Genomic DNA, 97,852 nt, shown 5'->3' with positions numbered 1-97,852 from the left:
TAATATAATTATAAATTACTATTGTTGCTACTTCTTCCATTCATATTCTAACATACTCATTTCCCATAAATTCCAATACGTTTCTCCTACTCTTTTTGACTCTCTTAATAAGCCTTCTTTTACAAACCCTATTTTTTCGTAACATGAAATGGCCGATGTATTAAAATCATACACACCAAGAGTTACTCTATGTAGTTTTAATTTGTCAAAAGCAATATGAAGTACTGCTTTCATCATATGTTTTCCTATAGAACGTCCTCTCATCTTCGTATTACCAACTAATACTTTTCCAATTCTAGCGGACTTGTTAATATTATCTATTTGCCCAAGCGAAATATGACCAATAACGTCTGAAGTCTCTTCATCTACCACTTTGAAAGCGAATGTATTTGCACTTTCTATATACTTCTCTAATTGCTGTTCGTCTAAAGGAAATGTGAAGGCATTACCTGACCATTGTATTAGAAATTCTTCGGAATTAATCCAATTTATTAATTGTTTAAAATCAGATTTTTTAAAGGTTTCTAGTTTAATCACTTCCTTGCTCCTTTCGTACATCATGCTTTATAACCTCAAACTTATTTCTATATAAAGAATATATTCTCCTTTTATATGAAATTAAAATAAAGCCATTCATGTGAATGGCTTTACAAAAAAGCAGCATAATTATGCTTTGTTTGCTACATCAATACCATTAAAATCAAAGTCAGCAGTAACCGTTGTAACAGGTGGGAAAATTGCTTCAATTTTGCAAATGGAAATAATTACTCCAACCGATCCAGGAATAGCTGCAAGCTTAACTACATCACAACTTACAGACGAAACAGTACCTACATAAGTACGTCCCTCTGTGTTAATTTGAACTGTTCGATTAATTAATTTCTTAAGTTCATCTCTAATTCCTTGTACACAAGAATTATCACATTTCTCATGCTGTTCTTTTTACACTCTTCGAATACTTCCCAACAATCATCTTGTTTACATGTACACTTCTTTTTACAATTATTAAATCGAGAACCCAATACCTCACCCCCTAATCCTTTCTATTAGTAAAGTATGTCCACTAGCTTAAAAGGGTACGAGGCAAACACATAAAAAGAAAAAACAAGCAATTGTACCAAACTTTCTTTTCATTATTCATTATAAAAACAGACCTCTCCTAATTAAAAGCTTGTTTAATGAGCGGCCGTGAATTTAGTCCTACTCCATTTAATGTTTAGACACCGCTTTCTAAAACAAATCTTTTTTCTTTTAAATAAGACGCTCCTTAAAAACGCACTAGATTTTCCCATTAACTCACATATACATAGACTTTATTTGTGGATTTTTCCTTTGTTATTGTGAAATATACATTCAAAAAAGCGTACTCGAAAATAAGATATTATTTGTAATCAGAACGCTTTCTTCAACAAATGTTTATTAAAAAATACCATAACTAGTAGTAGTTCCCTCCACTATCTCTTAAAAATTAGCATAGTTTGTATGAACTCTATATCGAGTAGAAAACACTCTATCATATAAAGATAAAATAGTAGGTTAATAAACAAGCCATTTTTTATTAAAACATAGAATAATATGAACACTATTGAAAGGAGGTAGAAATGAATGTCCTGGAAAAATGATTGCTGGAGTTCTCAGAAAAAGCATTGTTGTGATGATTGGTGGAAATCTAAAGAAAAGTGTCATTGTGATGATGATTGGAGTTCTCAGAAAAAACATTGTAATGATGATTGGTGGAAATCTAAAGAAAAGTGTCATCGTGATGATGATTGGAGTTCTAAACGAAATAAGTGTCGTTGTAAATGTTTCTTTATTTGTTGCCATTGCAAAAGAAAAAATTGTTAATATTTTTAATGTCAACTTAAAGGAAAGAATATGTCTTTTGGAACCGATAAATACTAGAATGTATTATACAAAAAGCTGACTGAATATAGTCAGCTTTTTGTCAATGAACACGTAAAGATTTCAACAGACATATATATTTACTGATTAAGTGGGGTATTAAGAAAAAGAAGTTAACTCTTATAAATCGATTTTTAATTACTTCACATACGTATAAAGCTTTAGATGCTCTCATTAATTCAGACGAATTTACCAGCATTTTCACCAAAAAATTCATGGAATCTTTAATTAGTCGAGTACTTTCATTATCTTCAGGAGCCCCACAGACAATCGGGGTTTCTTTTATTTAAATAAAGATTTTGTTTAAATTTTACAAAACTCACCTATATCAAAATATCTTCTAAAATCCCTATTGAACATTTATAATACTTTTAAACGGTTTAAATTCTACGATCAGTAATGGAGGCATTTTAATGGGAAACATCCCAAAAGTATCATCACACCAATCAAATCCTAATATACCCTCACAGCAAGTGAATCCTAATACCCAACAAGGTAGTATAAAAAAAACAAGACGCCGTATTATAACTACTTTGGCTTTTATATTACCTATAATTTTTGTCCTTCAATATTCTCTGAATAATCAACAAGAAATGATTAAAGAAAAACAGATCACACTTAATACGGAGCAACAAAAATTATCTTCTATAAAGAAGGATAGTCATTCCCTTAAAAATGATGTTAAGGCTTTAACAAGTAGTGAAGAAGAAATTTTAAAATTCGCAAGGAAACTGTATGGATTTTCTAAACAAAATGAAACTATATTTCAAATAACTGAATAAAATTACACGGCATTACCTAAAAGGCGATTTGAAGATAATCGCCTTTTTATATTTAATTTCTAAAGGAATCATACTAATCTCTCTTTCTATCATATAACTACTTTGTTTAATTGGTTAAAATACAACCGCTTGTCCGTTTCACTTTGCTCTATCATTACATTTACTATTAGTAATACGATTTTTAGAGGTGATAAATAATGGACGAGTTTTTATCTTTTGCTGCACTTAATCCGGGTTCTATTGGACCTACACTTCCACCTGTTCAACCTTTTCAATTCCCTACCGGTCCCACCGGTTCTACAGGAGCTACTGGATTAACCGGATCAACTGGACCGACTGGGCCAACCGGATCGACCGGATCGACCGGATCAACCGGATCAACTGGACCAACTGGACCAACTGGACCAACTGGACCAACTGGACCAACTGGACCAACTGGATCAACTGGATCAACTGGATCAACCGGACCAACTGGACCAACTGGATTTAATCTTCCTGCTGGACCTGCATCTATTACCTTGACTTCTAACGAAACCACAGCATGTGTATCCACTCAAGGAAATAATACTTTATTTTTTTCGGGTCAAGTATTAGTAAACGGTAGTCCTACTCCAGGGGTAGTGGTCAGTTTTTCATTTAGTAACCCATCTCTTGCTTTCATGGTTCCTCTTGCTGTCATTACCAATGCCTCAGGTAACTTTACCGCTGTATTTCTAGCCGCTAATGGGCCTGGAACAGTAACCGTTACTGCTTCACTTCTTGATTCTCCTGGAACAATGGCTAGCGTCATTATTACCATTGTAAATTGTCCGTAATAATTTTATTTTTAAGAACTAAGCAATTTCTAATAAAAAGAGCACTGATTTATAGTGCTTTTTTTATCATTTGGATTTGCCTTTCAAATTAAATTTCGTAACAACCTATTAAAATAACGCTTTTATTGAATTTCATCCTTAACAAAATTTAATTACTCCAATGAATAAACATGCCACAGTATCGTATTTTAATAAAAACTATAAAACAGACATACTTAACACTAATAGTAGAATTTTTCTTCTTCATCAACTTCACTCCTTCTCTTTTTATAAACATAAAAAAGGAGCTCTATTTATATAGAGCTCCTTTCTAACTTTATAATTTACTAGACTGTAACCCCTGAATAAACGGAACTACTTCAGGATTTACAAGCGATGATAAATCACCTAATTCTTTTCCTAAGTAAGCTGCTTTAATAACACGGCGCATTACTTTAGAATTACGTGTTTTCGGTAAATCTTCTACAACGTGGATGTCTTTAGGACACAACGCTTTTCCAATATGAGAGTTTACTAAACTCATTAATTCTTTCTTTAATTCTCCTGTGAATGTTACATGATCTCTTAATACTACAAAACAATGACAAACTTCACCTTTTACTTCGTCAGGTACACCAATTGCAGCAGCTTCGATTACATCATTATGTTTCACAAGAATAGATTCATATTCAGCAGGTCCAATACGTTTACCTGCAATATTTAACGTATCGTCTGAACGCCCTGTGATGATATATTGTTCACCATCATAAATGACCCAGTCACCGTGGACCCATTTATTTTCAAAACGCGACCAATATGTGTTTACGTAACGTTCATCATCTTCCCAGAAGCTTTTCGTCATACCTACCCAAGGTTTCTCTAAGCATAATTCTCCGACTTCATCTCGAATTGGTTTACCTTGATCATCCAGTACGACAGCTGCCATTCCTGGTAAAGATGCGTTAAAACTAATCGGTGCGATTGGCTTAATAAGAACATTACCGAAAATCCCACCAGAGATTTCAGTTCCACCTGAGTAGTTACAGATTGGGACATTTCCTTTTCCAACTGTTTCAAACAGCCACATCCATGGATCAGGATTCCAAGGTTCTCCTGTTGATGCGAATACTTCCAAACTCTTTAAAGAATGTTTATTGACATACTCATCACCTTTTGCCATTAATGCTCGTATTAACGTTGGTGAAATACCTAGATGAGTAATTTCATATTTATCAACTGTCTCCCATAACCGGTCTGCTTCTGGGAAGTCTGGAACACCTTCGTACATAACCATCGTTGCTCCATTAATGAGTGAACCGAATAATAGAAATGGCCCCATCATCCAGCCCATATCAGTTACCCATAATACACGATCACCTTGTTTAATATTCATTCCGAATCCTGCATCAAAAGCTGCTTTCAAAGGAAATCCTGCATGCGTGTGTACTGTTCCTTTCGGCTTACCAGTCGTTCCTGATGTATAAATGAGCATTAATGGATCATCACTTTGCATTTCTTCGGCATGTATAAATGGTTTTTCTTTTTCTAGCGTACTCCAGGAAAAGTCATAGTTATGTGGTGTAAAATCATTTCCTGCATGACGAACGATTACCACTTTTTCAACAGTTGGGCAATGTTCACAAGCTTTATCTACTTCATCTTTTAAAGAAACAATTTTTCCGCGGCGTGAAAATCCATCTGCGGTAATAATCATTTTTGAACCTGCCGCTTGCACACGTGTCATAACTGCATCAGACGCAAAGCCTGAGAATATTGGTGAAATAATTGCTCCGATTTTCATTATAGCTAGCATCGCAACAACTGTTTCTGGAATCATCGGCATATAAATTGTTACACGGTCACCTTTCTCAATACCCGCGTGTTTCAAACCACTGGCAACACGGCTTACCCAGTTATCAAGCTCTTCATATGTAAATGATTTTGAAGTTCCATTTTCTCCTTCGTACTGAAGTGCTGGCTGTATTCTTGTCTCTTCATCCGCAAGCCAGCGGGATAAAGCTGATTCTACAACGTTACATGTTCCGCCATTATACCACTGTGCAAACGGTGTACCATTTTCTAAATCTAACACTTCTGTATAAGGTTTCATCCATTGATAGCCAACTGCTTCTTCTGCCTCTCCCCAAAACCATGCTGTTTCCTCAATAGATTTATTATAAAAAGTTTCATAGTCTTCATATCCCAATGATTTCATCCAACTATATAAACGTGTTTTTTCCTTGTACTCTTCTGTTGGAAACCAAACTGCTTGTTTCAATGTTTTCCCCTCCTTAACTTTTTGAGCAAGAAAGCCCTAAATAGGGCTTTTAAACTGGATATACAGGATGTTTACGATCCGTGAATACTTGATATTTACTCATATACATTTCGAAACGTCCTTTTAACTCTTCACGTAAATTGTTTGGATGAACAATACCATCAATCACCATCTCTGATGCTAAATGATAAATATCAATATCTTTCTTATACTCTTCACGTTTTTCAGCAATGAAGCTAGCACGCTCTTCTTCTGGTAAAGCTGCAATTTTATTTGCATATACAGCATTGACCGCAGCTTCTGGACCCATTACCGCAATAGAGGCTGTCGGTAATGCCAGGCAGCAATCTGGTTCAAATGCTGGACCTGCCATCGCATATAAACCAGCGCCATATGCTTTACGAACAACGATAGAAATCTTCGGTACAGTTGCTTCACTCATTGCAGAAATCATTTTTGCACCGTGGCGAATAATACCAGCACGCTCTACTTTTGTACCAATCATAAATCCTGGTACGTCCGCAAGGAATAATAATGGAATATGATATGCATCGCATAAATTAATAAACTTAGCAGCTTTATCAGCTGAATCGTGGAATAATACGCCGCCCTTCATACGCGGCTGATTTGCAATAATACCAACTGGCTTACCATCAATACGTGCTAAGCCTGTAATTAGCTCTTGAGCAAATAATTTTTTCACTTCATAGAATGAACCTTCATCAATAACTCTATTAATGAGATCTTTCATATTGAAAGGAGCATTTTGATTTTCTGGAATGATTTGTTCTAACGTTTTATCGAATTGTTTCGGTTCTTGAGGTGTAACCAATGGAGTCTTTTCTAAGTAGTTGTTTGGAAAATATGAAATGTATTGTCTTGCTTGCGTAATCGCATCTTCTTCTGTCTTACATAAAACATCTCCGCATCCTGATACAGAGCAATGCATACGAGCTCCGCCCATTTCTTCTAAAGTTACCTTCTCACCGATAACCATCTCAGCCATACGAGGAGATCCTAAATACATAGATGCGTTTCCTTCTACCATCATTACAACGTCACAAAAGGCTGGAATATACGCACCACCAGCTGCAGAAGGTCCAAATAATAAGCATACTTGAGGAACTTTACCTGATAATTTCACTTGATTATAGAAGATTCTTCCTGCACCGCGGCGCCCTGGGAACATTTCTACTTGATCTGTAATACGCGCTCCGGCAGAGTCGACTAAATAAAATAACGGAACACGTAATTTTTCAGCTGTTTCTTGAATACGTAAAATCTTTTCAACTGTGCGTGATCCCCATGATCCTGCTTTTACAGTAGAATCATTGGCCATTACACACGCAGTACGACCATGTATTTTACCCGTTGCCGTTACAACGCCGTCCGCAGGTAAGCCTGTTTGTTCACAGTTAGCAAATAATGCATCTTCTACATATTCGCCATTATCAAATAGAAGCGCTAAACGATCTCGAACAAATAATTTTCCTTTTGCTTTATTTTGTTCATGATATTTCGGTGCCCCGCCTTGTTTAATCGTTTCAACTCGTTCTTCAAATGTATTCGATTGTTGTTTTTGATCTAACATATTTACTCCCCCTTATACGTTGGTGTGCGTTTTTCCTTGAATGCTTGTAATCCTTCTAATCTATCTTTCGTATGGATTACACCCTCATACGCTTGTTTTTCCATTTGTAATCCGGTATGTAAATCAACTTGAATACCGTTTGAAATCGCTTCTTTTGCTAATCGAACAGCAATAGGGCCATTACTAGCAATTCTTTCTGCTATTTCAATCGCTTTTTCTTCAAGTAACTGAGATGGTACAACAAATTCTACTAGACCATATTCTTTTGCTTCTTGCGCCGAAATACGTCTTCCTGTATAAATTAATTCTTTCGCTCTACCAACACCAATTAATCTTGGCAAACGCTGCGTACCACCTGCTCCTGGTATTATTGCAAGAGTCGTTTCAGTAAGACCAAGACTTGCAGATTCAGCCGCAATTCTAAAATCACAAGCTAAACTTAATTCTGTACCACCACCAAGGGCGATTCCATTTATAGCCGCGATAACTGGCTGTGGTAATTGTTCAACCATTTCCATAGTAGTGCGAATCATACTAACAGCATGGCGAACTTGTTCTTCATTCATATCGGCACGCTCTTTTAAATCTGCACCAGCACAAAATGCTTTTTCACCAGCACCAGTCAAAATAACTACACGCGCGTTTGAATCTTCACTTATTTGAGTTAATATAGTTTGTAATTCATCTAATAATGCCAAAGATAATGAGTTTGCTTGTCTTGCACGATTTAACGAAATCTTTACTACGTGAGGTGTTACGTAATCAACGGAAATGTTTTGTAATTGTAGCATCTACTCACCTACTTATCGTTTTATGTTGAAGCGCTCTATACACATGACTCGGTAATTGGATATTTAACTTACTTTGAATAAATTGACTAGCTCTCAATAACTTTTCTTCGTCTATATTCGTTTGGACTCCTAATTTATGGAGCATATGTACTAGGTCATCAGTAGCAACATTACCTGATGCTCCTGGTGCATAAGGGCAGCCCCCGAGTCCACCACAAGAACTATCAAATGTTGTAATACCGTATTCTAATGATTTAACTACATTCGCTAGAGCCATTCCATACGTATTATGAAAATGCATTGCAAACTGCGAAGCATCATACTTCTTTAATAGGTGTTCTAATACTTGTTCTACTTGTAATGGATTCGCTACACCGATTGTATCCCCAAGAGAAACTTCATAAATGCCGTATGAAAATAGTTGATTACATAATTCGTCAACTGCTGCGAGACTTATATCCCCTTCATAAGGACATCCAAATACAGTAGAAACATAGCCTCTTACCTTTTTCCCTTCGAATAATGCCTGTTTTGTTATATCTTCGATTACAACTAATGCTTCTTTAATCGATTTATTAATATTACTTTTATTATGAGATTCACTTGCTGATAAAAAAACATTCACCTCATCTACATTTTGCAAAAAAGCTCGTTCCAAACCATTTTGATTCGGAACAAGCGCAGCATATGTAACATTTGGATCCCTTTTCAGCTCAGAAAACACATCATTTGCATCCGCTAATGCTGGGACCCATTTTGGGTGAACGAATGAGGAAACTTCAACATACGACAATCCTGCTTCTGTAAGTAGTTGAATCCATTTTACTTTATCTTTTGTGCCAACAATCTTTTTTTCATTTTGTAAACCATCACGTGGTCCTACTTCTTTAATGACAGCAAAATTAGGTAGTTTCAATTCGCTTCCCCCTATATCTCCCTATTCAATTTCTAATAATACATCTCCTTCATTTACAAAATCGCCTTCTTGCACATTAATTTTCATAACTGTGCCGGCTTCTTCTGAAATGATTGGAATTTCCATTTTCATAGATTCTAAAATGACGACATCCTGCTCTTCCTCTACTGTATCTCCTACTCCTACAACAATCTTCCAAACGTTTCCTGCCATCGATGCGTATACTTTCGTCATCATTTTTCCCCCTTAATATTGTTAAATATTATTTTTTAACGAGTTGTTTTGTTACAAAACCCGTTGTATAAATACCCTCTTTGAACACTTCGTCTTCCAAAACTTGCAGTAGCATTGGTGTGTTCGTTTTAATACCTTCTACTTTTAATTCTTCTAGAGCATCATGTAATTTCGAAATTGCTTCTTCACGAGTCTCGCCATGTGCAATAACTTTCGCAATCATCGGATCATAGAAAGGTGTAATCGTTACATGATTTTCTAAGAAGTGATCGATCCGTACATTTGACGGTAATGTTAAATCTGTAATTTTCCCAGGTGACGGGAAGAATGTTTTCGGATCCTCTGCATAAATACGAGCTTCAATGGCATGACCACTACGTTTTACATCATCCTGAGTAAATGATAGTTTCCCTCCACTTGCGATAAGGAGTTGCTGTTCTACAAGGTCTAATCCCGTAATTTCTTCTGTCACTGGATGCTCTACTTGTAATCTCGTATTCATCTCTAAGAAATAGAAGTTCTTCTGATCATCTACAAGAAACTCAACTGTACCTGCATTTGTATAGCCAAGTGCTTTGGCAGCTTGTACAGCAACTTCTCCCATCGCTTTTCGTGTACCTTCATCTAAAAATGGTGAAGGTGCTTCTTCGATTACTTTTTGATTTCGGCGCTGCACCGAACATTCACGCTCCCATAAATACACTGTGTTACCATGTGTATCTGCTAATAGCTGAATTTCAATATGATGCGCGTCTGCTATATATCGCTCTAAATACATTTCTCCGTTACCGAAGAAGTTTTGCGCTCTTGTTTTATTACTTTCAAATGCTTTGGTGAGCGTTTGCTCAGTTTCCATCAACTGCATACCAATGCCTCCGCCGCCTGCGGATGCCTTAAGCATTAATGGATAACCAATTTGTTTTGCAATTTCAATTGCTTCTTCAGCAGTTTCAATATTTGTAGTAATACCTGGGACTACTGGGACATCTGCTGCTTGCATTGCGATACGTGATTCGATTTTACTTCCCATCTTCGTAATGATTTCTTCTGAAGGACCGATAAATACAATTCCTTCTTCTTTGCAACGAACCGGAAAAGACGGATTCTCTGATAATAAACCATAACCCGGATGAATTGCTTCTGCATTTGTCTTCTTAGCTATTTCAATAATTTTTTCAAGGTTTAAATAACTCTCTTGAACACGCGGTCCACCTACTAAGTAAGCTTCATTTGCCATTTTCACATGCAGGGCATTTTCATCTGCTTCAGAATAAATAGCAACAGTGCGAATGCCAAGTTTTTGACAAGTTTTCATAATACGAACAGCGATTTCTCCGCGATTCGCAATTAATATTTTTTGAAACATAGTGATTCCTCCCTTTTATCTACATCCTAAATGTCTAGCAATTACGAGACGTTGAATTTCAGAAGTTCCTTCACCAATTTCTAATAGTTTCGCATCACGAATATGTCGTTCAACTTCATATTCACGCATATAGCCATATCCACCATGAATCTGTACTGCTTGATTCGCAATACGGCTTGCCGCTTCCGATGCAAATAGTTTTGCCATTGCCGCTTCTTTGCCGAAAGGTTTATCGTTATCTTTTAACCAAGCTGCTTTATGTACTAAATTACGAGCTAACTCTACTTCAGTCGCCATATCAGCTAATTTAAATTGAATCGCTTGGAAATTAGAAATTGACTTTCCAAATTGTTGACGTTCTTTCGCATATTGCAATGCACGTTCAAAAGCTGATTGCGCAATACCAACTGCCAATGCTGCGATTGAAATACGTCCTCCATCAAGTGTATATAAAAATTGTTTAAAACCTTTATTTACATCACCAAGAATATTTTCTTTCGGTACACGTACACCATCAAGTACGATTTCACATGTATTAGAAGCACGAACACCCATCTTATCGTAAGGACTTGAGATTGTTAATCCTTCACTAGTAGTAGGTACGATAAATGCTGAAATGCGTTTTCTACCATTCTCTTCAATACCATTGACAGCGGTTACAATAATGGTATTTGCATACTCTGCGTTTGTAATCCAACACTTCTCACCACTGATTACATACTCATCGCCATCTAATACCGCTTTCGTTTGAGTACCACCTGCATCTGATCCAGCATTCGGCTCCGTTAATCCGAAGGCACCTAATGTTTTACCTGACGCCATTGGGACTAAATACTTTTGTTTTTGTTCTTCTGTACCGAAATAATAAATTGGAGAAGCACCTAATGAAATTGTTGCAGCATAGCTTAAACCAGTGCCACCACAAGCACGACCAATTTCTTCAACTGCTAATGCGTACGATACCGTATCGCCACCTGAACCTCCATACTCTTCTGGGAATGGGATGCCTAGTAATCCTAGTTCGCCCATTTTTTGAAATGTTTCATATGGAAACTCTGCAGTTTTGTCATAATATACAGCTTTCGGTGCGATTTCCTTTTCAGCAAAGTCACGTACCATTTCTTTAATCATTTGTTTTTCGCGAGTTAGAGTAAATTCCATTCCGCTACACACCCCTTATCGAATATTGAGTTTCGACAGCGTGCGAGTTTCTACTACAAACATAACAACTTAAAAGACAAGAATATTAGTTAGACAATTGTTATAATTCTGTCATAACTTAATTTTAAAACAGATTCTGTACTAATGCACAAAAAAATTCCTACATTGTTCTACAACAACATAGGAGGTTTTGTGTCGAATTATGTAATTTATTGTTTAATAATCTCTACCTTTTCCAGAATCAGAAATTTCTACTAATGCTTCTGGGTATGGTTCGAAATATGTTTGTCTTAATAAATACTTTTCATCAAATCGAATGGCCCATGATTTTAAAATTGTGAGTAAACTACTAAGTGGTATTTTCTTTTCCGAATACTTTTGCAACAATTCTATAAAATGATCTTTTTCTTGTTTTTTTAGCTTTGTTTTAAAATATCCAAAAATGTGCTCACATACATTTACATTCGATGTATAGCGAGGTGTGCGCATAAATAATTCATATAAAGTCTTCTCATAGTTTTCAAATACCACTTCAATCTTTTCATTTTTGTGATTTGCAATTATACGCCCTAATTCCTTTTGTTTCACCTGATTATATGCCATAAATAAATATTTATTGTCCGACTGAAACGATACAAGGTCTTTCATATTTTTATTATGTTTAATCATTTTGTAATATGCGATTGTAAATAGCCTTGTAAAGAAATGCTCTCTAATAATAAAATTCGACAATCTGCCTTCCTCTTCAATAGGAAGATGCGAAAATTTTTTTACTACTGCTCCGCCAAATAAGCCCGATCCTTTTCCTTTTGCTGGCGCTTTTTCAAAACCAGAATAAATTTTCACATCACGCGTACCGCAACTTGGTGAACGATTCTTTAAAATAAAACCATCCGCATCCGATATCGTTTGTAAAAAGTCATTTGAAAACTGCTCCATTTTTTCAGTTACATCTTCTCGTGTCGACGGTTGTACAAGTCTATTCTCACCATTTTCTTCTACAATTCGTATCGTTTCACGAGGGGTCCCCAATCCAATCTCGACTTCTGGACAAACAGGTATAAATGTAACAAATGGCTGCAAATTTCGTATTGTTACATCTGGAATCATCTCTCCATTATATCGACAGGCATCAAATTCTAAACATTTACTTACAACGATTGTTGGTTTTGCAAATTGTCGCATTTCATTACCTCCGTGGCGTTAATCCGTACAATATAAATTGAATCGTATTTTCAATTTCCATTTCATCATCCCACTTTTCTTCAGGCAATAATAAAAATCTTGTTACGAGTAATCCTAATACAGCTGATAAAGTAAGACGTAGTACGGAAGATGACGGTATCTCAATAATTTCCCCTTCTTCTTGAAATTTCACAATCAATTTTTTGAAATGTGAAAACAGTTCTGTTTCTATTAATTGTTGTATTTCATTTTTCAGTTCTGGTTGAAATGGTACTTCTTGAATTAATATTTTTATCATAGGGAAGTGTTTTTGAGCAAATTTAAATCTATTATGAATTACAACCCTTAAAAGTCCTTCGTACGATTCATACTCCGATTTAAATATTTCTTTTGCAAAGGTTTGTACGAAAAATGGTGCAGCGAACTTAGTTAAAGTTGGCATTACGACCGCTAGTAATAAATCTTTTTTCGTCTTATAGTAGCGGAAGATTGTTCCTTCCGCTACACCAGCCCGTTTTGCAATTTCACTTGTTGAAGTTGAAGCGTATCCTTTTTCTCCAAACATATCAACAGCCGCCTCTAATATTCGCATTTGACGTTCATTTCGTTTATCCGTATTAGTTGCAGCTATTAATTCCTCCAGCCAATCCTTCTGCATTTATAAAGCTCCTTTTTGTCATTATTATATTTTGCGATGTTTCTTTAAAGCAAATACATTTCCTACTGCAAATAATATTGAAAAAAGTAATAATACAGTAAGTTTTATGTTTTATCTTATAATAAATAGTAGTTTATTATAAGTGCTTAATTATTAACTTTTTTCCAAGTGATATATCAGCGATATTTTATGTTTATTCCGTATAAGTGTTAGCAAGTTCGTTTGCAAACTTGTTAGCACTTTTTTATTGGAACTCTGGGACAACACACACTCTTGCATAAACTCCATTCTTCATTGCAAACTGTTCTAACGTTTTTTGTCTATATTCCGTTAATGTAAAAAAATGAACAATTGGCACCTTACCATTATACTTCTCCTTATAATAAATAGTAAATTCACCATACCTATTCATTTTCTCACTGTTTACGTTCATCATTTGAGTGCGATCTATTTCAACAGCATTTAAGACCCCTTCTTCATCTCGGAATTTCACATCTGGAATAATTGTCTTCTTTTTATCATCTATTTTATATCGTATAGGTGTCTCTATCTGCCAGTCATCCGGACAAAACAGGTAGAGCCACGCTTCATTTCTCATAAGGCTGTGTGCTAATCGAATTGTTGGTACTATTTTTTCTGTATCATCGAATAGCGCACGCCCTTTTTTATTTAAGTAATATACATATTCTTTTTTGTACACCGTACTGTTAACAAATACGCTTAAATCCTTTAATATACGGTTTGCATTTCTTATGCCACCTAAATCATGTATAGCCATTAAATGCCTACGTGTAGCAAATTTCAGCCTTCTAATCGAGGTCAGAATCGTCATCTGACGATTCAATTTGATGTGTGTTTGTATGTTCATGTTTCTCCACCTCATATTGTTTTAGTACATTCCACATCGTTTCATTAGAAATATAAGGTACTTGAATTTCTGTTAATCTATCCGTTTTAAACAAAGCGCGTCCAGGTATACTTTTAATCGATTCCAATCCACATTCATCTATAACTACTTGAGAAGCTGTTTGTGTCGATAATCTAAATCCAAGCTTCGCATCTGAATTTTGCTTAACTTGTCGTGGTAATGTATCTCCAGTCGGATATTGTGTACAAAAAATCAACCTGAATCCAAGCGCCCCGCCAATCCTCGCTATATAAGAAAGCATTCTCTGACAAGCAATTAATAACTTTTGCTGCTCTTTACTCATACTTTTATCCGGGCAAAGTTCAGCACCTTCATCAACTATGACAAAATGTCGTTCTTTTATATTTGTTTCCACAACGTTTGTATAGTGCTTTTCCTTCATAAAGCACATTTTTTCTTCCATCTTTTCAAGAATTGTATTTAATACTTGAAATGCTTGAATCGGCTTTTCTGCTATAGATTCAACTTGCTTTAAATTTTGATATGGCCCGAATTCTAATCCGCCTTTTAAATCAACAATGTATAAATGCGTATGGTCTGATTGTGCTGTAATAAGAGATGTCATTACATTCTTTAAAAATACAGTTTTCCCCATACGTGTTAAACCACCTAAAGTCATGTGTGGAGTTTTATCAAAATCATGATAAATTAATTCTTCTAAGCTTTGCCCTATAGGTACAAGCCATTTTCCTTGTTCGACTAATGTTTCGGACCATCTCCACTTATTAGGTATGTCTTTATGAAATACTCGAATGCTTAATTTATAATTATCATAATGGATTCGAACAGGTTTGTTTAATCCTTCGCTCACAACGTCCTCAACCTTTTGAATAATTTTGCTGGGCATACCTACAGGTAAAGTATAAATATATGTTGTGCTGCGATCATCATCAATTTGTTTTTGAAACGTAGGATAATGCAACTTATCGTCCCTTTTAATAGCGATCCCACTCACCTCAAAAAAGACTTGGATTTTCTTTTTATCATCATCTTTTCGTTTGAACTTATCACTTACTAATCCATAAGTTAATGCTACTGCGGGAATCAATAGTAACTCCAACATAAACATTTCCCCCTTAAATATCCTATAAAGATATCATTGCACTCTTTTGGAATATAACGAGACAAGCATTTCCTTATATCCTTCTTATTGTCCTGACCTTCCATGTTGTATTCCTTCATAGAAACACCATTAGCACATAACGTAGAAGGTATAAAAACGAGCCTGTAAGCGTTGTATACAAAGTAATACGTGGAAGCCAATGTGGAACGTTCTTCCCCATTTTCTCTGCTACATTCATCGTAATTACTGACAAACCTGTTGCCGTCCAAATAATTACTGCTTCTCCTGCAAGAGTCATGATTATTCCTCCTCTTCCTTTTCGCGAAATACAATGCCTTTTCCCGTAAGGACGACATCATAACAATCCATTAGGATTTCCCAATTTAAAACATCTTCTTCCTCACCGTATAGATCCTCTTCAATAACCTGGGATAAACTGAAATATCTTTTATACTCCTTGTTATTAAACACTTCATGATTTTTCATGTGATTCATAATTGATTCTGTTTCTGATCTGGATCTTGATTCATTGTACATAGACCGTAATTCTTTTGAAGGATGTAAATATGGAGTTGTATTCAAGTGGTTATACTGCCAACGCATGTAATCCTCTCCCCTCTTGATGTCCTTAGTTCCACTTGGTATTCCTCGTGGTCTTGATATAGGTATATGAACTAGAAAGAAGGATTTTGCCTGTCCAAGCGAAAAAATAAAAGAAAGACCTAGTACTTTTTTGTAAGGAGGATAAAAATATTATGCGAAGTCGTTTAAAAGAAATTTTAGATAGCAAAGGTTTCAAGTATAGCTTTATTGCAAAGAAAGCATCAATTTCAAATTCAACTATGACAAACTTAATTAAAGGAGCTACGCCTACACTGCCTGTTGCATATCGTATTTCCAAAGTGCTCGAATTACATATAGAGGACATTTGGTTTGAAGAAGATTAAAAAACATGCACGTATAGTGATAAAAAATAACCCTTCTAAAATGTTACATTAATTGGTATGATTTACTTAATTTTAGGAGGGATTAACATGAAGAAACCTTTTTATAAAAAATGGTGGTTTTGGGTAATTACCGTGATTATTGTTACCGCTGGAATTGGAGGGAATAATAGTGATACTAAGAAAGAAACCACACAAGTAAGTACTGTTGAATCTAAACCTAAACAAGAATCGGAACAACGAAGTTCGGAGGAAAAAGAAGATAAGAAAAAATCTTTAGCTGAAGAAAAAGAACGTTTAAAGAAAGAAAAAGAAGAAAAAAAGAAAACAGAAGCATTAGAAAAGAACACTAAAAAGAAAAAAGATGAAAATACAGGATTAACAGTAGATACATACACAAAACGAGTAAATGATGCATTAGAGGAAATGGGAGAGAAAACAAAATTAAAGGTTTCCTCAACAAATATCTTAGAAGATGGAAAAACCTCTATTAATCTATCTCCAGACATCATAATTTTCTTGGAAACCGATAAAAATAAAAACATAAAAAAAGCGTCATTAGCGATGACTCCAAATGTTTATTTTACTGAAATAGAAGATTTTAAATTTGCTTTCTTATTATTAATAGGAACAATGGACGATTCCTTAAGTTTTGGTGACCGTAATCTAATTAAACAAAAACTTGGTATTAATGACGAAAAAGTATTTAGTAAGGACCATTTAAAATCATTTAAGAATAACGGAATACGATATACATATAAAGGAAGTATCAAAGATAATTTCATCTTACAAGCAGAATATTAAAAAATAAAAAAGTAGGTGTACAACTACTCTATGAAAATAATTCGCTCTATTTTCAATGTCTATCGCATATTCGGGAAAATTTTAAGGCCTATACTGCGTTCATTATCTAAAAGTAAATTTTAATAACATAAAAAAGGGCCATCAAATGATGGCCCTTTTTGTTTACAAAATTATTCTTTTGTATAGTAATACTTTAATCCTTTAGCATCTAACCATGCTGTCGCTTTATCTAAATCGCTGCCTTGACGATAATCCGACTCAAAATAAACAAGCCCTTGACGATCTCCACGAGAAACAATTTTTGAAGTGTATCCAAGCTTATCCATCATTTGAATCATTTCAGGAACTAAATTTACACCAAATTCATAAGTAACCACCTTATTATGTTTGTTCACGATAATCTCCACTCCTTCTTCTTTATACGATTTATTTGTAAACCAATCTAACGACTTGTTTCCAATTAATTCATTCAAATCACACTTTCCAATACCAGGTACATTTCCTGTTTCAGTGTACTGCCAGATATCACATGGATAAGCTGGTCTATTCCCGCCATAACGAGGAATCCATACAAAGTCAGATTTTACATTTGCCATTCCGAATGGTGCATACATATGATGACCAACATATAAACCAACTTTCTTAGCACCTAATCTACGTAATTCATCGATAAAAGCCTGTGTACCTGCTCGCATATCATCCATTGTTTTCACTTCTACATCAGCCACCCAGACTGTCGAATTCTTATCTCCGCGATTCCAGAAATCTCGAGCTTCTACACGTGCGTCATTCTCAGAAACGAAACGACAGAATGCATAGTTGCCAAAAGGAATGCCATGTTGTTTCATGGATTGTACATATCCCTTATATAATGGATCTGCATAATTTGAACCATCTTGTACACGAGCGATGATGAAATCAATGTATTGTTTTGCCACAGGCCAATTAATATCACCATTCCATTTTGAAATATCTACAGTGTAACCCATTATTGAACATCTCCTTTTTTCTCTTCTTGTTTTTGTTTGCCACCTAAAATTTCAACTGCATTTGTTAATGGTTGTGGAAGTGGGATACCCATTCGTCCAGCGTTTTCTAAAAGTGAAAGCAATTCATTACCCATGAAGAAGAAGATTGTCGCTTCACGAATTGCATTGTTACTCCCAAGTACTGTATCGAGCTGGGCGGCCGCACCGACCAAAATAAAAAGCACCACCTTTTTGGCGATGCCTTTGAAACCAACTTTACTTTTTAACTCTCCGTTATAACCTGCTGCAATCATGCCAGTTAAATAATCAATAACTGCCATCGTCACTAAGACTTTCAATGTCGCATCCCATCCTCCCAAGAAATACCCACAGAAGCCACCAAACGTAGCTATAAATGTTTTCAATAATACATCAATACGATCCATATTTCCCTCTCCTTTTTAAGCTGCAAAGTAACTTGGGTCCATTCCAAATATCTCTGCAATATCTTCCTCACTTCTATCTTTTAAATAAGATTCAGTTGTGGAAATATCAGAATGGTTAGCAAGTGATTTTAGTTTTTCAAGCGGTATTCCTTGTACTTTCAAATTATCTAATCTGCTATGACGGAAACAATGAGGATTAATTTTAAATTCCTTTCCTTCCTTTTCATTCAGCATCTTAGCAAATATTTCGCACCAATAATTAAATACACTCTTGTTCAATCTTTTTCTCTCACCATTCTTATAAACACGCACAAACAAATCTGGGATAGTATCCTTACCTCGCTGATTTATATATAAACGAATGCATTTCTGCACCCGGTGATTGTAATATAATCTAAACTTCTTACCACGTTTTCCTCGTACCACATTTGTATAATAGTGCTCTGTTAACCCTTCTTTCTGAACCTGGTAAACCTCGTTCTTTCTAGCTGCACTGTAATAAGAAAGAGCTAAATACGTTGCTAACATATATTTTTCTTGTTCAATTAATTCGTCGATCAACCAATTAATTTGGTCCTCAGTAATAAATGTAATTTCTCTAATTGGATTCTTAGGTAAACCACGTACCCTTGAACCTACATTGAATTCATAATTATAGTCATCATCGTCTGCGCAAAACTCAAGAGCTGAACGTAATGCACTCATCAATCCATTCACACGTGCGTTTGACATTCCCATCTCTTGAAAGATAATAGATAAATTCCGAATATCTTTACGTGTTAAATCAATAAGTTTTTTATTTTCGAAGTGTTCATGTATTAGAAACAAAATAATTCGTAAATCCCAATTATATTGCTGTAAAGTGCTTGCCGCTTTTCCTTGTGCTTTCTTTTCAATGAGAAAATCTTTGACTAGGTTTTTATTTTCTTGGCTAACATACTTTTCATAAATTGCTTGGTTTACTATTCGTTTCACACTAATCAACTCCTAAAAATAAAAAAGAGAGACGTTTGTCCCCCTTTCAAAATTATGTTTATGCTAGTGCTTTAAATCCCACCCTTTAATAACAATCCTAAAACTGCCATTACTACTGTACCAATAACAATTCGTAAAATCCATGTGGTATTCAGACTGATTCTTTCTAATTGCTTATTGATTGTAGAAATATCTTTTTCATTTATCGTTGTACGAGTTTCCAGGTTACGAATATCTCGCATGATTTCTTTTTGCTCTGTTTTTAGGCTATCAATTTTTACATATACGTCTTCCATACATTCACATCCTTTTTGAAATCTTAATAAAGCAATCTCTATATACTATGAGACAACCCTTTTTACTGTGAATATATGAAAGCTATTTTTTATCAAAGCCCTATTTTATACAAAATAAAAAAGCCTGCTTATGCACGCTTAATCTGTAATATTTAAATTAAAAAGCTCATCGCAATATGAATGGTATTTCCACTCTGAACACCATTTACGAAAATTCCACCATCACTTTTAACTGTAACTTCACAAACTGTTGGTACAGCTCCATATGCCAGTGCCGGAAAAGCGATATTTTGCACAGGTCGAAAGCCAACCGGAAGTGTTGCAAATACGGTTGTATTTGCCGGATTTTTAACTGATCCAATGACAGATATCTGCTCCCCACTTCTCTTGTACTTCATTATCCTATCAGCAATGGTCTCTACACCAGTTGTAGGAAGGTTAATCCATCCTGTATCCGTTGCTTGTTTGATAGTACCATCTGGCCTGATTTCAACCCGCTTTGACCAATCCCAATTATCTCCTTGCTCTTCTGTAGAAGGAGCAATAACAAGTTGTCCTTGTGTGCCTTTATGAAGAACTGTTTTATACGAACGGCTACCGATTACAATAGCATTATCAGTATTAAAATAGGCCGTCCCCGTATACGAACCACCTGTTTTAGGTACAATCTCTTTCTCTAATACCAAACGAGACCACTCAGACCACTTACCACTGTTATTTAATCGAATATATGTCTCATTCAAATTCCCTAGCAATGTAGCTCTTTGAACAAATGCTAAACTTGTAGCTGTTTCTACAGATATAAACCATGTGTATACAGAATTATTCGGTGTATTTTTGAGTTGACTTCCTACATAGAATCCCGATTTTACAATTGTATTCAAATCTGTATTTGCAGCCAGATCAATGGATGTTCCATCATCGTCTGTAACCTTCCACAGTTGATACTTTTGCCCTGTAACTGCTGCTGTTAATTCATTTATGCGTTTATTTGCTTCATCAATTTGCTTTTGATACCCTTTAACCATTTCAAGAGCCTTATCAAACTCAGAAATATAGTTTTCTATCTTAATATTACCTTCTTTTACATCTCGCCTTAATGTAATACGAATGTCTGGTGTACTCATTCGTTCTGTACTTTTTTCCATAACAAAATAAGCTGTCCAATCATCCGATGTGGAAACAGCTTGCGAGGACAATGTGTATGAAAATACGCCATTCTTTGCGTCAACTATTTGGGCATCATCCCGAACGAACAGTCCAATTTGATTAATCGCTTCATACTTCACTGCATACCCTGTTAAATCAACATTTTGCCCTTTCTCTCTTACATATACAGTAATCTTCAATCCATTTTTATCATTTTGTCTCGAACGAATTGTTTTGGTAAACACAGGATCTGCTAAATCTATAATAATTTCCTCATTTCGCATGACTACACCTCTCTCTAACTATTCCTTTTCACGCGTCTAGGCGGTCTTCTTTGACGTTTTACTTTGTTCCTGTGTTTTATATTTCCTTTAGGTTTTATTGGCTCTAATTCTTCGATTCTAGCATCTGTTTTGGCTACATACTCCTGAAATGCTTTAACAGTCTGAGCAATCATCCCATATAAGCCAACACCATTTTCTTTTGATTCATCCGGAAGTACAACTCCATAGTGCGTTGTAATATCGTTTGTCGTAAGGAGTGGATCTCCTTCTTTACGGTTCATACGCATATCATATAATTGAGCCATTTCTGTTTTAAGGTTATATTGTTTAATCTCCCACCCCATTACCTTCTCTAACGCGTCAAATTTAATATCACGTATATTGGTTTTATATTTCTTTTTAGAAGACACTTTAAAATCTGCTGCTAAAACACCGTTAAAATAAGTTCCTCCACCACTTTTCACTTGCACATAGGTACTTTCATAATTTCTATTATTCCGTAATAAGATGTTCTGAAATACGATGTCACTATCTCCACCAGGTGTCAACTTCAAATCCACAATTCGATCTCCATTTTGGCGAAAGTTAAACCCTTCTTTTGCAGTAAAATAAGCGCCACCTGCTTTACTTTCCAGAAAAAGATTATTTTGACACTTCAAAGAAGCATAGGATTCTTTTGATTCGAGTTCTAAGCTTTGATCCGAACTTAGTTCCGCATGGCCATTTTTATTAAATGCAAGAGATGCTGAAAAATAGACCCTTGTCGGATCACCATTTTGATACCCGTTCGATATTCCGATTCCCCCTGACTTCGGAGAACCATCTAGCTGATAAACTAACACTGCACCTTGCGTGGCTGTTATATCATTGTTGCCACCTAATACAATAGTGGGTTGCATGACATTATTATTATTTATATAATAGCCCATGAAAATCCGAGTGATATACGATTCCATTAATCTAATAAATTGCTTGGAAATAGAAACATAATTGGAATCATTGGCAGTTCTAAGAGTGGTTCCTGTTATTTCTCCGCCTCGAATCAAATTTCCGTTCAATACTCCAGTAGTGATGAAATCTGCAACAATACGCCCATCTTTTGTCATTGCTATTTCATACGGACCATTTACCCCGTTTGATGAATAACCTAACCCGTTTATGTTCCACTGCCACACTTTTGAAGCTGTCATTTCATTTTTTGTATCCATAATTAGAATTCGGTCTGGATATACACGAACATTTCCACCAAATCCTGAATTAATTAGTTTTGTTGCATTTTCTTTCGCTGCATCCAGTAAAGATCCTGGCATATTTGATAAATCTTGTTGAATTTGATCTACTTTACCAGCCGTGTCTGTGAAAGATTCTTTAAAGTTCCCAATGGTTACATTGATATACTCCTTTTTAATTGGATCATATTTATACGCAATAACTTTTGCTTGAATATCAATACCGTCTTCCTCATGTTTAACTGTAACAATATCCCCCATCCAGACACGCTGTAGAATTTTATATTCCTTATACTCCTCTGTTTGAGACAACTCTTGAAATTCAACCTTATAAGTTGCTTTCGGTTGATCTACCATCTGAATATCAAACATATCTTTAGCGGCTTGACGTAACCTTTTATATGCTTCTTCTGGAGGTAATGCGTCTTCATCATTCGCATTTTTACCGATAGCTGCTTTTATATGATTAAACTCAATTACTCGTATTCTTGGATGCGGATACTTATTAATGAGTGGGCTATCTACATATTTTTCTGGTAATAACAATCCGTCAAATCCTTGTGGCATAATTCTGGTAGTAGGGCTTTTCCAGTCCACACTTCCTTCATACCCTAACAAATCTTTTTTATGCCTGATAACTACCCCACGGTTAGCTCCTCGGCTTTTCAACATCTTCACATCAAAGTTATCCCTTTTTAATTCACCACCCCATCGATTTACGAATGAATTATCTTGGCTCGTATCCAACATTGCTTCAACTGGATTCTTTCGAACAATACGTGCGGTGGATATATTGGTTATATCTGAATAAAAAGTAAAAGGATGCTTATATTGACAGCCTGATGACAACCTAGCCATAGCTGCACTACCATTTGTGGGCTGAATAAATATATCTTCAATCAAGTTTTCTGTTAAATCATAAAAAATATGGTAACAAACCGCTTTGATTTCTCCCATACTCACTTTAGGAGTCACCACGCGAAATAACTGATCCCCATCAGGAGTAGGAACTTTTATAATGCTCATCCCGTCAATTTTTGTTCCATATGGAGCAAATAAAGGATAATTAAAATTAAAAACAAATAAACCGTTGAGTTCTTCCGCAACAGTTGCACTATAAATATGTTTATCTAAAACACCAATTCCGTTATGCGTAAAATCTGTTTCATTTGCTTTATATAAAGTAACCATTATTTATATCTCCATCTTGGTTGAATTGAAATAAATTGGATAGCTCCTGACCATTCTATTTTATTTAATCCTATTTGAAATTCTGGAAAATCACCAATCATTTTATCATTCATTGATACTGTACCACTATATGCCTCTAATAATTCTGAATCTATTACAACAGAGCCCTTTACATCTTTAATCTGAAAAGAAACATCATTAATGAAAATTCGAAATGTACCGTTCCCTGCAACAAACAACATTGGAGCCGATTCCATTGTACCCGGATTATGAATAGATCCAGGAGTACTCAACATTATGTTTGCATCTTCTGTATATTCAAAGGGATCTAACTTAAAATCCACCTCAAATTCACCGTGTTCTTCAATTTCATTTACAATATCACCTACTACAACATGTTTAATTTTCCTATACACATCATCATCTGTAAAATATAATTTCTTTCCATTCATCAACCAAGCCTTCATGCGCCTGATTAATGGTTTAATATTCTCTTCTTCAAGCATATTGAACTTTATTTTTAAAGGGACGTCTTTAAACGCCCCTTTTTTTGTAAGTGAACCATGTCTACCCGACACTTCAATATATTCTACTTCCTGTTCTGCTGTAGGAATAACAGGGCGTTCTACCATACATATTCCATAGTCACTTGCTAACTGATTATCGATACCTATGTCTAGCAATTTAAGTCCTCCCTATTCCTATTTTTACATTACGGCCACGCTCAGCAAACCAATCATTTGCTTTTTCAAACATGCGATCAACATCACGTTCATTATTAATTGTGTTATAAAAATTAATTTCTACAGGACCACTATCAATTTGTTGAACAATCGGTTGAACTGCTCCTGTCGCTAATGCCGACAGATTAGAAGCGATGTTATCTTGTTTGTTTATTCCATATAAATTCAACTTTTTAAAAGTATCATCTACCATGTTTGAAATATTGTTGAAAGCGGATTGCAACGCATTATCTTTGTTTGCATTATTGTTTGGAGCATTATAAAAGTCTTTTAGAATTTGTTCCCTGAAACCAGCTATTTTTTTACCGATTTCTAGCCACTTATTGGATTCCTTAAATTCTTTTAGTATATCTTGGGATGGGTTTCCACCTCTAATATACTACGAATATAACGGGCAATAGGACTATCGTCTTCTACTCCATCAATGGTGAAACTTTCTAATTCTTTACCTACTGCTTTTAATGCATCCCTCATGTCCATTGGCAAATGAGTAATCCAATCATTAAGATAATCTCCATCGTATAATATTGCTTCAAAATAACTCCTAAGAGGATTATTATTCATCATTCCGTTTATAGCCGAACTATTGAACGCACCTAACGTATTTTCTAATACGGAATAGACCGAAGTTGCTAAGTTTTTAGCCGCTGCAAGAACCGTCGATACAGATTGCTCCATACCAACAGCAAGCCCAGCACCAACTTGTTTACCAACCTGATCCCTCATTTTTCGAGATGGACTATGGATGTCGAAGAAGGAAGTAAAGCCGTCAAGAATATCGTTACCAATAGATTTCACCTTATTTAACACTTTGCCAGCCATACTGCCTAGACCATCTATCAATCCACTTATAATATCTTTACCTATCTTGAATAAATCAATCTTCTTTAATGTATCGACAATCTTCGGTACAATATCTGTCACGATTGTAGAACCTAATTTTCCAACCATACTGACAATACCTTTTATTAATGCCCAGATCAGTTGGACACCAGCTTCCAGTATCTTCGGTAAATTCTTAATGAGCTCCCCTGCTAAAGTAATGATAAGCTTTAATGCTGCCGCAATTAAATCTGGTATAACTTTTACAATACCAGCAATCAACATAAGCAAAATCTGTACGCCTGCTTCCAGTATCTTCGGCAAGTTCGCAATTAATGTAGATGCTATTTTGACAATTAAATCTAATGCTGCATTAATAAGTTGGGGTAACACTTGTACGATTCCATCAATAATGGCCATTAAAATCTTTACACCGGATTCAATTATTTTAGGTAAGTTTGTTAATAAAGTATCCGCCACTTTGGTTATAAGATTTATCGCTAAATCAATAAGTTGCGGTAGCATTTTAATGATTCCGTCTATTAAGCTAGTTAACACCTTAACACCAGCTTCAATTATCATAGGTAAATTCGCTGTAATGGCTTCAATTAAAGTTGTAATGACTGTAATAATCGCTAAAGCAATCATAGGTAAAGCTTGTGTGATTCCTGTGATCAATGAAACTAATAAATTTATTCCCATTTCAATTAGCTGGGGTAAAAATGACATAATTCCATTAATAATAGTTTGAATAATCGTTACAGCTATTTGGATTAACTGTGGAAGCATCTGCATAATTCCGTTTATTAAAGTTAGAATCAATTGAAGTCCTGTTTCTATCAGAGTAGGTAAGACTTGTACAATCCCAGAAATTAAAGTTTGAATGATTTGTATTCCCATTTGAACAATCATAGGGAGATAGGTAGCAATCATCTGTGAAATTGTATTTATTATGCTAACAATGGCTTCAAGCACAATTGGAGCCGCTACAACCAAACCATTCACAAGGCTTGAAATCATTTGTGATCCGGCTTCAAGAAATTGTGGTAATGCTGTTGTTACGAAATTGGCTATATTAGTAAAGATATTCGTAATAGTTTCAAGGATAATTCCTGAGTTTGCATTCAAATACTCTGCAATCGCTGGTAAATAACGAGATACAGAAATAAGAACACCAGGAATCCCTCCTACAATTGCACCCGCTATCGTAGGGCCAATCATCTTAAAGATTTCACCTAACTGGCTAAAATCTCCCGAAAAAACAGCTTTTATAGCATCAAAAAGATGAAGGCACGCTTCACGTATTTTAACAACAGCCAAACCTATTTTCTCCGCTGCTGCTTGAAAACTCTCAGGCAAATAACCTACCCATTGGTTCATATGATCGCCTTCAACCGCTGTGGTAAATAGATATTTACCTAGCGAAGCTAATACTTCACCAAAAATCCGAACGCTTTCAATTACATTCGTAATGCTATTTCTAAACCCTTCGTTGTTTTCCCATAAATGTTTTATTCCAACAACTAATCCAACAATTGCGGCGGTTACCCCTATAATAATTGCTGTATAACCAAAAAATGTTGCGGAAACCGCCCCTATACTTAATCCAGCATAGGTTGCATAACTCGCTAACGTAATAAATACAGGGCCTAAAGCCATACCAGCCCCAATAAGGATTCCAATTGCGGTTACAATTGTTGTTATAGCTGCTGCTAATGCTGGATGTTCTGAAACAAAGCTCGCAAAAGCACTAATTACATCAGCAATGACTCCCAAAACAGGTTCAAGTGCCATTTTCAAATCGTTCATAGCTTTTTGAAACTTTACTGCTGGGCTGGCATCCATTTTCTTAATCATTTCATTTAGTTGTTCTTGATTCTTGTTTAAATCTATAACTTTACCTTGAGCGCCAATAAGTGTATTGGTGATATTCTGCCCCTGATCTTCATACATCGTTCCAAAAAGCTTAACACCAATCTCGTTTCGCTTTGTTTCATCTTCAATGCTAACTAGCGCTTTCGCAATCTCTGTCATTGCTGCCGAACCTTCTTTACCGCCTTTAGCGACAGATTTCCCCCACTTTTCTAACTGATCAGCCGAAATTTTAGTGCCTTCAAGAGCTTCTTTCATAGACTTGTCGACACCTTGACCAAATTCAGCCGCTTTAATACGACCTTCTTTTAGTCCATCTAAGAGATTATCAATATTCCAGGTACCTGTATCAACACCAGCTTCCATAATCGCCTGTACTTCTTCAGCATTGTAACCTGCTCGTGTTAGCTGCCCGCCATATTCAGCGATAATGTCCAATTGCTCAGGAGGGAAACCGATTTTTAACAGACGATTCGTTAACCCTAAAGCCGTATCACTAGTTATACCTAATTCATTACCAATTTCATTCGCTTCTTGAATTAATTCAGTAAAATCTATACCTGCATAAGCACTTGCAATGGCTCCTGCTCCTTTTACAATGGAAGCATTAGCTTTATCACTGACAGTTTGATTTAATGCCCATTGTCTACGTGTACCCTCAAGTGCTTCTTCCACATCAACACCATAAGCTTCTAAACCGCGAACCGCTTCTTCTACTGATTTTTTAGAGGATGCTGGAACTTCAAAAGAAACATCAATTTTTGTTTTTAATTTAGAGGTATCCAGTGCTTGCTCAATGGCTCCTGAAATACCACCGCCAGCCATTAATCCACCAAGAATATTTTCTAAACCGATATCTAATTCTTTAAAACTGTGCGATGCTCTTTCTGCTTCTCGTGAAATGTCTCTCAAGTCATTTCGAACTTGTTGTAATGAGTTCCCATCATCTATAGAACGAAGAGAGCGCTGTAATTTCTCAATATCTGCTTCTGAACCTAATGCTTCACGACCAATGATTTGAATCGCTTGTTCTAACTGCCTAGCTGTCGCTGTACCGTTTCGTATTGCGTTTGTAAGGTTATTTCCTAATGCATTTGCAAAATGAGCTACACTCGTTTCAGTCGCATCAAAGAATGTCTTTAATTGTTTCGTAGCGTTTTCTTGTTCCTGCAAACTTCTATTTGTCGCACTTAATTGATTCTGCAACTGCTGTTCTGCTGTCCGAGCTTGTATAAGCTGCGTTTCATATCTTTGGATTTCACTAGCATTTTCACCATACTGCTGTTTGGCTTGATCTAACTGTTTCTGATAGTTTTGTACTTTACTAGCTGCAACAGTATGTTGCTCTCCAAGATTATCTATTTTTAAACGTAACTTCTCTATTTCTGAAGCATTCTCACCAAGCGTCGCTTTTTGTAACTCGTATTGAGCATTCAACTTAGAAAGCGAAGATTGCAACTGCTCTTCTTGCCCTTTTAGCTCTTTCAGTTTTTGAGCTGCTTTAGCTGTTTCACTTGTTCTTTCCTGTTCAGCATCTCTTGCCTGTTTTAAACTTTCAGAAGTTTGTTTAATACTATTCGCTAACTGTTGTTCTGTTATTTGTTGGCTTCGTAACTTTGATTCCAACTTTGCTACAACAGTAGAATTTTCTCCGTACAGTTCTTTAGCACGTTGTAAATGTTCAGCCGTTGCTTGCGTAGCCCTTTGTGCAACTGCATATTGTTGAGAAAGATTTTGAAGTTTTGCTTGTAGTTTTTCTGAATCAGTAGCATTTAACTTCATCTGTTCTTCTTGTAATTTCATTTCTTGACGAAGTTTTTTAGTTTCCTGATTCATGCCCTTCATAGCATCATTAAAATCTTTATTTTGCGCTTTAAATATAACTTCAATTTCCGAATTATTTCTTGCCATTATCTCACCTACCTTTACTTGGGATTGTTACGCCATGCTTCAAACGCTGTAATCCCTGCGTAAATACGCTCAACAGACGAAATTGGCTCATGCCAAAAAGTCTCTGGATCTATTCCAGAGACTAGACAATACAAGACGTATTTATCTTCCACACATTCAATTTTAATGTCTGGATTTTTTACTTTTTTTCACCGTTACCGCCGCTATTTGTGCTTTTTTTGAGTGCTGCGGCAAATTGATTTGGATCTTGACTAATTACATCCACAACAAGCTTCGTATATAGCTCCATAGATTCTGCTAATGAATCATGATACTTCTGTAAGAAATCATCAAATGTTAACTTCTCTTTAGGATTTGCTCCTTTAAACGACATATAAATCACTTTATGAATACTTGTTTGATCGATTTGTTCTAAAGCTGATAAGTCTTTATTATCTTCGTTTCTTAGTCCATCTAAAGCTTGAAATTTTACAATATCAGCAATAATCGAACTAGTAATAAGCCCTTCTTCTTGTCCCTTTTTTAAAGCATAATTCGTTAAAAATGCCGGATAGTTTTGTTTATTAATAAAACGTTGTTCATACTCACCTTCTACTTCTACAAATTCGACTTCTTTTAGTGTTATTTTTTGTACTTTCATCTGCACTTTCCCCACTTTCATTTTTCACTTATTTAAACCCAAAAGAAAAAGCCCTGTATGAAACTAGGGCTTTAAGCTGAAGGTGTTCCTTTAACAAGAGCTGAATTAAATTGTGTATGCCACTTTTGAGCGACTGTTGCATCTGCTAATTCATCCACAAACGCTTCATAATAGAAATTCTTTAAGTCGTCTGGTAAGGCTGTGAATTCTAATTCCATCATTGCCAATTCTTCTTCACCATTCGCAATAGCAAATTTAAAACCAGTGGAGTTTGAGCAATTTGGAAACGCAATAAGTTTTACTACATCTTCAAACTCATCTACTACATCAGCCGTAAATACAAAATCATATCCCTTTGAAGCACTCCCAAACGCCCATACACCTGGCTTTAATCCAGTTGTATTAAAACCAAAATAATCTCTTGCTACTTTAACAGGAATATGCGCTGAAACAGTAACTTTAAGTTCCGTGGTTTTAGATTTCTTTTTCAACGTTACGCCACCACATACCTTTTTCATTTCCTTGTTTTCTGGTTCCCCTTCAATTGATCCTATACATCCAAATTTCGTCCCTGGATCTTGCGTACCTTTCTTCTTAAATTGAATACTTGCATTCGCAATTAATACGGAATCAAATTCTTCAATCACTTTAGGCATTTTATAATTCCTCCTCTAATAATTTATCTATACCTACATGTAGTTCTTCTAAAATTCTTGGTCTGGCATTTTGTATCCCACGCTCCGCAAATCTTTGCTCTAAAGGATTGTGAGACCCTCTACCTTCGTTTGGGAAAACTAGATATCCAAACGAACCTTTTTTATTGGCTGCTCCACCACGGGCCAATATCCTAAAACCTAAATTCATCTTTTCACTTTTTGACCAGTTGCTATCTTTGGCATGTGTCTTATTTCGGACACTCCATTTAGAACGAGATACCGGAATCAGCTTTGTAATCTCTTCTATTGCAATTCGTATACCGTCCGTGTGGAGGATGGTATTGATTGTAGGTTCCATCTTATTTGGTAATAACCGCATTTTTTCTTCAAGCTTTTCAATCGCTTCATAATCAAGCTCAAATGCACTCAATTGGAATCACCCTCTTAAATGTAAAAACAACACGATCAATAAAACGATCTGTATCTTTCACTTGAAGGCGATCGCTTTTAGAAACTACAAAGGATACCATTTTCACCTTGCCAACCCACGAAATAATGTCAATGACTTGCTCATCTAAATTCGATTGATTTTCCGATAAATAACTAACGTATATACTTTGAGAAATTGTACGCTCATTTGAAGATGGCCGAAACTCACCATATTCCAAAATAAAACAGTTGTACCCCTCCTCTGTTAACTGTGATTCCTCATCTTCTGCTAGTTCATCCTCAACAACTAAAAGCTTAAATCCGTCTTCAAGAGCTTTTTTAACACCACTTCTCTGCTCCTTCATAAGCTTTTTAGATTTTTCATTCACGAGATTTCACCGCCTGCTGCAAATAAAAGAAAAGGTATTGTTTGTTAGAATCATGATCCACTTTAATCACGTCATATTCGATTCCATCCATTAATACCTTAAGTTTATTTTTATTTATCTTTCTAAAGGAAGGTGGATACAGTGTTTTAACTTTTAAGTCTAATCCCGTTGTTAAAACGCCCACCATTTTGTAATCACTGTCCCGTAAAGACATCACTTTATAGGCAAGCTTTCCTTCTTCACGAAACTTCTCACCTATTCTTTTTCCCTCTTCTGAACGCTCTGTTTTTTTATATCCGTATTGTAGAAATCCATCATTTAAAGTTTCTCTATACGATTTTAGAGCCATTGATTACACCAACTTTTCCTAAAGCCACATCTAAAATAAGCCTGGATAATTCTTTTTTATAATTTTTTTCAAACTCATCACCTGCATTGTTATAAACATACCTGCAACGCTCTAATAGCAAATCTTTCGGGGTTAGCTCCTTTGAAAAATCAAAAGACGCATTTGTTAAACCCAACAAATACGCCTCTCCTTTTTCCAAAAGTTTTATTAAACTAGCATCCTCTTCATTCCATGTGATTTTAAGAACGTCTTTTAATTCTTGCAAAAGATTATCCATTCGTATCACCTTCTAATAAAGTGATTAATTCCGCTTTCGTTGCATTAGCCTTGTATTCAATGCCGCTTTGATTTAGTAGAGATTGAATCTCTACCTTCGTTAATGCCGAATAATTCCTCTCTTCAACAGGAGAGGAGGAATTAGGGTGTTGGAGTTCCCTCCTTCGGTTCTAGCGCTGTAATATCAAATATTGTGAATGAATCATGATCCAGTGGGCGTCCATTCGCAAGTTGGCGAATGAGATATAATCGTTGATCTTCGACCATACGAAGAACATCAGTTGATTCTAATTTTTGCTCACTACCAACACCCATAAAGTAATCTTTAGGTTTTCCGGAAATCATTCGATTTAATGGCACCGCTGGTGATTGAACCATCGTTAATCCTGAAACGCCAAAATTATCATAAGTCCAAGTACCATCGTCTTTACGTTTTGCACCAATCGGGAAAAATTTCGTTGCATAGTCTAACGGATTCACGATTAAAGTGACGCCAGTATAGCGGCGTGTCCCTTTTTTAGTTGTTGGCGCTAAAATCTCTTTACCAATTGTAGTTGGGCTAAAATCCTTTAATACAACAGGCTCTTTGTCTGGATAAATACCATCCGTTACAGCACCTTTTAGGTCTTTAATCATACCAATTGGTTGTTTCTTTCCTGTTCCGCTAACAACAACATTTTCTAATTCTTCTGCTACAACTTCTTTCATGAATGTACGAACATATTTATCTAACCAGCTTGGTCCCAATTCAAACATCGCTTTACATACAACTAGGAATCCACTTAGTTTAAACATCCCTTGATCTACTGTATAGAATCCTTCGTCTGTCATTTCCTTGATGTTATCACAAACATCTCCCCAAAATACTACACTTGCACCCTCTTTACGTAGTACCCATTGCGTAGTAGCTCCAGTTGTTTGGAAATTAATTAAAGATAATAGTGGATGCTCTTTTTCAAGGTCTTCAAAAACTCGTTCGAAAATTGTTGGTGGCATTAATTTTGTCACTTCATCAAATGACTGCACCTCAATAGCGGCATTGTAAAATTTCTGTTCTTCATTTGTTAAAGCACGCACACCACGAGCGGCCAATACTTGAGCATCCCATTTCTCGTCTTTTGCTTGTTGCGCTTCGTTAATAATACCATTCATCATGTCTTGAATATGCTGCATATTTCCTTCCATGTTTGCCACAATACGTTCAGCAACAGCTTGCGCATCACCATTTTCAAGCGCTTCTTTTACATTCGTGATTTGCGATTCCTTATTTTCAATTACACTTCGATCTAAATTTTTAATCGTCATTTTATTACCTCCTGATTTTTTCCAATAAAAAAAGCACTGCTTTACGCGCGCTTGAATTTACTTAATAAATTTGAAGTTGCACTTGCTACTACTGGTTCATTCTGCTGTTTATTTTTATTTCGGAATTTCTGAAGTACATTATTTTTAAATTCCTCTGGATCTACCACATCATCATCATCTTCTACCTGTTCATTTACCTTATGAGCCAATCCAATTTCTACTGCCTCATTTGCGGTAAACCATGTTTCATTCGCAATCATTGTCTCAATTTCTGAACGTTCTCCTTGATAACGAGTCATATAAATATCCGCAAGCGATTTGTCAATTCCCTCAAGAGCATTCAATGTCTTACGAATATCTAGTTTTGTCCCCCACGTCCATGTAGAAGCTTCATGAATCATTAACATAGAACCTGTATTCATAATTAATTCGTCTGCTGCCATCGCAATAATAGATGCGGCGCTTGCTGCCAGTCCATCTACGTTAATAACGATTTTAGCCGAATGGTTTTTAAGTTGGTTATAAATCGCGATCCCATCAAATACATCCCCGCCAGGGCTATTCAGATTGATATTAATAACATTTGCCGAAGTAGCTTTCAATGTTTTCTCAATATCAACCGCTGATGTAGAATCACTCCACCATGATTCACCAATATCACCATAAATCGTTATGTCCAGTGAATCAGCTTTTGCTTCTGCCTTAAAGGCATGTTGAACATTAACTAGATGATTATACTGTTCATTTTTATAACGTCTCATTCTTTTCACCTCCCTCCAAAGAATCAGCTTCTTGATAATTCTTTGTAACAAAGCGCTTATTTGCCCATTCTTCTTCAATGGGCTCTCTACCAAGAATAATTAAAATGTCATTAATAGATAAACCACCGATTGCAAAGAGCTTATCTAATGCTGTTGCTAGTTTCGTAATATCAACAACCTTAATTTTTGTTGTATCAATCTTTAAATATGTGCGGTCTATATATTCTTTTTTACTGTACATCTTTCGGTTAAATTCATCTTGGATCAATTCAGCAATTGGATTAATGCAAAAAGCTAAGAACGAATCCAATTGCTTTTCAATGTCCGCTACATCACCTTTTAAAATCCCTATAGGGACATGAAAAGCAACTGCTACATAGTTAAATATGTCATTGATCAAATCACTAATATCACGACTCGTACTGTTATTTGCTACACCATTTTTACTATCACTCATGTCTTCAATTGTATAGCCATCTTGTAATTGAAAAGCTGAACCTACTTTATCAGCATTAAACCAATTTTTTAACTGTCCCTCAAACATTTCATCAATCGCTGCCTGCGTTTCTGGATCTTGCGGCCTTAAAAAATCCCCTTTGATTAACAAACGTTTATTATTCTTTCTTTTATAATAATCAATTGAAGATGCAAGCAATTTCCCAAAACTACTATACATTCCATCTATAATTTGCATAATATTACGATCGTTGAGTTTAAAGTGAAACACTTCTGATTCATTAAATGATTTTTCAAAAGTAAGCTCACCTACAGTTATGTCATTATATATATTTTCTTTTAATGCAAACTTATTAACATGAAAAGAATCTGCAATATACAATTGCTCATTTTGCATAATAACTACACATTCATTTTCCATGATTAGATGATTTACCAAACTATGCATAAATTCCGATGCATTTTGATTTTGATTTGGTTGCACATTTAATAAATAATGATTTTCACCACGTTTTTCTTTCCCTTTTTCAAAGGTTTGAAATTCACACCTCGTTAAAGCATTTGCAATTAAATCAATACAACTTTCTACAGCTAACTTTTTATAGAAATAGTCAACTCCTAACTCATAAAAACATGAATCTAAAGTCAGAGTCTTCCTGCTTCCAAAAAACCTCTTACCCAATCTCTTAATCCCATATACTCACCACCTTTTACACATTAAATGATTTAAATATTTTTCTAACATTCTCTTTTGTTAAAACATTAGATTCTTTCAATTCACTATCTAAATTAAGAGCATGTAAAAAAGCGTGAAAACCATCTGTTTTCCGCTTCTCTGGATCAATCTTTGCATATTCGATATTCCCATTGTTTTTATTATCCTTGAAAGTGTTCCATACATACCAACGCATTAATAAGTCATCACCAAATACTAACTTTCCATTAATAAATAAATCATCAACAAGTGGTGATAATTTTGAATGCGTAATATGTCCCCTTCTTACAATTCCAACTTCAAAACCCGCTTCTTCAAGTACAGGTCCTAATACACTTGCACGGTGCGAGTCCATACAAATCTTTTTGATTCTATATTTCTTAGCCATTTCTAAGAACCAATTTTTAACCCGGTGTGGATCAATAGATTTTTCAGTTCGAATAATGGTACATAATTCTTTTGCTTCTGCTTCTCGGATAACATCCATATTTATATCTTGAATATCTAGTGCAACTTGATTAATAAAGGAATGATGTAACCAATATCGTTTATTATCTTTTTTAAATAATAGACCCATTCCACAAAAATCTCGTACTTGTGCGAAATCCACAGCACCAATACATTCAAGTCCAGATAAATCTGGTATTGATTGATTTGTTCGCTCTAATTCATCCCAGGTACAAACTGTTTCTAAGATATTTGAAATCGGGATATTCATACGCTTTGTCATAAATTCGACTCGCAATTTCGAATTACGTTGCATTTTTTGGTATTCCCGTTTCATTTTTATTTTTAACTCATCATTGTATGGTAAAGAAGGATTCGCTTTCTCCCAATTTGCTGGATCATCGACCTCATCTTCACTATCTAACTTACAAATGAATGGTAAAAAATGAATATCTTCAATCTCGCCAGATAAAATTAATTTTGCTGTTTCTTTTAAATCATCAAGTGGCCCACCTCTTACGTGTCCATCTGTTGTGGTGTAAATGATTCGGGAACCTCTTACTTTACCTTGACCACTTGTATAAACATTGATATTATCGTAATTTTCGTATTCATGTGCCTCATCAAAAATTACACATCCAGTACGTTTACCGTCTTTTGTCCGAGAGTTGGAAGTGTTATAATTCATCACTGAATTTGTTTTTTTATGTTGAATTTCTTCTAATGTCCATTTAAAGATTTTTTTAAACTTCTCTTTAAAAGATGGCGTATTTATAACATTATATACATCAGTAAATGTTCTCTTCGCTTGATCTTCACTGGTTGCAACTACATCAATATCGTAATTATTAATACCATGATGTCCGGTCATCATATAAAAAGAATCATATGCCATATAACCTGTTTTACCGCCACCACGCCCCATCAATATTAAAACTTCATCAAATACAATACGATCATCTTTTTTGAAGCGTACGCCATACATCAATGCATTTAAAAACTTTTGCCATAGGAATAATTCAAACGGAAAATATTTAGCAGGAACACTAATAGAATCTTCTGCTGCTTTAGCATTGAAGTAGATGTCGTCTCGACTTAATATTTTCCGAACATATTTCATTAATAATTTTTGTTCTTTACACGATTTGATTTGACCACTTTCTACCATACTCATATATTCATCGATATATGGATGGTATGTTGCCGATTGCTTAGACATCATCGTCATCATTACTTCCATCGTATACAGGTTCTTTTAAACCAAGCACTTTTAATAAGTCCGTCATACGCTTATTGGTTTCACGAAATTCTTTCGTAGCTGGATTAGCTTTCATTCCCTTTTGGCTTTCACTATTCTGCCATTCAATCATTGGTCCATTCTTTTTAATTTCTCTCGCTAATTTGTTTTTCGTATCGAACAATGTTATGTAATCGTCGACAAGGTCAACATAGTGCATACCATTCAAATTAGCATTTTCCAATTGTTGTAATAAATCTTGTTTGATTTGTGCTTTCTTTGATAGTTTTTGCACATGTACCCCCCCTCTTAATTTGATATCTCAAAAAATATTTTTTCCCATCTCCTCCCCCCGTTGAATGGTCCTCCAAATAAAAACAAAAACTTTTGACCGGGGGGCTGTTTAAGAAACTAATTCAAAGTATCCTTCAATAAAATCCAAAATAAAAAAGACTTCTTTACTAGAAATCTTTAGAACGTCTGTAGTAAATATTAAATTCTCATCTTCTTGTAATCTTTTTCTAACATCAGTAAGTTTAAGTCTCTTGCACTTCCTTGGGTTCACACAGTCTCTTATCTGACAGTAACGCCAATAAGAATACTTTCGGAACTGATTAAGCATGTCGCGTTCATATGACGTACGCTCGTCCTTCTCAGCGTATTGAATCATTAAGTCAGTATCGAATGCCCAACTACCATCCACAATAATCATAGCTACCATCGTTCCTCATTAATGAACTTAGGTACCTTCTTATCGACTTTATCCAATCGATCATGTACTTCATTGTGACATCGAATGCATAAGCATTGTAGGTTATCTAAATTCATTGCTAAGTATGGATGTGTCTTCACCTCTTTAAGATGATGCACATTCTCAGCAGGCTTATATTTACCTTTCGACTTACACATTTGACATTCGTGATTATCACGCTGTAGAGCCTTGAGCCTTAGTGCTCTCCACTCTTTAGACTTATAGAATTTCATAAGCTTACCTTCTCTAATGAGCTTAATATAGTCCATTATTAACACACCGTCCTTGCTCTTATGCATCTAGGCTTACGATCCCACACCTGTGACTTCATTACACTATGTTTAATATATCCGTATATTTGTTTAGGTGTTGTAGGTTCATATTCATAATCAAGACATTGCATGAAAGCTCTTGCCAGTTCCTTTATCGATTCCCAATTATGTTGAATCCGATTGCTGATTACTTCACATTCTTTATATAATTCATAGAACTCCTTTAATCGAGACTTAACTTCATCTTTCATTACCTCACCTCTTATCCTTCTCTAACAAATCATCCATCAACTTATTGATTGCACTTGTTATAGCTTCTTCTCTATCTTCAAACGTTGTATCCATTTGCAATTCATCTAACACTTTAATTACATCCGGTAACTTTTCTAATCCAACATATTGTTTAATTTTCTTCTTACTACGAAGAGCTTTAAGAATTATTGCGACAATCATTGCTTTTTCGAGCTTATTGAAATTCATTCGCTTTCACTCCTCTTGCAATCACCGATTCATGAATTCTTTCAGCTAACTTTTCCGCATCGATTTCACGAGGTGTCTTCAATAACTCTTTAATTCCTTTTGTTAATAAATACTGTTCCGTTTCCTTCGACAAAACAATATCCGAAGGCAGTTCATTTGTTGTTATAACATCAATCAGAAAATCTTCCACCACACTCTGACCTTCACAAAGGAACATTCCTGCCATCAACTTAATGTCATGTTTCTTATCTTTTATTAAATGAGCAAGCTTTATAAGTTCTTTATAAATTTCTCTCCTTTTATTAATAAGAATGGTTTGTTCAATGAGACTTAAGTTTTCTTTATCCATCTTTCATCCTCCTCCAAAATAAAAAGCACCCCAATGGATGCTTTAAGATCAATTATTTACAATTAAATTACGGTATGTGAAGTTTTATTATTCTTTCAGCTAACAACCACGACAGACATCCTCGGAAAACTTATCAGGTTCTCCTAATTCTGTCTACCTAGAATGTTGTTAGCTCAAAGAAGAGCAAAAGCTCTCCTTATTAACGGTAACATCCAATCAGTACCATCTGCTGGTTTCGGATTTTATGTGCCGTCATTACGAACCGTTTAGAAATATAAGAACAACATAGTGAGTTGTGTTTTCCGCCACTTCTCACAATACAAATATATCATGTTAAAAACCAAAACGTATCCGTAAATCGTTCGCAAATAGTCCGCAGATAGTTCACGAATAGTTCGCGTTTTTTATTTTCTTTCTCTTCAGTTAACAATCTTGGGTTTCTTACTATGACTGACCAATCTTTACCAGAACTCCAATTAATACCTCCTATTAATTGAATGCCCTTTCCTGTACCGTTAATAATTGGAGTGAAATATTCTCGTCTTGCTTCAATATTAGCCCGCAATGTTTCTCGTAAATTCTGTTCCACTTCATCATAAATGACTACACCGCAATTTAACCCATCATTACTTCTTGTGCTTTTTTTCATCGTTTTTCAGCCTCTTTTCGCATAGTTTTGAATAAATATGTTCTTTAATCCTAAGAAATGAATTAGCTATAACCTGGATTGTGTTGAGTTAGCCTATCCTGTTTTTTCTTAGAGCTATCAAGCTTTCTGGCATTTCATCAAAATGAATTTGACACTTTCAGTTTAAAGCTAATTCAATAAGTGATAAAAAAATAAAAGAATTAGATTCTAAATTTCCTTTGATAATCATTTAATGTATCTTGTTGGATTCCTATATATCTTAATGTCTCTTTCTGATCTGTGTGATTTAACATTTGTTGTAAAGCAACTACATCTTTAAACTGTTTATAATGATGATACCCATATGTCTTTCTAAGTGAATGAGTCCCAATACGTTCTAATCCAAATTCCTGCGCTGCTTGATTCAATATGACGTATGCCATCGATCTCGTAATTGGCTTGTTCTTACCATTCCTACTTTTGATGAGAAATTCATTCTTTGGTTTTCCTTTTGTATAATCTCTTAATGCTTTCTTTAAATCAGATGGCATCTTTACATCTTTAATTTTATTCGTTTTCTTTTCACGAATAAAAATATTCCATCCTTCAACGTCACGTACTCGCAAGCGTAGAATATCTGAAATACGTAATCCTGTATTAATACCAAGAAGAAACAGAATGTAATTACGTTCATTCTGTTCCTTGAAATATTCTTTTAGTTCTTTAATCATTTCTTTGTCTCTTATCGGCTGTACAATGTTCATACTACTTCTACCTCTTCAGTTTGTGCCTTCTGTTTATACACTTCTTTTCGCAAACTGAAAGCTAAACGTAATAAAGCTTTCCCTTTCACTTTATAATACGTAGTTCTACCCAATCTCACTTCATCCATTATGTGCGGATCATAGCCCTTCTCTTCTTCCATATAATACATATGAATGATCTGTCTTTCTCTTTTTGGCAATCTGTTTACAGCTCTATGAACCCAATTCATAAATTTATCTCTAGCCATTTCATATTGTAGCCTTTCAATCGCTATGTTTTCTGTAGAACTGTTGAATTCATTTGTTACGGATGGAGGAACAATTGAATACGATGGAGTTACTTTTGGTAAAATGTCACTTGGCATTTGAGATAAATACATACGATACTCCTCAAATACTTTTTCAACTTCATTTTTTGTCTCTTCTTCATCTAAAACAGGCATTTTAAATGATAATTGTTTATTCATATTAAATTCCTCCATTGTTATTATTTTTGTCTTACTGCTTCACGTCTGTGTTCATAACGTGGTCCATGAACTCCCATTAACTCTTCAATTTCACGAGTACTAAATTTCTCTTTTCGCTTTTTCTTGCATTTCTTCTTTGCTGATTTGGATTGCTTTTTCCACTCACGTAACTAATCCTTTAACACCTTCATTTCCCCATCTCCCTTTTCAAAATAAAAAGGACACCCATTCCTAAAACAGCTTTAATTGCCGCTTTAATGAATTGGTGTCCTCTAGTTTTCTAGCCGAACTTTATTCTTTTTTATATTTATTCCTTATTTTCTTTGACTAAGTAAATTCATAATATAAAACTTTCTTCAACATAATTATTATACATTTAACCTTACTTTTCAAGCTGTTCAATTGATTTACTAAGTATACAAATTAACAAAAATTCATACAGCTAAATATAGAATTCATATAAAAAGAGATTGTCTTTAAAAGTAATTCTATAAATACTTTTTGACAACCTCTTTTTACAACTAATTTTTTAACCAAGACATATATTAAATACTATTCGAATGTAATACCTGCACTCACAAATCCTGCAATAACAGAGGCTAAACTTAAACCAAGTGTATTTGTAGAAACAACTAATAATATTTTGTCTTGTGCAGCTACCGGAATCGCTTGTGCACTTATACCCGTCGAAGTAGTACCAATATTAATAATATTCAATGCTGGAGCTAATAACAACGGTGTACCTACTGGAGTAAAGGTATTGCTTGTCGCTGGTGCGCTGTACAATTGCAATTCAATTTGCACGTTACCTAGTAAAGATATTGCTGCTGTTGCACTGAAGAAGCCGGCTAATGAAGTAATTGTACCCGCTCGAGGTGCCACAAATGCAAAATCAGTAATTAATGGACTTAAGTTGATTGAGCCACCACCTACTTGAACACCAACAAACGAATTTCCAAACCCTAGAACTGTCCCTGTATCAGCTAGCCCTCCAAGAACCGTTACTAGTACTGCTGGAATTCCAGATGCGTAAGGAATGATGGACCCTGCTCCCGCACCTCCTGTTGCTCCTGTTGCTCCTGTTGCTCCTGTTGGACCTGTCGGGCCTGCCAAACCTGTGTCTCCTGTCGGACCTGTCGGGCCTGCTAGACCTGTGTCTCCTGTTGGACCTGTCAGGCCTGCTAGACCTGTGTCTCCTGTTGGACCCGTCGGACCTGCTAGACCTGTGTCTCCTGTTGGACCCGTCGGACCTGCTGGACCTGTGTCTCCTGTTGGACCCGTCGGACCTGCTAGACCTGTGTCCCCTGTTGGACCCGTCGGACCTGCTAGACCTGTGTCTCCTGTTGGACCCGTCGGACCTGCTGGACCTGTGTCTCCTGTTGGACCTGCTCCACCACCAGTCCCTGCTGGACCTGTCGGGCCTGTCGCCCCCGTTGCTCCTGTTGGACCTGTCGCTCCTGCTCCTGGAGTAGCACCAATTAATTGAGTTAATAAGTTTAATAGGAGTTGTAAACTTGCAGGGTCAAGAATTAATGAGAAGAAGAATGGTGCAAGCGCACTATAAAATTGTTGTAACAACGATGCTAATTGACCTAGGTCTGGGTTTGGAGATTGTAGTAAAGTTATTATGCTTTGAATTAATTGTTTTAAATAATTACCTTCTGGAGATGGTGGTAACGAGTTTAGTAAATCTAATAGTTGAGTAAATAAATTGAGTAATGTTAATCTATTTGCATCACTTGGATCTGCAAAGAATGCGGCGATAGCTGTTATTAATGAGTTTAATAAAGTTATTAGTTGACCCAATTGCTGACTATTAATTGGTACTGTTTGTGGATTATTACAGCAGTCTGACGTAAAAACAATTGGATTGCAATGATTGTGACCAAAACAATTATTACTATTCATTTGTTTCCTCCTTATTTAATATTTTGAGAGAATATTTTTAAACTAAGAATTATTCTGTTTTAATACCAATAAATATCTTGGCACCTGAATTTTCCTTAGAATAAAAATAGCTACTAATAATCAAGTTGAAAATTCAAGTTGATTACGTTCACAACTCACATATTATAATTATACGTACGGATATATTTAGTGCTTAGATTAATCCCCTAATATAAACGTTTATTTTTCAAAAAATCACTTAAACGCTGCCAACTAATTATTTTTTCATTTTTCCACACAATTTTTTAAAACATTGCATATAGTACATAGAATCCTTACTTTTCGAATCATTCATTTGTTCATGACTCACAAACATTAACATCATATGAATGATGTAGTGATTCACCAAAGAGCGTCTTTAAAAGGCGTTCTTTTCATTTTTCTTATCCAAAATTATATTAATAATACAGGCACACTCTGTTTATTTACCATGACTAAAGGGGATAGATACTTCCCGCTAATTATTTTTCTACTTTTCTGCACCAAATTTTAAAGCATTACATACAGTACATAGAATCCTTACTTTTCGAATCATTCATTTGTTCATGACTCACAAACATTAACATCATATGAATGATGTAGTGATTCACCAAAGAGCGTCTTTAAAAGGCGTTCTTTTCATTTTTCTTATCCAAAATTATATTAATAATACAGGCACACTCTGTTTATTTACCATGACTAAAGGGAATAGATACTTCCCGCTAATTATTTTTCTACTTTTCTGCACTAAATTTTAAAGCATTACATACAGTACATAGAATCCTTACTTTTCGAATCATTCATTTGTTCATGACTCACAAACATTAACATCATATGAATGATGTAGTGATTCACCAAAGAGCGCCTTTAAAAGGCGTTCTTTTTTATTTCCTCTTTTCTACAAAAAGATTATTTTATTAAGTTTTCACCAGCAATACCTTTAAACTCTTAGATTCAAAATGAACATCTAGACACATGCACCATATACTAATTTAAATACTTCCTAAGAAAGTAGGTGAAAAATATGCCATCTATTCTTGGAAACCTTGTCGTACAAAATAGTAACGGTTCTTTCAATTTAGGAGATTTTTATAATGTTTCTCCAAAAGATAATCAAAAATCTTACAATGGTTCAGGCGCAACTAATGCCGCTTTTATTGTTAATACCTTTAACGGCGTTAGTGCAACAAACACATTTGATTCTGATGTCGCTGACCAAGATCAAGTAGTAACAAACTAAAATGATTCATTTCCCTCTATCCCTTGAATAAAACTCAATATTCCGTTAATACTGTAAATGGAGGAATTTTTATATACCCATTTATTCCTCCCTTTCTCTAAAGGCTGAGCAGTTAGTTTTTTTGCTGACTGCTCTTTTAAATTCAGCACCTTTTATGCGAAAACGAATAATTTATATAGAGTATTTTTGATGCACCTTTCTTTATCGGCTCATTTGACTATTCACTCCAGGAAAGAGCACTGTTCAAAGGTGCTCTTTTTTCATTGTGATACATCTGTATATTCCTTAATATTAAACACATACTATACACAGGCGATAAGCCAAAACTCCTTTAATTGTCCAGTACTTCTTCACTCTTTTTGTATGAAGCAGTTAGCTTTTGCTAGCTGCTCTTTTATATTAATGAACCGTCGATTATAATTGGAGCATCTTTATATTCATTAAATTCTTCTTCCCATTTATGTTTTTTCTCATTTGAACATATTGCATTTAGTGTGTTTATAAATATCTCGAGAGCTTGTTCTCTAGTGATTTCTAAAGGGAGTCCTTCTTCTTTAACCTGTTCTACACTATCACCTCCAACATTTTCTACATATACTTTAATTGCTTTATCCGCATCTCCATCCACTGCAATTAACGCATAATATTCATGCTTATTAAACTCAAAGTATTTCATATCCGTTCCTCCTTGAATAAAATTCAGCGTTTCGTTAATAATAGACATAGGCTCCATTTGTCACGAATCAACCTTACACTTAGCATCATTTTTTAACATAGGGGCCGAGCAGTTAGCTTTTGCTAGCTGCTTTTTTTCATTTTTCAGCACCTTTTTTATGAAGTAACATACTTTGTATTGAACACTTTTCAATACACCTTCATAGAGCCTGCTTAAATGGTTTATATTCACTCCGAGGAAGAGCACTGTTCGAAGGTGCTCTTTTTTAGTACAAAACTTCTCAACATAATTAAAATTCATTATAAATGTAATATCCGACGCATATACCTTATAATGGGATAGGTATTATGTATTGGCATTGAGAGAAGCACTTAATCAGGGTGCTTCTCTTTTTTTATAAAATGAAATTTTTATAATAAACCTTCAATCTTTGCTATCGCTTCAAATATCGGATAGATCTATTGTGGCACGACCGCATTTCCTAAACTTCTAAGTCTGTCCATCCCATTAGCCACTCTACCCACGTCGGGTTCAACTTCCCACTCTCCGTTGAAACGCACATGGATAGGTTTCCTCTGTCCCTGTTGTCTGACGCTTGAGGTGTAGGGAAGAATATTTGTTTCGCTACCCATTCTTCTAAATTCCCTTTGTTCCTTTTGGCTATCTTCTCGTTCAATACTGGCTGCACCAGATTCGCTCTCGGAGTAGGCAACAATGAATATGCGGTTTCTTTTATGTCTGGCACCGACGGCACAAGCTGGTATAATAAACGATTTCCCTTTGTAACCGATGCTTTCCAAGTTAAATAACGTTCTGTCGAGCTCCATGTTTGCGAAGTTAGCAACGTTTTCGCCAACAACCCAAGTGGGTCTGATTTCTTCAATAATCCTAAACATTTCTGGCCAGAGGTCGCGGTCATCTTCTTTGCCTTTTTGCTTCCCGGCAACACTGTAAGGCTGGCAAGGGAATCCTCCTGCCACAACGTCAATTGTTCCAACATCAACACCCCGTTCTACTAATGATTGTTTTGTAAGTGTTCGTATATCTGAAAAGATTGGTACTGTAGGCCAATGCTTATTTAATACCTTCTGATTGAATGGCTCGATCTCGCAAAATGCTGCTGTTTCAATGCCAGCCCAATCAGCTGCTAAACTTATTCCTCCGATTCCTGAAAAGAGATCGAGCATCTTCATAGTTAATTCTCCTTTTCTACTAAAATGAAGTTTTTATTTAGCTACTTGATAAGCTTTACAAACCCATGATTCATCTTCGTCTGCATCATCCGCAAAGAATATTTCTATCTTCAATTTCAAACCATTCTCCATTACGGCCGTCGCCTCAAATACTCCGCTTATATGATCGAATTTCTTGATATCCTCGTCCTCTAACATTCCGAATTCTTCTGGGAGACTATCGTAGAATTTTTCTACTGCATTTTCTAAATCATACTGACTTTTATATGTTTGTTCGTGAACTAACTGGACCACCATTTTCATTCTCCTTTTCTAATAAAATAGCGTTTTTGTTAGAAACTTTTCACCTTTTAATCAAACAAGCATATGTTATTGTATGGAGACACTCCATTCCATAAGTTCAAACCTTTTAGTCTAGGAGCACACTTATATGTGTGCCCTCTTTTTTATTTATTTTCAAATAACGATTTTGTTTGAATACATTCACCAATTTCATACTTTTACATACTTTAATACTGTATAATGTGAGCTCGTCACCTCCATTATAATTAGGTGTAAAGAGCGCCCTTGATTAGCGCTCTTTTTTGTTTACTTGAAATTTTCACCTTCACTCAAAACATACATATGATATATTGCTGTACATTTTAAATTCTCACTTTTCGATAAGACTCTTGGTCAAAGAGCGCTTTCCCGGGCGCTCTTTTTCCGTTTAAATAAGGATTTAGTTATAAAATTTCACCTATCTAAAAAACATACATACAATATCTTGGGTATCCTTTTTCAACATTAGTTTTGGTCAGAGCGCCTTCCTCTCAAGGCGCTCTTTAATTTCCAAATAAGAATTTCGTTTAAAATTCATTAACCTTATTGCTTCCTTTGCATACAGTATTATCACAAGAAATTCCACAGGTGGCTCTGATTCAGTTACCTTGAATTTCTTGCACACCTTGTGGAAAGAATCCGTTTGTTATAAACGGGTTCTTTTATTTTCCCATCATAAAATAACTATTTTGTTTAGTTTTCTTTCTTTAAAATTCTTTCCGGCTCTATCTCCCACTCTTCACAAACCTCACATAAGTCAAATGCAATACAATTGCTTTTTAGATTCACTTCCATACCACCTTCATCGAAATGTTCATGACCAACTAAATCTGTAAAATCTTCTAATTCGGAGAAGTAAAGCCAAATAATAAGTTGATCTCCACGCCAATCCATTTCCTTGTCTTCGCAAAATTTATACAAATCTAGTTCAGTCATTTTCCATTCCTCTTTCCTATTTTTCTTTATTTTGTCTGATAATCTTTCAGTCAGACCTGTTAGTAAACCTATAATCCAACCTAGTAAAAATATGAACGTATATCCCACTGCACCACCTACTTTTCTACAAAATAACGCTTGTGTTTAGTTTTCTTTATATTCAATTTTGCTAGCATCTAACGTTTCAATATTTTCAATTGAACCAAAGCTAGGATGCTCATTTATTCCTTTGAGCCATTCTGTAACTACCTTATTAATTTGTTCTTGAAGCTTTTCCCCTTCTTCCATCGGTACACCTGAAAGCCAAGATTCTGCAACTTCTCCACATTCATCGGTTGCCCGTTCATACAATTCGTCCAGCAACACATCTGCATTGATCCATGGCGCATACTGTTTGAATTGCCCAATTTGGAATTCATTATCAACTGCCGCTCTATCCGCTACCATTCTATCTGTCCAATCTTTTAAAGCTGCTTGAATAGCTTCTTCTTTTGTTTCATATTTATCACTTGTCCAAATCTCATTATTACTATCAAGGTTGTACATCCATTTCATGTCTCTCATTCCCCTTTTCTTATAAAATTCAAATTTTAAAAGAATGCTAGTTGACCGCCAGGTCTTTCTAACAATGAAACAAGTTCCTGCTTTGGTGTTTCTTTAACTTCTTCTAGTTCTTCTGCTAATTCCTCAAAATTAGCAAACCAATGTATCGGAAAACATCCACATAATTTTTTACGTTCTGGATCATGCCAAAAGAAACAATGTGTACCTTTAGGCTTTAGAATGTATTCCTTAAGTGGTTTATCTTTATAGCCTTTTGTTCGCCAAATCAATTGAGCTTTATAGAATTTACTTTCATCTAAATTAGGCATATTAATTTGCGGTTCTGGTGTCAAAACCTCGCTCTCCACCACTTTAAACCTCTCTACTGGATAACATCCAAAATGCGATTCCTTACGATCGAATTTGCTGACATAGTAATGATTAGGCTTAGCTGGGAATAAAAAATATTCTTCATTTATTCCCAGTAAAGCTGAATGATCCACATCTATGCACATACCTTTCATTGTTTAATACCCGTTATTCTGACGTTGATGATTTACTTCGTTCTTCTTGTAATAACTTTGCTCCATCTCTTCAAATGTGAATCCTAATTTCTTACCTAAACCTAAGAACGAGTACAATAATTCCTCATAAAGATCAATGTCTTGAGTTGCACGAAATTCCGATACAGCTTCATATACATTGTTGAATTGACTGACTAAAGAACTTGCAGAAAAAACATTTGCGTTGTGATTTAAAAATTCCGCACTATATTCATTAGGATTAAAGCCAATACCGTTGCCTAATGATGCTATGAAATGTAAACCGTCAACATATTCCATCAAAATAACTTCTTTTTCACTTGACCCTTTATTACTCCAATGCTTAAAACATCTAGTTTCATTTGCAAGCTCTCCTATTTCAACTTGTAAAGCAAGGATCATATTGTAAAATAAATTTTTGCCTTCCAATCCATGTTCCTTAATAATTCTTGTATCCAATACCTTTTGCATTCCAAATATTTTAGTTAAGTTCATTTCCATTCGCTCCCTCACTAATTTAATTACGCTACTCTTTTTTTCGTATCTTTTAAACAATTAAGCATGTATTCTAAACCGAACTGATCCAATATTAATGTTGCTATTTCAATTTGATGCCTTCTTAATTTGTTTGCTATTACTTCAATACCAAGCTGCTTCATCCATAGATCCTTAAAAAGCTCTATATCGTTTTCATTCCAAATGAAATTTACCTCTTCTAAAACGATGTAGACATATAGTGGCATTTCTTTTTTCTTTTTATTCCGAACTTTCTTGTCGCCAATATCTCCTAAACCCATTTTTCTTTTGCGGATCTTAAACTTATCCACTTGATCTAAAATAAGTGCCGCCACTTCTATTTGCTTTCTTTTAAACCTTTTCGAAATCTCTAAAAGTGTGTAGTTACTATTCCAAAGTTCTCGAAACTGGAAAACCTCTCTTTGATCCCAAATAAAATCTACTTCTTCTAAAGCAATTCGAACTTTAAAAGCCGACATTTCAAACACTCCCTTAAAAAGCTAATTACTTTATCATTTCATTGGAGGTAGTTTTAACATGACCAACTTTACCGTTAACCCAAATTACAACTTGTTCACCAAAGCCACTTGCCGGTGGGTCAAAAGAAAGGATTTTCCCATCCGTAACCACATATACTTTATTACTTGTAACATCAATCTCTTTTTTCATATGTTCCTCTCCCTTTTTCTCACTTCATGTACTCGACAACATCTGGCTTAAATCCACTGCCTAAGTAAATCCGTACCGGGATTATTTCTTTTTTATCCCTTGCTGCCTTACACAATTCTTCGGCTGCATCCCAATTAAAAAACTTATCTACAGCTCGTTGAAATCTCCAAATTGCCATTGTATAGTGTTCAAAGATGTCATAACGATCATCTTGTTTAGTTGTACGTGGTAATTCATCCGTGCATTTAGCGTTCTTGGGAACATGAACGCGTACATCTGCATATGTAACCCGACCAGGTCCCCTCTTTACATTTGCTTTCATTACATCGAACTCACAAATCGCAGGCTCTACATCAAAAATATTTAGTTGTTTAGGCATTTGCCATCCCACACTTTTGAAGAAGGTCGAGCAATTCATTTGCCCCTTCCTTACTCAAAATCATTCGCCCACCTAACAATTCGATGTTGGATTCAGACACTTTACCTGTTACAAAACATGACTTTTCTGATTTTCTTAAAACGATGTTTTCCCCCTCGACATGAAAACCTATCGCTGCGCCTTCAGCAATCCCCAAACTTCTGCGCAACTCTACTGGAATTAATACACGCCCTAGCTCGTCGACTTTTCTTACAATACCTGTGTTTTTCATCCTTAACTCCCCCTTAATTTGAAACTAGTTCACGAAACATTTCCTCATTTTTTGTATCAAGTGCATAATCGATGAGTTGATATTTAAGCAATCGATCAACCTCAGCATGATCTTCTTCATTAAGATATGGCGTTAATGTACAGTCATCATTTTCAACTACTTCCAGATACAATTTATTGCTGTATTTTCCTGTGAAATTTATTTGAATGTAAATTGTTTCCTCTCTATTCTCGTCAAAATGTTCAAATGTACTGAAACTACTCATAACAATTTCATCCCGTTTAAAAAATATGAACTCGTTATCCTCTAAAGATTCTTCTGAAATTTTAATTGCATATGCATACGCCTTAGCATCTTCAACAAATTGAACTCGCTTTGTGAAATGGTCATATTTATTGAATGTAAATAAAAGTCGATACCCTTCATCACCTTTTGATAAGACGTTCCTTAGCAGGAAGTCCATAAAAGCTCGCTTTTTATCAACCGGAACATTTTTCATACCTTACTCCCCTTTAGTATTTTTATATTTGTTTAAAATCTCATCAAAACGTTTCTGACTATCTTCAAGATCATCACTTGGAGTTTGCTGCGGTTGCTGTATTGGCTCCTCTTTTTCTTTTTCTTTTTCTTGTTCACGTAACCAATCTGGTACAGCTTCAGTTCGGCTAACGAAGCCTTTGCCAGTACGCTTTTTATTTTGCTTACTCATTTCAAATCGAGTATCTAAAGCAGCAACATCATTTAATGTTTTCACTTTTGCCTTTTCCCAACTACTTAAAATACTACGGATATATCTCCACTTTGGTACATTTTCATCAATTGCTTTATTAACAGCGTGAGTAATTAATTCATTACCGAATCTATCACAAAACTCACCCAATTCTTGGATTGCAATTTCACTTAACGGAATACCCTTTTGAAGTAAAAAGTTGTAACTGATTTTAAATTCTTGATCAATTAATTTTTGAGATGAAGTAGCATTATCATCATCATTTATATTTGTAGTAATCTCTGTAGTAATATTTGTAGTAATCTCTGTATTTGTCTTACGTTCTAATGTAAGAGGCTCTTCCGTTTCATCGTAAGAGGGTGTTCCTTTAGAATGTAAGACCCTCTTACTTTCTGATGTAATAGGGCTATTACGTTTCAAAGTAGGAGGGGTGTCATTCCCCCAATACATAACGGATATTTTTTGAATCATTTCAGGTATGGGTTCAACATACATAACGTTATTGCATCTTGTCCCATTAACAACAATCGTCCTAAATTCAATTTTTATAAGACCACGTTCTTTTAAAAAATCGCACGCTTCTTTCACTTGCCTTTTTGTAAATCCAAACGAATCGGCTAATTGTTGATAGCTTTTTTGGAGCATGTCTGCCTTGAACTTTTGCTTGTATTGAACTTGATTAGACTCTTCACTTCTTACTTCAGTAGGTTTATACCAATACACGAATTCTCCTAAGACAGTAATTGCAACAATATTAGGTTTGCCATTATCTAACGTGAGTGTTTTAAACCATCCATGATCTATTACATTGCCACGAAAATTTATTTGCCCTATTTGTAATACCTTGTTGTTCATAGCCTTCACTCCTTTTTATAAAACCAATGTGCTATTTCCCTGTTTTCCGTGGTATACTTATAGCAACTTGTTTTTTCGAAAGGACCCATTGCCGTGGGCCTTTTTATTTTGTTTCACATCACTCCAAGCCCATTGTTTTATTGGCTCATAAGTGATGTAAAGCAACCATGAACCACATGCGATTAACATTGCAAATATGACTAACGATGTTGTATCTTCCATTAAATCACCTCCTTATTTATCAAACGGTAATTTTGTTAAAAATCTGAAATTCTATTTTAACTACCATTTGTTCTCGCCTTTTGTACTTCTAACCATGCTTCCAAATCTTTTTGTAAGAAGAGTAACTTGCGCCCTTCTCTGATAACTGGAAATTGCGGATTATTTGCTAATTCATACATTCTGCAAACTGCTATGTTAAGGTAAGCGGCTGCTTCTTTCACTCGCATTACTTTATTTGGTTTTGATTGTTGTCGAAATGAAGCTAAAGCCGCTTGAATTTCTTCACGGACAACTTCACGAACGGATTCTTTAATGATTTCATCTAACCCCATTTTGTTTAATGTGCTTGTCATTTTTATTCCTCCCTCATAATTTTTTTGTCTATACACCCCATCGGATATGTAAACCTGTCAAACGCTACAACAAATACGATAATTTCTTTTCTCCTTTTAACCATAGCTCTCCACTTAACTATAAGTTAAGTTAGAATTAAAAAATTTTGATTTCATCTAGTTTCACTTTAAAAAAATCAGCAATCTTTACAATTAAATCATAATAGGGACGGCGCTGACCGTTTTCTATATACCAGTAATATACTTCAGTTATACCAATCGCTTCAGCTACATCCTTATACCTATAACCTCGTTCTTCACGTAGCTGTTTTAGAGTCTTCATATGCAATTCCTCTCTTCTATTTTTGTTGTTAAACACATAATAACTTAACCAAAGGTTAAGTTCAAGCCTTTTTGAAAAATTGTTTAAAAATTTCCCCTTCCAACTTAACTGATAGTTAATATATAATGTCAGTGAGGTAATATAAAATAAAATGAGCATGTTATAAAATAATATAAAATAAATTTTAGGGAGCTTGGAATATGTTTAATCATGAAAGGTTGAAATCGCTGATTGATAGAAAAGGAATTTCCCAACAACAGTTAGCTGATGCGATTGGTGTTAGCCACGTTTCGGTCTATAATTATGTTGAGGGAAAAAAGAAACCGGGTATACGTACACTGCAAAAGATAGCAAATCATTTAAAAGTTACTACTGATTACCTATTAGGAGTATCTGATTCACCACATTTAACAGCAGACCAAGATCTACAACTTACAAAAGAAGCCCAAGAAATCCTTCAAATCATTAATGATTTGCCTGAAAAACAACGCAAAAAGGCACTGGAACAGTTGGAGATGTTTGTTAATTATGAAAAAACAAAGAGAAATAACTAATAAAAATAGACTATCAAAATAAAAAGATAGTCTATTTTAAATAATTTTTTTACTTTTACATTCTTTAAGCACATATTCAATACTTCTTCCTTACGATTTTTTTGAATCCTACAAGTAATAAAGCTTTCTTAATTAAGATTAAATTCTCTACATTTTTCTCATCCTTCATTAAAGCCTTCCCCTTTGCTGATATTTCTGATTTATAAGTTAATTTTAACAAAATTCTACCAAATCAAAGCTAAACTAACTCAAATTTTAATTATTGAATTTTGGCAAGTATGTGAATTCAATAAAAAAATACGATCTTTCGATCGTATTTTTACTTTCCTTTAGCCTCCTGGCTTAATATCAACTTGCATATAAGCTGTTTTGTCAATGCTACTTTTGTTTACTGTTTTATAATCATTTGCTAAACCTGTTGTTACTAGTGATAATACCATGAAAGACATCAATAGAATCTTCTTCAAAATATCCATCTCCTCGTTCTTTTTTAAAATCAATCATCCACTCAATAACCATAGATTGTTCACCACGTCTATATAACTCCTTAGCTATTAAGCTGGAAAATAAATAATTGGATTGTGTAAAAAACTCACGTAAACATTTATGTAATTCAATATTGCTTTCTTGAGAAGCAGCTTTAAAGAATTTTATAAAATCTTCATTTTCTCTTTGATAAAACATTTCTTCCATTTTCATTATAAAATGCATGCTTTTAACGCGGTCACTATCCACTAATTCATAATACATTTCTGCCATTTCTAAGTTACATTTAGCCTCAACCTCTAATGGTTTCTCACTTATCATTTTAGCTTCTTTATAACTTTTCTTCAAGGAATTAATGCATTGTTCTTTATTTTCCGTCAAGTATGACATTCCTATAGTATACAAAGCATCAGAAAGCATTTTTTTACTGATATTAGCATGTTTAATGATGTATGCATAATGCCGCGCTGCTTCCAAGTTATTTAAACGTAAATATGCCGGCCCTAATACTTCAGCAATCCGATGTATATAACACTGCTTTATAAATAATTTTCTTTCACCTTTCAACTTCATTATTTGTTTTTCTGTTTCTTGCGCAACTCCTAACATCAAAACAAATTCCTTAGAAAAAGTAGTAATTATAACACTTCATTATATTCATTAAAATACGCAGGTCCGAATCAGTTGGAAGACCTATTTTTTGCATTTCATCGATTAATTTATCGCCTTGTATTTCATTAATTATATAGTTATACAGTATTTGGTAAACCGATACATATTCTTTAATCGTTCCATTTTCATGTTTATATTTTCCTAGAAGTTTTTCTAAAAGTGAAATATTCCTTGTAATTGTTGCATACTCAAAGCTTTGTTTTATCGCTTCTGTTTTTTCCAATTTTAAACACCAATCAGACATAACTTTGCGTTGCTCTTCGGGGGAAGTAGTTAATATATAAGAAATTTTCAATAATTTACAAAAACCTATTATCCCCTTATTTTTAAATTTCGATATATATTGAATACTTACTCCGAGTAACTCTGCAACATCCGTAAATGTTAAGTTCTCATCGTCTTCAATCATATTACAAACTTCAATATGTAGCGGTTTCACATTAATCCTCCTTCTTAATTTACTCTATAAGCGTATATTATCATAAGTAAACAAACGTGTATTCTGTTAAGTGACAAATAAAACTTGAGAAACATTTTGAAGAAGATACTTCTGCTAATTCGACGTAATTTTAGGAAAATAAAAATAACCTTAACGGCTACTTTTATTAATTAATAACAATTTAAATATGATAAAATAAATCCATCGCTGATATGTCCAAACATGTAATTTCCATAGCAGCAAAATTACAACTAGACTTCTACAACATTATTCAAAACAAAATTAAGGAGTGTTTTAAGTGAAAGGACATATTCGAAAAAGAGGAACTAAGTACTGTATCGTTATTGATATCGGTCCTGATCCAGAGACAGGAAAAAGAAGACAAAAGTGGTTTTCTGGGTATACAACAAAAAAAGAAGCACAGACTGATGTAGCAAAAAAAATTACGGAGTTGAATGAAGGGAATTTTGTGGAGCCGTCTAAACTCACTTTAAAAGATTATTTGATTCAGTGGTTAGAAATTAAAAAGATGAGTGTAGAAAAGAGTAGCCTTTCTAGATATCGGTCCAATATAAACAAACATATTATACCTAGTATAGGCATGATTCCACTTCACAAATTAAATGTAATGCACATACAAAAATGTTATCAATCTGCACTGAATAATGGTCTAGCAAACAACACTATACTCTTTCTGCACCGAACCCTAAAAGCAGCTATAAATCTAGCTGTAAAACAAAATATTATTTCTAAAAATCCAGCTACTTTTGCAGTGATACCCAAAAAAGAAAAAAGCTCCATCCAGACTTGGACAGAGGAAGAAGTAAAACAGTTTTTATTACATTCACAAGAATCACAATATCATATTGGATATCTTCTTGCAATAACTACGGGCATGCGTTTGGGAGAAGTTCTTGGGTTACGTTGGCAAGATGTTGATTTTAATAACCATACAGTTACAATTAACCAAACAGTAGGTCATGATAATTTAATTAAACAAAGTGCTAAAACTAATTCTTCAAAGCGCACGATCCCTATTCCTTTACAAGTAATTGAAGAATTAAAAAAGTGCAAGCTACAAATAAATAAAGATAAATTACGAATCGGTCCAGCCTATCATGATTTAGATTTAATCATTTGTAACAAATTAGGAAAAGTCACAATAAGAACAACTTTTACTAGACACTTTTACAGGATAATTAAAAATGCTGGGATTAGAAAAATTAAATTTCATGATACAAGACATACACACGCAACCCTTTTATTAAAACAAGGGGTTCATCCAAAAGTTGTTAGTGAGCGTTTGGGTCATACTGATATCTCTTTAACTTTAAGGGTGTATTCTCATGTCTTACCAAATATGCAGGAAGATGCGGTAAAAACATTCGCAAAAAGTATATTTTGATACTAATGTTTGCAAAATGTTTGCAAATCCCTTTAAAAATGGTTAAAAACGTTGATTTAAAGGAGTTTGTAAGACAAATGTTTCCGAACAGTAAGATCTAATGCAATCTCTGTAAACCCTTGATTCCGAATCATCACTTGTCTCATTGCGTCAGCGCCGTATGTGAGTGGAAATACTTTCCCTAACATTTGTAGCCACTTATTCATAGATTCCATTGGAAACAATCCAGAAAAGAAGATTTGTGGCACAATAACAAGCGGTATAAATTGAATCATTTGAAATTCATTATTTGCGTATGCCGATAAAAACGTACCTAATGTTAGTGCAGTTAAAGAGAGCATACATGTAATAAGTAGCGTTAGCCATATGGATCCAGCTACGTATAATTCTAAAATATAAACGGAAAAACTTACGATAATAATGGATTGTATAAAGGCAAAGATTCCAAAACCAATAATATAACCTGCGACTATTTCCCATCTTCTTACTGGGGTGGATAATAACCTTTCTAGCGTACCACTTAAACGTTCTCTTACGAAAGATACACCTGATAATATAAATACAAAGAAAAATGTAAAAAAACCAATTAATACAGGACCAAGCCCATCAAACATCGTAAAGTCTTTAGAGCCATGTAAATAATTTACTTCAGGTTTCATAATTGATACTTCATTCTTCTCTGTGCTTTTTTGCAATACTTGAAGTACAGCACGATTTTTTGACGAATCACTACCTTCCAACAGAAGTTTCATTTTTCCATTCTCTATTCGAAGTACTGCATCTACCTTTTGTTTTTCCAACTCAGAAATCGCCTTTTCTTTACTGTATTCATAAATTGACGCTTCTTGATTTTTCATCACTTTTACTATTTGAGCGGGCATATCAACAACAGCAATTTGCGGTATATAGTCTTTCTGTGTAAACACTAGCGATAATAGCCAAAGTAATAACATCGGTGCTCCAAACATCATTGCTAACGAACGCTTATCTCGAAAAAATTGGCGAATAATACGAATGATTACACCAGTAACTCTCATGATTGCACCACCTCTTCTAGCAAAAAGACATCTTCAATCCGTCCAGATGACACGCGTTTTTTCAATTCTTCAGTTGTTCCAACCGCAACTAGCTTCCCTTCTCTAATTAATCCTAGACGCTCACAAAATTCAGCTTCATCCATAATGTGCGTCGTTACAATAATCGTTGTACCTTTCTTTTTAAGGTCATGAAATTTTTCCCAAATCGTTTTTCTAAGAAGCGGATCTATCCCCACTGTAGGCTCATCTAAAATTAATATTTCTGGTTCATGGAGGAGTGCTATTGCTAATGATAAGCGTTTTTTCATTCCACCTGAAAATTGTTGTACTTGCTTTTTCATATACTGTGATAATTGTACAAGTTCAAAAACCTCTGCAATTCTTTTCTTTTTACGTTTTCCCTTTAGTCCATACATCGTTGCTATAAAATCTGCATTTTCATATGCTGACAATTCTTCGTATAATGCATCCGCCTGGGCCATATAACCAATTCTTTTCATTTCATTTAAATTAGGCATATTAGTATTATTAACAAGCACTTCACCTTTCGTTGCCTCATTAATACCTGCAATCATTTTAATGAGCGTTGTTTTCCCCGATCCAGAAGGTCCAACAAAACCAAAAATCTCTGCTTTTTCAACTTGCAATGAAAGATTGTATAACACTTCTTTTTTCCCAAAACTTTTTGATACAGTCCGTAAAATAATGGAAGGTTGTTGCACGTTTCATCCTCCTTTTCCAATAAAATGAGTGAGTACTCACTTTTATTTTACTCTTGCTTAATTATATGTCAAACTTCATTGATTAGTATGTATGTTCATTCAACGATATTAAACAATGAAACAGAGTCGACATTAGAATTTCATTTCCTAACGTCGACTCTGTTTCATTTAAACTATAAATTTCACTTTACGTTTTTAAATTCATATACTTCCGAATTCTAGCAACATCTAAAGAATATTCGATAACTAATTGCTGTAAAGGTAAAATAACTGTGTCAGGATATAAATGGGCATATTGTAATGTTTCTGCATATTTTTCTAACCTTTTTTCTAAATACTTTATTATTTGATCAGGATGACTTACTAATAAACATTTACAATAATAATGTATTTGTTCCTCAATCGCCGTGTATTCTTCAATTTCATATTCTTTATGCATGTGTACACCCCTTTAAGTTTTTTATATGAATTACTTATCACAATTTTCACTCGACAAATTTTAAGTTTTTTGATTATTTACACTATAACAAACACTCAGGGTCAAATTTTGTTACTTTATGTAACGTAGAAAATTTTTAACAAAATTGTAATGTTAACTCGTACAAAATACATAAAGCCCCTTTACTCATTTTTGTATTAAAAAATCGTACAACTTAATTTAGCTGCACGACTACAATTTCTGGCCTATTCAAAATTCTTTGCGGAATGATACTATTTCCTAATCCTCTACTCACTACCATTGATGTATTTTGTTCTACATATAAACCCGCTGTATATTTAGGTAAAACACCTTGATTTGGCGCGACTAATCCTCCGATAAATGGCAATCTAACTTGCCCTCCATGAGCATGTCCCGATAAAACCAAATCCAATCTCTCATTCGTATATTCCTTTATAAATTCAGGCCTATGGGATAATAATACATTATATCTATCTGGCTGCATTTCAATTTTCGCTTTTTTAATTTCATCTATTATAATATTTCCTTCATCACCGTTTCCAGTAACAAACTCTGGATCATCAATACCTAGCAAGTTTATTTCTTGCTCACCCTTTCGAATGCCTACATGTTCATTCCTTAAAACATTTACATCATATTTCTTCAACTCTTTTTCTAAACTGTTATACTTTCCAGACCATTGTTCATGGTTTCCTGTCACAAAATATACAGGATACTTCTTTACAATTTCTCGTATTAATTGCATACTAACTTCTGCATCGTATGATGTACTGTCAATTAAATCACCCGTAATTGCAATAATATCTGGATCTATGCTTTTTATTTTTTGAATTAATACCTCTTGATTATCTCCAAATTGTTTATTGTGTAAATCTGAAATTTGTAGAATTTTATACCCTTTAAAAGAGGAGGGTATTTTACTAGAGGTTATTTTAACCTCAGTTATACTTATTAAATTGTTCTGTAAATATAAAAAGATTGTAAAACCTACTAATATACAAATAATCATTACGATTCTATTAATCTTTTTTTCATATTTTCTCCTTTATATTCTCATCAAACACTTCTATATGCTAACTGAATTATATTATACTTTCTTGATATTTGTTTAAATTAATAAAATAATACAGTACTTGAAATTTCATATGAGATACGTCATATATATTCGTTATATTTTTACTTTTACCTTTTTAATAATAAGAACACAAAAACGACTCTTATCCCACGAAAAGAGTCGTTTTCTAACTTTATACTTTTAATACTTTCATGTTAAAAATGCGAGAACTAAAATACTATTACCTAAGAGCCTTAACTATAACTTCAGTTGCCTCTGCAATGAGTTGATTATCATAGGTAGCCTCTTTCTCATCTTTACTAGATAAAATTACGATGATAATTGGTGCTCTATTTGGAGGCCAAACGATAGCAATATCATTTCTTGTCCCGTAACTGCCAGCACCTGATTTATCTCCAACTACCCAGTCAGTTGGTACGCCTGCACGAATAAGTTTGTCCCCTGTAGCATTTCCTTTCATCCACTCTGTAAGAATTTTACGTTTTTCAGCTGGAAGTGCATTTCCGACCGTAAAAGCTTTAAGATTCGTAGCAATTGCTTTCGCTGTACTAGTGTCACGAATGTCTCCTGGAATAGCTTCGTTTAATGCTGTTTCAAAGCGATCAGACATAGTAATCCGATCCCCCATCTGCCTAAGCGCTTTTTCATATCCTTTCGGTCCGCCTATTTTATTAAATAAAATGTTCCCTGCAGTATTATCACTTGAACGAACAGCAGCCTCAGCAATTTCTCCTAGTTTCATTCCAGTATCTACATGTTTCTCTGTAACAGGTGAATAATCCACTAAATCTTCTTTCGTAAATGTAATCACTTCATTTAATGTATCAATTGAGTTTTGCTGTAGTAATACTCCTGCCGCTAAAGCCTTGTAGGTTGATGCGAAGGCAAATCTTTCATTAGATCGATAAGAGATTGTTTGATTTGTACCAGTATCAATCGCATATACACCTAATCGAGCATCAAATTTTTTCTCAAGTTGAGAGAACTCTTTATGCGTCGCCTGATTTTTATGTTTCACATGTCCAGTCTTTTCTTTCGCTTCAACTTGCAGTGCCCCTCCTGTAAAAGCTTCTAGGCTTGTAAGACTTAAACCTAATATACCAACGCATATTCCTATTTTTAGCATCCTCTTATTTTTCAAAACCATCATTCCTTCCAAATTTTTAGCACCTTTTTATACGTACACATAATAGACAATCACCGAACCAAACTTGTTCCATAAACTGAAAAAAATTTATAGCTAGTATGAGAGTTATTAACAAAATAAGAGATAGTAGCTATGATCGCCGCTATCTCTTATTTCACATTTCATTTTTTTACTTATAAATGGCTTTATATGAACAGGTCTCTTCCCTGAGAAAAGTACTCTAATTTTGCTTAGAACTACTTGTACTAGTAGCTTCACCATGTATACGTTGCTGTTTTAAATCAAAGTATACATCTAAAATTTCCTTTCCAATTATAGAATTAATTCCATTTTTATCATCATGGAGCCATGGAACTACTACGGAAAATGCTACTTCTGGATTATCATATGGAGCATATCCAACTAACGTTAAGTTATAGCATTCCATACGTTCTCCTTTTGCATTTCTGCCAATTGGGTCATCTCCACCATATACAGTTTGGGCTGTTCCTGTCTTTCCTGCTGGTTTATATGGCGCGTTTTTGAAATACTTCACGCCAGTTCCATCACCTTCTTGGAATACCCATCTAAACCCTTCTTTTATCCGATCGATATGTTCTTTCTTCATATCAATTCGATTTAATACGACAGGCTCCATGGAACGTATAACATTGCCAACCTCTTCTTTTATTGATTGTTCTCGTATTTCTTGTACAATTTGAGGTTGCATTCTATAACCACCATTCGCAATCGTTGAAATATATTGCGCTAATTGCAACGGCGTATACGTATCATACTGACCGATAGAAAAATCTAGTAAAAACCCAGGTTGACTATCTACTTTTCTCGTTTGTCCAATTATTTCATTCGGTAAATCAATACCTGTTGGGACACCTAAACCAAATTGCTTGAAATAATAGCGCATCGTATCAAATGCTCCTTGTTTAATATCCAATGAGCCATTTGGTACGTAATTAACTCCCGCAATTTTTAAAGCTGTCTGGAACATGTATACATTCGAAGATACTTGTAAAGCCCGTAAATCATTAATATTACCAAATCCGGATACATTCCACGATTTCTTAGCTTGTGTACCTTTAAATTTCATCGGCGCGTCATAAAATTGATCCCCTGGATGTATTGCCCCTGTCTCATATCCAGTTAATAAAGTAGCACCTTTTACAGCTGACCCTAACTCATACGAAGTTGTCATGTTACCTAATGCCAAATCCTCAACCTCTATTTTCCCTTCTTTTTCTACAATCTTTTTGCCTGCCATAGATAAAATTTGTCCGTTATTTGGATTCGTCATGACAACAAAAGCTCGATCGAGCAGTGGCTCTGAACTCTTAAAAGCTCTCAAGTTTTTCTCTATACTTTCTTCCACTTTCTTTTGTAATTCCATATCAATCGTTAATGTTAAACTATTACCACTTTTTCCTTTAGAGATTATTTCTGCGCTAACAATGTTTCCTGATTTATCAGTAATATTTTTCACTTCTTCTTTTGTGCCGTGTAATACATCTTCATATCGTTGTTCAATATAGCTTTTTCCGACACGATCATTACGGTTATATCCACGTACTAAATAAGAATCTAAATTTTCTTTCGGTAATCCTTCTTCACTACTCGTAATATTTCCTAATACAGAACGAAATAAACTACCATTTACATAATTACGTTCCCAATCAACAGTTGCATCTACTCCTGGAAAATTCGCGAGGTTTTCACTTATCCGCGCATACTCTTCATCTGTTACATCTTTTTTAATAATTTGTGGTGTTAGTTGATAACCTGAACTCATTTTACTTTTAATAGCTAACACCTTTAAATCTTGTGCTGTTAATTCTGCTAATTCTACCTCTGTAACGCGACCTCGTCTTAAGTCTTCTATTTTTTTATCTAACTCTTTCCCCTCTATACCCTTTTCTTTAAACTTTTCTATATCTTTCTTAGTAATCTTTGTCTCCGCACGTTTCGAATTCAACTGCATCCAAAAATCTTTTTTATCGATATCTGTTAATTTATTTATATCTTGTTCAGGCATTTCAAGTACTTTCGCCAAGTCTTTTGCTGTTTTTAAAATATCTTCACTCGTAATTCCCTTCACCCTTGTATACGTAATTGTGCGAAGAGATTTATTATTAACAACTGTTTTCCCTTCTCGATCTAAAATTTGCCCACGTGGAACTGGAATACTAGTTATTGCGTTTTGACTACTTTCCACTTGATTCTTATAAGCCTCTCCCTCAACGATTTGTACTTTTGCTAGCTGCATAATAATAGCTGAGAATAGTACAAATATGCAAAGGAACATTATATTTAATCGAATAGATATATATGTCTTCTGCTTCTTGCCTTTTTGTTCTTTCATAAATCCTCCATTTAATCCTTTCAGGAATTGCTGCATATACTAAAAGCATTCCTTATATATTAGATACCGATAATCGGTTATAAATATCGCCTCAATTTTTTGCTTAATCCTTGTAAGCATCCATTCCTTTTCGTTTAGCTACGGAATTAATAACTCTCCCTTCTTGTTTTCTCTCTATTTTTTTGCCACTTGCATTAGAAGTGCTAAACTGTATAATGACTCTTATTAAACTTACATATAAACTTGCTAGTAAATTTTCATGCTAATTATTCCTTTCTTCATGCTGTAATACTTAATAGACAACCTAAACAATAAAGTTGTTCCACATTTACAAAAAAAATAATTAAATATAAGATGAAATAGGCTACATAAGGGAGGGTTATATGTTACATACAAAAAGATGGAGATTTTTTGCGGTTCTTTCTATTGTAGGTTTGATTTTACTAATTTTATTAAAAATCAACTTCATTTCAATTACTATCGCAACTTCTTCAGCTGAAAGAGGAAAGATTTTTGATCAAAATGGTGTAATACTAGCTACAAATAAGAAAGTTAAGTCTCTATATTGCACTTCTAATGATGAAAAGCTATCGAAACAAGATACATCAAACACATTAGCTTTTTTTAATCAATTTTCAAACGAGTTTCAACATGATATTTCTACAGAGAACATAAAATCTCAATTACAACAATCTTGTAAAAAGCAGACTATGAATGACATACCGTTATACTCTGATATAACTGAGAATGAACTTGCATTCATAAACAAAAACAAACCCAATAATGTAATAATTAAAGATGAATGGATTCGATATTATCCTAAGCACAAAATTGGTTCACAAGTAATTGGGTATATAGAAAATGACCTTAATTCAACGCATATGGCTGTTGGAAAAAGCGGGATTGAGCTGCAATATGAAAATGATTTAAAGGGAAAACCAGGTAAAACTCTTATTTTTAAATTGAATAATAAAAAGTTCTTATGGAACATTCAAAAAGTACAAAAAGGTAAAGATGTACGGCTAGCTTTAGACTCTGAGTTGCAGCAAAAGGTAGAAGAAGCATTAAGATCTCAAATTAAGAAAACACCTGATGCTAAAGCTGGTTATGCTGTAGTGAGCGATGCAAAAACTGGCGCGATTTTAACTATGGCCAACTCGGCAGTTTTTGATCCAAATATATTAAATACACATGTATCTTCTAGAAAAGAAAACATTAAATCACTTTCGCAAAATAAAGCAATTCAAAAATTAAAGTATGGTGAATCTTATGTAAATATGGCTTCGACTATAAAGCCACTTACTATTTTAATTGGATTAAACGAAAAGCTTTTTCAACCTGAAGATACTTATTTAGATAAAGGTACTTTTCAGTATGATAATCAAAATAACATTACGAATGCACCTGGAACGCCAACAGGCGAGATTACACCGAGGCAGGCTATCATTAATTCATCTAACACATTTATGACAGCAAAAGTAGCTCTGCCATTATTCAACCAAAATAATGGCAATATAGAAAAAGTGGCACATATATGGACAGATTATTTGATGCAATTCGGCCTACGTTCTAAAACCGGGATTGATTTGCCCTTTGAAGAAGACGGACAATATGAATTCCATCCATCTAATAAATTTGAAAATGGGATTTCTGCTTTATTAAATGCCTCTTGGGGAGGAAATGAAGTGCATACCCCTCTTCAACTCGCTCAATATGCAGCAACTTTGGCAAGTAAAGGTGATAAATATAAACCTCAAATCGTAAGTGCGATTATTGGTCAAGATGGTAAGGAAACAAAAAAGTTTAAACCAATTTTAGAAAGTTCAAATCGTTACCCGATGAATTTTTGGAGTGTCGTGCAAGGTGGAATGAGTCAAAATATAGAGGAGATCAAAAAGTTGCCCTTTAACGTCGCAGGTAAAACAGGTATTACAGGTTTTCCAAATGAGCAAGAAAGAATGATAAATCATTCTCTTTTCATTGCATATGCTCCTACTGAAGATCCACAAATTGCCGTTTCTGTCGTTATTCCTGGTAGTAATTCAGAAAAAAACATTGCCGCTCTCGTTACATCAGAAATTTTAGAGTACTGGAATACTCTTCAAAAAGAGAATAAAAACAAAGAGGAAGGTTCATTAAAGTGAACCTTCCTCTTTTACCATATAGAATCTACATTTATTATTTTCCATATACCTTCATTATTCTTTTCGAACATAAATGAATATTTAATATCAGTTAAAATGTACTCTTTCTGTACATATCCAGTATTACCATCAATTGTCGAAATTTTTATATATCCATCATTCTGTACTTTTTCCGGAATCCAAGCTTTTACCATTTCATTAGATACTTCATATAAAACTTGTGATTCTCGCTTTGGTTCAGCTAAAATTTTCGTTTTATTTCCAGTAACAGTTGCATATATAAAATGTGCTTGCTTTGGTTGGTTACTTTCCGTCAATCCACTTGGTACTTTATATACTTGCTTTGTATCATTTGCAAACTCTCCCCCCATTGTAAGGGCGACTTGCAACTCATGAAAAATATCTTCATCAAACTTCAGTTCATCCTTCTTATAACTCTTCCCTTTAAATAGAACTTCATCATTTAACGCTTTATACAAGTCATTTTCATTTTTTGAGTTTATACTTTGATATAGTTCATTCATAAATTGTTTTAGTGATGGATCCTGAGCAGACTCATCTTTTGTTTTAGGCTTAATTTGAGTACTACTTTGTACCGGCGCTTTATTATCATCAAGCCAAGGTTGTTGAACAATGAAAAATAACATTGTACAAACCAAAACAACTACAATAGGTAATGCTTTTTTACGGAATGGTCTTTTATGTTTTACAAAATCCACTTCATTATTTTCGTATATAGACTGCTTTATTTTAGAAATAAATTCTTCTTCATCTTTACGATTCTCCATTGGGCCTTTTTTTATTTTTCTATACCAGTCAGGATTTTGTTTATTGTTCATCGCTACTACCCTCCCCTATTAATTTTGAAACCTTACTTCTCGCTCTACTTAATCTCGATTTTACAGTTCCAATGGATACTCCTAATGTTTCAGCCATTTCTTCATAAGATAATTCATATTTTGCGTCCAATATAATTATTTCACGGTGCTTTTTAGGTAGTTTTAATACAACCTTCCACACCTCATTCATTTCTTCTTGGTTAAAAAATTCTTGTTCTGCTGACAGGGATTGCTTATCGTCACTAAAAAATCCTATTAAAGATATCCTTTTAAAATAGGAGGATTTCAAATAGTTTATTGCCGTATTTCTTGTAATTTTTAATATCCACGTTCTAATAGATGACTCCTTTCGAAATGAATTCCAATTTTTAAACACCTTTATAAATACATCTTGCGTGATATCATCTGATAAGTGTGGATCTTTCGTAATAATAAATGAATAATTCCATACATCTTGCCAATGGTCTTTTATAACATAGTCCAGCTCATCATGATTACACTTTTCAATAAACGTCTGTTCCATTTCCACACCTCAAACTTATTTGAATAAACATAAAACTGCCCTCACTTTTATTATGGTTTCAATATATAGACAAGATACAAGTTTCATTTGTTCCATTGTTTATCTTTTTTCAGGCAGAATAATACTACTAAAAAAACAAGTAAAGCATACAATGATAAAAATCCACTCACAACAATCTATTTTTTTGAATTTCACGTAACACTCCACTTGTCCATTTCAATTTGCTATACCTTTCTATTTACCATTAACAATGCCAACTTTTCTAGAGTCACAGCAAAAAAGCATTCTCGATTAGAAAGAATGCTTTTTTGAAATTTAATTGTTCTATATTTTCCCATTTTATATCTTTGAGTTAAGCAAACATGTAATAAATTTAGCGAAAAAAATTCACCTTATAATTAAGTGTTATTTCTGAAATACATGTTTTACTTTTTCACCTGGAACGTTACTTCCTCCTCTTCCTTTTACATCTTCAATCATCATTGTAACAATCATGTCTGGCGCATTTGCATCGAAAGCTGCGAACCATCCCAGTTCTTTTCCGTCTGCTTCTTTCGACTCTTTCAGTTCTGCTGTACCAGTTTTACCAGCAAGCGTTACACCATCAACCTTTGCAATTCTCCCTGCGCCATCAGGGTCATTAATGACTTTGATTAATGCACTCTTTAATATCTCTTGATTCTTTTTAGAAACCACATTTTCTTTCCAATTCCCTGCTACTTTTGCTTCTTTTAAAAGATGTGGCGACGGAATATTCCCTTCATTCACAATCGGTGCATATGTTAATGCTAAATGAAGTGGTGTCATTAATACTTGTCCTTGTCCATAGCCCGTGTCTGCTAGTTGAATATCGTTTTTTATCCCATCTTTTGCAATGATTGAAATAGGAAATTCGTATTCGATTGGTAATTTTTCATGAAATCCGTATTTTTTAAATTCATTTACATACTGATCTTTTCCCATTTTCAAAGCTTGTTGAGCAAAATAAATATTATCAGAGTACTTCATTGCCTTATCAAAATCAATTGGACTTGCATCCTTCACACGCGTTACATAGTAATTTCCCCAAGATGAATCTTTTGTCCACTTCAATCCTTGAATTTTAAATTCTTCCTTCGGATTTATTGTGTTTGTTTCCAAACCAATTGCACCTGTAATCGTTTTAAATACGGAACCTGGTACAAATGCTTGTGTGAAGCGATTCATCATTGGTAGTTTCGAGTCGTTACTCCATGCTTCTCGTTGGGCTTTCGATGCTCCTCTAACTATTATATTTGGATTATAAGCAGGGCTACTTACTAGTGCGATTGTTTCACCTGTTTTAGGATTGACCGCTGCACTAGATCCTGCTTCAGTTTTCATCTCATTAAAGATTTTTTCTTGAATTGCAGCATTAATTGTTAACGTAACATTTTCTCCTTCTTTTGCTTCTTTTTTTGCTACGTTTTTAATCTCTTTCCCATTCTCATCTTCTATAAATACGCGTCCACCCTTTTCACCACGCAATTTATTTTCTAACACTTTCTCTAGACCGGTCTTACCTACTAAATCATCTGCTTGATAACCTTGTTTTTGAAGTAATTTTAACTCCTCCGCATTCACCTTTCCTATATATCCAGTTAAGTGTGCCGCTGCTTCACCTAATGGATACGTACGAATATTTACTGGGCGAGATGAAACTCCTTCTAATTCAATATAATCATTCTGTCTGGTTCCCTCTTTTAAAATACCAATTGGTACAAAAGAGTCTGGTTTTATCCATTTCGCTGTGAGCTTTTGTTCGACCTCTTCTATAGACATATCAAGTAATTGTGCTACTATTTCTTTCGTTTGCGCTGCTGTTTCGCCTAGTTTCTCTGGAATAATTCCAACCTCAGTTGCTTTACCATTCGTTGCAAGCCCTTTTCCATTTCGATCATATATTTCTCCGCGTTTTCCTTGCTCTATTTGCATACGTACTTTGTAATCTTTTTTCATTCCCGGGAAAATGAAGTCCGGTGTCCAATCTATTTTCCAAGATTCTTTATCTTTCACAAGTTTTGCTTCGTGGATGAATGAAACTGGTCCTACATCCGTATCCATCTTAACTTCAAAAAGAAAAAGCTCTTTATCTTTCGTATTCTCTCCTTTCATTTTAACTTTTAAATTCTTAGCTCCAATCCCCTCATAGATTTTTTGATATTTTTCTGTAAATTCTTTTTTAGAAATCGATTTTTTGCCATAATCTGATAAATAATCATACATATTTGCAAATTTTTTATCATTCCATAAATTGATATATTCTTCAAATGCTTGTTTTGGCGGTTCGTTTTTATTACATCCTACCAACATAACTGCGAAACAAACGAAAAGCAGCATCCATAATTTTTTCAATTCAATCTTCTCCCTTAGTTAAAAATGATGATTCCTTTCTTAATTTATTTAATAAAAAATGTTTTAACGCTTAATAGACAGTGTAAGTAATAACATTGTTCCATATTTACAAAAAATAGAACTAATTGGAATTCATCAGAAAGTAATAGATACATAAAAAACGCCATACTTTCTGTGAATTTCTACAAAAAGAATAGCGTTTTCTTATTTTATCTTTCTATATATGCTATACCATGAGCTCCTTGATTTACAGAAGGGTCTGCATTTCGATCTCCTGGATCAACTTCAATGGTATGAACATTCTTGTAATTAACTAAATCTAATACACTTATTGTCCCTGATCTAAAGTTAGAAACATATCCAACCGTTCCGTCCGTAGAAGAACGCATTGTAATTGGGAGTAAATCTACTTCTATTGTACCTAACACATTTAACGATTCTCCATCAAGAACAGAAACATACCCTGGTGCTGGAGAAAACATATTTCTTGTTCTCTCTCCATTCTTATTCTGAAAACGCGTATGTCCTACCAATACTTTCCCATCATTCGTTACATGAACCGGAGTAATTAAATCTGAAAATGATTTTGTCTTTATAATTTTATCGGTTTCTGTATTAATGATGCTAGGTGTAGGTTGCTCCTCTTTGTAGTCTCCAAGTAAACATGCATGGTGAAGGGATATAAACTCGATTACCTTTAGGAGAAATAGCTAGTTCTTCACTACCATAGGGCATAGATACTTTTCCAATTAACTCCTTATCATGTGTATCTAAAACCGATATAAAGGGCGCCTCTTTATTAGAGGAATATCCTTTTGTACCATCTGGATTCGTAACAAACCAATATGGACCTGTTGCTTCTGTAGAGATTCTATCTAGCATTTTTCTCGTGTTAGGATTAATAATTAAAATTCCTCCTTCACCAGATTCAACACTTACATACAATAAGTCTTTTTTTTCATTATAAACTAAACTATGTGGTGCAAATTCCGGCGAGATATCAATGATATCAATTACTTTAAATTGATCAATATTGATAACTAAAATTTCATGGCTTTTTTCCGGATTATTTCTATAAAAACCTGAGCGATAAGTAATACTTACATATAACAATTGACGCTTAGAATCGAAACATAATTCATGAGGTTCTGTAACTGGAGAATCTATAACCCCTATTCTTTCAAAATTTTTCGCATTGAAGAAATGGATTTGATTACCGCTGGAGCTAACGACCGCCAAAATAGGATTATTTTCTTTAGAAATATTCATTAATTAAACCCTCCTTGTTATTTGTTCCAAATTTCTTAAGTTCCATAGAAATCAGCATATTTAAGTAATATGTATTATTACTAAGACAAACAATAAACAATTTTCACCTTCTTTCAATTAAATTAGTTTAACTTATAATAAGCTAGACTAACTTTTATTCCGTAAAAATATGTTGAATTTAATAATCCAACATATTTATCTACCTTCTCCAACTTTAGCTTTTATACTTACATGTATTTTATTTAATAACTTTCCAATACTTTACTCCTCAATTAATGATGCACAAGAAGCACAGAAAGTAAGTAATTAGCGACATACCATTTCTTTATCTCGTGCATTATCAGATACTCATAACATAAATAAAACAAACTTAGCTGCCATTTAATTAGTTTCCCTTCGCTGCCGTTTTTTTAAATTCATTCTGCGTACAGCTCTATTCTTTGAGGAATCGTCCTATAGATTAACAAATTTGCTTCAGATTCTTTTTTATTGAACTATTCCTGTGTTGAAAAACTAACTATAATTAGTTAGCTTAACTAACTATAATTATAAATACATCCACGTTTTATCGTAATAGTTTTAAGAATCTTCGAATAAATGAATAGAGAGATAGAATTATTTTCATCATAAGATACATGATCTTAAGTTGATAGTGATGCATAACGAGAATTCCGTACGTTAAGAAAAAAAGTTGTTACATATGTAGTAAAGTTCTTTTAATTGTTTACTTCTCGCTCCACTATCAGCTTTTTTAACTAACACTTTAATTGTTTTAACAGCCTTTTGTTTAATTCCCACAAAGCTGTTTTGTTACTACCTCATTTCAAGAATATCTTAATCCAATTTAATAAAGTGAAACTTTAATCAGCCCTCACCAATCGGGCTGCCCGACAAATAGCCGGATAAACAACAATTTCAGTTGGTAGCAGGTTTGCTAAATCAGGAAATTGAGACGTATTCTACCATTACTTCTTTTGGAATCATACTCCCTCCTGTTCTTAATACAATATCCCTGTAAAAGCAGGCTCTACGTATTCTCCTAAATTATCAAAATCAACAATATCTAACACAACATCACGGAGTTTGCTTGCGACTTTGACATTGCCATCCACTACAAAAATTGCAATTCGTTTTTCTTCCATCTGTTTCATCCTTTCTACACCCTAGTTTTACAAAATAAGAAGTCATCAAAACTTATATTTATTACTTTCTGTTATCTCCTCTCTCTTGTTCTATGCATAGTCTATCTGAATTTTTATTAGCTGCTAAAAAAAGAATTTACAGGACGATTAAAAAAAGCCAAGTGCATTGCACTCGGCTTTATGGTCGATTAAACAATTTTACTTCAGACGTATTAAACTGATGTAGATAGTCTTTAGTAGAAGTATAGCCTGAATTCATGAGTGTTTTCTTTTCTTCTTCTGTGATATCGAAATTAAACGACGGCGTAAAGAATGTATTGATAAATACAGTGCGGGCAGCATCTTCTTTGGTTGTTTTTCCGCTCTCATGACCTTTGATCATCGTTTGAGACAAATTCCATGCAAAATGAATAAGAGAATGGCCAATATGATGTTCTGTTGAAGTTGCGATATGTTTTAACATGGCAATCTCGGCCTGAGATTCTAAACGGAAACCCAGTGTTTCTTTGTTGTAGACAATTTCATCTGCAGGATCAAAGAAAGATGCATTGTATTTCGTGTGTAAGCTTCTTAGTGTAGAATGATCCTCCGTATTGCTTACCAGTTTATTAACCTCGTCAATCGTATCTGTGGTCGTGAAGTGTTCTTCTTTATTCACAAAACTTTTCCGATCAAATAAACGAATTGGGTAGTTATCGAGTACACCTCCGTCTACATAATAATCTTTATCCCATTCCACAGATTTAAAAAAGAATGGGATGGACATCGAAATCCGCACAGCAACTACTAACGGGACATCAGGTGTCGTTTCGCGAGAAAACGTACGAAGCTGGTGTGTAGAAATGTTCGTTCCTTGGAAAAACACGTCTTTTCCTGTTTTGTCATATAACTGCTGAAAGGTTGTGTCCTTACTCCCTGTCCACTTTTCAACGATCTTTCCTACCCACTCAGTGAAGAAATCCCCTTTATAGATACCAAAACCATCAAAAAATAAACGAATATTATCTTGTACAATCGAAAAATCATCATCTTTAAACGCTTTGAAATTCATGTCTTTGTGGATTTTTACAAGATCTGCGAATGGAATGGAAAGACCTAAAAGTAATGCAGTAATCGCTCCTGCTGAAGTCCCCCCAAATCGTTGTATTTCTGGTAAAATCCCTTCTTCATTTAGTGCACGGATGGCACCTATATAAGCGCTTCCCTTTACCCCGCCACCTTCAAATACTAAGTTACGAAATGGATATGCCATTATATACCTCCAATAGAGAAATTTTCGATCTGTTATAGTATCGGAAGTATATTGAAATATATTCCAAATGGTATTAAGAAAGCTTCATGCCCTCCGATACGTATGACGGAATTATCTTTATTCAATGGATGAATTGTTTGAAAGAGAAGGAATCTGCTTGGAATGGTAATTTAGTAGGATAGGAAACAGGAAACGGAGCGTGTCTTTGGATGCACTGACTAATACCCTTTTTGAATCGTATATAACGTAACTTCTTTTTCGATGTATCCTCAAAGTAAAATCACGAGCAAAAAACCAAGAAACAATCTACATTTCATAAATCCCTCACCATCTATAACATACAATCCAGTGAAATAATTTGTTTCAGATACGTAGAAATATGATTTAACCAGCAATCAATAATCAGGTCTTCTTATCCTAAATATACCTGAATCTATTTGTTTCCATACCGGAAGAGTTAAATCATTTTGTTCCCATTCATGCAATTAAACAGATATGTATAATTGCATATCCATTAAATCGCTTTTAGTGCTATATTTTAATAGCGATGAATGCTATTATTTCATAAGTTGTCAACAAGCGTTATGTATGTAATAGAAAAAGGAAGGAGCCAAATAGGTCCCTTCCTTTTTCTATTAATTAAATAAATTACTCTCTGGTAAAAATTTAAATAGTGATGCTCCTTTACAAGCGTCTGATTATGCATTAAAAATACTAGCTTTGCTTGCTGTCGGAAAAATTAAAGATGATAGCATTAAGTTATTAAGAGACAAAAATTCATCAACACGAAGACAGATTCGTCTTGGCTAGATAAATTTGGTGATAAATACAGGAAGTAACTCTTACGATTCAATGATTCCTTTTCCTGCCTTCCACCCTTGCCACTTCTGTTTCATGACTTGCAAATATAGATCTTCAAACTCGTTAAAATGGACGCGAAAAGCACCTAATGTATCGATATAAGCAGTAATCACATCTTCTTTATTAAAATGGATCCCTTCCTGTGCAATATCATAGCTATCATCAAGGCTGTATAAATCAAAATATTCCTCTTCCCAATATACGCCTCTGTTTACTAGTAAACGAGTGGAGCAAGTAAGAGCTTGTTTCACATTACATTTCTGAGCTACTAACTTTTCATTTAAGACAGAAAGAAGGATATTTACCGAGTATTTTTCATCAACTATGCGGCTATATGACAGTAAAGCCGATTCTATATATATCAGCTTTGCTTTAGACATTAAAGATATCTCCATAATTTCATATGGCGGGTGATCATTTGCTTCAATCAACCTATCGCATCATGAAATTACCTCCTCTCTATCCTAAAGCCCGCAGCCTAGTCCTAATGCATACAAGTGGGCTAACGTTTGATAAGATTTCAATATGTTTCACCTTCTATTTAACTGTATAGTGTTATTGCATTCATTTTGGAAATAATCACGTTTAGTAATAAATACAATAAGCTCCCCAAACGGACAGCTTATTTGCATTAAAAACGCTACACATGAACTTTTGCTTTTTTTCGACGAATAAGCCACAAAACTAAAGATAGCAGTACTAGAGGGAACGGAATTACCTGAATAAAGAAAAATACTTTCCAAAAATCGTGCATCGTACTACCAGGGGAATCTGTTGCCATCCCGCCAATAAAAAAAGACAATGGAATGACAAGTATATTTATACCTAAACTAATCATTAGAAATGATAGATTCTCCTTCCAGATTATTGGTAATGCAGCCACGATAAATAAAACCAATGCAGTACCCAGTATAAGAAACAGTGCTCCAAAAAAAAATACAAAGTATAAAATACCATTGATTAAAGGTTCCACAATAGCCCTCCTAAGGATTCATTCTATAGAAACACTCATGTTATTTAGAAAGTCAGGATGCTAAACCTCTTAGTTCTCTTTCAATTTCTTCATCGCTATAGTCTTCTTGTCTTCTACCATTTTATCAGCTTAGAATACTTTATCTACATGCTTATATTCTGGACTGCGTTAGGACATATGTTTCTATTGTACAACCCGCTAGCAAGAAACTTACACTTAGCCCTGCTAATACGATACCTTTAAAGGCTCTGTTCATATTCATTTGCCCCTTTTATCTTTTCGTATTTTTTTCTCCATCCATAGACAGTCCATTATGAACGTTTTCATTATAAGTATTGTCTGCTGTTACTGTTTTACTTTCCTTACTATCTGTTTCGGCCCTGATTCTTCTCGTTTACCGTTTCAGTATTACGCTTCAATTCGCATTATCATTACATAAAAAGGACATACCTATTCATATATACCCCTTTATTATTTTATAAAGATTATACAAAAATTAACAATTAATCATTTACTCAACAATAGATAATAAGGATAAAGAAAAAATACTAGAGAATATCACAGTGTAGTAGTCTCCTAGTATCTTTTCATAGTATTTTAACGGCTATGCAAATGAGGAGGGATAAAAAAAGACCTCTTACGGAAAGATAAGAGGTCATCAAGAAGATAAAAATGTTGTATTTGAAACACGCGAGTTTCTAATTCACATCATAACACAATATATCCATATATTCAATATATACATTAAATTAAGGGATGTATGTTCAAAAAAACACACGGAATATTAATTTGGAACAGTATGTTTTCTTCTTTTATCCTACTTTTTCTACACTGCCGTAATTGTAACAATGGATGGTATCCTCTGTATACTGATGAGCAATTGTAGCAAGTTCTTCTAAATTCTCTTCCGTTACCTCATGAGTAAACAGAACAAAATTACTGTCAGATTCGGAGTCTGTTGAAATGGAACCGATGATGATTTTATGTCGTTTCTGTTACTATTTCTTCGTAAGACTTCTTCACTTCAAACTAATATTTTTCCAGACGAACAAACATATCTTTCTAGAATAGATCTGCAATTTCTGTTTGATGATACCAGAATTTATGGAAATAATCAGGGATACTTCTTGTGTGTTCTAACAAGTATCCCTCTTTCTTTGTTGGATGATTACGAATAAAAATACTGGGTGTTTCCTGTCGCACTTGGAGGAAAACATCATAGTAAAAAATACAACATGCCACTTGTTGTAGCGCATTGTCCATCTTGAAACGGCACCATCGATCCGTTATGAAATGTTAAGCTTGCATCTCCTAGATTATATGTAAATATTCGCTAATTTAAGTCACCTTTCGTGTCTATTTTATGTTTAATATTGTCTCGTACCGTACAAACGGGAAATATTGTTAGTTTGAAAAGAGAGAGGAATAAAAATTCTTTATCACCTCTGTTCTTTCTTCTGTATGATAAAAAAACGGAGAAAGGTAGAATTTTATCTAGCCTCATTATTCGTTAGAAAATTCTAATTTGATTAAATTGAAAGAAAATGATATATTGATTTTAGAATGATAATCCAATTAATGGATGACAACCTAATACCTGTAAGTGGACTGTGACAATGTCAGATAAACGGGAGGAATTTAATATGAAAAAATTATGTTCATTTGCTTTAATTGGTGCCTTAACCTTTTCGGGTTTTATCGTTTTAGACAGTACGCTACCTGATAAAGCGCGCGCTGAAGTAAATACGATTAAGCAAGCTTCAGCTGTTGTGGATGATTGGCCATGGCAGACGTATTTCTTATTGCATCACAATGTGGACTATCTACAAGAATTAGCCCCTGGTACGTTAAAACAAGGTGGTAGGTTTGATACGACGGTGTATATAGGCGGAAAAGATGTAGGTGTTGTAAAGATTTATCGATTGAACGGAGAAGGTAAATTGCAACGCTACAAAACAATTTCTGCAGGTGAGGCTGGGCACCACTACTATTCTAAGTTCACAACACCAATTACAACGGTTTACACACCAGGTACATATGTGGCAGTACTAAAAGTAGACAATTCATATTATTATGGTGGTTCCTTCCAAATTACAAATTAAAACATATAGGTATATTTGTCTGAAACGCACTGGGTTACGGTGCGTTTTTTATTAGCTTACAGAACGCATGACCACATGGGAAATCCAAGACTACGATAGAAACGAAATTAAATGTGATGAAATTTGTAACAGTTAATGTGGATGCAACAATCCATGTTGGTATTTTAAAAGGGATGATAGGATTTGTCATTGGTTAAGATGCGGATACTGGTATGGCCGATAACGAATTAGATCCATTTACAACTGTTAAGATTCGGGCTGTGTTTCTAACTCAATAAGATTTGCATAGGATTATTTTAGAAAATTAATATTTGATTTTTATAGTGACTCAATATACCCTATTTTTAGAATCGAGTTACATATCTAAAAATCATCACCAAGAGAATCTGCAAACTTGCGGGTTCTTATTTAAAACATAATGCCAGAAAAGCTGAGGTGAATAAAGTGCAAAGTTTAAAATCTTTAAAACGTGACGTATACATTTTTCTTCCATTGTCTATTTATTTTTCATCCATTTTTATTTCATTCTATATTATAGAGAATACATTCAACTGGCTGAGTTTTTTACCAGCACTTGGAACCCTGTATGTCTGGGTAGCCAGTTTGATAGATATTGAAAATAAAAATTACAAAATAAAATAAAAAAGCATCGGAACTAGATGCTTTGCTCTTAATGTTATAGAATATTGAAGCCCATGACCATACAGCTACCAAATACAATACATAGTAAACCTAAAAATATTAAAAACTCTGGTAGATCAAAGTGTTCGAGTAACGCGCCTATTAATAATCCAAAGGGATATATCAGAATTTCAAGCCAGGTTACGCCCCCTGCTTTCTTTATTTCTCGGTAAGATACAACGCTGACAAGTAAAACGCCTACTACAATCAACCCTATCCCTAACATCATCCATCCATTCACCCTTTTGAAAATTTAGTATTTCACTTTCATATACTGCTCTTTTACGAGCACCAATAATTCCCTCAATTTCTTCTCTACAGGATGTTCTTGATTTTCAGATACTTCTCTGCCATAGGATGAAAAGTTTTGTGAGCAAGCACTAGTTGTAACTTCCAATTTCGCGTATGAGAAAGTATGCTCATTTTCTTCACCAATGTTTTCAGTAGTGCTTCCATTTGAACCAACGCGTATGCAGCTTTCGTCAAGTTTGGTGCGCTTTCCTTCCTTGTTAACCGTGTAATAGGTATCGTTGACTTCTCCATATTTCATATTAGGTGTTGATGTTACTGCGGTCCCGTCTGCAGAAAAAGTAACAACACGAAACCCATCTTCTTCTGGCAACAACTCAGCTCCTGGAACATTATATAGTACCAATAGGTCTCCTTCGTATGCTTCTGGAATGAGATAAATGGTATCTGTAGTGTCTTTTCCGAAACGGATACAACCGCTTAAAAGAATCATAATAAAGATCCCGCAATACATTATAACTTTTCTCATAGAGTTTCTCCCGTTATGTGTAAGAATGGTATAGTATGTATTATATAATGCAATATATTTCCTTGGATAGAATAAGTTTCTAGTTTGAAGTCGGTTTTACTATTGTCATATAAAAGATTTATGTCAGTGGATGATTAGTACAAAGAGAAATGGAGTGAATTGATGAGCAAACGTTTTGCATTAACATATGAAAATAAGATTTTGAGAAAGATAATGATTACCGTAAGCATTGTCATACTCGTTTTCATTGCAACAGGGTGTGATTCTGTCCAAAATGAGGCAAAGGATGTAACGGATATTCCGCTTAACAGCAAACTAGATTCCCTTATTTCAGAAAGTATCATTGCCTGGAATCAAGACAAATTAAATCATACAGAAAAACAATTTGAGACGCATGTAATCTATGGAACTGAGATGAAGGATGAAAAAATGTATGTCTACCTCCATTCCCTCATGCAAGGATATAACCGCGAAACACAGACAGTTCCTCAAGCAGGACATTTACTTCCAGTCCGTGTGACAGTCACAAAAAATGGGGATGATTACATCATTGAAGATTACCGTGAACCAGGAGATGGTGCTGAAAATGAACCTACTTTGCGCAACATGTTCCCGAATAAGTATGCGGATCAAGCACTTGCTATATCAAATAAAATAATACAACCATTAGAATCTCGTATGCAAGAATCCGTTTCTAAGTCGCTGGAAGAAACAAATAATGAGAGACAAGAAAGATAACAAATATACTATTTATAATCGAATACACAACAAAAAAGGAGAGATATAATCTCTCCTTTTTCTACTTTATACCTAGCATTATTTGTTATATCCACCAAGTTGCTGTTCTGCCATAGCAACGAGACGTTTTGTGATTTCTCCACCTACAGAGCCGTTCGCTCTTGCAGTTGAATCCGCGCCTAATTGTACCCCGAATTCTTGTGCAATTTCATATTTCATTTGATCCAGTGCGCTTTGTACACCTGGTACCACTAAAGAGTTGTTACGATTGTTTGCCATCATATATCACCTCCTGTACGTTTAATATGCTACGAAACAAAGAAAATATTATTGGTAAATAAAACCATTTATAGTTTGTTCTTTTATCCACTATTTTACTTTTCCGTAACGATTTCAGCAGAATAACAGTATGAGTTTCGTTTATTCGCATTAATATACAGAATGGAAAATATGTTTACAAAGAGTTATATTTTTTATAAACATTTATTGATGTAGATGTATTGCAAGTTCTTATAAAATATTGACAGATAATAGGCTACGTGTTAAATTCGGAATATTCTAACACTCAGGGGGTAAGTGACTAATGTCGGTTAATAAGATAGAAGAATATTGGTATATGTATGCTAAAGATAATGAGTTAAACATGAGTGTTCCAGATGCATGGATGTTTGGGGATGGTTCCAAAGAAATGGGAGATGAATTAGGAGGTTTAGTTGTTAAAGGAATCAAAACAGGAACATGCGCTGCACATTGTGTTTATGAGCTTGAAGGGGAAGAAATTCAAAAAGTTGGTCAGTACGATATTGTATTGGATGGAGACAATAACCCATTAGCAATTATAAAATATACAAAGATCGATTTACTAAAAATGAATGAAGTAACAAATAGTTTTGCAAGATCTGAGGGTGAAGGGGATTTAAGTTATGATTATTGGTATAGTGAGCACGTTAAATTTTTCACTTGGGAATTAAGTCGATATGGACTTAATTTTACTCCAGACTTAATGCTAGTTTGTCAAACGTTTAAGGTAATGGATGTTTATAAAGATTAAACATGAATAAAAATCAAACATGTTTATTTTATATTATGTTTTAAGCATTTCGTCATGTAAAAAAACAAAATCCCCTTAATATAGGGGTTTTTCTAATCACTATCAAGTTAAGTAATTTATTATTCAACAAAACGGAAAAACAAGCTTAATTCTCATATATATCCGTAAAGATATAAAACTTTCGTTATGGGGGCCTCTAAAATCTTAGCTTGATGGTGATGAGTATATCCCCCTTTTTACTTCTTTTCTCTCCCTTGTCAATGAATATGGTATATAATTCAGCACCTTCCAAAACTGATTTTCTTCCACATTACGATAAAAATTCCATATCAATTAAGGATTCTATTTCTTGACCGTTTCTCCAATACATAACTGGATTACGTCTTCTTGGGGATAAAAGGGACAGGAAAGCTGCTAAGCTAGCGTAAGGTGCTAAATTCCCTCAAAGTATCTCAAAAGCTGGATAATCATTTAATATTTCTGTACTCTCCAACTTACAACAAAACACATCGCAAAATATTTTTACGATGTGTTTTAAAAGGGAAATCATCATCAAGTTTTTCACCCATATTTTTATAAGGAGTTTTACCATTGAGGATAAACGCCTTCATTTCAAAACAGTTCTTTTCATTTGTATACGATATGTCTCACACATATAGTATACAAATTATTACACTTACTTTTCTTCACCGCTTGCTTGCATGGAATTAAAAGTCCAATTTAATTTCAATGCATCTCCCTGAAATACATTTTGGTCTTCCCTACTATCTACGAATGTGAACATTACATAAAATGTATCATCATCACCAGGAGCAAGTCCATTTCCTTCTCGGTCTACCACACCTTTTTGTACAAGATCAGGAATACTTCCATTTTGCGTAGCTACCTTTAATTCAGATAATGTAGTAGACCAAATTGGAACCTCATTTTTATCCAAATTCCACAAGAAATCAACACGGATATGATCACCAAAATCAGCATTTCCATTATCTCCTTTCGTATCGATTACACTGTAATCTGTCAGGAGTTTCACATCTTCTATTGCTAAGGTTCCTTTGTTAACTAATTGAAAACCACGCTCCATTTCATCACCTGGTTTCAGATTGTCGACATTAATAACAACTTCAGGATTCACACTCAAATCTAAAGTACCCGCTGCAAATGTGTTTTGTGATACTTCCTTATCACTAAAATACGCATATGTTCCCCCGCCAATTAAAGATAAGCCAAGCGCTGCAGTTATAACACCCATACCAAGTTTTTTCTTCATACTCATTTCACAAATCCCCCTATTTTTAAAGTTTAAACTACAAACCTTATTTCCATCCCATAAACAACAATAATAATTAAGCAACTACCTTGTCCCATAATGAAAGCGAACTTACTCTAAACTAGTTACTTCATGTACCTAAACGACTATGACTCTTAAAATGACCGGTAATGTTACCGTAAATCATTACCGGTCATTTGTTAGCCAATCTCATTTCATTTACTATTCATTGTCTGATTACTTTATTTACTCTAGAAGTTTGTCCACTTATTTTTTGGGCTCTATACCGATAGAACGTAAGATTTTATCTAACGTCACTGGCCCTACATTTTCTTTCGGTTTCTGATTTTCTTTGGCATCTGGACCCTTTTTCAAGAAGTTTTTCTCAATAAAACGAATATCTGTTTCATCTACAACACCATCTTGATTTATATCTCCATCTTTTACAGATACTTTTCCTTTTCCATACGATAAAGCTGCTATTCTAGCATCTTGAATATCCACCATTTTATCGCCGTTTACATCACCTGCAAGGTTATCATCCATGTCAGCTCTAAAGTTTTGTCCCACTAATTCTCCCTCCTGCATTTTTCCTATTTTTGTTGCTAATTTACTATTTAAATGACCTGGCATTTCTACGAAAATATCATATTCTTTATCGCTTACTGGGACACTATGAATTTCAAATTGCCCGTTATCATCAATCGTTCCTGTATATTTCTTTCCATCCTTGCCAACTGCGTACACTTTTGCTCCTAGTGTTGTATAGTCTTTCTTACCTAAATATCCCTCTTCATTCAAGAAAGCTTCCGGGCCAATATATCCTGTAACCGTTGAATGTTTCGAAAGAATAGCAAAAGATTTATCTTTAAACGCAGGAATCTCAATGCCTTCTGATGCACCAGCTTTTGTATAATAGAACTTATCTACTCCAAATGCAGTTAAATCATTAAAGTATTCATCGTTCGTCATCTCGAATGTAACATCTAAAAATGGTGTATCTCCATCTAATCCTTTAAATTCTTTTCCTTCCAATGATGCGCCAACTTTCACCTTGTTTTCCCAAGCTCCTTCTTCACTTATCTTCGGATCCTCTAATTTAAGGTTCAGTCCATGTTGTTTTACATATTCCGTAAGTGCTGGATTTGGTTTCACATCTGTAAATTTAAATAGCTGCTTGTAATAAGGAATTTCAAATGTACCTGACATAAGCTGTTTTACATTATTAAGATTCAAAGTTAACGTAATTTTCTCTCCTAATTTGATTTTATCTTTGTCATAACTTGGAACAGCGTATTCTGTCCCTTCTTTTACAAAGACGTAATCTTTATATCCAGTTGCCATATTCCCTGCAGTTGCAAGATCATATCCAAATAATTTTAAATTTAATGGTTCATTTATTTCCTCTGGAAGTACTCCAAATTTAAAATCACCATTTGCTTGAATTGTATTCAACCAACCTGATGGGAAGGCTGAGTTTTGATAATATACAATTTGATTCGCTTTTTGATCATATTGCAAGCCTTTTGCCTTTAATGCATCTACTGTAGAATCATAAATATTACCATGCACCCATAATGCACGCTGGCCGTCTTCTTCTTTAAACATAGAATCATTGACTTCGTGTATACCAGGTTGTACATCCTTAAATTTCATTTCAGGTATTACATTATCAATGATAATGCTATCGCCTTTTGTATAAGATTTTCCTTCTTTATCATATCCAACGAAGTTCAATTCGTAATCTCCATCAGGCAACATAACAGGTTTATCCGCAATTGGATGAGCTGGATCTCCTGTGAATGGAAGTACATACCCTCCCATACCAGAAAACATCATATATTCAACATTCGGTGTTAGACTACTTGCATTAAGTGTACCAACGACTCCTAATGCCTTCCCTGTCTTTCGGTCCTTCACAACTGCATCAATGGTTTCAAGAGGACTATTTAATTTAAATGTCAACGGCGAACTTGGTCTTTCCATAAATGGATGGAATTTTGAAGCATCTGTTGCCATTGCATCTCTCAGTAAATCTACAGACGCAATCCCTTTTTCTGTGAATTTAACTGCAAATGGTACTTGATATACTTCTTTTCCATTGTTTTTATTTAAAATATGAATATAGCCCTCATATCTACCAAATTCAGCGTTTTCTGGAATGATAATTTCAGGGCTAATTTCCTCTGATGCACCAGGAGCTACTTTAATAGAATCTGGTACGTTTAGCTTCACACCATTCTTCGCTGCATCTTGCACACCTACACTTGTAGGTGAAAATTCTACCTCTAATTTAAACTCTTTTCCATCTGTTTTACTGCTGTTCTTAATTAAAACTTTTCGACTATCTTTAATAGGCCCATTTTCAATTTGATTTTTATACCCAAATGCAATAGAACCTGTTTTTTCTTCAATTTCTACTTCTTCATCACCTACAACGTTTGATGTTTTATCAACAACCTCGATAGATGTATCTGCATGAACTGCACGATATGCATCAATTCGCCCTGAGCCCACCTCAAATACAGAACGCTCTTCCTTTAAATCAACTGCGGTATTCATGAGTGCTTCTTTTACTTCAAATGGACTATATTTTGGATGTTCTTGTAAAATAAGTGCCGCTACCCCTGCAGTATGAGGAGTTGCCATAGAGGTACCTGACATACGTCCATACGCTACCGGATAATTCTCTCCATCTTTTGGATCATTAATATATTCAGGAACAGTTGAGAAAATAGACACACCTGGTGCTACAATATCTGGCTTAATATCATCTGTCTTAGTTGCAGGACCGCGGGAGCTAAAATCAGCTAAGTGATCTCCCTCTGTTTTTATATTACTTAGTTCTCCAAACGCTAACGACACATCTCCTTGTACAGCTTTTGCTTGTAATTTCTCACCATCTACTTTTGTTAAGCGGAACGATGGAATAGACGAAGTACTTTCCCCAAGATAACTTGTAATTTCACCATCTACATTGTTATATACGATTACCGCTTTTGCGCCTGCTTCCTTAGCATGCTTAATTTTTTCATCAAATGTAATCTCACCGCGTTGGATAAGAGCTAATTTTCCTTTTACATCTTTTCCTGTAAAATCATTTGATTTTCCGAGCCCTGCATATACAACTGATACGGATTGACCTTTCAAATCTTCAATCTTATCAGTAAAGCTTTTTCCAAGTAGCATCATCTTATCCACATGTAAATCACCTGCATCGATAGAAAACGTTGGGATCGTCATTGCAGCATCACTGGCTCCAACTGTAATTGGAAGTGCCGCTGCACTAGGTGATCCAATGGTACCTTCTTCCGGACCACTATTACCTGCTGCTACTACTGTAACAACACCAGCTAACATCGCATTGTTCACTGCGACAGAAGTAGGATATAAAGGATCATTAATAGACGCTCCTAGTGATAAATTGATAACATCCATATCGTCTTTCACCGCTTTATCAATCGCAGCAAGAATACCGCTTGTTTGTCCACTTCCATATGGACCTAATACGCGATATGAATATAAATCTACATCTGGAGCAACACCCTTCACTGCATAATCCACACTATTCTGTTTGTCTGCAGAAATTGTCCCAGCTACATGCGTACCATGGGATGTATAATATGCACTCCCCTCATAAATCTCAGGATATCCTCCAGAATTTTGCCAATCCTTATACGTTGTCTCCATTGGATCAGCATCATTATTAACAAAGTCCCATCCTTTTATTGAGTTCGGATCTATTTTGCTTGGATCTTCACCTTGCTTTGCACGATATCCTTTATATGCAGCTTTCAAATCCGGGTGGTTGTAATCAATACCTGTGTCCAGTACACCTACCTTAATTCCTTTACCTGTTATTTTTTCATCATGCAGCTTGTCCACACCAATTTGCGGTACACTATCTGCCATTTTTGGTTCAACAGCAGTCTTAGCTGTTTCTTTCGGCAAATCAATTTTAACCTCATTATCTTCCCATACGCGCTTAACGATACCGGTACGAACTAAGTCTTCAATCATGTTCGCAGGTAACGAAATCGCTACACCATTAAAGGCATTCTTATATTCTCTTGTTATTTTTGCAAATTTTAAATTTGTTCCTTTCTCTTTATTCTTTTGAAGCTGTTCAAGCTCTGCTTTAAACCCTTTATGTGATGCCTCTACCTTTTGTTCCGCATTTGAAAGAGCTACCTTTTTCCCTTTAGCCGCTTGTTTTAATACCTCGATTTTGCTAGGTGCTTGCTTAAACTCTATAATCACATTCACATTATTAGGACTTGCTGTATTAATACCTGGCGAAATAATAAAACCTGGTTTTGTATCTAACGTTTTTAAGGCATTACGTTGTTCCTTTGTCAGGTCTTTCAAGATAGCATTTGCATCATCAATTCCAGTTAAAGTAGATGTATTTACCTCTTCCGCTAATACGTTATATGGAATTCCTTGAGACAATAACATTCCAGCTGTTAACGTTCCAATAAGAATCTTTCCAAATTTCCCTCGTTTCATATTGCATCTCCCCATTATTACTATTATTTTTTGAAACAAATTGATTCTTAACTTCCCATTTAGCATTGGAAACTCTATTAATCTTAATCTTTTGTATCATTAAAGATTTCCAACACTACTACCATCCCCATACCTCATATAGCTAATCACTCACTTTTCTCTTTCTATAAGAGCCCCCATCATTTATTTTCAACAAAGGATTTTCACAAAATGAATTATTAACAAGATTAAAATGTAATTCTATTTTTATTATTTCACGTTTTGATTATTCTGAAAATTAAACAAAAGGAGTATCTTTTCTCTAAGAATTCTATGCCTACATAGTACAAAAGAACTATCTTGTCCTCTATTCTTTGTAATACAGAATAAAGCAACATGATAGTTCTTTGAAAGATCTCTTATTTAATCCAACGGAACCAATTGATTTCGAACTGCATAAATCACTGCTTGCGATCGACTTTTGACATTTAGTTTTTTAAAAATTTTATTGATGTGAATTTTAACTGTTTTATCACTAATATATAGAACTTCAGCAATTTCTTTATTACTAAGTCCTTTTACTAATTCAAAGAGAATCTCCTTTTCACGTTCCGTCAGTTCATTTTCATTTGATTCTACTTTCATTTTTTGCTGATGATATGTAATTAATTTTTTTGTCATACGCGGATGAATTACGGAATCGCCTCGATATAACATTCGAATTGCTGCTACTACCTGCTCTGATGATGAATCTTTTAATAAATAACCATCAGCACCAGCCTGAAGTGCATCCATTAAATACTCATCATGCTCATACATTGTAAACACAAGTACTCGGCAATTCGGATATTTTTTTTTCACTAATTCTGTAGCTTCAATCCCATTTTTCCCTGGAAGGTTAATATCCATCAGAATACAATCTGGTCTGCATTCTTCTACTTTTCCCAATACTCCATCCCCAGAGCTAGCTTCTCCAACCACTTTCATATCAGATTCATCCTCTAGTATGCTTCGAATTGCATCCCGTAAAAAAGCATGATCATCTACTACTAATATTTCAATCATTTTACGCACCCCTTGTTTGTGAATCTGGAATTAACAGTGTAATTTCTGTTCCTTTCCCTACAGAACTATCAATCTGTAAAGTAGCCCCTAATTGGTCAGCTTGTTCATTCATATGTAATATACCATAATGTGGCTCATTCTTTGTTTTAACCATAGACTCAAATAGTGAAAAGCCAACTCCATTATCCTTAACTCTTAAAAGCACGTGCTCACTTTGATAACTGAGTAAAACATCAGCCTTTTTTGCTTGCGCATGTTTTACAATGTTTTGCAAACTCTCTTGTAATGTATCAAAAATAACCCTTTCTTTTGAAAAACTAAGCGCACGTGCATGACCCCTTTCATGATATGTAATATCTAGTCCATATTCTTGTTTTAAAGATTTTATTTTACTTGCTATCGCCTGCTTAAGGCCTAATTGTTGTGTCGGATATGGTTTTAAAGCATAAATAGAATAGCGAACTTCTCCTAGGCTTCCTCTTAAATCTTTTATGCTTTTCTCCACTACTTGCTGCATATCAATTGGTTTATCTCGGTATTTTTTCTGCGCGGATTCTAGTTGGAATATTACCCCGGCTAACGTTTGTGCAATACCATCATGAATTTCTCGGGCGATTCTATTTCTTTCTTCTAAAATCATTCTTTTTTCCTGTTCAGAAATTAATATCCTTGTTTTAACTACGTTAGCTAATTGGTTAGAAAATGTAGCTAACGACTGTACATCTTCTGGAAAGAAGCCCGCATTTCTGCTTTTCCCTGCAACAAACATTCCGACTAGTTCATCATTAACAATAAGAGGAAAATATACAAGTGAGCGTATGACACTTTCAAATATTTCATCTCCAGGAGCCGTACCAATTTTCCAATCATTAAATACAAGATTTTTAGAAAGTCCCTCAAACGTATCGTAATTTTCTAAATGATCAGAAATATCAGCACGAACTTTCCCATCTTTTAATAGAATATTCCAGTTTCCATCATCTTTTGTCCATATTGCATATGCTTGTATGCCAAAAAAACCTTTAAGTGCTTGTTTAATATGCTTCAAGTTTCCTTCGGTTAATCCTCGACTAATTTCGGTCGTAATAAGAAATAACTCATATAATCGTTCTTTCTCCATCCTTATCCGTACAGAAAAAGAACTAATAACGGAAGTTGCTACAAGTGGAAAAAAGAAAAACAGTACTGTAACCTCGTTTACTTCCACACTATATGTACTAATTAGTACATGCATCAGTGCCGTATAAGAGAAACCAAAAGTTTCGCAAAGAAATACCGTAATAGTTTTTTTATACCATTGATAAATTGAATATGGCTGCGGAAGAAGTATCATTAACAAATCGTAAAAGCGGTTGTTGAAAAAACAAAAAAACACGCAAAATAATAACAAAGATATTAAATTTTCATACAGAACTGACATTTCTATCTTATTAATTAATAAGAACATACATTTGTTTGAAAACCATTGGGCAAAAATCAAACTAAGTGCATGTTGAGTACTATTAAATAACATTCTTTGTATCGGTGAACGACGATACAGGTGAATAATTAGCGTGACGAGTACAATAGCAACAATAGTTATATGGATTCCAAACTGCCAACTCATAGCGTAAATTATCGGAAAGGTAAGCGAGCTAGTTCCTCTCCAAAATCTTACAGGAAAATACTCTGCAATCCCCATAAATAGTAACAATAATATTAGTATTGTTGGATGAGAAGGGATTTTAATTTCAAGTAAAGAGATAGTTATAGTAACCAAACCAAGAAAAGAAATAAAATAAAGATAAGAACTAGCAATCTTTTCTCTCATAAAGATAGAATTTACATCTTTCAAAACAACCCCTTCTTTCCTTATAAAAACTTCATTTTCTCTATTATCTAACAAAAAACCGGCACTGGCAAAATGGAAGGATATCCACTAGCCAATCACCGGCTGTGTACTGCACCTAAAAAGGCAAGACACAATACTAGTATATAACAGTTTGTAAAGTTTACCCATTAGTCAAATGGTGTAATTGTACATACTTTTAGACTTAGGTCTACTAGTACAAAAGATGTATACAGAATTGAAATTTTGATTCACTAAAACAATTCTAAAAAATAGAAAGGCAACCATAAATACCTACCTATTTATTAAAGGGTTAGCGTTATTACAAGTCAAAATAATAAAAACGCATCTCCAATTATTAGATAACTATCTAATAAATTGGAGGTGCGGTTCACTTAGGTCATTGATGTTTCAGCTATTCTCTTTATTTGAAAATTACATCTATCATACTAATTTAATATTATATTCCTGAAGCCAACTATTAACTTGAAGTAAATAATCTATTATACCTCGTGCATCATTACCTGAAATTACTTCGTCTTTTCCTTCTGCAATAGCACGAACTCTTTCTACATTAATTAATGGCAAAATAGGTGATTCAGGATTGTTCAACACATGTAACATCCAATCACTAATACCTTGTAGATAAGAGGCATCCTTAGTGCTTGGATATGCACTTTTTTTGCGATAACGTACATCCTCTGGAAGTACATTTTCAAAAGCTCTACGTAAAATACCTTTTTCAATATTGTCTATGCTTTTCATTTCGAATGGGACATTCCATAGGTATTCTACAAGCCGGTAATCGCAAAATGGAACTCGTACTTCAAAGCCATTCATCATACTTGTGCGATCTTTTCGTTCAAGCATAAATGGCAAGAAACGTGTAATAAACATGTAAGACATTTGACGTTGCTTCATTTGCAGATCACTTTCACCTTCTAAGAAGGGAACCTCAGCAACTGCATCTTCAAATTTTTGTTTTTGATATTTTTCAGGGCTAATCTTCGCTTTAAAATCCTCAGATAAAATTTCTGTACTATACCATAAATTAACACTCCAAGGGAATATCTCTGCATCTAGAAACTTCTCTTGATGGAACCATGGATATCCTGAGAATACTTCATCTGCGGATTCGCCTGAAAGTGCAACTGTTGCATCTTTTTTCATTTCCTTAAATAACAAATAAAGAGACGTTTCTAGTTCTCCAACTCCAGGTAGATCACGCGCTCGCATTGGAGTTAATAAATACTCTATTAAACTATCTGATCCTAACTCTATAGAATGATGCTTTGTTCCTACATATTCAGCCACACGTTTCACCCAAGGTTCATCACGATCAAAACGAAGGAAGTCTTGCTCAAAGTCTTTTTCATCATTGATGAAATTCAGGGAATATGTATGAAGACGTTCCCCTTTATTCCCAAATTCATTTCCTGCTAAACCTGTTAAACCACTGGAATCTAAACCTCCGGAAAGCATAGATACCACTGGTTTATCAGCAATTAACTGACGTTTAACCGTATCTTGTAAAATGGAGCGGATTGTCTCGACTGTTGTATCGATATCATCTATATGTTTTTTACTTTCAAGTTTCCAATACTGTGTCGTAGTCGAGCCATTAGAGGTAAACGTCATATAATGACCAGCACGCACTTCATGTATATCCTTGAAAATAGCATGACCAGGAGTACGTGTTGGTCCAAGGCAGAATATTTCAGAAAGTCCTTCTTTATCTACCTCAGCATCTACAAGTGGATGCGAAAGTAAAACTTTTAACTCTGAACCAAAGAGAATTGCGCCTCCCCTTTGAGCGAAAAATAAAGGCTTCACGCCTAAATGGTCACGACCAAGCATCAATTTCCCAAATCTTTCATCCCAAATACCAAAAGCAAAAATCCCATTTAAGTGTTGAACACAATCTTCTCGCCACTCTAAGTAAGCATGTAGTAATACCTCTGTATCTGACTTGGTCTGAAATTCATGACCTTTCTCCTCAAGTTCTTTACGTAATTCTTGATAGTTATAAATTTCTCCATTGAACGTAAGGCCAATCGTATCATTTCCATCTTTATACAGCATAGGTTGAAGGCCACCTTCAGGATCAATGACGATGAGACGTCGATGACCTAATGCCGCTCGTTTTGAAAACCAATGCCCCTCTGCATCTGGTCCTCGGTGAATGATAGCATCTGTCATTTTTTTTAACGTTTCTTGTTCATGAGACAGGTCTTTAGACCAGTCTATCCACCCTGCAATTCCACACATAGTGTCTACCTTCTCTTAAATAGTATAGAAACCGACTAAAATCAAATATCAGTCGGTTTCCCGTAAAAAAATCCGACTAAAAACACCTTTTAGTCATATTTATATAATAAAATGAATTGAATAAAAAATCAAATAATTTAATCAAGAAAGAAATCACTGTCCCCTTTCACTTAAATTCTCATCGTCCGATTAAAAAATTATTACCTCAAACTTTCAACTTTATTACTAAGTTATAAAGTTACATTCTATTATAGTTATATGCTAGAAATCAGACTGGTGTATGTTATTCTATAAGAAGCAAATAGAGGACTTTCTATTAGGAGTTACAAAATTAAAAATGAACTAATACAGAATGTAATGAAAGAAAACATCGCTAAATATTTCAAAGATAGGGTGTAGACAATGATCAAATTAGAAAAAGAAAATAAAAAAATGAAAATCATTCAATCTGCCACAATACTGTTCTCTACGCGTGGTGTCCGTAGCACAACGGTTGATGAAATTGCAAAGAAAGCTAAAGTTGGTAAAGGTACTATTTATTATTACTATACAGATAAAACTGAAATATTATGTGACTGCTATATGCGTCATATTCAGCTTATACGTTCACAACTATTTAATTTATATAAAGAGGAAAAAGATGTTTTACTTCGAATACAAAAAATCCTTCATTATATCAGCCTAGAATATCATCAAGATCCGTTTGTTTCTACACTCTTTCAAGAATATAAAGAGTACCATTCACCTGAAATTACAGCTTGTTTTAAAAAATCTGAAGAAGAAGCAATTAAAATGATAAGTAATTTGCTCGAAAAAGGTTATCAGCAAGGAGCCTTGCATAAGGTACCATTACCACTAACAGCTTTTATGTTAGTACGAATGATTTTCAACTACGAACAGGATTATATAAAAGATGATAAAAGTGATAAAGAATTTCTGCAGTTACTAAAGCATATGCTTCTTAAAAACTAGTTTTAACCACATAAACAAAATAATTGTGGTACAAATATATGAAGAAGAATGTGAATAATGGCGGTTTTTTATGAGCTCTTTTCACTCTAGACAAACATGCGAAATATCCAACGTTTATGTAGGAATGAATGAGAAAATCTTATAAAGTTTTCTAAAATAAGAAAGTCTATACTTTAATCTACAATAAAAAATAGTCTAGTAAAAAGAGCGTGTTTTTATCTATCTAAACACGCTCTTACAAATATTTAAACCCTATATGAATTGCTTATTCCATTCTGATTTTCTTTTAACTAATACATATCTTTTTATATACGATTATCATGCCAGAAGTTTATTGAAAAATGATTATTCTCATCATAAGCTTCAAATTCATACCCTTTTTCTCTTAATCCTTTTATAATTGCTGGAACTGCCGCAACAGATTGTGGATGAATATCGTGCATTAAAACAATTTCCTTTGAAGACGTCGCACCTGCTAAAACATTTTGAACAATTTTTGCGGCCGCTACATCCACAGGTAGTTTATTATATTTCCAATCTAGAGAGTCAATTGTCCAATCCCATACTTTTAAATTATTTCCGACCACTTCATTTCGAAGTGATTCATTTAATCCAGGCATTGATCCATATGGTGGGCGTGTTAATTTCGGAGAGTTTCCAATAACATTTCTAATTAAAGATTGATCCTCTTTCATTTCCTTCACATATTCCTGATTGGTGTATAACTTTTTAAAATTATGTGTCATACTATGCATACCCACATAATGGTTCTCTACATGCTCTCGTTTCACTAAATCCGGGAACCTTTTCACATTATCGCCAATTAAAAAGAATGTTGCTTTCACATCATTTTTCTTTAATACATCTAATAAATTAGCTGTATATTTTCCTGGTCCATCATCAAAAGTTAAATATGCAACTTTTCTTTCTTTACCATCAAAACGATTAGGTATGGATTTTTTCAATTCATTTTTAGGTAGACTGCTCACTTGTTGAACACTATTTGCCTCTTTCGCATTTACCAGCTTAGGATTCGTAATAGATTGAAACATGTAATACCCTATTGCTACTAATGTAATAGCCAACAATACACTTATAATTCTCTTTTTCTTAAGCTTAATTTTCATGTTATAATTCTCTTCCTATCTTATTATCCCAATTTATGTTGTTATTTTTATTATTCTATTTGCTTATAGAGTCATTAGCTTAACCAAACTCACTTTTGGACTAATCGTTTTAATAATCTATTTAGGTGAAAATTAGTGGCCTGCACTGGCATTCATGCCATTTCCTATAATAGTTAGAACCACAGGATATAATACTGGTCCTAAGGTAAGGAAAATGTTTAAAAGTATAATAAATTTATATAGTAAGCTATAATTTTTACCATTTCGATTTACAAATACCAGAATGACCAATGTTATTACAGTAATTAAATGTAGTAATAATATTATCAACCAATAATACATCATTATAGTAAGATTCCACTTTCCTAATAGTTGGTATGTTATCCCTATTATTATTCCTAATACTGTAACATTAAAGGAAATAAACAAAGTTCTTTTTAGTATTTTAGGAAATGTTTTATAATTCACGGTTTTATTATATAAATCTATTAAAATACTCAAAGATAGATATGCCAGCAATACCCCTACCCAATTCAAGACCCAATCTTGATCCCCCATTAAATTAAACAAAAGCGCAATGATCCCTCCTACTGCAAGAATCGAGGAGATCATAATACTATTTAAAGCTGATTTCATAATATTTTCACTTCCTTAAAAATTTTATAATACAGCATTGATGTTTACTCTTAAGTTGTTCTTTACTTATTAGAATTCTTTTCATTCAGAATCTTGTATGGGAATACCATCATATAATCCGGTCATCATACCTAATAGCATATACGGAGAATGGGTAATTCCAGCAAAAAATACATGTACATGATCTTCATACAATAAACATCACCATATCCTACTCCACATGGTAGATATACAAATAGAGGATGAGATTCAGCAACTTTTATTTGCATATGTATTATTCAAACGAGAAGCAGCTGCTGACATATGTACATATGATGTTTTAAAATTAACCATACTTTATTATAATTAAGTATATATTAACAATATATTAAGTATAAGTAAATAAAATTAACTAAAATTTAATTTTATTTACTTATTTAAAGGGGATTACATATATGAACAATATTAATGTTGGTCAAAAAATTATGGCATTTAGAAAAGGTGCCGGATTAACCAGTAAACGGTTAGCAGAGTTAGCTGATATAACACCTTCCATGTTAAGTCAAATTGAGAAAGGAATCACAAATCCATCATTACAAACACTAAAATTAATTTCTGTAGCATTAAACATTCCATTGTTTAATTTTTTCTTAGAGGATACCAATACAGAAGAATTAGTTGTAAGAGCTAACCAAAGAAAAAAATAACTTTTCCTGAAAGCGGCAATGTTTCGTATGAGCTATTATCTCCTAATTTAGATGGATCACTAGAATTGGCTTTAATGAATCTGTTACCTCAAACTGCTTCATCTATGGAGCCTGTGGCACATAAAGGGGAAGAAATAGCATTTATTATGGAAGGACAAGTAAAACTATATCTAAATGATGAGGTCTTATTTCTCAATACAGGTGATAGTGTTAAAATCCCACCTTATGCAAAGCATAAATGGGAAAACACTTCTTTAAACAAGGTCACTGTTATATTTGGAGTAACTCCACCATCTTTTTAATTTCAAATACTAGCGAAGAAAAGTTAGAGAAAATAATCCTCTAACTTTTCTTGTATACATAACTTTATTTTAAGAAAGTAAAAAAATTGTCTCTCAATTATATGAGATTATAATCTAATCGATTAAAAGTAGTGAAATAGATCTTTTTAATTACATACTTAATTTACTTTTTAATGTCCAGTATTTTTCTCCATTCGCTTCAAAAGAGAATTCTACCCATCCATTTGGATCTTCACGATAAATAAAGATGGTTGTTCCAGAAGTTACTGTACCAACTTTATTCTCCTCGACAGCTACATCTGGTCTACTTTTAATTTTTAAATTAAATGGATAAGGTACCTGATAGTAAGTAGCTGATGATACAACATTTGAGCTTGAACCGTCTGCATACACTTTATATGGAATTTCATTAGATAACGCGTCGACATCTAATGTTTCAGGATTCTTTGGTAATTTTTTTGCATATGTATAGTCTTCTACACGAAACGGTTTAATACGTTCCATAATACCCGCAATTTTCTTAGCCCAACCTTTATCTGATGCATATTTCACGTTCATGCCAGTTAATGTTGGCCCGTTATAATACATACCACTTTCTTCTAAATATCTTTCTCGTACATAATTAGCGTTATAAGCAATGCTATCGCCGTAGCTTGGTAAATATTTCGCATATTTAAACGGATCTCCATCATATGCACGTAGACCGAATAGATTATGTTTTTGATATGCGATTTCTGATTTTCCGTATCCAGATTCTAAAATCGCATGCGCTGCTAAATAATGAGCACTCACGCCATATTGATTTTGCGCATTGATAAAATCTTGCCCATGTCCAACTAAAGGACTATCCGAATGATATTTCGCAATAAAACTATCAATCTCTTGAGCTGTAATTTTCGAAGCCACTGTTAAATTTAAATCTTCATATGAAGTAGCAGTAATAATCTCTTTTTCATCGTTTAAATTCTGTTGTAACATGTCTGTTTTTGCAGTAAGTTGAGCAGCTTCAGCACGTGTTATAAATCTATTTGGTTGCCAACCGTTCTCGGTACCATTAGAAATTTTTAAATCTATTAAAATATTGGCATATTTTTCTCCCCAATGCCCTTTTAAATCTTCAAATCTAACCTGCTCGTTATAATTTAGTGTGTTTTGTAGTTTATATGCATTTACTAGCATCGTAGCCATAGCAGCGCGAGTTACTTTTCCGGATGGATTGAAGATTCCATTACCTTCCCCTTTAACAATACCAGCTCTTTCAGCAGCAGCAATATAAGGAGTAGCCCAGTGGTTTTGTGAATCTGTAAAAGATGGTTTTGCATTAGGATCAATTTGTATCCCTAAAACTTTTGTCATAATTTTTGTAGCCGAAGCTCTGTCTAATGAGTCATTTGAACCAAAAGTTCCATCTGGATAACCATTCAATACCTGTTTATCAACTAAATAATTAACAGATTTATCAGCCCATACAGGAACATCAGGGAATTTATGAGTATCTGCTAAAATATTAGAAGAATAGGATAATATAGATCCTGCAAGGATACCTGTTGCAATTAATTTGTGCTTCATTAAAATAAACACCTCTACCATTGTATTTATCAAATTGGGATTTTCTATTTTTATATTTACATGTTTGTAATAATAATAAAATCGTATTATCACACATTCAATTTGATGTAACGAGTATAGTTACTTATATACACAAGTGTCAATGAATGTCTTTTACAAAAATGTATAATATTTACATAATTTTAAATTTACATGATCTTATAATTGACTTATGTATAAATTTTGTAAAGGACCTTTTGATAGATTACTTATTAGCTTACCTGAAGAAATCTCTTTAGTTGTTAATTTGCCAACCTTTCTTGTTTACTATGAATCAATTAAAAAAAGAAGCTTTTTGTTTAAGAGCTACTTTAAAATCTTAAGTTGATGAATGTGTGAACGTACCGCTACTAAAATTCTTGCTTTTAAATCATTATTACTGTATTATGTTTACGTAGCAATATAAGGATTATAGTATGTAAAAAGGAATCAAATCTATAAGTAAGATTTAAATCCTTTTCCAAGTCAAAAAGACTTTGCCAAAATCTAATATAATTTATACTTGTCTTTTTAATATGTATCTAGTAAAAACATATTTTTTATCAATAGAATTCTGTTTTCAATATAAATTTAAACTTTTAAATAGAAGTTTATTTAGTTTCAATGATAGGAATTAGTGTTCTAAACAAGGAACCATACAAAGTGATCTGAAAAACCTGATAGATATTGTATGTAGTTTGCTCATCTCCAGGTACTTACAATAAAAGAGCCTTACCTCTCTAGGTAAGACTCTACTAGTTTCGTTGTATAATATTTACATGATAACTAAGAAACAGAAAACATATAACACCAAATAACAGCACCCTATTACTCCTCCTACAGCTAATACCTGTTTAACCCAACTCTTAAATTTTTGATTACTGTAAATCGCTTGCACTCTTTCCATATTTCCTCCTATTAAGGAGAACCCTTAAAGACTCTCACCTCGCTATAGTACCATTAAAAAATGAATAATAGAGATCTAATGTATAAATATGCAATATTGCATACGGAAATGTATTGTTATAATTGTAAACGCTTACTATAATGAAGTTATAAAGATTTATCACATCTTAATACGAAAAAAGAGGAGAGAATAATATGGAAATCGCAATGGCAGTTTTAAAATTTATAGGTGGAGCAATCCCATTAATTCAAGAACTTCTAAAAGCATTTATGTAAATTCACTATTCAGCAATTATTTACAAAAATTATCATACAAATGATCTGTCTATCAAAAATGAATTGATTTACAGATCATTTGCGTGATCAAGGTCCCTTTAACATGACTAAGGGGACTTTTTTAAATTTCCAAATAATTAAGGTTACGTCACATCACCATCAAGTTAGCAAAATAAAATGAAACTTTAACTTGATGGTACTGGGGTAACAGTTGTGATTTAGAGATAAGATCAGATTATACAAAGATTACCCACTGATATGTGGAAGATAAAGAGATAAAGAATACACTTGCGAAATTGAAACGATTGAATTAAAAAACTTGATATTAGTGCGGTTAACAGAATATGAAAATTCCTTAAAAATCGTGATATTAGCTAAAAAACACCAAGCCCCCCTCCCCTTCAGGGCCATCTTGGTATTTTTTACGTTCACATACAAATTATTATTTATATTGTTGCATGGGTTTCCTTTTAAATTATATACGTCTACTTTACCATCGATAAGCAATGACTCATATCTCCCATTTAATCGTACTGATTATGTTTTAAAAACCATCTTGGCTAAAATGATAAAGTAATCTAGCAACTTAACCACGTATAATACTATCACCGAAACCATATATGCGATTTCCATAACCTGCTACGATATTTTTCTCTTTTATGCTTTATATGACCAAATGATGATCAGTAAGAACATCTTTAAAAGTTGTATCTGCCCGTAACATTTGTTGCTGCAAGTACTGAACCTGTTAAATTCATTACTTTCATTTTCATGCTATTTTCCCCTTCTTATCCTAATTATTTTTCATTATTAATAATAAAAACATTAATTTCTCCCAGAATGCTATAGACTTACTAAAAAACTCTTCTTGCCTATAGAAGAGTTTTTACTATGATATGACTCATACATCAAGGGTATTATTAATTTTATATGGAAAATAAAAAGACTCCATTTTGAAAAAAGGTTAATCAAAATGGAGTTTTTTATTATAAATCTGAATTTATATATCCTTCTACC

General features: G+C 34.2%; 99 protein-coding genes and 9 pseudogenes. 15 read left to right on the top strand and 93 right to left on the bottom strand.

Annotated features, from left to right (window positions below):
* Positions 1 to 27: 27 nt before the first annotated feature.
* Together JFU02_RS08355 and JFU02_RS08350 are read right to left on the bottom strand one after the other, a co-directional pair.
* Positions 28 to 561, bottom strand: a complete 534-nt coding sequence (locus tag JFU02_RS08355; RefSeq protein ID WP_030025674.1) for a GNAT family N-acetyltransferase — start codon at positions 559 to 561, stop codon at positions 28 to 30.
* 105 nt (positions 562 to 666) lie between these two features.
* Positions 667 to 1,022: pseudogene (locus tag JFU02_RS08350) on the bottom strand (hypothetical protein).
* A 596-nt stretch (positions 1,023 to 1,618) separates the two neighbouring features.
* On the opposite strand from JFU02_RS08350, the gene JFU02_RS08345 reads away from it, so the two are divergent.
* From JFU02_RS08345 to JFU02_RS32605, 3 genes and pseudogenes are all read left to right on the top strand, one after another.
* A complete protein-coding gene (locus JFU02_RS08345) occupies positions 1,619 to 1,924 on the top strand; it encodes a hypothetical protein (RefSeq protein ID WP_098013508.1) in 306 nt (101 codons plus the stop codon).
* A 391-nt stretch (positions 1,925 to 2,315) separates the two neighbouring features.
* On the top strand, positions 2,316 to 2,684 hold the full coding sequence (locus tag JFU02_RS08340; protein WP_086406179.1) for an FtsB family cell division protein: 369 nt from the start codon (positions 2,316 to 2,318) through the stop codon (positions 2,682 to 2,684).
* Between the two features lie 197 nt (positions 2,685 to 2,881).
* A pseudogene (locus JFU02_RS32605) lies at positions 2,882 to 2,938 on the top strand (exosporium leader peptide-containing protein); the annotation flags it as partial.
* Positions 2,939 to 2,955: 17 nt separating this feature from the next.
* Here the strand turns inward: JFU02_RS32605 and JFU02_RS32455 are convergent.
* The 15 genes from JFU02_RS32455 to JFU02_RS08270 all read right to left on the bottom strand — a co-directional run bounded on the left by JFU02_RS32455 (position 2,956) and on the right by JFU02_RS08270 (position 16,252).
* Positions 2,956 to 3,222 carry a hypothetical protein gene (locus JFU02_RS32455; RefSeq protein WP_276571049.1) on the bottom strand — a complete coding sequence of 89 codons (267 nt, stop codon included), beginning with the start codon at positions 3,220 to 3,222 and terminating at the stop codon, positions 2,956 to 2,958.
* Between the two features lie 45 nt (positions 3,223 to 3,267).
* Positions 3,268 to 3,483 (bottom strand): hypothetical protein, encoded by a 216-nt coding sequence (locus tag JFU02_RS32100; RefSeq protein ID WP_000236251.1) that lies wholly within the window; start codon positions 3,481 to 3,483, stop codon positions 3,268 to 3,270.
* A gap of 332 nt (positions 3,484 to 3,815) precedes the next feature.
* Positions 3,816 to 5,756, bottom strand: a complete 1,941-nt coding sequence (locus tag JFU02_RS08330; RefSeq protein ID WP_097960232.1) for an AMP-binding protein — start codon at positions 5,754 to 5,756, stop codon at positions 3,816 to 3,818.
* A 49-nt stretch (positions 5,757 to 5,805) separates the two neighbouring features.
* Positions 5,806 to 7,347: an acyl-CoA carboxylase subunit beta gene (locus tag JFU02_RS08325; RefSeq protein ID WP_000886755.1), complete on the bottom strand. Its 1,542-nt coding sequence runs from the start codon at positions 7,345 to 7,347 to the stop codon at positions 5,806 to 5,808.
* 2 nt (positions 7,348 to 7,349) lie between these two features.
* A complete protein-coding gene (locus tag JFU02_RS08320; protein WP_000939792.1) occupies positions 7,350 to 8,138 on the bottom strand; it encodes an enoyl-CoA hydratase in 789 nt (262 codons plus the stop codon).
* 4 nt (positions 8,139 to 8,142) lie between these two features.
* Complete coding sequence (gene mvaB / locus JFU02_RS08315) at positions 8,143 to 9,054, bottom strand: hydroxymethylglutaryl-CoA lyase (RefSeq protein ID WP_000775429.1); 912 nt, start codon at positions 9,052 to 9,054, stop codon at positions 8,143 to 8,145.
* 21 nt (positions 9,055 to 9,075) lie between these two features.
* Positions 9,076 to 9,291, bottom strand: a complete 216-nt coding sequence (locus JFU02_RS08310) for an acetyl-CoA carboxylase biotin carboxyl carrier protein subunit (protein WP_001987345.1) — start codon at positions 9,289 to 9,291, stop codon at positions 9,076 to 9,078.
* Between the two features lie 25 nt (positions 9,292 to 9,316).
* Positions 9,317 to 10,654 carry an acetyl-CoA carboxylase biotin carboxylase subunit gene (locus tag JFU02_RS08305; RefSeq protein WP_000486745.1) on the bottom strand — a complete coding sequence of 446 codons (1,338 nt, stop codon included), beginning with the start codon at positions 10,652 to 10,654 and terminating at the stop codon, positions 9,317 to 9,319.
* 15 nt (positions 10,655 to 10,669) lie between these two features.
* The gene (locus tag JFU02_RS08300) at positions 10,670 to 11,815 is read right to left on the bottom strand and encodes an acyl-CoA dehydrogenase (RefSeq protein ID WP_000397279.1); all 1,146 of its coding nucleotides are present in this window, start codon (positions 11,813 to 11,815) and stop codon (positions 10,670 to 10,672) included.
* 216 nt (positions 11,816 to 12,031) lie between these two features.
* Positions 12,032 to 13,000: a YbgA family protein gene (locus tag JFU02_RS08295; RefSeq protein WP_001248643.1), complete on the bottom strand. Its 969-nt coding sequence runs from the start codon at positions 12,998 to 13,000 to the stop codon at positions 12,032 to 12,034.
* A gap of 4 nt (positions 13,001 to 13,004) precedes the next feature.
* The gene (locus JFU02_RS08290) at positions 13,005 to 13,658 is read right to left on the bottom strand and encodes a TetR/AcrR family transcriptional regulator (protein WP_001168189.1); all 654 of its coding nucleotides are present in this window, start codon (positions 13,656 to 13,658) and stop codon (positions 13,005 to 13,007) included.
* A gap of 244 nt (positions 13,659 to 13,902) precedes the next feature.
* The gene (locus JFU02_RS08285) at positions 13,903 to 14,526 is read right to left on the bottom strand and encodes a replication-relaxation family protein (RefSeq protein ID WP_201070753.1); all 624 of its coding nucleotides are present in this window, start codon (positions 14,524 to 14,526) and stop codon (positions 13,903 to 13,905) included.
* Positions 14,468 to 15,649 (bottom strand): FtsK/SpoIIIE domain-containing protein, encoded by a 1,182-nt coding sequence (locus JFU02_RS08280; protein ID WP_201070737.1) that lies wholly within the window; start codon positions 15,647 to 15,649, stop codon positions 14,468 to 14,470. The genes JFU02_RS08285 and JFU02_RS08280 overlap by 59 nt, the downstream gene beginning before the upstream one ends.
* 115 nt (positions 15,650 to 15,764) lie before the next feature.
* Entirely contained in the window at positions 15,765 to 15,947 is a 183-nt protein-coding gene (locus JFU02_RS08275) for a hypothetical protein (RefSeq protein WP_201070734.1), read from the bottom strand.
* A gap of 2 nt (positions 15,948 to 15,949) precedes the next feature.
* A complete protein-coding gene (locus JFU02_RS08270; protein WP_201070731.1) occupies positions 15,950 to 16,252 on the bottom strand; it encodes a hypothetical protein in 303 nt (100 codons plus the stop codon).
* A 152-nt stretch (positions 16,253 to 16,404) separates the two neighbouring features.
* Here JFU02_RS08270 and JFU02_RS08265 point away from each other — a divergent pair, with 152 nt between their 5' ends.
* Both JFU02_RS08265 and JFU02_RS08260 read left to right on the top strand, forming a co-directional pair.
* Positions 16,405 to 16,596, top strand: coding sequence for a helix-turn-helix transcriptional regulator (locus JFU02_RS08265; RefSeq protein WP_001257714.1), 192 nt, complete (start codon positions 16,405 to 16,407; stop codon positions 16,594 to 16,596).
* An 87-nt stretch (positions 16,597 to 16,683) separates the two neighbouring features.
* Entirely contained in the window at positions 16,684 to 17,397 is a 714-nt protein-coding gene (locus JFU02_RS08260) for a hypothetical protein (RefSeq protein WP_201070727.1), read from the top strand.
* A gap of 170 nt (positions 17,398 to 17,567) precedes the next feature.
* Here the strand turns inward: JFU02_RS08260 and JFU02_RS08255 are convergent, their stop codons facing one another.
* The 30 genes and pseudogenes from JFU02_RS08255 to JFU02_RS08115 all read right to left on the bottom strand — a co-directional run bounded on the left by JFU02_RS08255 (position 17,568) and on the right by JFU02_RS08115 (position 42,562).
* A complete protein-coding gene (locus JFU02_RS08255; protein WP_201070724.1) occupies positions 17,568 to 18,386 on the bottom strand; it encodes a GH25 family lysozyme in 819 nt (272 codons plus the stop codon).
* Positions 18,386 to 18,811 carry a phage holin family protein gene (locus JFU02_RS08250; protein WP_000373895.1) on the bottom strand — a complete coding sequence of 142 codons (426 nt, stop codon included), beginning with the start codon at positions 18,809 to 18,811 and terminating at the stop codon, positions 18,386 to 18,388. Before JFU02_RS08250 ends, JFU02_RS08255 begins: the two co-directional genes overlap by 1 nt.
* Positions 18,812 to 18,826: 15 nt before the next feature.
* Positions 18,827 to 19,786, bottom strand: coding sequence for a tyrosine-type recombinase/integrase (locus tag JFU02_RS08245; protein WP_201070718.1), 960 nt, complete (start codon positions 19,784 to 19,786; stop codon positions 18,827 to 18,829).
* 71 nt (positions 19,787 to 19,857) lie between these two features.
* Positions 19,858 to 20,082, bottom strand: coding sequence for a hemolysin XhlA family protein (locus JFU02_RS08240; RefSeq protein WP_201070712.1), 225 nt, complete (start codon positions 20,080 to 20,082; stop codon positions 19,858 to 19,860).
* Between the two features lie 152 nt (positions 20,083 to 20,234).
* The gene (locus JFU02_RS08235) at positions 20,235 to 21,515 is read right to left on the bottom strand and encodes a BppU family phage baseplate upper protein (protein WP_201070709.1); all 1,281 of its coding nucleotides are present in this window, start codon (positions 21,513 to 21,515) and stop codon (positions 20,235 to 20,237) included.
* A 14-nt stretch (positions 21,516 to 21,529) separates the two neighbouring features.
* Positions 21,530 to 23,935 carry a phage tail spike protein gene (locus JFU02_RS08230; protein ID WP_201070706.1) on the bottom strand — a complete coding sequence of 802 codons (2,406 nt, stop codon included), beginning with the start codon at positions 23,933 to 23,935 and terminating at the stop codon, positions 21,530 to 21,532.
* Positions 23,935 to 24,618 (bottom strand): distal tail protein Dit, encoded by a 684-nt coding sequence (locus tag JFU02_RS08225; RefSeq protein WP_201070705.1) that lies wholly within the window; start codon positions 24,616 to 24,618, stop codon positions 23,935 to 23,937. The genes JFU02_RS08230 and JFU02_RS08225 overlap by 1 nt, the downstream gene beginning before the upstream one ends.
* A 1-nt stretch (position 24,619) precedes the next feature.
* A complete protein-coding gene (locus JFU02_RS32095; RefSeq protein ID WP_242488076.1) occupies positions 24,620 to 24,871 on the bottom strand; it encodes a hypothetical protein in 252 nt (83 codons plus the stop codon).
* Between the two features lie 149 nt (positions 24,872 to 25,020).
* The gene (locus JFU02_RS08220) at positions 25,021 to 29,283 is read right to left on the bottom strand and encodes a hypothetical protein (protein ID WP_242488075.1); all 4,263 of its coding nucleotides are present in this window, start codon (positions 29,281 to 29,283) and stop codon (positions 25,021 to 25,023) included.
* A 178-nt stretch (positions 29,284 to 29,461) separates the two neighbouring features.
* On the bottom strand, positions 29,462 to 29,923 hold the full coding sequence (locus JFU02_RS08215; RefSeq protein ID WP_089148541.1) for a hypothetical protein: 462 nt from the start codon (positions 29,921 to 29,923) through the stop codon (positions 29,462 to 29,464).
* A 71-nt stretch (positions 29,924 to 29,994) separates the two neighbouring features.
* Complete coding sequence (locus JFU02_RS08210; RefSeq protein ID WP_201070703.1) at positions 29,995 to 30,579, bottom strand: phage tail protein; 585 nt, start codon at positions 30,577 to 30,579, stop codon at positions 29,995 to 29,997.
* 1 nt (position 30,580) lies between these two features.
* Complete coding sequence (locus JFU02_RS08205; protein ID WP_001272094.1) at positions 30,581 to 31,009, bottom strand: hypothetical protein; 429 nt, start codon at positions 31,007 to 31,009, stop codon at positions 30,581 to 30,583.
* On the bottom strand, positions 30,996 to 31,397 hold the full coding sequence (locus JFU02_RS08200) for a hypothetical protein (RefSeq protein WP_001003329.1): 402 nt from the start codon (positions 31,395 to 31,397) through the stop codon (positions 30,996 to 30,998). The genes JFU02_RS08205 and JFU02_RS08200 overlap by 14 nt, the downstream gene beginning before the upstream one ends.
* Positions 31,390 to 31,746, bottom strand: a complete 357-nt coding sequence (locus JFU02_RS08195; protein WP_153602403.1) for a phage head closure protein — start codon at positions 31,744 to 31,746, stop codon at positions 31,390 to 31,392. The genes JFU02_RS08200 and JFU02_RS08195 overlap by 8 nt, the downstream gene beginning before the upstream one ends.
* Positions 31,727 to 32,023, bottom strand: a complete 297-nt coding sequence (locus tag JFU02_RS08190) for a hypothetical protein (protein ID WP_076775023.1) — start codon at positions 32,021 to 32,023, stop codon at positions 31,727 to 31,729. Before JFU02_RS08190 ends, JFU02_RS08195 begins: the two co-directional genes overlap by 20 nt.
* Positions 32,016 to 32,132, bottom strand: a pseudogene (locus tag JFU02_RS32730) (hypothetical protein); the annotation flags it as partial. The pseudogene JFU02_RS32730 and the gene JFU02_RS08190, both read right to left, overlap by 8 nt.
* Positions 32,133 to 32,163: 31 nt before the next feature.
* Positions 32,164 to 33,327, bottom strand: coding sequence for a phage major capsid protein (locus JFU02_RS08180; RefSeq protein ID WP_201070701.1), 1,164 nt, complete (start codon positions 33,325 to 33,327; stop codon positions 32,164 to 32,166).
* 41 nt (positions 33,328 to 33,368) lie between these two features.
* A complete protein-coding gene (locus JFU02_RS08175) occupies positions 33,369 to 34,088 on the bottom strand; it encodes a head maturation protease, ClpP-related (RefSeq protein WP_201070698.1) in 720 nt (239 codons plus the stop codon).
* Positions 34,075 to 35,240 (bottom strand): annotated as a pseudogene (locus tag JFU02_RS08170) (phage portal protein). Before JFU02_RS08170 ends, JFU02_RS08175 begins: the two are co-directional and overlap by 14 nt.
* 14 nt (positions 35,241 to 35,254) lie before the next feature.
* Positions 35,255 to 36,934 carry a terminase TerL endonuclease subunit gene (locus JFU02_RS08165; RefSeq protein WP_242488077.1) on the bottom strand — a complete coding sequence of 560 codons (1,680 nt, stop codon included), beginning with the start codon at positions 36,932 to 36,934 and terminating at the stop codon, positions 35,255 to 35,257.
* Positions 36,918 to 37,238, bottom strand: a complete 321-nt coding sequence (locus tag JFU02_RS08160) for a P27 family phage terminase small subunit (protein WP_001170969.1) — start codon at positions 37,236 to 37,238, stop codon at positions 36,918 to 36,920. The genes JFU02_RS08165 and JFU02_RS08160 overlap by 17 nt, the downstream gene beginning before the upstream one ends.
* A gap of 108 nt (positions 37,239 to 37,346) precedes the next feature.
* Positions 37,347 to 37,655, bottom strand: coding sequence for a hypothetical protein (locus JFU02_RS08155; protein WP_201070762.1), 309 nt, complete (start codon positions 37,653 to 37,655; stop codon positions 37,347 to 37,349).
* Between the two features lie 2 nt (positions 37,656 to 37,657).
* Positions 37,658 to 37,927 (bottom strand): HNH endonuclease, encoded by a 270-nt coding sequence (locus JFU02_RS08150; RefSeq protein ID WP_242488074.1) that lies wholly within the window; start codon positions 37,925 to 37,927, stop codon positions 37,658 to 37,660.
* A gap of 38 nt (positions 37,928 to 37,965) precedes the next feature.
* The gene (locus JFU02_RS08145; RefSeq protein WP_201070692.1) at positions 37,966 to 38,217 is read right to left on the bottom strand and encodes a hypothetical protein; all 252 of its coding nucleotides are present in this window, start codon (positions 38,215 to 38,217) and stop codon (positions 37,966 to 37,968) included.
* A gap of 4 nt (positions 38,218 to 38,221) precedes the next feature.
* Positions 38,222 to 38,446, bottom strand: a complete 225-nt coding sequence (locus JFU02_RS08140; RefSeq protein ID WP_201070690.1) for a hypothetical protein — start codon at positions 38,444 to 38,446, stop codon at positions 38,222 to 38,224.
* A complete protein-coding gene (locus tag JFU02_RS08135) occupies positions 38,433 to 38,795 on the bottom strand; it encodes a hypothetical protein (protein WP_201070687.1) in 363 nt (120 codons plus the stop codon). The genes JFU02_RS08140 and JFU02_RS08135 overlap by 14 nt, the downstream gene beginning before the upstream one ends.
* Positions 38,796 to 39,123: 328 nt before the next feature.
* A complete protein-coding gene (locus JFU02_RS08130) occupies positions 39,124 to 39,444 on the bottom strand; it encodes a hypothetical protein (protein ID WP_242488073.1) in 321 nt (106 codons plus the stop codon).
* Between the two features lie 200 nt (positions 39,445 to 39,644).
* Complete coding sequence (locus tag JFU02_RS08125) at positions 39,645 to 40,187, bottom strand: site-specific integrase (protein ID WP_086406157.1); 543 nt, start codon at positions 40,185 to 40,187, stop codon at positions 39,645 to 39,647.
* On the bottom strand, positions 40,184 to 40,654 hold the full coding sequence (locus tag JFU02_RS08120; RefSeq protein ID WP_201070686.1) for an ArpU family phage packaging/lysis transcriptional regulator: 471 nt from the start codon (positions 40,652 to 40,654) through the stop codon (positions 40,184 to 40,186). The genes JFU02_RS08125 and JFU02_RS08120 overlap by 4 nt, the downstream gene beginning before the upstream one ends.
* Positions 40,655 to 41,206: 552 nt before the next feature.
* A complete protein-coding gene (locus tag JFU02_RS08115) occupies positions 41,207 to 42,562 on the bottom strand; it encodes an exosporium glycoprotein BclB-related protein (protein WP_201070681.1) in 1,356 nt (451 codons plus the stop codon).
* Positions 42,563 to 43,604: 1,042 nt separating this feature from the next.
* Here JFU02_RS08115 and JFU02_RS08110 point away from each other — a divergent pair.
* Entirely contained in the window at positions 43,605 to 43,820 is a 216-nt protein-coding gene (locus tag JFU02_RS08110; protein WP_201070678.1) for a spore germination protein, read from the top strand.
* Positions 43,821 to 44,214: 394 nt separating this feature from the next.
* Here the strand turns inward: JFU02_RS08110 and JFU02_RS08105 are convergent, their stop codons facing one another.
* From JFU02_RS08105 to JFU02_RS08030, 16 genes are all read right to left on the bottom strand, one after another.
* Positions 44,215 to 44,496 carry a hypothetical protein gene (locus JFU02_RS08105; RefSeq protein WP_201070675.1) on the bottom strand — a complete coding sequence of 94 codons (282 nt, stop codon included), beginning with the start codon at positions 44,494 to 44,496 and terminating at the stop codon, positions 44,215 to 44,217.
* Between the two features lie 458 nt (positions 44,497 to 44,954).
* Positions 44,955 to 45,689, bottom strand: coding sequence for a DNA cytosine methyltransferase (locus JFU02_RS08100; RefSeq protein ID WP_201070671.1), 735 nt, complete (start codon positions 45,687 to 45,689; stop codon positions 44,955 to 44,957).
* A 33-nt stretch (positions 45,690 to 45,722) separates the two neighbouring features.
* Positions 45,723 to 45,986: a hypothetical protein gene (locus tag JFU02_RS08095; protein ID WP_086406220.1), complete on the bottom strand. Its 264-nt coding sequence runs from the start codon at positions 45,984 to 45,986 to the stop codon at positions 45,723 to 45,725.
* A 717-nt stretch (positions 45,987 to 46,703) separates the two neighbouring features.
* Positions 46,704 to 47,054, bottom strand: a complete 351-nt coding sequence (locus JFU02_RS08090; RefSeq protein WP_242488072.1) for a hypothetical protein — start codon at positions 47,052 to 47,054, stop codon at positions 46,704 to 46,706.
* Positions 47,055 to 47,090: 36 nt separating this feature from the next.
* Complete coding sequence (locus tag JFU02_RS08085; RefSeq protein ID WP_142346347.1) at positions 47,091 to 47,501, bottom strand: hypothetical protein; 411 nt, start codon at positions 47,499 to 47,501, stop codon at positions 47,091 to 47,093.
* Between the two features lie 35 nt (positions 47,502 to 47,536).
* Entirely contained in the window at positions 47,537 to 48,013 is a 477-nt protein-coding gene (locus JFU02_RS08080; protein ID WP_201070668.1) for a hypothetical protein, read from the bottom strand.
* 3 nt (positions 48,014 to 48,016) lie between these two features.
* Complete coding sequence (locus JFU02_RS08075) at positions 48,017 to 48,532, bottom strand: dUTP diphosphatase (RefSeq protein ID WP_201070665.1); 516 nt, start codon at positions 48,530 to 48,532, stop codon at positions 48,017 to 48,019.
* Between the two features lie 20 nt (positions 48,533 to 48,552).
* On the bottom strand, positions 48,553 to 49,026 hold the full coding sequence (locus tag JFU02_RS08070) for a sugar ABC transporter substrate-binding protein (protein WP_201070662.1): 474 nt from the start codon (positions 49,024 to 49,026) through the stop codon (positions 48,553 to 48,555).
* A gap of 25 nt (positions 49,027 to 49,051) precedes the next feature.
* On the bottom strand, positions 49,052 to 49,216 hold the full coding sequence (locus JFU02_RS08065) for a DUF3954 domain-containing protein (RefSeq protein WP_002066822.1): 165 nt from the start codon (positions 49,214 to 49,216) through the stop codon (positions 49,052 to 49,054).
* 19 nt (positions 49,217 to 49,235) lie between these two features.
* Entirely contained in the window at positions 49,236 to 49,595 is a 360-nt protein-coding gene (locus JFU02_RS08060; RefSeq protein WP_086423721.1) for a cell division protein SepF, read from the bottom strand.
* Positions 49,588 to 49,866, bottom strand: a complete 279-nt coding sequence (locus tag JFU02_RS08055; RefSeq protein WP_201070659.1) for an AbrB/MazE/SpoVT family DNA-binding domain-containing protein — start codon at positions 49,864 to 49,866, stop codon at positions 49,588 to 49,590. The genes JFU02_RS08060 and JFU02_RS08055 overlap by 8 nt, the downstream gene beginning before the upstream one ends.
* 13 nt (positions 49,867 to 49,879) lie before the next feature.
* The gene (locus JFU02_RS08050) at positions 49,880 to 50,365 is read right to left on the bottom strand and encodes a YpiB family protein (protein ID WP_201070657.1); all 486 of its coding nucleotides are present in this window, start codon (positions 50,363 to 50,365) and stop codon (positions 49,880 to 49,882) included.
* 3 nt (positions 50,366 to 50,368) lie between these two features.
* Positions 50,369 to 51,451, bottom strand: a complete 1,083-nt coding sequence (locus tag JFU02_RS08045; protein WP_201070654.1) for a DnaD domain-containing protein — start codon at positions 51,449 to 51,451, stop codon at positions 50,369 to 50,371.
* 57 nt (positions 51,452 to 51,508) lie between these two features.
* Positions 51,509 to 51,673: a hypothetical protein gene (locus tag JFU02_RS08040; protein ID WP_000390306.1), complete on the bottom strand. Its 165-nt coding sequence runs from the start codon at positions 51,671 to 51,673 to the stop codon at positions 51,509 to 51,511.
* Between the two features lie 56 nt (positions 51,674 to 51,729).
* Positions 51,730 to 52,005 (bottom strand): helix-turn-helix domain-containing protein, encoded by a 276-nt coding sequence (locus JFU02_RS08035; protein ID WP_041487944.1) that lies wholly within the window; start codon positions 52,003 to 52,005, stop codon positions 51,730 to 51,732.
* Between the two features lie 157 nt (positions 52,006 to 52,162).
* Positions 52,163 to 52,348 carry a helix-turn-helix domain-containing protein gene (locus JFU02_RS08030; protein ID WP_000854264.1) on the bottom strand — a complete coding sequence of 62 codons (186 nt, stop codon included), beginning with the start codon at positions 52,346 to 52,348 and terminating at the stop codon, positions 52,163 to 52,165.
* 200 nt (positions 52,349 to 52,548) lie between these two features.
* Between JFU02_RS08030 and JFU02_RS08025 the strand changes: the two genes are divergently transcribed.
* Positions 52,549 to 52,902 (top strand): helix-turn-helix domain-containing protein, encoded by a 354-nt coding sequence (locus tag JFU02_RS08025; protein ID WP_000481768.1) that lies wholly within the window; start codon positions 52,549 to 52,551, stop codon positions 52,900 to 52,902.
* A 402-nt stretch (positions 52,903 to 53,304) separates the two neighbouring features.
* On the opposite strand, the gene JFU02_RS32450 is transcribed toward JFU02_RS08025, so the two are convergent.
* Both JFU02_RS32450 and JFU02_RS32445 read right to left on the bottom strand, forming a co-directional pair.
* Entirely contained in the window at positions 53,305 to 53,997 is a 693-nt protein-coding gene (locus JFU02_RS32450) for an AimR family lysis-lysogeny pheromone receptor (RefSeq protein WP_276571048.1), read from the bottom strand.
* A 13-nt stretch (positions 53,998 to 54,010) separates the two neighbouring features.
* Positions 54,011 to 54,499: an AimR family lysis-lysogeny pheromone receptor gene (locus JFU02_RS32445; protein ID WP_346656159.1), complete on the bottom strand. Its 489-nt coding sequence runs from the start codon at positions 54,497 to 54,499 to the stop codon at positions 54,011 to 54,013.
* A 298-nt stretch (positions 54,500 to 54,797) separates the two neighbouring features.
* Here JFU02_RS32445 and JFU02_RS08015 point away from each other — a divergent pair, with 298 nt between their 5' ends.
* Positions 54,798 to 55,904, top strand: a complete 1,107-nt coding sequence (locus tag JFU02_RS08015; RefSeq protein WP_201070651.1) for a tyrosine-type recombinase/integrase — start codon at positions 54,798 to 54,800, stop codon at positions 55,902 to 55,904.
* A gap of 56 nt (positions 55,905 to 55,960) precedes the next feature.
* Here the strand turns inward: JFU02_RS08015 and JFU02_RS08010 are convergent, their stop codons facing one another.
* From JFU02_RS08010 to JFU02_RS07985, 6 genes are all read right to left on the bottom strand, one after another.
* Positions 55,961 to 56,941: an ABC transporter permease gene (locus JFU02_RS08010; RefSeq protein WP_201070648.1), complete on the bottom strand. Its 981-nt coding sequence runs from the start codon at positions 56,939 to 56,941 to the stop codon at positions 55,961 to 55,963.
* Positions 56,938 to 57,663, bottom strand: coding sequence for an ABC transporter ATP-binding protein (locus tag JFU02_RS08005; RefSeq protein ID WP_001187084.1), 726 nt, complete (start codon positions 57,661 to 57,663; stop codon positions 56,938 to 56,940). The genes JFU02_RS08010 and JFU02_RS08005 overlap by 4 nt, the downstream gene beginning before the upstream one ends.
* Positions 57,664 to 57,850: 187 nt before the next feature.
* Positions 57,851 to 58,102: a hypothetical protein gene (locus JFU02_RS08000; protein ID WP_000548621.1), complete on the bottom strand. Its 252-nt coding sequence runs from the start codon at positions 58,100 to 58,102 to the stop codon at positions 57,851 to 57,853.
* A 214-nt stretch (positions 58,103 to 58,316) separates the two neighbouring features.
* Positions 58,317 to 59,132, bottom strand: a complete 816-nt coding sequence (locus JFU02_RS07995) for a metallophosphoesterase (protein ID WP_003307094.1) — start codon at positions 59,130 to 59,132, stop codon at positions 58,317 to 58,319.
* Positions 59,133 to 59,418: 286 nt separating this feature from the next.
* Positions 59,419 to 60,345, bottom strand: a complete 927-nt coding sequence (gene bla, locus JFU02_RS07990; RefSeq protein ID WP_140337757.1) for a class A beta-lactamase Bla1 — start codon at positions 60,343 to 60,345, stop codon at positions 59,419 to 59,421.
* 220 nt (positions 60,346 to 60,565) lie between these two features.
* Complete coding sequence (locus JFU02_RS07985) at positions 60,566 to 62,698, bottom strand: peptidoglycan D,D-transpeptidase FtsI family protein (RefSeq protein WP_042972481.1); 2,133 nt, start codon at positions 62,696 to 62,698, stop codon at positions 60,566 to 60,568.
* Between the two features lie 383 nt (positions 62,699 to 63,081).
* On the opposite strand from JFU02_RS07985, the gene JFU02_RS07980 reads away from it, so the two are divergent.
* Positions 63,082 to 64,842, top strand: a complete 1,761-nt coding sequence (locus JFU02_RS07980) for a peptidoglycan D,D-transpeptidase FtsI family protein (protein ID WP_061665997.1) — start codon at positions 63,082 to 63,084, stop codon at positions 64,840 to 64,842.
* 11 nt (positions 64,843 to 64,853) lie between these two features.
* Here JFU02_RS07980 and JFU02_RS07975 read toward each other — a convergent pair whose 3' ends face one another.
* From JFU02_RS07975 to JFU02_RS07935, 9 genes and pseudogenes are all read right to left on the bottom strand, one after another.
* Positions 64,854 to 65,681 (bottom strand): SH3 domain-containing protein, encoded by an 828-nt coding sequence (locus JFU02_RS07975; RefSeq protein ID WP_086406139.1) that lies wholly within the window; start codon positions 65,679 to 65,681, stop codon positions 64,854 to 64,856.
* Complete coding sequence (locus JFU02_RS07970) at positions 65,671 to 66,204, bottom strand: RNA polymerase sigma factor (RefSeq protein WP_000438325.1); 534 nt, start codon at positions 66,202 to 66,204, stop codon at positions 65,671 to 65,673. The genes JFU02_RS07975 and JFU02_RS07970 overlap by 11 nt, the downstream gene beginning before the upstream one ends.
* Before the next feature lie 405 nt (positions 66,205 to 66,609).
* Entirely contained in the window at positions 66,610 to 68,577 is a 1,968-nt protein-coding gene (locus JFU02_RS07965) for a penicillin-binding transpeptidase domain-containing protein (RefSeq protein ID WP_000737759.1), read from the bottom strand.
* 209 nt (positions 68,578 to 68,786) lie between these two features.
* Positions 68,787 to 69,059 carry a YncE family protein gene (locus JFU02_RS07960; protein WP_000492602.1) on the bottom strand — a complete coding sequence of 91 codons (273 nt, stop codon included), beginning with the start codon at positions 69,057 to 69,059 and terminating at the stop codon, positions 68,787 to 68,789.
* 142 nt (positions 69,060 to 69,201) lie between these two features.
* A complete protein-coding gene (locus JFU02_RS07955; protein ID WP_003306921.1) occupies positions 69,202 to 69,846 on the bottom strand; it encodes a YncE family protein in 645 nt (214 codons plus the stop codon).
* Positions 69,847 to 70,844: 998 nt separating this feature from the next.
* The gene (locus JFU02_RS07950; RefSeq protein WP_000812115.1) at positions 70,845 to 70,997 is read right to left on the bottom strand and encodes a hypothetical protein; all 153 of its coding nucleotides are present in this window, start codon (positions 70,995 to 70,997) and stop codon (positions 70,845 to 70,847) included.
* Between the two features lie 169 nt (positions 70,998 to 71,166).
* On the bottom strand, positions 71,167 to 72,240 hold the full coding sequence (locus JFU02_RS07945) for a patatin-like phospholipase family protein (protein WP_000331130.1): 1,074 nt from the start codon (positions 72,238 to 72,240) through the stop codon (positions 71,167 to 71,169).
* A gap of 842 nt (positions 72,241 to 73,082) precedes the next feature.
* Positions 73,083 to 73,625, bottom strand: a pseudogene (locus JFU02_RS07940) (protein kinase).
* Between the two features lie 116 nt (positions 73,626 to 73,741).
* Positions 73,742 to 74,074: a hypothetical protein gene (locus tag JFU02_RS07935; protein WP_000433528.1), complete on the bottom strand. Its 333-nt coding sequence runs from the start codon at positions 74,072 to 74,074 to the stop codon at positions 73,742 to 73,744.
* A 1,643-nt stretch (positions 74,075 to 75,717) separates the two neighbouring features.
* On the opposite strand from JFU02_RS07935, the gene JFU02_RS07930 reads away from it, so the two are divergent.
* Entirely contained in the window at positions 75,718 to 76,176 is a 459-nt protein-coding gene (locus JFU02_RS07930) for a DUF5065 family protein (RefSeq protein WP_201070646.1), read from the top strand.
* Between the two features lie 676 nt (positions 76,177 to 76,852).
* Here JFU02_RS07930 and JFU02_RS07925 read toward each other — a convergent pair.
* On the bottom strand, positions 76,853 to 77,086 hold the full coding sequence (locus JFU02_RS07925) for a hypothetical protein (protein ID WP_000979116.1): 234 nt from the start codon (positions 77,084 to 77,086) through the stop codon (positions 76,853 to 76,855).
* 24 nt (positions 77,087 to 77,110) lie between these two features.
* On the bottom strand, positions 77,111 to 77,635 hold the full coding sequence (locus tag JFU02_RS07920) for a DUF6843 domain-containing protein (protein WP_001233338.1): 525 nt from the start codon (positions 77,633 to 77,635) through the stop codon (positions 77,111 to 77,113).
* Between the two features lie 162 nt (positions 77,636 to 77,797).
* Between JFU02_RS07920 and JFU02_RS07915 the strand changes: the two genes are divergently transcribed.
* A complete protein-coding gene (locus tag JFU02_RS07915; RefSeq protein WP_098516560.1) occupies positions 77,798 to 78,373 on the top strand; it encodes a peptidase M56 in 576 nt (191 codons plus the stop codon).
* Positions 78,374 to 78,451: 78 nt separating this feature from the next.
* Here the strand turns inward: JFU02_RS07915 and JFU02_RS07910 are convergent, their stop codons facing one another.
* Positions 78,452 to 78,652, bottom strand: a complete 201-nt coding sequence (locus JFU02_RS07910; RefSeq protein ID WP_042973287.1) for an alpha/beta-type small acid-soluble spore protein — start codon at positions 78,650 to 78,652, stop codon at positions 78,452 to 78,454.
* Positions 78,653 to 78,956: 304 nt separating this feature from the next.
* Here JFU02_RS07910 and JFU02_RS07905 point away from each other — a divergent pair, with 304 nt between their 5' ends.
* Positions 78,957 to 79,424: an ASCH domain-containing protein gene (locus JFU02_RS07905; protein ID WP_000115717.1), complete on the top strand. Its 468-nt coding sequence runs from the start codon at positions 78,957 to 78,959 to the stop codon at positions 79,422 to 79,424.
* Between the two features lie 676 nt (positions 79,425 to 80,100).
* Here JFU02_RS07905 and JFU02_RS07900 read toward each other — a convergent pair.
* The 5 genes from JFU02_RS07900 to asnB all read right to left on the bottom strand — a co-directional run bounded on the left by JFU02_RS07900 (position 80,101) and on the right by asnB (position 90,343).
* Positions 80,101 to 80,700: a TasA family protein gene (locus JFU02_RS07900; RefSeq protein ID WP_000061949.1), complete on the bottom strand. Its 600-nt coding sequence runs from the start codon at positions 80,698 to 80,700 to the stop codon at positions 80,101 to 80,103.
* Between the two features lie 261 nt (positions 80,701 to 80,961).
* Positions 80,962 to 85,203 (bottom strand): S8 family serine peptidase, encoded by a 4,242-nt coding sequence (locus JFU02_RS07895; protein ID WP_201070644.1) that lies wholly within the window; start codon positions 85,201 to 85,203, stop codon positions 80,962 to 80,964.
* A 402-nt stretch (positions 85,204 to 85,605) separates the two neighbouring features.
* Positions 85,606 to 86,247, bottom strand: coding sequence for a response regulator (locus tag JFU02_RS07890; RefSeq protein WP_086406135.1), 642 nt, complete (start codon positions 86,245 to 86,247; stop codon positions 85,606 to 85,608).
* Between the two features lies 1 nt (position 86,248).
* Positions 86,249 to 88,081, bottom strand: coding sequence for a GAF domain-containing sensor histidine kinase (locus JFU02_RS07885; RefSeq protein ID WP_061667577.1), 1,833 nt, complete (start codon positions 88,079 to 88,081; stop codon positions 86,249 to 86,251).
* A 438-nt stretch (positions 88,082 to 88,519) separates the two neighbouring features.
* Positions 88,520 to 90,343, bottom strand: coding sequence for an asparagine synthase (glutamine-hydrolyzing) (gene asnB / locus JFU02_RS07880; protein WP_086413836.1), 1,824 nt, complete (start codon positions 90,341 to 90,343; stop codon positions 88,520 to 88,522).
* A 402-nt stretch (positions 90,344 to 90,745) separates the two neighbouring features.
* On the opposite strand from asnB, the gene JFU02_RS07875 reads away from it, so the two are divergent.
* Positions 90,746 to 91,315: a TetR/AcrR family transcriptional regulator gene (locus JFU02_RS07875; protein ID WP_000593072.1), complete on the top strand. Its 570-nt coding sequence runs from the start codon at positions 90,746 to 90,748 to the stop codon at positions 91,313 to 91,315.
* 305 nt (positions 91,316 to 91,620) lie between these two features.
* On the opposite strand, the gene JFU02_RS07870 is transcribed toward JFU02_RS07875, so the two are convergent.
* The 3 genes and pseudogenes from JFU02_RS07870 to JFU02_RS32090 all read right to left on the bottom strand — a co-directional run.
* Entirely contained in the window at positions 91,621 to 92,442 is an 822-nt protein-coding gene (locus JFU02_RS07870) for a peptidoglycan-N-acetylglucosamine deacetylase (protein ID WP_061665743.1), read from the bottom strand.
* Between the two features lie 132 nt (positions 92,443 to 92,574).
* Complete coding sequence (locus JFU02_RS07865; RefSeq protein ID WP_000833546.1) at positions 92,575 to 93,078, bottom strand: DUF3902 family protein; 504 nt, start codon at positions 93,076 to 93,078, stop codon at positions 92,575 to 92,577.
* A gap of 90 nt (positions 93,079 to 93,168) precedes the next feature.
* Positions 93,169 to 93,347, bottom strand: a pseudogene (locus JFU02_RS32090) (D-serine ammonia-lyase); the annotation flags it as partial.
* Positions 93,348 to 93,512: 165 nt separating this feature from the next.
* Between JFU02_RS32090 and JFU02_RS32085 the strand changes: the two are divergent.
* Positions 93,513 to 94,066 (top strand): annotated as a pseudogene (locus JFU02_RS32085) (helix-turn-helix domain-containing protein).
* A 150-nt stretch (positions 94,067 to 94,216) separates the two neighbouring features.
* Here the strand turns inward: JFU02_RS32085 and JFU02_RS07850 are convergent.
* The gene (locus JFU02_RS07850) at positions 94,217 to 95,635 is read right to left on the bottom strand and encodes an S-layer homology domain-containing protein (protein ID WP_061665740.1); all 1,419 of its coding nucleotides are present in this window, start codon (positions 95,633 to 95,635) and stop codon (positions 94,217 to 94,219) included.
* Between the two features lie 1,013 nt (positions 95,636 to 96,648).
* On the opposite strand from JFU02_RS07850, the pseudogene JFU02_RS07845 reads away from it, so the two are divergent.
* A pseudogene (locus JFU02_RS07845) lies at positions 96,649 to 96,835 on the top strand (hypothetical protein).
* Between the two features lie 589 nt (positions 96,836 to 97,424).
* On the opposite strand, the pseudogene JFU02_RS32725 reads toward JFU02_RS07845, so the two are convergent.
* Positions 97,425 to 97,608 (bottom strand): annotated as a pseudogene (locus JFU02_RS32725) (S-layer homology domain-containing protein); the annotation flags it as partial.
* Positions 97,609 to 97,852: the final 244 nt, after the last annotated feature.

Origin of the sequence: Bacillus sp. TH13 (genome assembly GCF_016651175.1) — a bacterium.
Lineage (GTDB): Bacteria > Bacillota > Bacilli > Bacillales > Bacillaceae_G > Bacillus_A > Bacillus_A thuringiensis_S.
The sequence above is the reverse complement of the archived record's forward strand: the minus strand, read 5'-3'. Positions and strand labels throughout refer to the sequence as shown.

What these genes read in the sequence shown, in the direction of transcription:
- JFU02_RS08355 (WP_030025674.1), bottom strand. Translation starts at nt 561, where the DNA reads ATGATGTACGAAAGGAGCAAGGAAGTGATTAAACTAGAAACCTTTAAA.
- JFU02_RS08045 (WP_201070654.1), bottom strand. Translation starts at nt 51,451, where the DNA reads ATGAACAACAAGGTATTACAAATAGGGCAAATAAATTTTCGTGGCAAT.
- JFU02_RS08270 (WP_201070731.1), bottom strand. Translation starts at nt 16,252, where the DNA reads ATGCGTTGGCAGTATAACCACTTGAATACAACTCCATATTTACATCCT.
- JFU02_RS08195 (WP_153602403.1), bottom strand. Translation starts at nt 31,746, where the DNA reads ATGGCTCTAAAATCGTATAGAGAAACTTTAAATGATGGATTTCTACAA.
- JFU02_RS08100 (WP_201070671.1), bottom strand. Translation starts at nt 45,689, where the DNA reads ATGAAGATGCTCGATCTCTTTTCAGGAATCGGAGGAATAAGTTTAGCA.
- JFU02_RS08135 (WP_201070687.1), bottom strand. Translation starts at nt 38,795, where the DNA reads ATGGATAAAGAAAACTTAAGTCTCATTGAACAAACCATTCTTATTAAT.
- JFU02_RS07955 (WP_003306921.1), bottom strand. Translation starts at nt 69,846, where the DNA reads ATGAATATTTCTAAAGAAAATAATCCTATTTTGGCGGTCGTTAGCTCC.
- JFU02_RS08340 (WP_086406179.1), top strand. Translation starts at nt 2,316, where the DNA reads ATGGGAAACATCCCAAAAGTATCATCACACCAATCAAATCCTAATATA.
- JFU02_RS07890 (WP_086406135.1), bottom strand. Translation starts at nt 86,247, where the DNA reads ATGATTGAAATATTAGTAGTAGATGATCATGCTTTTTTACGGGATGCA.
- JFU02_RS08220 (WP_242488075.1), bottom strand. Translation starts at nt 29,283, where the DNA reads ATGGCAAGAAATAATTCGGAAATTGAAGTTATATTTAAAGCGCAAAAT.
- JFU02_RS07925 (WP_000979116.1), bottom strand. Translation starts at nt 77,086, where the DNA reads ATGATGTTAGGGATAGGGTTGATTGTAGTAGGCGTTTTACTTGTCAGC.
- JFU02_RS08190 (WP_076775023.1), bottom strand. Translation starts at nt 32,023, where the DNA reads ATGGATAATCTTTTGCAAGAATTAAAAGACGTTCTTAAAATCACATGG.
- JFU02_RS08155 (WP_201070762.1), bottom strand. Translation starts at nt 37,655, where the DNA reads ATGATTATTGTGGATGGTAGTTGGGCATTCGATACTGACTTAATGATT.
- JFU02_RS07945 (WP_000331130.1), bottom strand. Translation starts at nt 72,240, where the DNA reads ATGGCATATCCATTTCGTAACTTAGTATTTGAAGGTGGCGGGGTAAAG.
- JFU02_RS08345 (WP_098013508.1), top strand. Translation starts at nt 1,619, where the DNA reads ATGATTGCTGGAGTTCTCAGAAAAAGCATTGTTGTGATGATTGGTGGA.
- JFU02_RS08165 (WP_242488077.1), bottom strand. Translation starts at nt 36,934, where the DNA reads ATGACGATGATGTCTAAGCAATCGGCAACATACCATCCATATATCGAT.
- JFU02_RS07985 (WP_042972481.1), bottom strand. Translation starts at nt 62,698, where the DNA reads ATGAAAGAACAAAAAGGCAAGAAGCAGAAGACATATATATCTATTCGA.
- JFU02_RS08175 (WP_201070698.1), bottom strand. Translation starts at nt 34,088, where the DNA reads ATGAGACGTTATAAAAATGAACAGTATAATCATCTAGTTAATGTTCAA.
- JFU02_RS07995 (WP_003307094.1), bottom strand. Translation starts at nt 59,132, where the DNA reads ATGATTATTTGTATATTAGTAGGTTTTACAATCTTTTTATATTTACAG.
- JFU02_RS08110 (WP_201070678.1), top strand. Translation starts at nt 43,605, where the DNA reads ATGCCATCTATTCTTGGAAACCTTGTCGTACAAAATAGTAACGGTTCT.
- JFU02_RS08260 (WP_201070727.1), top strand. Translation starts at nt 16,684, where the DNA reads ATGAAGAAACCTTTTTATAAAAAATGGTGGTTTTGGGTAATTACCGTG.
- JFU02_RS07915 (WP_098516560.1), top strand. Translation starts at nt 77,798, where the DNA reads ATGAGCAAACGTTTTGCATTAACATATGAAAATAAGATTTTGAGAAAG.
- JFU02_RS07920 (WP_001233338.1), bottom strand. Translation starts at nt 77,635, where the DNA reads ATGAGAAAAGTTATAATGTATTGCGGGATCTTTATTATGATTCTTTTA.
- JFU02_RS08300 (WP_000397279.1), bottom strand. Translation starts at nt 11,815, where the DNA reads ATGGAATTTACTCTAACTCGCGAAAAACAAATGATTAAAGAAATGGTA.
- JFU02_RS08310 (WP_001987345.1), bottom strand. Translation starts at nt 9,291, where the DNA reads ATGATGACGAAAGTATACGCATCGATGGCAGGAAACGTTTGGAAGATT.
- asnB (WP_086413836.1), bottom strand. Translation starts at nt 90,343, where the DNA reads ATGTGTGGAATTGCAGGGTGGATAGACTGGTCTAAAGACCTGTCTCAT.
- JFU02_RS08250 (WP_000373895.1), bottom strand. Translation starts at nt 18,811, where the DNA reads ATGGATCGTATTGATGTATTATTGAAAACATTTATAGCTACGTTTGGT.
- JFU02_RS08075 (WP_201070665.1), bottom strand. Translation starts at nt 48,532, where the DNA reads ATGGAAATGAACTTAACTAAAATATTTGGAATGCAAAAGGTATTGGAT.
- JFU02_RS32095 (WP_242488076.1), bottom strand. Translation starts at nt 24,871, where the DNA reads ATGGTAGATGATACTTTTAAAAAGTTGAATTTATATGGAATAAACAAA.
- JFU02_RS08210 (WP_201070703.1), bottom strand. Translation starts at nt 30,579, where the DNA reads ATGCCTAAAGTGATTGAAGAATTTGATTCCGTATTAATTGCGAATGCA.
- JFU02_RS32100 (WP_000236251.1), bottom strand. Translation starts at nt 3,483, where the DNA reads ATGGTAATAATGACGCTAGCCATTGTTCCAGGAGAATCAAGAAGTGAA.
- JFU02_RS08085 (WP_142346347.1), bottom strand. Translation starts at nt 47,501, where the DNA reads ATGAAATGGATGTACAACCTTGATAGTAATAATGAGATTTGGACAAGT.
- JFU02_RS32450 (WP_276571048.1), bottom strand. Translation starts at nt 53,997, where the DNA reads ATGTTAGGAGTTGCGCAAGAAACAGAAAAACAAATAATGAAGTTGAAA.
- JFU02_RS07875 (WP_000593072.1), top strand. Translation starts at nt 90,746, where the DNA reads ATGATCAAATTAGAAAAAGAAAATAAAAAAATGAAAATCATTCAATCT.
- JFU02_RS08285 (WP_201070753.1), bottom strand. Translation starts at nt 14,526, where the DNA reads ATGAACATACAAACACACATCAAATTGAATCGTCAGATGACGATTCTG.
- JFU02_RS07950 (WP_000812115.1), bottom strand. Translation starts at nt 70,997, where the DNA reads ATGAAACAGATGGAAGAAAAACGAATTGCAATTTTTGTAGTGGATGGC.
- JFU02_RS07910 (WP_042973287.1), bottom strand. Translation starts at nt 78,652, where the DNA reads ATGGCAAACAATCGTAACAACTCTTTAGTGGTACCAGGTGTACAAAGC.
- JFU02_RS07865 (WP_000833546.1), bottom strand. Translation starts at nt 93,078, where the DNA reads ATGAAATCAGCTTTAAATAGTATTATGATCTCCTCGATTCTTGCAGTA.
- JFU02_RS08255 (WP_201070724.1), bottom strand. Translation starts at nt 18,386, where the DNA reads ATGGGTTACACTGTAGATATTTCAAAATGGAATGGTGATATTAATTGG.
- JFU02_RS08080 (WP_201070668.1), bottom strand. Translation starts at nt 48,013, where the DNA reads ATGAAAGGTATGTGCATAGATGTGGATCATTCAGCTTTACTGGGAATA.
- JFU02_RS08035 (WP_041487944.1), bottom strand. Translation starts at nt 52,005, where the DNA reads ATGGGGTTAGATGAAATCATTAAAGAATCCGTTCGTGAAGTTGTCCGT.
- JFU02_RS08025 (WP_000481768.1), top strand. Translation starts at nt 52,549, where the DNA reads ATGTTTAATCATGAAAGGTTGAAATCGCTGATTGATAGAAAAGGAATT.
- JFU02_RS08215 (WP_089148541.1), bottom strand. Translation starts at nt 29,923, where the DNA reads ATGAAAGTACAAAAAATAACACTAAAAGAAGTCGAATTTGTAGAAGTA.
- JFU02_RS08295 (WP_001248643.1), bottom strand. Translation starts at nt 13,000, where the DNA reads ATGCGACAATTTGCAAAACCAACAATCGTTGTAAGTAAATGTTTAGAA.
- JFU02_RS08235 (WP_201070709.1), bottom strand. Translation starts at nt 21,515, where the DNA reads ATGCGAAATGAGGAAATTATTATAGATTTAGCAGATCCTGTGTTTACC.
- JFU02_RS08265 (WP_001257714.1), top strand. Translation starts at nt 16,405, where the DNA reads ATGCGAAGTCGTTTAAAAGAAATTTTAGATAGCAAAGGTTTCAAGTAT.
- JFU02_RS08240 (WP_201070712.1), bottom strand. Translation starts at nt 20,082, where the DNA reads ATGGAAGACGTATATGTAAAAATTGATAGCCTAAAAACAGAGCAAAAA.
- JFU02_RS07980 (WP_061665997.1), top strand. Translation starts at nt 63,082, where the DNA reads ATGTTACATACAAAAAGATGGAGATTTTTTGCGGTTCTTTCTATTGTA.
- JFU02_RS08120 (WP_201070686.1), bottom strand. Translation starts at nt 40,654, where the DNA reads ATGAATAAACAATTATCATTTAAAATGCCTGTTTTAGATGAAGAAGAG.
- JFU02_RS08050 (WP_201070657.1), bottom strand. Translation starts at nt 50,365, where the DNA reads ATGAAAAATGTTCCGGTTGATAAAAAGCGAGCTTTTATGGACTTCCTG.
- JFU02_RS07850 (WP_061665740.1), bottom strand. Translation starts at nt 95,635, where the DNA reads ATGAAGCACAAATTAATTGCAACAGGTATCCTTGCAGGATCTATATTA.
- JFU02_RS08305 (WP_000486745.1), bottom strand. Translation starts at nt 10,654, where the DNA reads ATGTTTCAAAAAATATTAATTGCGAATCGCGGAGAAATCGCTGTTCGT.
- JFU02_RS08040 (WP_000390306.1), bottom strand. Translation starts at nt 51,673, where the DNA reads ATGGAAGATACAACATCGTTAGTCATATTTGCAATGTTAATCGCATGT.
- JFU02_RS08230 (WP_201070706.1), bottom strand. Translation starts at nt 23,935, where the DNA reads ATGGTTACTTTATATAAAGCAAATGAAACAGATTTTACGCATAACGGA.
- JFU02_RS08030 (WP_000854264.1), bottom strand. Translation starts at nt 52,348, where the DNA reads ATGAAGACTCTAAAACAGCTACGTGAAGAACGAGGTTATAGGTATAAG.
- JFU02_RS08130 (WP_242488073.1), bottom strand. Translation starts at nt 39,444, where the DNA reads ATGAAAAAAAGCACAAGAAGTAATGATGGGTTAAATTGCGGTGTAGTC.
- JFU02_RS08060 (WP_086423721.1), bottom strand. Translation starts at nt 49,595, where the DNA reads ATGCCTAAACAACTAAATATTTTTGATGTAGAGCCTGCGATTTGTGAG.
- JFU02_RS08140 (WP_201070690.1), bottom strand. Translation starts at nt 38,446, where the DNA reads ATGAATTTCAATAAGCTCGAAAAAGCAATGATTGTCGCAATAATTCTT.
- JFU02_RS08180 (WP_201070701.1), bottom strand. Translation starts at nt 33,327, where the DNA reads ATGACGATTAAAAATTTAGATCGAAGTGTAATTGAAAATAAGGAATCG.
- JFU02_RS08065 (WP_002066822.1), bottom strand. Translation starts at nt 49,216, where the DNA reads ATGAAAAAAGAGATTGATGTTACAAGTAATAAAGTATATGTGGTTACG.
- bla (WP_140337757.1), bottom strand. Translation starts at nt 60,345, where the DNA reads ATGGTTTTGAAAAATAAGAGGATGCTAAAAATAGGAATATGCGTTGGT.
- JFU02_RS07960 (WP_000492602.1), bottom strand. Translation starts at nt 69,059, where the DNA reads ATGTTTTCTCCAGCACCAGGGTATGTTTCTGTTCTTGATGGAGAATCG.
- JFU02_RS08115 (WP_201070681.1), bottom strand. Translation starts at nt 42,562, where the DNA reads ATGAATAGTAATAATTGTTTTGGTCACAATCATTGCAATCCAATTGTT.
- JFU02_RS07900 (WP_000061949.1), bottom strand. Translation starts at nt 80,700, where the DNA reads ATGAGTATGAAGAAAAAACTTGGTATGGGTGTTATAACTGCAGCGCTT.
- JFU02_RS08290 (WP_001168189.1), bottom strand. Translation starts at nt 13,658, where the DNA reads ATGCAGAAGGATTGGCTGGAGGAATTAATAGCTGCAACTAATACGGAT.
- JFU02_RS08320 (WP_000939792.1), bottom strand. Translation starts at nt 8,138, where the DNA reads ATGCTACAATTACAAAACATTTCCGTTGATTACGTAACACCTCACGTA.
- JFU02_RS08000 (WP_000548621.1), bottom strand. Translation starts at nt 58,102, where the DNA reads ATGCATAAAGAATATGAAATTGAAGAATACACGGCGATTGAGGAACAA.
- JFU02_RS08125 (WP_086406157.1), bottom strand. Translation starts at nt 40,187, where the DNA reads ATGAACATTGTACAGCCGATAAGAGACAAAGAAATGATTAAAGAACTA.
- JFU02_RS08070 (WP_201070662.1), bottom strand. Translation starts at nt 49,026, where the DNA reads ATGTCGGCTTTTAAAGTTCGAATTGCTTTAGAAGAAGTAGATTTTATT.
- JFU02_RS08325 (WP_000886755.1), bottom strand. Translation starts at nt 7,347, where the DNA reads ATGTTAGATCAAAAACAACAATCGAATACATTTGAAGAACGAGTTGAA.
- JFU02_RS08280 (WP_201070737.1), bottom strand. Translation starts at nt 15,649, where the DNA reads ATGTTGGAGTTACTATTGATTCCCGCAGTAGCATTAACTTATGGATTA.
- JFU02_RS07895 (WP_201070644.1), bottom strand. Translation starts at nt 85,203, where the DNA reads ATGAAACGAGGGAAATTTGGAAAGATTCTTATTGGAACGTTAACAGCT.
- JFU02_RS07970 (WP_000438325.1), bottom strand. Translation starts at nt 66,204, where the DNA reads ATGGAACAGACGTTTATTGAAAAGTGTAATCATGATGAGCTGGACTAT.
- JFU02_RS08095 (WP_086406220.1), bottom strand. Translation starts at nt 45,986, where the DNA reads ATGGTGGTCCAGTTAGTTCACGAACAAACATATAAAAGTCAGTATGAT.
- JFU02_RS08145 (WP_201070692.1), bottom strand. Translation starts at nt 38,217, where the DNA reads ATGAAAGATGAAGTTAAGTCTCGATTAAAGGAGTTCTATGAATTATAT.
- JFU02_RS08150 (WP_242488074.1), bottom strand. Translation starts at nt 37,927, where the DNA reads ATGAAATTCTATAAGTCTAAAGAGTGGAGAGCACTAAGGCTCAAGGCT.
- JFU02_RS07905 (WP_000115717.1), top strand. Translation starts at nt 78,957, where the DNA reads ATGTCGGTTAATAAGATAGAAGAATATTGGTATATGTATGCTAAAGAT.
- JFU02_RS08055 (WP_201070659.1), bottom strand. Translation starts at nt 49,866, where the DNA reads ATGAAAAACACAGGTATTGTAAGAAAAGTCGACGAGCTAGGGCGTGTA.
- JFU02_RS07870 (WP_061665743.1), bottom strand. Translation starts at nt 92,442, where the DNA reads ATGAAAATTAAGCTTAAGAAAAAGAGAATTATAAGTGTATTGTTGGCT.
- JFU02_RS08275 (WP_201070734.1), bottom strand. Translation starts at nt 15,947, where the DNA reads ATGACTCTTGCAGGAGAAGCAGTAATTATTTGGACGGCAACAGGTTTG.
- JFU02_RS08105 (WP_201070675.1), bottom strand. Translation starts at nt 44,496, where the DNA reads ATGAAATACTTTGAGTTTAATAAGCATGAATATTATGCGTTAATTGCA.
- JFU02_RS08010 (WP_201070648.1), bottom strand. Translation starts at nt 56,941, where the DNA reads ATGAGAGTTACTGGTGTAATCATTCGTATTATTCGCCAATTTTTTCGA.
- JFU02_RS07930 (WP_201070646.1), top strand. Translation starts at nt 75,718, where the DNA reads ATGAAAAAATTATGTTCATTTGCTTTAATTGGTGCCTTAACCTTTTCG.
- JFU02_RS07975 (WP_086406139.1), bottom strand. Translation starts at nt 65,681, where the DNA reads ATGAACAATAAACAAAATCCTGACTGGTATAGAAAAATAAAAAAAGGC.